119 protein-coding genes, 5 pseudogenes, 3 riboswitches and 1 other annotated feature (2 of these 128 running past the window's edge) are annotated in these 115,343 nt (G+C 35.5%); of the genes and pseudogenes, 83 read left to right on the plus strand and 41 right to left on the minus strand.

The window, feature by feature from the left end:
• The 4 genes in view from ACSG5Z_RS15495 to ACSG5Z_RS15510 are tightly spaced (at most 11 nt apart) and all read left to right on the plus strand, a layout consistent with a single transcriptional unit that may run on beyond the window.
• Window positions 1-457: the 3' portion of a GNAT family N-acetyltransferase gene (locus tag ACSG5Z_RS15495; protein WP_087984112.1), read on the plus strand. Its footprint begins 107 nt before the window's first position; only the last 457 of its 564 coding nucleotides appear in the window; the start codon falls outside the window, past its left edge; the stop codon is at window positions 455-457.
• A complete protein-coding gene (locus tag ACSG5Z_RS15500) occupies window positions 454-1,158 on the plus strand; it encodes an SDR family NAD(P)-dependent oxidoreductase (protein WP_435711700.1) in 705 nt (234 codons plus the stop codon). Before ACSG5Z_RS15495 ends, ACSG5Z_RS15500 begins: the two co-directional genes overlap by 4 nt.
• A complete protein-coding gene (locus ACSG5Z_RS15505) occupies window positions 1,155-1,928 on the plus strand; it encodes a GNAT family N-acetyltransferase (protein WP_137035965.1) in 774 nt (257 codons plus the stop codon). Before ACSG5Z_RS15500 ends, ACSG5Z_RS15505 begins: the two co-directional genes overlap by 4 nt.
• 11 nt (window positions 1,929-1,939) lie before the next feature.
• Window positions 1,940-2,839 carry a PhzF family phenazine biosynthesis isomerase gene (locus ACSG5Z_RS15510; protein WP_435711701.1) on the plus strand — a complete coding sequence of 300 codons (900 nt, stop codon included), beginning with the start codon at window positions 1,940-1,942 and terminating at the stop codon, window positions 2,837-2,839.
• Window positions 2,840-2,921: 82 nt separating this feature from the next.
• On the opposite strand, the gene ACSG5Z_RS15515 is transcribed toward ACSG5Z_RS15510, so the two are convergent.
• A complete protein-coding gene (locus ACSG5Z_RS15515) occupies window positions 2,922-3,131 on the minus strand; it encodes a hypothetical protein (RefSeq protein WP_044443258.1) in 210 nt (69 codons plus the stop codon).
• A gap of 176 nt (window positions 3,132-3,307) precedes the next feature.
• On the opposite strand from ACSG5Z_RS15515, the gene ACSG5Z_RS15520 reads away from it, so the two are divergent.
• The 16 genes and pseudogenes from ACSG5Z_RS15520 (at window position 3,308) to ACSG5Z_RS15595 (ending at window position 18,508) form a co-directional block, all read left to right on the plus strand.
• On the plus strand, window positions 3,308-4,147 hold the full coding sequence (locus ACSG5Z_RS15520) for a phosphotransferase family protein (protein ID WP_097858388.1): 840 nt from the start codon (window positions 3,308-3,310) through the stop codon (window positions 4,145-4,147).
• 27 nt (window positions 4,148-4,174) lie between these two features.
• The gene (locus ACSG5Z_RS15525) at window positions 4,175-4,735 is read left to right on the plus strand and encodes a DUF7010 family protein (RefSeq protein ID WP_435711702.1); all 561 of its coding nucleotides are present in this window, start codon (window positions 4,175-4,177) and stop codon (window positions 4,733-4,735) included.
• Between the two features lie 25 nt (window positions 4,736-4,760).
• Complete coding sequence (locus tag ACSG5Z_RS15530; RefSeq protein ID WP_087984118.1) at window positions 4,761-5,585, plus strand: MBL fold metallo-hydrolase; 825 nt, start codon at window positions 4,761-4,763, stop codon at window positions 5,583-5,585.
• Between the two features lie 17 nt (window positions 5,586-5,602).
• Window positions 5,603-6,169, plus strand: coding sequence for an SGNH/GDSL hydrolase family protein (locus ACSG5Z_RS15535; protein WP_098191082.1), 567 nt, complete (start codon window positions 5,603-5,605; stop codon window positions 6,167-6,169).
• A gap of 358 nt (window positions 6,170-6,527) precedes the next feature.
• Window positions 6,528-6,923: a transcriptional regulator SpxA gene (gene spxA / locus ACSG5Z_RS15540; protein ID WP_000236196.1), complete on the plus strand. Its 396-nt coding sequence runs from the start codon at window positions 6,528-6,530 to the stop codon at window positions 6,921-6,923.
• Window positions 6,924-6,953: 30 nt separating this feature from the next.
• Window positions 6,954-7,088 (plus strand): BA3454 family stress response protein, encoded by a 135-nt coding sequence (locus ACSG5Z_RS15545; RefSeq protein ID WP_000573513.1) that lies wholly within the window; start codon window positions 6,954-6,956, stop codon window positions 7,086-7,088.
• A 194-nt stretch (window positions 7,089-7,282) separates the two neighbouring features.
• Window positions 7,283-7,696 carry an Rrf2-family transcriptional regulator SaiR gene (gene saiR, locus ACSG5Z_RS15550; RefSeq protein WP_435711703.1) on the plus strand — a complete coding sequence of 138 codons (414 nt, stop codon included), beginning with the start codon at window positions 7,283-7,285 and terminating at the stop codon, window positions 7,694-7,696.
• A gap of 124 nt (window positions 7,697-7,820) precedes the next feature.
• Complete coding sequence (locus tag ACSG5Z_RS15555) at window positions 7,821-8,156, plus strand: IDEAL domain-containing protein (RefSeq protein WP_000987459.1); 336 nt, start codon at window positions 7,821-7,823, stop codon at window positions 8,154-8,156.
• Between the two features lie 1,156 nt (window positions 8,157-9,312).
• Complete coding sequence (locus ACSG5Z_RS15560; RefSeq protein ID WP_046954708.1) at window positions 9,313-10,632, plus strand: aromatic amino acid transport family protein; 1,320 nt, start codon at window positions 9,313-9,315, stop codon at window positions 10,630-10,632.
• A 107-nt stretch (window positions 10,633-10,739) separates the two neighbouring features.
• Window positions 10,740-11,162 (plus strand): annotated as a pseudogene (locus ACSG5Z_RS15565) (STAS/SEC14 domain-containing protein).
• Between the two features lie 218 nt (window positions 11,163-11,380).
• A complete protein-coding gene (locus ACSG5Z_RS15570; protein ID WP_170968437.1) occupies window positions 11,381-11,890 on the plus strand; it encodes a heme-degrading domain-containing protein in 510 nt (169 codons plus the stop codon).
• Between the two features lie 389 nt (window positions 11,891-12,279).
• Window positions 12,280-13,764 (plus strand): glucose-6-phosphate dehydrogenase, encoded by a 1,485-nt coding sequence (zwf, locus tag ACSG5Z_RS15575; RefSeq protein WP_087984121.1) that lies wholly within the window; start codon window positions 12,280-12,282, stop codon window positions 13,762-13,764.
• A 123-nt stretch (window positions 13,765-13,887) separates the two neighbouring features.
• Window positions 13,888-14,781, plus strand: coding sequence for a phosphogluconate dehydrogenase (NAD(+)-dependent, decarboxylating) (gene gnd, locus ACSG5Z_RS15580; RefSeq protein WP_087984122.1), 894 nt, complete (start codon window positions 13,888-13,890; stop codon window positions 14,779-14,781).
• A gap of 51 nt (window positions 14,782-14,832) precedes the next feature.
• Entirely contained in the window at window positions 14,833-15,501 is a 669-nt protein-coding gene (fsa, locus tag ACSG5Z_RS15585) for a fructose-6-phosphate aldolase (protein ID WP_435711704.1), read from the plus strand.
• Window positions 15,502-15,768: 267 nt separating this feature from the next.
• Window positions 15,769-17,310 (plus strand): gluconokinase, encoded by a 1,542-nt coding sequence (gene gntK / locus ACSG5Z_RS15590; RefSeq protein WP_149237135.1) that lies wholly within the window; start codon window positions 15,769-15,771, stop codon window positions 17,308-17,310.
• 136 nt (window positions 17,311-17,446) lie between these two features.
• Window positions 17,447-18,508, plus strand: coding sequence for a lactonase family protein (locus ACSG5Z_RS15595; RefSeq protein ID WP_435711775.1), 1,062 nt, complete (start codon window positions 17,447-17,449; stop codon window positions 18,506-18,508).
• Window positions 18,509-18,576: 68 nt separating this feature from the next.
• Here ACSG5Z_RS15595 and ACSG5Z_RS15600 read toward each other — a convergent pair whose 3' ends face one another.
• Window positions 18,577-18,753: a DUF1272 domain-containing protein gene (locus tag ACSG5Z_RS15600; RefSeq protein WP_060487780.1), complete on the minus strand. Its 177-nt coding sequence runs from the start codon at window positions 18,751-18,753 to the stop codon at window positions 18,577-18,579.
• 195 nt (window positions 18,754-18,948) lie between these two features.
• Between ACSG5Z_RS15600 and ACSG5Z_RS15605 the strand changes: the two genes are divergently transcribed.
• Window positions 18,949-19,770, plus strand: a complete 822-nt coding sequence (locus ACSG5Z_RS15605) for a pentapeptide repeat-containing protein (protein WP_435711705.1) — start codon at window positions 18,949-18,951, stop codon at window positions 19,768-19,770.
• A 43-nt stretch (window positions 19,771-19,813) separates the two neighbouring features.
• Here ACSG5Z_RS15605 and ACSG5Z_RS15610 read toward each other — a convergent pair whose 3' ends face one another.
• Window positions 19,814-20,203, minus strand: coding sequence for a DMT family transporter (locus ACSG5Z_RS15610; RefSeq protein ID WP_435711706.1), 390 nt, complete (start codon window positions 20,201-20,203; stop codon window positions 19,814-19,816).
• 125 nt (window positions 20,204-20,328) lie between these two features.
• A pseudogene (locus tag ACSG5Z_RS15615) lies at window positions 20,329-20,697 on the minus strand (DMT family transporter); the annotation flags it as partial.
• A gap of 327 nt (window positions 20,698-21,024) precedes the next feature.
• On the opposite strand from ACSG5Z_RS15615, the gene ACSG5Z_RS15620 reads away from it, so the two are divergent.
• Window positions 21,025-21,810, plus strand: coding sequence for a glycosyltransferase family 2 protein (locus tag ACSG5Z_RS15620; RefSeq protein WP_080377619.1), 786 nt, complete (start codon window positions 21,025-21,027; stop codon window positions 21,808-21,810).
• Here the strand turns inward: ACSG5Z_RS15620 and ACSG5Z_RS15625 are convergent.
• The 5 genes from ACSG5Z_RS15625 to ACSG5Z_RS15645 all read right to left on the minus strand — a co-directional run bounded on the left by ACSG5Z_RS15625 (window position 21,779) and on the right by ACSG5Z_RS15645 (window position 26,668).
• Complete coding sequence (locus ACSG5Z_RS15625; RefSeq protein WP_435711707.1) at window positions 21,779-22,702, minus strand: NAD-dependent epimerase/dehydratase family protein; 924 nt, start codon at window positions 22,700-22,702, stop codon at window positions 21,779-21,781. The genes ACSG5Z_RS15620 and ACSG5Z_RS15625 overlap by 32 nt on opposite strands.
• Entirely contained in the window at window positions 22,699-23,922 is a 1,224-nt protein-coding gene (locus ACSG5Z_RS15630) for a methyltransferase domain-containing protein (protein ID WP_435711708.1), read from the minus strand. Before ACSG5Z_RS15630 ends, ACSG5Z_RS15625 begins: the two co-directional genes overlap by 4 nt.
• A gap of 12 nt (window positions 23,923-23,934) precedes the next feature.
• On the minus strand, window positions 23,935-24,990 hold the full coding sequence (gene rfbG / locus ACSG5Z_RS15635; RefSeq protein WP_435711709.1) for a CDP-glucose 4,6-dehydratase: 1,056 nt from the start codon (window positions 24,988-24,990) through the stop codon (window positions 23,935-23,937).
• A gap of 1 nt (window position 24,991) precedes the next feature.
• On the minus strand, window positions 24,992-25,759 hold the full coding sequence (gene rfbF / locus ACSG5Z_RS15640; protein WP_149237140.1) for a glucose-1-phosphate cytidylyltransferase: 768 nt from the start codon (window positions 25,757-25,759) through the stop codon (window positions 24,992-24,994).
• A gap of 114 nt (window positions 25,760-25,873) precedes the next feature.
• Complete coding sequence (locus ACSG5Z_RS15645) at window positions 25,874-26,668, minus strand: glycosyltransferase family 2 protein (protein ID WP_098802396.1); 795 nt, start codon at window positions 26,666-26,668, stop codon at window positions 25,874-25,876.
• A gap of 276 nt (window positions 26,669-26,944) precedes the next feature.
• On the opposite strand from ACSG5Z_RS15645, the gene ACSG5Z_RS15650 reads away from it, so the two are divergent.
• The 4 genes from ACSG5Z_RS15650 (at window position 26,945) to ACSG5Z_RS15665 (ending at window position 30,016) form a co-directional block, all read left to right on the plus strand.
• The gene (locus ACSG5Z_RS15650) at window positions 26,945-27,352 is read left to right on the plus strand and encodes a MerR family transcriptional regulator (protein ID WP_000285638.1); all 408 of its coding nucleotides are present in this window, start codon (window positions 26,945-26,947) and stop codon (window positions 27,350-27,352) included.
• A gap of 121 nt (window positions 27,353-27,473) precedes the next feature.
• Complete coding sequence (locus tag ACSG5Z_RS15655; protein ID WP_046957914.1) at window positions 27,474-28,802, plus strand: hemolysin family protein; 1,329 nt, start codon at window positions 27,474-27,476, stop codon at window positions 28,800-28,802.
• Window positions 28,803-28,854: 52 nt separating this feature from the next.
• Entirely contained in the window at window positions 28,855-29,268 is a 414-nt protein-coding gene (locus tag ACSG5Z_RS15660; RefSeq protein ID WP_048546511.1) for an ATP synthase subunit I, read from the plus strand.
• A gap of 199 nt (window positions 29,269-29,467) precedes the next feature.
• Complete coding sequence (locus ACSG5Z_RS15665; RefSeq protein WP_048546510.1) at window positions 29,468-30,016, plus strand: DUF2179 domain-containing protein; 549 nt, start codon at window positions 29,468-29,470, stop codon at window positions 30,014-30,016.
• 96 nt (window positions 30,017-30,112) lie between these two features.
• On the opposite strand, the gene ACSG5Z_RS15670 is transcribed toward ACSG5Z_RS15665, so the two are convergent.
• A complete protein-coding gene (locus ACSG5Z_RS15670) occupies window positions 30,113-30,340 on the minus strand; it encodes a DUF3923 family protein (protein ID WP_087984131.1) in 228 nt (75 codons plus the stop codon).
• 76 nt (window positions 30,341-30,416) lie between these two features.
• Window positions 30,417-30,797 (minus strand): hypothetical protein, encoded by a 381-nt coding sequence (locus ACSG5Z_RS15675; protein WP_116891904.1) that lies wholly within the window; start codon window positions 30,795-30,797, stop codon window positions 30,417-30,419.
• A 359-nt stretch (window positions 30,798-31,156) separates the two neighbouring features.
• Between ACSG5Z_RS15675 and ACSG5Z_RS15680 the strand changes: the two genes are divergently transcribed.
• Window positions 31,157-32,071 (plus strand): tetratricopeptide repeat protein, encoded by a 915-nt coding sequence (locus ACSG5Z_RS15680; RefSeq protein ID WP_435711710.1) that lies wholly within the window; start codon window positions 31,157-31,159, stop codon window positions 32,069-32,071.
• An 82-nt stretch (window positions 32,072-32,153) separates the two neighbouring features.
• Here ACSG5Z_RS15680 and ACSG5Z_RS15685 read toward each other — a convergent pair whose 3' ends face one another.
• On the minus strand, window positions 32,154-33,350 hold the full coding sequence (locus ACSG5Z_RS15685) for an MDR family MFS transporter (RefSeq protein ID WP_435711711.1): 1,197 nt from the start codon (window positions 33,348-33,350) through the stop codon (window positions 32,154-32,156).
• A gap of 112 nt (window positions 33,351-33,462) precedes the next feature.
• Between ACSG5Z_RS15685 and ACSG5Z_RS15690 the strand changes: the two genes are divergently transcribed.
• From ACSG5Z_RS15690 to ACSG5Z_RS15705, 4 genes are all read left to right on the plus strand, one after another.
• Window positions 33,463-34,005, plus strand: coding sequence for a CGNR zinc finger domain-containing protein (locus tag ACSG5Z_RS15690; RefSeq protein WP_435711712.1), 543 nt, complete (start codon window positions 33,463-33,465; stop codon window positions 34,003-34,005).
• A gap of 41 nt (window positions 34,006-34,046) precedes the next feature.
• The gene (locus ACSG5Z_RS15695; protein ID WP_435711713.1) at window positions 34,047-34,802 is read left to right on the plus strand and encodes a class I SAM-dependent methyltransferase; all 756 of its coding nucleotides are present in this window, start codon (window positions 34,047-34,049) and stop codon (window positions 34,800-34,802) included.
• A 147-nt stretch (window positions 34,803-34,949) separates the two neighbouring features.
• A complete protein-coding gene (locus tag ACSG5Z_RS15700) occupies window positions 34,950-37,385 on the plus strand; it encodes a collagen-like protein (RefSeq protein ID WP_435711714.1) in 2,436 nt (811 codons plus the stop codon).
• Window positions 37,386-37,407: 22 nt separating this feature from the next.
• Window positions 37,408-39,921: a BC_3345 family exosporium-associated protein gene (locus tag ACSG5Z_RS15705; RefSeq protein ID WP_435711715.1), complete on the plus strand. Its 2,514-nt coding sequence runs from the start codon at window positions 37,408-37,410 to the stop codon at window positions 39,919-39,921.
• Between the two features lie 54 nt (window positions 39,922-39,975).
• Here ACSG5Z_RS15705 and ACSG5Z_RS15710 read toward each other — a convergent pair whose 3' ends face one another.
• Together ACSG5Z_RS15710 and ACSG5Z_RS15715 are read right to left on the minus strand one after the other, a co-directional pair.
• Complete coding sequence (locus ACSG5Z_RS15710; protein ID WP_000945246.1) at window positions 39,976-40,119, minus strand: hypothetical protein; 144 nt, start codon at window positions 40,117-40,119, stop codon at window positions 39,976-39,978.
• A 96-nt stretch (window positions 40,120-40,215) separates the two neighbouring features.
• A riboswitch (cyclic di-AMP (ydaO/yuaA leader) is annotated at window positions 40,216-40,358 on the minus strand.
• A 38-nt stretch (window positions 40,359-40,396) separates the two neighbouring features.
• Window positions 40,397-40,858, minus strand: coding sequence for a GNAT family N-acetyltransferase (locus tag ACSG5Z_RS15715; RefSeq protein WP_060487765.1), 462 nt, complete (start codon window positions 40,856-40,858; stop codon window positions 40,397-40,399).
• Between the two features lie 136 nt (window positions 40,859-40,994).
• Between ACSG5Z_RS15715 and ACSG5Z_RS15720 the strand changes: the two genes are divergently transcribed.
• Both ACSG5Z_RS15720 and ACSG5Z_RS15725 read left to right on the plus strand, forming a co-directional pair.
• Window positions 40,995-41,243 (plus strand): GlsB/YeaQ/YmgE family stress response membrane protein, encoded by a 249-nt coding sequence (locus tag ACSG5Z_RS15720; RefSeq protein ID WP_000539721.1) that lies wholly within the window; start codon window positions 40,995-40,997, stop codon window positions 41,241-41,243.
• 63 nt (window positions 41,244-41,306) lie between these two features.
• Window positions 41,307-42,428: an AI-2E family transporter gene (locus ACSG5Z_RS15725; RefSeq protein ID WP_048546503.1), complete on the plus strand. Its 1,122-nt coding sequence runs from the start codon at window positions 41,307-41,309 to the stop codon at window positions 42,426-42,428.
• Between the two features lie 75 nt (window positions 42,429-42,503).
• Here the strand turns inward: ACSG5Z_RS15725 and ACSG5Z_RS15730 are convergent, their stop codons facing one another.
• Window positions 42,504-42,818, minus strand: a complete 315-nt coding sequence (locus tag ACSG5Z_RS15730) for a hypothetical protein (protein WP_088064057.1) — start codon at window positions 42,816-42,818, stop codon at window positions 42,504-42,506.
• Between the two features lie 152 nt (window positions 42,819-42,970).
• Window positions 42,971-43,179: a binding site (T-box leader), on the plus strand.
• 5 nt (window positions 43,180-43,184) lie between these two features.
• Between ACSG5Z_RS15730 and ACSG5Z_RS15735 the strand changes: the two genes are divergently transcribed.
• The 4 genes from ACSG5Z_RS15735 (at window position 43,185) to ACSG5Z_RS15750 (ending at window position 47,687) form a co-directional block, all read left to right on the plus strand.
• A complete protein-coding gene (locus tag ACSG5Z_RS15735) occupies window positions 43,185-44,222 on the plus strand; it encodes a tryptophan--tRNA ligase (RefSeq protein WP_262746023.1) in 1,038 nt (345 codons plus the stop codon).
• Window positions 44,223-44,300: 78 nt separating this feature from the next.
• Complete coding sequence (locus ACSG5Z_RS15740) at window positions 44,301-44,450, plus strand: hypothetical protein (protein ID WP_087984140.1); 150 nt, start codon at window positions 44,301-44,303, stop codon at window positions 44,448-44,450.
• Window positions 44,443-45,201, plus strand: coding sequence for an ABC transporter ATP-binding protein (locus ACSG5Z_RS15745; protein WP_088064055.1), 759 nt, complete (start codon window positions 44,443-44,445; stop codon window positions 45,199-45,201). Before ACSG5Z_RS15740 ends, ACSG5Z_RS15745 begins: the two co-directional genes overlap by 8 nt.
• A complete protein-coding gene (locus ACSG5Z_RS15750) occupies window positions 45,198-47,687 on the plus strand; it encodes an FtsX-like permease family protein (RefSeq protein ID WP_435711716.1) in 2,490 nt (829 codons plus the stop codon). Before ACSG5Z_RS15745 ends, ACSG5Z_RS15750 begins: the two co-directional genes overlap by 4 nt.
• A gap of 42 nt (window positions 47,688-47,729) precedes the next feature.
• Here the strand turns inward: ACSG5Z_RS15750 and ACSG5Z_RS15755 are convergent.
• Window positions 47,730-48,175 (minus strand): annotated as a pseudogene (locus ACSG5Z_RS15755) (NUDIX hydrolase).
• A gap of 17 nt (window positions 48,176-48,192) precedes the next feature.
• A complete protein-coding gene (locus ACSG5Z_RS15760) occupies window positions 48,193-49,032 on the minus strand; it encodes a DUF2785 domain-containing protein (RefSeq protein ID WP_088081922.1) in 840 nt (279 codons plus the stop codon).
• Window positions 49,033-49,155: 123 nt separating this feature from the next.
• Here ACSG5Z_RS15760 and ACSG5Z_RS15765 point away from each other — a divergent pair, with 123 nt between their 5' ends.
• Together ACSG5Z_RS15765 and ACSG5Z_RS15770 are read left to right on the plus strand one after the other, a co-directional pair.
• Complete coding sequence (locus ACSG5Z_RS15765; protein WP_435711717.1) at window positions 49,156-49,878, plus strand: GNAT family N-acetyltransferase; 723 nt, start codon at window positions 49,156-49,158, stop codon at window positions 49,876-49,878.
• Window positions 49,879-50,052: 174 nt separating this feature from the next.
• Window positions 50,053-51,075, plus strand: coding sequence for a tyrosine-protein phosphatase (locus tag ACSG5Z_RS15770; protein ID WP_435711718.1), 1,023 nt, complete (start codon window positions 50,053-50,055; stop codon window positions 51,073-51,075).
• A 38-nt stretch (window positions 51,076-51,113) separates the two neighbouring features.
• On the opposite strand, the gene ACSG5Z_RS15775 is transcribed toward ACSG5Z_RS15770, so the two are convergent.
• Window positions 51,114-51,587: a DUF1648 domain-containing protein gene (locus ACSG5Z_RS15775; RefSeq protein ID WP_306298741.1), complete on the minus strand. Its 474-nt coding sequence runs from the start codon at window positions 51,585-51,587 to the stop codon at window positions 51,114-51,116.
• Window positions 51,588-51,858: 271 nt separating this feature from the next.
• Here ACSG5Z_RS15775 and ACSG5Z_RS15780 point away from each other — a divergent pair, with 271 nt between their 5' ends.
• Together ACSG5Z_RS15780 and ACSG5Z_RS15785 are read left to right on the plus strand one after the other, a co-directional pair.
• Complete coding sequence (locus tag ACSG5Z_RS15780; protein ID WP_435711719.1) at window positions 51,859-52,569, plus strand: YjjG family noncanonical pyrimidine nucleotidase; 711 nt, start codon at window positions 51,859-51,861, stop codon at window positions 52,567-52,569.
• Between the two features lie 72 nt (window positions 52,570-52,641).
• Window positions 52,642-53,604 carry a tubby C-terminal domain-like protein gene (locus ACSG5Z_RS15785; protein ID WP_306007676.1) on the plus strand — a complete coding sequence of 321 codons (963 nt, stop codon included), beginning with the start codon at window positions 52,642-52,644 and terminating at the stop codon, window positions 53,602-53,604.
• Between the two features lie 68 nt (window positions 53,605-53,672).
• Here ACSG5Z_RS15785 and ACSG5Z_RS15790 read toward each other — a convergent pair whose 3' ends face one another.
• Together ACSG5Z_RS15790 and ACSG5Z_RS15795 are read right to left on the minus strand one after the other, a co-directional pair.
• Window positions 53,673-53,873 (minus strand): helix-turn-helix transcriptional regulator, encoded by a 201-nt coding sequence (locus tag ACSG5Z_RS15790; protein ID WP_087984149.1) that lies wholly within the window; start codon window positions 53,871-53,873, stop codon window positions 53,673-53,675.
• A complete protein-coding gene (locus tag ACSG5Z_RS15795; protein ID WP_033656368.1) occupies window positions 53,861-54,220 on the minus strand; it encodes a DUF2178 domain-containing protein in 360 nt (119 codons plus the stop codon). Before ACSG5Z_RS15795 ends, ACSG5Z_RS15790 begins: the two co-directional genes overlap by 13 nt.
• Window positions 54,221-54,399: 179 nt before the next feature.
• On the opposite strand from ACSG5Z_RS15795, the gene ACSG5Z_RS15800 reads away from it, so the two are divergent.
• The 6 genes from ACSG5Z_RS15800 to ACSG5Z_RS15825 all read left to right on the plus strand — a co-directional run bounded on the left by ACSG5Z_RS15800 (window position 54,400) and on the right by ACSG5Z_RS15825 (window position 60,073).
• Window positions 54,400-54,594: a hypothetical protein gene (locus tag ACSG5Z_RS15800; RefSeq protein ID WP_000958865.1), complete on the plus strand. Its 195-nt coding sequence runs from the start codon at window positions 54,400-54,402 to the stop codon at window positions 54,592-54,594.
• Window positions 54,595-54,682: 88 nt separating this feature from the next.
• On the plus strand, window positions 54,683-55,408 hold the full coding sequence (locus ACSG5Z_RS15805) for an ABC transporter ATP-binding protein (protein WP_088122691.1): 726 nt from the start codon (window positions 54,683-54,685) through the stop codon (window positions 55,406-55,408).
• Window positions 55,401-57,059, plus strand: a complete 1,659-nt coding sequence (locus ACSG5Z_RS15810) for a putative ABC transporter permease subunit (RefSeq protein ID WP_435711720.1) — start codon at window positions 55,401-55,403, stop codon at window positions 57,057-57,059. Before ACSG5Z_RS15805 ends, ACSG5Z_RS15810 begins: the two co-directional genes overlap by 8 nt.
• Before the next feature lie 56 nt (window positions 57,060-57,115).
• Window positions 57,116-57,874, plus strand: coding sequence for an SDR family oxidoreductase (locus ACSG5Z_RS15815; protein WP_435711721.1), 759 nt, complete (start codon window positions 57,116-57,118; stop codon window positions 57,872-57,874).
• 338 nt (window positions 57,875-58,212) lie between these two features.
• Window positions 58,213-58,923, plus strand: coding sequence for a hypothetical protein (locus ACSG5Z_RS15820; RefSeq protein ID WP_435711722.1), 711 nt, complete (start codon window positions 58,213-58,215; stop codon window positions 58,921-58,923).
• A gap of 79 nt (window positions 58,924-59,002) precedes the next feature.
• Window positions 59,003-60,073: a pyruvate kinase gene (locus ACSG5Z_RS15825; RefSeq protein ID WP_087984156.1), complete on the plus strand. Its 1,071-nt coding sequence runs from the start codon at window positions 59,003-59,005 to the stop codon at window positions 60,071-60,073.
• 50 nt (window positions 60,074-60,123) lie between these two features.
• Here the strand turns inward: ACSG5Z_RS15825 and ACSG5Z_RS15830 are convergent, their stop codons facing one another.
• Both ACSG5Z_RS15830 and ACSG5Z_RS15835 read right to left on the minus strand, forming a co-directional pair.
• Window positions 60,124-60,405, minus strand: a complete 282-nt coding sequence (locus ACSG5Z_RS15830; RefSeq protein WP_002008111.1) for a DUF1292 domain-containing protein — start codon at window positions 60,403-60,405, stop codon at window positions 60,124-60,126.
• A 155-nt stretch (window positions 60,406-60,560) separates the two neighbouring features.
• Window positions 60,561-61,244: an NAD(P)H-dependent oxidoreductase gene (locus ACSG5Z_RS15835; protein ID WP_435711723.1), complete on the minus strand. Its 684-nt coding sequence runs from the start codon at window positions 61,242-61,244 to the stop codon at window positions 60,561-60,563.
• A 129-nt stretch (window positions 61,245-61,373) separates the two neighbouring features.
• On the opposite strand from ACSG5Z_RS15835, the gene ACSG5Z_RS15840 reads away from it, so the two are divergent.
• Window positions 61,374-61,754, plus strand: a complete 381-nt coding sequence (locus ACSG5Z_RS15840; protein ID WP_000340656.1) for a winged helix-turn-helix transcriptional regulator — start codon at window positions 61,374-61,376, stop codon at window positions 61,752-61,754.
• A gap of 121 nt (window positions 61,755-61,875) precedes the next feature.
• Here ACSG5Z_RS15840 and ACSG5Z_RS15845 read toward each other — a convergent pair whose 3' ends face one another.
• From ACSG5Z_RS15845 to ACSG5Z_RS15855, 3 genes are all read right to left on the minus strand, one after another.
• Window positions 61,876-62,151, minus strand: coding sequence for a hypothetical protein (locus ACSG5Z_RS15845; RefSeq protein ID WP_435711776.1), 276 nt, complete (start codon window positions 62,149-62,151; stop codon window positions 61,876-61,878).
• A gap of 100 nt (window positions 62,152-62,251) precedes the next feature.
• Window positions 62,252-63,529, minus strand: a complete 1,278-nt coding sequence (locus ACSG5Z_RS15850; protein ID WP_435711724.1) for a histidine--tRNA ligase — start codon at window positions 63,527-63,529, stop codon at window positions 62,252-62,254.
• A 281-nt stretch (window positions 63,530-63,810) separates the two neighbouring features.
• Entirely contained in the window at window positions 63,811-65,604 is a 1,794-nt protein-coding gene (locus ACSG5Z_RS15855) for a response regulator (protein WP_435711725.1), read from the minus strand.
• Between the two features lie 268 nt (window positions 65,605-65,872).
• Here ACSG5Z_RS15855 and ACSG5Z_RS15860 point away from each other — a divergent pair, with 268 nt between their 5' ends.
• From ACSG5Z_RS15860 to ACSG5Z_RS15880, 5 genes are all read left to right on the plus strand, one after another.
• Entirely contained in the window at window positions 65,873-68,035 is a 2,163-nt protein-coding gene (locus tag ACSG5Z_RS15860) for a serine hydrolase domain-containing protein (protein WP_435711726.1), read from the plus strand.
• Window positions 68,036-68,323: 288 nt separating this feature from the next.
• Window positions 68,324-68,800, plus strand: a complete 477-nt coding sequence (ybaK, locus tag ACSG5Z_RS15865) for a Cys-tRNA(Pro) deacylase (protein WP_172555509.1) — start codon at window positions 68,324-68,326, stop codon at window positions 68,798-68,800.
• Window positions 68,801-69,069: 269 nt separating this feature from the next.
• Entirely contained in the window at window positions 69,070-69,579 is a 510-nt protein-coding gene (locus ACSG5Z_RS15870; RefSeq protein WP_087984164.1) for a DinB family protein, read from the plus strand.
• 312 nt (window positions 69,580-69,891) lie between these two features.
• Window positions 69,892-69,995, plus strand: a riboswitch (purine riboswitch).
• A 176-nt stretch (window positions 69,996-70,171) separates the two neighbouring features.
• Window positions 70,172-71,050, plus strand: a complete 879-nt coding sequence (locus tag ACSG5Z_RS15875; protein ID WP_435711727.1) for a 5'-methylthioadenosine/S-adenosylhomocysteine nucleosidase — start codon at window positions 70,172-70,174, stop codon at window positions 71,048-71,050.
• 473 nt (window positions 71,051-71,523) lie between these two features.
• Window positions 71,524-72,351, plus strand: a complete 828-nt coding sequence (locus tag ACSG5Z_RS15880; protein WP_144525088.1) for an endonuclease I family protein — start codon at window positions 71,524-71,526, stop codon at window positions 72,349-72,351.
• Window positions 72,352-72,493: 142 nt separating this feature from the next.
• Here the strand turns inward: ACSG5Z_RS15880 and ACSG5Z_RS15885 are convergent, their stop codons facing one another.
• Complete coding sequence (locus ACSG5Z_RS15885) at window positions 72,494-73,924, minus strand: YfcC family protein (protein ID WP_435711728.1); 1,431 nt, start codon at window positions 73,922-73,924, stop codon at window positions 72,494-72,496.
• Window positions 73,925-74,124: 200 nt separating this feature from the next.
• On the opposite strand from ACSG5Z_RS15885, the gene rraA reads away from it, so the two are divergent.
• From rraA to ACSG5Z_RS15920, 7 genes are all read left to right on the plus strand, one after another.
• Entirely contained in the window at window positions 74,125-74,604 is a 480-nt protein-coding gene (rraA, locus tag ACSG5Z_RS15890; protein WP_435711729.1) for a ribonuclease E activity regulator RraA, read from the plus strand.
• A 338-nt stretch (window positions 74,605-74,942) separates the two neighbouring features.
• The gene (locus tag ACSG5Z_RS15895) at window positions 74,943-76,778 is read left to right on the plus strand and encodes a DUF4430 domain-containing protein (RefSeq protein WP_435711730.1); all 1,836 of its coding nucleotides are present in this window, start codon (window positions 74,943-74,945) and stop codon (window positions 76,776-76,778) included.
• A 56-nt stretch (window positions 76,779-76,834) separates the two neighbouring features.
• The gene (locus ACSG5Z_RS15900; RefSeq protein WP_435711731.1) at window positions 76,835-77,662 is read left to right on the plus strand and encodes a DUF4430 domain-containing protein; all 828 of its coding nucleotides are present in this window, start codon (window positions 76,835-76,837) and stop codon (window positions 77,660-77,662) included.
• Between the two features lie 22 nt (window positions 77,663-77,684).
• Window positions 77,685-78,563 carry an energy-coupling factor transporter transmembrane component T gene (locus tag ACSG5Z_RS15905; protein ID WP_435711732.1) on the plus strand — a complete coding sequence of 293 codons (879 nt, stop codon included), beginning with the start codon at window positions 77,685-77,687 and terminating at the stop codon, window positions 78,561-78,563.
• Window positions 78,536-80,197 (plus strand): ABC transporter ATP-binding protein, encoded by a 1,662-nt coding sequence (locus ACSG5Z_RS15910; RefSeq protein ID WP_435711733.1) that lies wholly within the window; start codon window positions 78,536-78,538, stop codon window positions 80,195-80,197. Before ACSG5Z_RS15905 ends, ACSG5Z_RS15910 begins: the two co-directional genes overlap by 28 nt.
• Window positions 80,170-80,871 (plus strand): ECF transporter S component, encoded by a 702-nt coding sequence (locus ACSG5Z_RS15915; RefSeq protein ID WP_435711734.1) that lies wholly within the window; start codon window positions 80,170-80,172, stop codon window positions 80,869-80,871. Before ACSG5Z_RS15910 ends, ACSG5Z_RS15915 begins: the two co-directional genes overlap by 28 nt.
• 184 nt (window positions 80,872-81,055) lie before the next feature.
• Window positions 81,056-81,778, plus strand: coding sequence for a YwiC-like family protein (locus ACSG5Z_RS15920; RefSeq protein WP_435711735.1), 723 nt, complete (start codon window positions 81,056-81,058; stop codon window positions 81,776-81,778).
• Between the two features lie 31 nt (window positions 81,779-81,809).
• Here the strand turns inward: ACSG5Z_RS15920 and ACSG5Z_RS15925 are convergent, their stop codons facing one another.
• Complete coding sequence (locus ACSG5Z_RS15925) at window positions 81,810-82,001, minus strand: hypothetical protein (protein ID WP_000545003.1); 192 nt, start codon at window positions 81,999-82,001, stop codon at window positions 81,810-81,812.
• Window positions 82,002-82,123: 122 nt separating this feature from the next.
• Window positions 82,124-82,222: riboswitch (SAM riboswitch) on the plus strand.
• A gap of 40 nt (window positions 82,223-82,262) precedes the next feature.
• Between ACSG5Z_RS15925 and ACSG5Z_RS15930 the strand changes: the two genes are divergently transcribed.
• From ACSG5Z_RS15930 to ACSG5Z_RS15945, 4 genes are all read left to right on the plus strand, one after another.
• Window positions 82,263-82,580, plus strand: coding sequence for a hypothetical protein (locus ACSG5Z_RS15930; RefSeq protein WP_002096439.1), 318 nt, complete (start codon window positions 82,263-82,265; stop codon window positions 82,578-82,580).
• Between the two features lie 253 nt (window positions 82,581-82,833).
• The gene (locus ACSG5Z_RS15935) at window positions 82,834-83,223 is read left to right on the plus strand and encodes an SWIM zinc finger family protein (RefSeq protein WP_137012983.1); all 390 of its coding nucleotides are present in this window, start codon (window positions 82,834-82,836) and stop codon (window positions 83,221-83,223) included.
• A 23-nt stretch (window positions 83,224-83,246) separates the two neighbouring features.
• The gene (locus ACSG5Z_RS15940) at window positions 83,247-83,822 is read left to right on the plus strand and encodes an NAD(P)H-dependent oxidoreductase (protein ID WP_435711736.1); all 576 of its coding nucleotides are present in this window, start codon (window positions 83,247-83,249) and stop codon (window positions 83,820-83,822) included.
• Window positions 83,819-84,172, plus strand: a complete 354-nt coding sequence (locus tag ACSG5Z_RS15945) for a group-specific protein (protein WP_435711737.1) — start codon at window positions 83,819-83,821, stop codon at window positions 84,170-84,172. Before ACSG5Z_RS15940 ends, ACSG5Z_RS15945 begins: the two co-directional genes overlap by 4 nt.
• A 40-nt stretch (window positions 84,173-84,212) precedes the next feature.
• Here ACSG5Z_RS15945 and ACSG5Z_RS15950 read toward each other — a convergent pair whose 3' ends face one another.
• Window positions 84,213-85,559: a short-chain fatty acid transporter gene (locus ACSG5Z_RS15950; protein WP_060487716.1), complete on the minus strand. Its 1,347-nt coding sequence runs from the start codon at window positions 85,557-85,559 to the stop codon at window positions 84,213-84,215.
• Window positions 85,560-85,965: 406 nt separating this feature from the next.
• On the opposite strand from ACSG5Z_RS15950, the gene alo reads away from it, so the two are divergent.
• From alo to ACSG5Z_RS15965, 3 genes are all read left to right on the plus strand, one after another.
• Window positions 85,966-87,504 (plus strand): anthrolysin O/cereolysin O family cholesterol-dependent cytolysin Alo, encoded by a 1,539-nt coding sequence (alo, locus tag ACSG5Z_RS15955; protein ID WP_435711738.1) that lies wholly within the window; start codon window positions 85,966-85,968, stop codon window positions 87,502-87,504.
• A 322-nt stretch (window positions 87,505-87,826) separates the two neighbouring features.
• Window positions 87,827-89,056 (plus strand): serine hydrolase domain-containing protein, encoded by a 1,230-nt coding sequence (locus ACSG5Z_RS15960; protein ID WP_426706482.1) that lies wholly within the window; start codon window positions 87,827-87,829, stop codon window positions 89,054-89,056.
• Window positions 89,057-89,825: 769 nt separating this feature from the next.
• Window positions 89,826-90,575 (plus strand): DUF7225 domain-containing protein, encoded by a 750-nt coding sequence (locus tag ACSG5Z_RS15965; protein WP_435711739.1) that lies wholly within the window; start codon window positions 89,826-89,828, stop codon window positions 90,573-90,575.
• A gap of 25 nt (window positions 90,576-90,600) precedes the next feature.
• Here the strand turns inward: ACSG5Z_RS15965 and ACSG5Z_RS15970 are convergent, their stop codons facing one another.
• A complete protein-coding gene (locus ACSG5Z_RS15970) occupies window positions 90,601-90,699 on the minus strand; it encodes a YjcZ family sporulation protein (protein WP_088064019.1) in 99 nt (32 codons plus the stop codon).
• A 43-nt stretch (window positions 90,700-90,742) separates the two neighbouring features.
• Between ACSG5Z_RS15970 and ACSG5Z_RS15975 the strand changes: the two are divergent.
• Window positions 90,743-90,985 (plus strand): annotated as a pseudogene (locus tag ACSG5Z_RS15975) (DUF5360 family protein); the annotation flags it as partial.
• Between the two features lie 164 nt (window positions 90,986-91,149).
• On the opposite strand, the gene ACSG5Z_RS15980 reads toward ACSG5Z_RS15975, so the two are convergent.
• Window positions 91,150-91,695, minus strand: coding sequence for a transcriptional regulator (locus tag ACSG5Z_RS15980; RefSeq protein WP_088064018.1), 546 nt, complete (start codon window positions 91,693-91,695; stop codon window positions 91,150-91,152).
• A 127-nt stretch (window positions 91,696-91,822) separates the two neighbouring features.
• Here ACSG5Z_RS15980 and ACSG5Z_RS15985 point away from each other — a divergent pair, with 127 nt between their 5' ends.
• From ACSG5Z_RS15985 to ACSG5Z_RS15995, 3 genes are read left to right on the plus strand one after another with little or no spacing between them, the layout of a single operon-like run.
• Complete coding sequence (locus ACSG5Z_RS15985) at window positions 91,823-92,062, plus strand: PLD nuclease N-terminal domain-containing protein (RefSeq protein WP_097906976.1); 240 nt, start codon at window positions 91,823-91,825, stop codon at window positions 92,060-92,062.
• Window positions 92,059-92,964 carry an ABC transporter ATP-binding protein gene (locus ACSG5Z_RS15990; RefSeq protein WP_088064017.1) on the plus strand — a complete coding sequence of 302 codons (906 nt, stop codon included), beginning with the start codon at window positions 92,059-92,061 and terminating at the stop codon, window positions 92,962-92,964. The genes ACSG5Z_RS15985 and ACSG5Z_RS15990 overlap by 4 nt, the downstream gene beginning before the upstream one ends.
• Window positions 92,961-93,749, plus strand: a complete 789-nt coding sequence (locus ACSG5Z_RS15995; protein ID WP_426706478.1) for an ABC transporter permease subunit — start codon at window positions 92,961-92,963, stop codon at window positions 93,747-93,749. Before ACSG5Z_RS15990 ends, ACSG5Z_RS15995 begins: the two co-directional genes overlap by 4 nt.
• Before the next feature lie 63 nt (window positions 93,750-93,812).
• On the opposite strand, the gene ACSG5Z_RS16000 is transcribed toward ACSG5Z_RS15995, so the two are convergent.
• The 3 genes from ACSG5Z_RS16000 to ACSG5Z_RS16010 form a co-directional block, all read right to left on the minus strand.
• Complete coding sequence (locus tag ACSG5Z_RS16000; protein WP_087984183.1) at window positions 93,813-95,072, minus strand: serine hydrolase domain-containing protein; 1,260 nt, start codon at window positions 95,070-95,072, stop codon at window positions 93,813-93,815.
• Between the two features lie 101 nt (window positions 95,073-95,173).
• Window positions 95,174-96,373: an MFS transporter gene (locus ACSG5Z_RS16005; RefSeq protein WP_087984184.1), complete on the minus strand. Its 1,200-nt coding sequence runs from the start codon at window positions 96,371-96,373 to the stop codon at window positions 95,174-95,176.
• Between the two features lie 15 nt (window positions 96,374-96,388).
• A complete protein-coding gene (locus tag ACSG5Z_RS16010; protein ID WP_046954781.1) occupies window positions 96,389-96,805 on the minus strand; it encodes a MarR family winged helix-turn-helix transcriptional regulator in 417 nt (138 codons plus the stop codon).
• Window positions 96,806-96,979: 174 nt separating this feature from the next.
• Between ACSG5Z_RS16010 and phaZ the strand changes: the two genes are divergently transcribed.
• The 4 genes from phaZ to ACSG5Z_RS16030 all read left to right on the plus strand — a co-directional run bounded on the left by phaZ (window position 96,980) and on the right by ACSG5Z_RS16030 (window position 99,685).
• Window positions 96,980-97,897 (plus strand): intracellular short-chain-length polyhydroxyalkanoate depolymerase, encoded by a 918-nt coding sequence (phaZ, locus tag ACSG5Z_RS16015; RefSeq protein WP_137014038.1) that lies wholly within the window; start codon window positions 96,980-96,982, stop codon window positions 97,895-97,897.
• A gap of 60 nt (window positions 97,898-97,957) precedes the next feature.
• Window positions 97,958-98,191, plus strand: coding sequence for a hypothetical protein (locus ACSG5Z_RS16020; RefSeq protein WP_087984186.1), 234 nt, complete (start codon window positions 97,958-97,960; stop codon window positions 98,189-98,191).
• A 113-nt stretch (window positions 98,192-98,304) separates the two neighbouring features.
• Complete coding sequence (locus ACSG5Z_RS16025) at window positions 98,305-99,501, plus strand: MFS transporter (protein WP_087984187.1); 1,197 nt, start codon at window positions 98,305-98,307, stop codon at window positions 99,499-99,501.
• Window positions 99,485-99,685 carry an NETI motif-containing protein gene (locus ACSG5Z_RS16030; RefSeq protein ID WP_000166305.1) on the plus strand — a complete coding sequence of 67 codons (201 nt, stop codon included), beginning with the start codon at window positions 99,485-99,487 and terminating at the stop codon, window positions 99,683-99,685. The genes ACSG5Z_RS16025 and ACSG5Z_RS16030 overlap by 17 nt, the downstream gene beginning before the upstream one ends.
• 101 nt (window positions 99,686-99,786) lie before the next feature.
• Here the strand turns inward: ACSG5Z_RS16030 and ACSG5Z_RS16035 are convergent, their stop codons facing one another.
• Complete coding sequence (locus ACSG5Z_RS16035; RefSeq protein ID WP_088064011.1) at window positions 99,787-100,197, minus strand: DUF4279 domain-containing protein; 411 nt, start codon at window positions 100,195-100,197, stop codon at window positions 99,787-99,789.
• Between the two features lie 363 nt (window positions 100,198-100,560).
• Between ACSG5Z_RS16035 and ACSG5Z_RS16040 the strand changes: the two genes are divergently transcribed.
• On the plus strand, window positions 100,561-101,019 hold the full coding sequence (locus tag ACSG5Z_RS16040) for a VOC family protein (RefSeq protein WP_098134404.1): 459 nt from the start codon (window positions 100,561-100,563) through the stop codon (window positions 101,017-101,019).
• A gap of 130 nt (window positions 101,020-101,149) precedes the next feature.
• Here ACSG5Z_RS16040 and ACSG5Z_RS16045 read toward each other — a convergent pair whose 3' ends face one another.
• Window positions 101,150-102,250 (minus strand): S-layer homology domain-containing protein, encoded by a 1,101-nt coding sequence (locus ACSG5Z_RS16045; RefSeq protein ID WP_306007669.1) that lies wholly within the window; start codon window positions 102,248-102,250, stop codon window positions 101,150-101,152.
• 397 nt (window positions 102,251-102,647) lie between these two features.
• Between ACSG5Z_RS16045 and ACSG5Z_RS16050 the strand changes: the two genes are divergently transcribed.
• Window positions 102,648-102,980, plus strand: a complete 333-nt coding sequence (locus tag ACSG5Z_RS16050) for a DUF3895 domain-containing protein (RefSeq protein WP_087984191.1) — start codon at window positions 102,648-102,650, stop codon at window positions 102,978-102,980.
• A gap of 99 nt (window positions 102,981-103,079) precedes the next feature.
• Here the strand turns inward: ACSG5Z_RS16050 and ACSG5Z_RS16055 are convergent, their stop codons facing one another.
• Window positions 103,080-103,787, minus strand: coding sequence for a DNA alkylation repair protein (locus ACSG5Z_RS16055; protein WP_088064009.1), 708 nt, complete (start codon window positions 103,785-103,787; stop codon window positions 103,080-103,082).
• A 349-nt stretch (window positions 103,788-104,136) separates the two neighbouring features.
• On the opposite strand from ACSG5Z_RS16055, the gene ACSG5Z_RS16060 reads away from it, so the two are divergent.
• The gene (locus ACSG5Z_RS16060; protein WP_088609319.1) at window positions 104,137-104,595 is read left to right on the plus strand and encodes a hypothetical protein; all 459 of its coding nucleotides are present in this window, start codon (window positions 104,137-104,139) and stop codon (window positions 104,593-104,595) included.
• A gap of 184 nt (window positions 104,596-104,779) precedes the next feature.
• Here ACSG5Z_RS16060 and ACSG5Z_RS16065 read toward each other — a convergent pair whose 3' ends face one another.
• Window positions 104,780-106,012 carry an MFS transporter gene (locus ACSG5Z_RS16065; protein ID WP_098201155.1) on the minus strand — a complete coding sequence of 411 codons (1,233 nt, stop codon included), beginning with the start codon at window positions 106,010-106,012 and terminating at the stop codon, window positions 104,780-104,782.
• 225 nt (window positions 106,013-106,237) lie between these two features.
• On the opposite strand from ACSG5Z_RS16065, the gene ACSG5Z_RS16070 reads away from it, so the two are divergent.
• A complete protein-coding gene (locus tag ACSG5Z_RS16070) occupies window positions 106,238-106,819 on the plus strand; it encodes a TetR/AcrR family transcriptional regulator (RefSeq protein ID WP_435711740.1) in 582 nt (193 codons plus the stop codon).
• A gap of 81 nt (window positions 106,820-106,900) precedes the next feature.
• On the opposite strand, the gene ACSG5Z_RS16075 is transcribed toward ACSG5Z_RS16070, so the two are convergent.
• Genes ACSG5Z_RS16075 through ACSG5Z_RS16085 form a run of 3 tightly spaced genes read right to left on the minus strand, consistent with a single transcriptional unit; the run spans window position 106,901 to window position 108,211 of the window.
• A complete protein-coding gene (locus tag ACSG5Z_RS16075; RefSeq protein WP_063220963.1) occupies window positions 106,901-107,347 on the minus strand; it encodes a DUF7832 domain-containing protein in 447 nt (148 codons plus the stop codon).
• Between the two features lie 26 nt (window positions 107,348-107,373).
• Complete coding sequence (locus ACSG5Z_RS16080; protein WP_435711741.1) at window positions 107,374-107,688, minus strand: contact-dependent growth inhibition system immunity protein; 315 nt, start codon at window positions 107,686-107,688, stop codon at window positions 107,374-107,376.
• A gap of 43 nt (window positions 107,689-107,731) precedes the next feature.
• Entirely contained in the window at window positions 107,732-108,211 is a 480-nt protein-coding gene (locus ACSG5Z_RS16085) for a hypothetical protein (protein ID WP_435711742.1), read from the minus strand.
• Between the two features lie 431 nt (window positions 108,212-108,642).
• Between ACSG5Z_RS16085 and ACSG5Z_RS16090 the strand changes: the two genes are divergently transcribed.
• A complete protein-coding gene (locus tag ACSG5Z_RS16090) occupies window positions 108,643-110,427 on the plus strand; it encodes an S-layer homology domain-containing protein (protein ID WP_435711743.1) in 1,785 nt (594 codons plus the stop codon).
• Window positions 110,406-110,912 (plus strand): annotated as a pseudogene (locus ACSG5Z_RS16095) (CPBP family glutamic-type intramembrane protease); the annotation flags it as partial. The gene ACSG5Z_RS16090 and the pseudogene ACSG5Z_RS16095, both read left to right, overlap by 22 nt.
• 742 nt (window positions 110,913-111,654) lie before the next feature.
• On the opposite strand, the gene ACSG5Z_RS16100 reads toward ACSG5Z_RS16095, so the two are convergent.
• The gene (locus tag ACSG5Z_RS16100; protein ID WP_157835323.1) at window positions 111,655-111,831 is read right to left on the minus strand and encodes a SpaA isopeptide-forming pilin-related protein; all 177 of its coding nucleotides are present in this window, start codon (window positions 111,829-111,831) and stop codon (window positions 111,655-111,657) included.
• Between the two features lie 752 nt (window positions 111,832-112,583).
• Between ACSG5Z_RS16100 and ACSG5Z_RS16105 the strand changes: the two genes are divergently transcribed.
• Window positions 112,584-113,813 (plus strand): helix-turn-helix domain-containing protein, encoded by a 1,230-nt coding sequence (locus ACSG5Z_RS16105; protein ID WP_087984198.1) that lies wholly within the window; start codon window positions 112,584-112,586, stop codon window positions 113,811-113,813.
• Between the two features lie 1,355 nt (window positions 113,814-115,168).
• Window positions 115,169-115,343, plus strand: partial view of a hemolytic enterotoxin HBL lytic component L2 gene (gene hblC / locus ACSG5Z_RS16110; RefSeq protein ID WP_088064481.1) — the start only. 1,145 nt of this gene lie beyond the right edge of the window; the window shows 175 of its 1,320 coding nt (coding positions 1-175); the start codon lies at window positions 115,169-115,171; its stop codon lies off the right edge, out of view.

Genomic DNA, 115,343 nt, shown 5'->3' on the forward strand with positions numbered 1-115,343 from the left:
GCAGTATAAATATGACGATGGCTATCAAGTTATGGCATCATCGACGAAAGAATGGTTCACGGAATGGATTAGAGGGTTTGATGAAGCAGCACATCGAGATGAGATGTATGTATTAGGTATTTTTCGTAAAGAAGATGGGGCTAATATTGGGAAGCTAGAGCTTATAAAAATTTTACGTATGGACTATCAATGGGCGGTGATGGGGTATTCCATACATAATCAATACTGGAAAAATGGATATGGTATTGAAAGTGTGAAAGCTGCGTTATCGTTATTTTTTAATAGTCTTCATTTCCATAGAATTGAATTACATATACATGTTGATAATGAGCCATCCGTTCGTCTTGCGGAAAGAACAGGTTTTTCACTTGAATGCAAGAGAGAGGCGTTTTCTTTAGAGAATGGTAAATGGATGGACTTTCTTATTTATTTTAAAAATAAGGAGATGGATATATGAGAGTTCTAATTACAGGGGGAAATCGCGGGTTAGGGTTACAGTTAGTAAAAGTATTTCATGAAAATGGGCATATCGTTTATCCGTTAGTTAGAACTGAAGTTGCGGTAACGCAATTGAAGCAAATGTTTAGTTGTAGATGTTTTCCTATATTGGCAGACTTATCACTTGATGAGAGTACGGAGCAGATTAAGAATCAGCTCGAGGGATATACAGAGTATATGGATCTAGTTATAAATAACGCTGGAATTACTGGAAAGGAGACTGAGATTTTACATATAAATTCAGAAGAGTTAACGGACTTATTTAATATTCACTGCTTAGGCGTAATTCGAGCTGTAAAAGGTACATATGTGGCTTTAGCTAAATCGGATCAGCCGAGAATAATAAATATGTCCTCTCGGTTAGGATCACTACATAAAATGGCGAACAAAGAGTTTCCGCAAGGACAGTTCTCATATTCCTATCGAATTGCTAAAGCTGCGCAAAATATGTTAACACTTTGTTTACAACAAGAGTTTGAGAATAAAGGAATTCGTGTAACGGCAATTCACCCAGGAAAATTAAAGACTGATATCGGTGCCTTTGATGCGAATATGACTCCGGCTGAAGGAGCGCAAAATATATATGATTGGGTAATTGATTCAAATGAGGATGTTTCAGGGAAGTTTATTGAGCCAGGGATAGGAGAATTAAAGTGGTGATATACGATCTTACAATCATTCAGAATCTATTTGGTCCCTCTAAAAAAGTATTAAATGGTTTACCAAATGCAGTAACGATTGAAGAGATAGAAGAAGATGCCTTTTATAACGTACAAACTTATAAAGAAAAGATAAGTAGATTTGAAGAAATTTGTTTTAACTGGGAGTTGAAAAGAGCGAGTATTGTATTAAATAAAAGGTTTAGTAGTTATAACTCAAGTGCGAGAGTGTTACTTGATGCGGATTTTTCTTTACATGCAGCAAAGATAGAAGTGTGTAGAGAGTTAGACGATATAGAGGCGCTTGAAAAACAATTTACATATCGTTCAATAGGAGAAACGTTATCGGCAAAAGATTTTAAATACATTTGGGAGCAATGTATGTTGAACTCAGGAAATCAAACTTCCATTTTAAATATTGATGAGCATTTTCATTCAGTGCAAACAGAATTAGGTAAAGGTTGGGAGAAGTCATGCATTGTTTTTTATGATAAAAATGAGCCAATTGGTTTGTCCATACCGCATATAGAGACTGGAACAGAAAGTGAAGGGCGATTATTTTACTTTGGGGTAATGCCTCATTATCGCGGGAAAGGAATCTCTTCGCAACTGCATCTTCAATCTTTACATATGTTAAAGGAAATGGGCGCTACTTATTACATCGGAAGCACACATACTTCAAATGAAAAGATGCAGAAGATATTTTGGAGAAATCATTGTTCGGTGAAAACAGAGATAGAGCTTTATTATAAAATTTTTAAAGAAAGTTAGGAGAAAAGAAAATGAAGACTATAAACGTATTTCATTATGACGCATTCACGAATAAACCGAATATGGGGAATCCAGCAGGTATTGTATTAGAGGCGGATGGATTAACGGAAGGAGAAATGCAGCGTATTGCTGAAAAAGTTGGGTTTAATGAAACATCCTTTGTTCTTTCTTCAAAAGAAGCAGATATAAAGATTCGCTATTTTACTCCCGGTCATGAAATGGATTTATGTGGTCATGCGACAGTAGGGACTATATATGCGCTTCATGAAAGGGGGTTATTAGAAGGGAATCATAATTTAACAATTGAAACGAAGGCAGGGATTTTGCCGATACATATAGGTGCGAATGAAAGTGGAGAAACTTTTATTAAAATGAGACAAGCAAAACCCCAGTTTCAAAGTTTTACAGGCTCCCAAGAGGCATTAGCGCACAGCATTGGTCTGGAAGTAAATGATTTAGATGGAAAATTACCAATTGTATATGGAAGTACTGGTATTTGGACTGTAATTGTACCTGTTAAAAATCTAGAAGCATGTGAGAAAATGAAACCTAATAATAATGAATTTCCATTTGTGTTAAAAGAAATACCAAATGCCTCTATTCATCCGCTTTGCACAGAAACATATAATGCAGAAGCAAAAATGCACGGTCGTCATTTTTCATCACCTTACTCTGGAACAATAGAAGATCCAGTGACAGGAACAGCTTCAGGTGTAATGGGAGCGTACTATGCGATGTATTTGGAGAAAGGTTTTGACCATAAAATGGAATTAATCGTTGAACAAGGACAGGAAATGAATAAAGATGGACGTGTAACGGTATATGTAACGAAAGATGTAGAAAATGAGAAATTACAAATAGATATTGCTGGAACAGCGGTGTATGTGAAAGAGTTTAAAGTTTCAATATAAAGTGAAACTTTAATCAGTGGGGGTCTTACTGCCAGTTAATGTGGGATAAAAAAAGAAAGCCCGGAATACATCCAGACTTTCATTATCTGTTCAACACTTCAATATACGAAGCATCTCCAGTTGTTCTTAAAGCAGAGCGGAAATTGTTGTTTTCTAACGTTTTAGCGACTTGTTGTAATTGCTGTGCATCATCATGATGGATAAGTAAGCTGTCAGCACCGCTTTCTTCTATATGAATGTGTTCGACACTTCCAATGGCATCATGTACTGCTTTTAAAAATTCAGGTTTCATATTGTCCTCCTAATATGTATGTAACGTTGTTGTTAGTATTTCCTTATTTTTGAAATATAAAAGTAAATGAATTTTTGTTATATTAAGATTTTGGAAGGGGTTTCCTATTCGTTTGTCAAATAATAGTAAAGTTGTCTTTTGAATTGGGGGGATCTTCGAAATTAAAGGGTGAGAGAATGGACATTTCAATAATTGCTGCACAACTAGTTAAAGAGAAAGTTATTTCACATGCTCCAAATAGCGTAAAAGCGTTGAACGGAGGAACGACAAGTACTGTATATTTGTTGGACGAAAAATATGTAGTAAAGCTGAATGAAGCGGAAGTAATACGTGAAGAAGCTCATTTTCTTTCTTTTTATGAGGGGAATACTTTATTTTCAAAGCTTTTGTATAAGGAACCTTTACATACATATTTCGTGTATTCTTTCCTGGAAGGTAATACTTCGTGTAAACAAGGATATAAACGAAGTACGCTTCGTACACTTGTAAAAGAAGTTATCAATAAGTATAAAATGGTTCCAGAGGCAGGAGGCTGGGGATGGAAAGAAAGTCCGGTTCAATCTTGGAATGAATTTTTAACTGCAAATGTGATGGAAGCTTATGAAAATGTAAGATGTTACATAAGTGAAGAAGAATATAGAACGGTTCTTAAACTAGCAAATAGGAAAGCCGGAGTAAATCACCCCTTTTTATTACATGGTGATTTCGGATTTCATAATTTTATATTCCGGCAGAATAAGTTACATGGAGTAATTGATCCGTTACCAGTCCTTGGAGATCCTTTATATGATTTAATTTATGCGTTCTGTTCAACTCCTGAAGATGTAACGAAAGAAGCAATTGATTTTGCGATGAAGCAATGTGTATTTCATAAAAAAGAACGAGATTTGTACGAGGAGATAGTCATAGGATTATATTTGCGTATAGATACATGTTTAAGACACCACCCCAAAGATTTAGAAGATTACTTAGTAGCTTGGCGTTATTGGATGGACGAAATTGAGCCGGCTTTATAGTACAAATAGTTTGGGGGAGATAGTGAAATGAACATTCTAGAAGCAAAAAGAGATTTAGCACAAAGAACGAAAAGAGGATTTCCAGTTATAATAGCTGGTATTTTATTTTGGATTGTAGCAAGTGTAACGGGTATCCTTCTTTCAGAAAAACAAGTTGTGTGGGTGTATTTAATTGGTATGGGTTGTGTATTTCCTTTTGGCTTAATGATAGCTGCTATATTGAAAATTGATATGTTTGCGAAAGGAAATCCGCTAGGAACTTTAGCTGGATTAATTGGCGGGATAAATGTATTAAATATTCCGTTTGTATTACTTGCCTATTTTCAATTTCCAGAGTGGCTACCTTTTGTAGTAGCGATGTTAATAGGGGTTCATTTTGTACCGTACGTATGGATTTATGAAAGTAAAAGTTATGGTTTATTGTCAGTAGGGACTGTGCTCGTAACGTCAGTTTGCGGGATTCTTTTTGCAGACAATGGATTTACTGCCATTCCATTGGCAGTTACAGTTGTCTACTTACTGACTCTAATCAGTTTATTAATTGAAAATAAAAAAGTAGATCATTATCAACAAAAATCAGCTTCATAAAAATATAGGGATAGGGGGAATTATTATGAAAAATTTCGTTTGTACAACGTGCGGCGTACAGTATGCAGCGAGTGTGGAAGAACCGGTAAGTTGTGTTATTTGTGATGAGGAGAGACAATATGTGAATCCGAAAGGACAGTCTTGGACGACTTTAGAAAACTTGCAATCGAGTGGTACATATAAAAATGAAATGATAGAAGAAGAAAATGGGCTTTATAGTATTACGACAAAACCGACATTTGCAATTGGTCAAACGGGATATGTAGTAAAAACGGAAGCGTATCGATTACTATGGGATTGTATTACTTATTTAGATGAAACGACAATTGAGAAGATAAAGGAGTGGGGCGGGTTAGATGCGATAGCACTATCTCATCCTCATTATTATTCAACGCAAGTAGAATGGGCAGAAACGTTTGATGTACCAATCTATATACATGAAGACGATAAAGAGTGGGTAGTACGCCCGAGTAGTCGTATTATTTATTGGTCTGGCGAGTCTTTACAATTAGCGGACGGAATTACTATTCATCGTCTCGGAGGACATTTTAGCGGCGGTTCTGTATTACATTGGGAAGAAGGAAATGGTGGGAAAGGTATTTTATTAACAGGTGATATTATTCAAGTCGTAGCGGATCAGCAGTGGGTGAGTTTCATGTACAGCTATCCAAACTTAATTCCATTACCAGCGAGAAAAGTGGAGGAAATGGCGAATCGAGTGAAGCCGTTACAGTTTAATCGTTTATATAATGCTTTTCACCGAGTAGTGAAAGAGAATGCCAATGAGGCAGTGGAACGTTCTGCTGAAAGATATATTAAGGCGGTAGAAGGAAAGTTATTTCATACGTAAAAGGAGATTTAGTTTTTATGAATACGTTAGTATGCTTTGGTGATAGTATTACAGCTGATGAAACGTTTTTTGATGAAACGCCGAGGTTAACACCGCGTTTGCGGGAGATGTTTCCAAATTGGAAGGTGGTAAATGCGGGGGTTCCGGGTGATAATACGTTCGATGCGTTACATAGGATTGAAGATGATGTACTATCACATAAACCAGACTTCGTAACAGTTTTTCTTGGTACGAATGATTCGGTATTATTTGATCCAGTACCATTGCAAGTATACAAAGACAATTTAGGGAAGATTGTAAGTATGATTTCACCAGAAAAGATATTACTTATTAGTCCTGCGCCAGTTGATGAAGAACGCCAGCATAATAGAACAAATAAAGTACTTGGTCAGTATGCAGACGTAGTAGAGGAAGTGGCGAAGGAAACAGGAAGTTATTTTCTAAATTTATATGCTGAAATGATTCAAGAGCCTCATTATAAAAGATTAGTAGAAGATGATGAAAAAGACGGTTTACATTTTGGCCGACAAGGTTATGAATATGTAGCGGAGTTAATTGGTAAAAAGTTAAAAGGGATTTTGTAAGAAGCAAAGTGTACGCGCTTTGCTTTTTTTGTCCGCGTATTTCTTCCTACAATGCTGCTGTGTTCAAGGCAGTAGCTTTTATTATGCTAAACATGTCGGGAAGAAATGAATAAAGTGGAATATAATTTATTTCGCTAATGGAATGCATCCAAGACTTAACAGTTGATTAATGGAACTGTAAAGTTTAAAATTACAGTATAGTTTTTAGAAGTGAGTTGCTATTGTTTGTAAAAAACAGATAAATTAAATATTCTCGAATAAAAAATATAACGTGTATTTCATTCTAAACTGTAATTTTTTTTAATACATTTCAATAATCTATATAATAATTTAAAAAGTAAAGGAGTGTGTGTAAAATATGGTGATTTTATATACGACAGCAAGCTGTAGTTCGTGCCGAAAAGCAAAAGCATGGCTTGAAGAACATCAAATTGATTATACCGAAAAAAATATCGTATCAAATTCGCTTACAGTTGATGAACTTAAATCCATTCTTCGTTTAACTGAAGATGGTGCTACCGAAATTATTTCAACTAGATCTAAAACTTTTCAGGAATTAAATATAAATATTGAGGCGCTTTCGCTTAATGAGTTTTATAAATTAATAATTGAGTATCCTCAAATGTTACGTCGTCCAATTATGCTGGACGAAAAAAGATTACAGGTTGGTTTTAACGAGGAAGAAATTCGCAAATTTTTACCGCGTAGCGTTCGAACATTTTTGAATATTGAATTGCAAAAAATGGCTAATTAATAAGTAATATTTTGAAAGGAGGAAACAGAAGTGATTGAAGTATGTGTTACAGTTAATTATAAAGATAGAAACTATCACACAAATGTTATTGTGAGTAAAGATACGATTTGGACAAAAATTAAACAATTGGCAGAAGAACAAGTTAAGAAACAGTGGACTGTTTAAATTTATTTGCAACTTAAAAAGCTACATGAAGTTAGGAGATATAGGGGAGTTCTGATAGAATATAAAGGGATTTATTTTTTCATGCTAAGCATGATTCTTATATATTTTAACGTTTGACTAACCTATCTGTAATATTTATGGCTACAGTATGTTACTAAGCGAGAAATCATATTTTTTATCGTAGGAGGACAACGATGAACAGCGACTTTACCTTGGCCATTCACAGTTTAACTTATTTAGCTTTACAGCCAGATCGGATGTCAACAAGTAATGCTATTTCAGAAAGTGCAGGTGTTCATCCAGTACGCATTCGCAAAGTGCTAAGTTTGTTAAAAAAACATAAGTTTATACAATCAAGAGAGGGAACTGGTGGAGGTTTTATTTTTGCCCGTGATTTAAGTGAAATTAATCTTTGGAATATGTATCAAATAACCTCTGAAGGTGCATTGCAGCCGAAGTGTCCAGAATCAAATGATCAGTGTATTGTAGGTTCGAACATGCGGAAAGTTCTTTTTGCTATTTTCTTAGGTGCGGAAGAACATCTAGGTGAATATTTAAAGAATTATACAATGAAAGAAGTTGTTGACCTTATTAATCAAGAACGTTAAACGGCTTAATTATTATGTAGCCGTGAGTTCTTAAAAAACAACTGTAATAAAAAAGATTACAGTTGAAGTTAGTTTTTATATCTTTTTTATCGTTACAAAAAATATTTATAAGAAGGTGAAAAGTATGATGTCAAATAATAATCATGTTTTAAAAGTGGGAGATTGGGTTCGTGGAATATCAAATGAGGGTGAATTCATAGTTGGTTACATTGTATCACTTGATGAAGTGGAAGATGTAGTTACAGTTAGCATTGTGAAACGTGACGACAAGTACACAATGAACGAAGCGATTTTACTCTTTAGTAAACACGTTAACAAACTCCCTGAATCAAAAGTAATAAATAAGGAGCAAATCCTTTATCTTATAGACCTTGCATTATTAACAGGGGATGAAGAGTGGTTTATTGAGCTTTCTGCAAAATTAAACTTGATAAAAGAGCTAGTTAATGAGGGGTTTTAAAGATTACATTACTTGCTTTTAATAGGATGAATCGTGTAATAATCAATAATATCGTCTAAAAGTAAATGAACTAAAATCCATTCATTACAAACATAGAAATATCCCTGAAGAAGATTTGAAAAAACTAAAATTAAGATGACATTGAAGTGATTCGTTTGCCTACACCTAACAATGATAATGATGTAAATAAGCTGTCCATATATGGACAGCTTATTTTATTTTTTCGTTTAGCGAAGATTTTTGCGAAATGTTAGCGGTTCTCTTATTGTCATCAAGTTAAAATATGTATTTTCCTAAAAATGTATATGAATGCAATATTGATAATATATAACCTAAAAATTGGTTTATGCATTTAAAAAGAAATTTCTTTTTAACCACGTTAATTATTTATTAGAATATCTTTTTAAAATCAAAATAAAATTTTTAGATAAAGAAGAATATAAAAATTTTTAAAATGAGTATCTTGAATAAACAATATTTTACTGTGTTTTTTGCTGATTAATTCCGTTATAAGCGATAGGAACAAGGGTTGCATGCTAACTGTAAATTATTATCCATGTAAAATTATATCTATTGAATATTTCTGAAAATATAAAAATATTAATTTTATAAATATACACGTTATAATGAGGGCGTCGAGAGAAATTTTATGATCTCTGGAGAAAATATAAAAAATGCGATTAATAGAAAGAAAGGCGTGTGATTAGAGGCGAAATGTATGTAAAGTGCTTCAGTGGCTTGTGTAATCAATACCATAAATGCTGCCGAAGTTATGAAAGTGATGTATAGAATTGAGAAAGAAATGCCTCATAAATGAAGAGAGGCCGGTTTATCTAAAATTACTGTTACAAGTAAGTAAGAGAAACCATTAAAGTAACACACTGTTATTAGAAATGTTGCAACGTATTTATGAAGTCTATTCAATATTGTTCTCTTAAGCGGTCTTTATATAAAGAGCGGATAGTACGAGTAAACTTTTTTGTGAACGCTAACATTTATGTTAGGACGCTAACTAGCGAATGTTTCAATTTGGATTCATTATGATGAAGGACATACAATGTGGGGCAACTTGTAAGGAATTTATTTTCCGAAAAAAGGGAATGTTCGTTAGCTATAAAGAGATACGCAAGAATAGGATACAAGGGGGAGTTATTATATGAACGGGAATACTGCAAAGAAAATAGAAGTTCAAGCTGAAAATATCGCACTAGAAAATGAGCAATATGCAGATCCGAAAAAGTGGCATAAGCAGGATACTACATGGGCATTGAGCCTATTTGGAACTGCAATTGGAGCAGGGGTGCTCTTTTTACCGATTAATGCAGGTTCAGGTGGTTTATTATCATTACTACTAATTACATTGCTTGCATATCCAGTTATGTATTACTCACATAGGGCACTTGCTAAAATGATATACGCTTCTAATTCTGCTGATGAGGGGATCACAGGTACAATTAGAGAGTATTTCGGAAATAAAGCAAGTATCATTTTTAACATCGTATATTTCGGTTCAATTTATACAATCGTGCTAATGTATTCGGTTGCGCTTACAAATACTGCAAGTAGTTTTATCGTGCATCAATTGCACATGCCAGAGCCTCCAAGGGCTATTTTATCACTTGTATTAGTTCTTGGTCTTATCGCTATACTGAATTTTGGTCAAGATATTACTGTAAAAATCATGAGTATGCTAGTGTATCCTTTCATAGCTTCTCTACTTTTTATCGCAATATCTTTAATTCCACAGTGGAATACGTCAATGCTTAGCTTTTCAGCTGTTTCTACTGCTTCAACAGGAACAGGATATTTTGGAACGATACTGTTGATTCTACCAATCATCGTATTCTCATTTAATCATTCACCTATGATTTCATCATTTGTTGTAAAACAGAGAGCTACGTATGGAATAGAAGCTACTGATGCTAAATGTGCGCAAATACAAAAAGTTTGTTATATCATGACATTCGCTGTAGTTATGTTCTTCGTTTGGAGTAGTACATTAAGCTTGACTCCAGAGGATTTAAAAATGGCAAAAGAGCAAAACTTATCAATCCTTTCATATCTTGCTAATGAGCTTAATTCACCTGTAATTACGATTGCAGCTCCAATCATTGCTTTTGTGGCTATTACAAAATCTTTCCTTGGCCATTATATCGGAGCATTTGAAGTAATGCGTGACATGATTATTAAGTTCGGTAAATCACGTGGAAAAGTTATTGAAGAAAAAACAATTAAAACAATCGTCCTTACTTTTGTTGTATTATCATGCTGGTTTGTTGCTTATACAAATCCAAGTATTCTTGGACTTATTGATTCTCTAAGCGGTCCATTAGTTGCTGCTATCTTATGTCTATTACCGATGTATGCGATTCAAAAAGTACCAGTACTAGCTAAATACAAAGGGAAAATGAGTAACGTATTTGTTATTATTGTAGGTGTACTTACTGTTTTAGCAAGTATTAAATCATTATTCTAATTCACGATTGTTAGTTCTAATGCAAAATAGAACGATTTTGGGACAGACTTCTCCGTTTGGAGAGTCTGTCCCTTTTTAATGCGTTACAGTTTGATCTTATTGATTTTATGAGGGATTCACGCATAATTGTAACTAAGGGAGATGATTTTAGATTGAGTAAACTGAATATTAGTACAACGGTTTCCGGAGATATAATTGTTACTCGTCTTATAGGCAAGATTAAAACAGATGATGTTTATGAATGGTTTAATCGCTTCGAGCAAGTTTGTCAGCAATTCATTTCCGAGGGACGGAAATACAAATTGCTGGTAGATAGAAAAGGGTAGACGCCAGATCATTTTTCTGTTCAAAAAGTATGGAAAGATAAGTTTTTCAATGAAACGATTTTGAATCACAGTAAGGCAATTGCTTTTCTCCTTGAAGAAGGGGAGATAATGAATTATTTACAACAATCTAATACAAAAAAATATGTAAAATTTTTCGATGATTATGAACAAGCATTCCTTTGGTTGAATGAATATCCTAGATAAAACTTTTAGTGAACCAGTTGCTTAAGCAACTGGTTTTTTTATGCTTGTAAGTAGTAGCTGGAAGAAAACTTCTATACGAAATGTTTAGCGCTAGAGGACATACATTTTTAGTGCGTTAAATATAATTCATAATAGCACCAAGAAGAAAAGAATAAGCTTTACGTTATTAGTTATATGGAAAGTCCGTACGGTAGGGTCGCATAATTTTAAAAATAGCAATGTGGCATAAAGTGAGTAAGGGGGATAAACATATGAGTACTTCAAATTTGAATGAAATAAGTAAACAAATTTTAATAGAGGAGGAAACACTTCAATTTTCCTCTTTTACAAATGAAGATGCACTGCAAATAGGTTTATTTATCGTTGAAACAGCGAAAAAGGAAGGGAAATTGATTGCTGTTGATATAGCGAAAAATGGTGTGCAATTATTTCATTTCAAGATGACGGGGACAACTGAGGAAAATACGAAATGGATTGAGCGTAAAAAACGAGTTGTTTCTTTGCACAATCATAGCTCGTATTATATGCAAATACAAAGTGAAATAACGGGTGTTCCATATAATGAAAAGTATCTTTTAGATAGGTCGGATTATGCTGCGTTTGGTGGTTGCGTTCCTGTGCAAATAAAAGACGTAGGAGTTATTGGAATGATAACAGTTTCAGGGTTACCACCAGAAGAAGATCATGAATTAGTTATAAGGGCAGTTAAAAATCATTTAAAGCAATAATAAAAAGGAAAAACCGAACAAGAATATGTTCGGTTTTTCCTTTTTATTATTCAGTTCATGAACATATTTTTAATAAGATGTTACGAAATGAAAAATCTTTAATTCAAGACACTTTCCTTGACGATAATAATCTATGTAGTTAATATGATAGACATAAAATAACTTAATTACCTTTTGTAATTGAGTTATTTTATATAAGTGTAACTGAGTAAGTAGGATGTGGGGAAAATGCTTTGAATTGCCACTATTAATATTGGGGACAATTAGAAAGCGACAAATATAAAAAATTAGAAGTTAAGAAGTAAGATTGGATCAACAATAATAGTAGCTTCTGTACAATGCATTCTTACTATATTGGCAATGACTATACATCACGAGGAGGACTGAAATTGGAATCGATGACCTTTGTTTTATTTGGAGCGACAGGGGATTTAGCGAAAAGGAAAATTTACCCCGCGCTATATAACTTATATAGAGATCAAAAGCTTCCAAAGCCAATATCTGTTATCGGGCTTGGAAGACGTGAAGTATCTCATTTAGATTTTCAAAAAAGAGTAAAAGAATCCATAGAAACTTTTTCTCGTCGCAGAGAAGAAGGTACTCCGAAAATAGAAGATTTTTTAGAGTATTTTCGTTATTGTCCGTTAGATGTGAATAAGCCAGAAGATTATAAAAGGTTATTACAAGTAGTTCATGAAAGGGAAGAAGAACAAAATATACAAGGGAATAGAATGTTCTACCTTTCAGTTACTCCTGACTTCTTTGAGACCATTGCTTTAAATATTAAAGAAAGTGGACTTGATAAAACAGATGGATGGAAGCGTCTAATGATTGAGAAACCGTTTGGTCATGATCTTACATCTGCCCGAGGGCTGAATGATAAGCTTAGTCGAACGTTTGAAGAAGACGAAATATACCGTATTGATCATTATTTAGGTAAACCGATGGTTCAAAATATTGAAGCACTTGAATTTGCAAATCCTGTTCTTCAATCGATTTGGAATAAAGAACATATAGCGAATGTACAAATAACAGCTAGTGAAACGGTTGGGGTAGAAGAAAGGGCAGCATATTATGATCATGCAGGAGCCATTCGCGATATGGTTCAAAATCATATGCTGCAAATATTAATGATGACTGCTATGAATCTGCCGGAAAAGATTAATGCATGTGAAATTCGTGAGGAAAAACGAAAAGTGATGGAGACTCTTCGTAAAGTGAAAAAAGAAGACGTTCAGAACCATATCATTCGCGGACAATATGCTTCAGGGGAGATAAAAGGACAACAAGTTGTGGCGTATAGAGAGGAGCCAGGAGTAAATCCTTCTTCTCAAACAGATACATTTGTTGCGGCTCGCTTATGGATTGATAACCCATTTTGGACTGATGTTCCTTTTTACATACGAACAGGAAAAAGAATGAAAGAAAAGTCTACTCGTATTGTAATTGAGTTTAAAAATACATTAAAACAGCAGTATCAAGATAGTAATCCAAATGCAGCGCCTAATTTGTTAATCATTGAAATTAGCCCAAATGAAAATGTTTCACTCCAATTAAATAGTAAAAATCCATTGAACAATGGAGAGCTTGAACCGATCCGTATTCATTTTACTTGTGAGCAAACAGGAGTGGGAATACCTGAAGCTTACGAAAGGCTTATCTATGATGCTGTATGTGGAGATTCTACATTCTTTGCACACTGGAGAGAAGTTGAATTGTCATGGGAATGGGTGCAGCCAATACTTGAAGCATTCGAAGAAAACTTGTTACCACTTCATGAATATAAGTCGGGTTCGTATGGTCCAGATGCTGCAAATGCTCTATTACAAGAAAGTGAGTTTAAATGGTGGTTAGATGAGGAAGTGAAAAAATAAGTACATTCTTACATGAAGGTATTTCATACGTTTCTTTATATGTAAAACAATATGACAAAAAGATATTCATCATTTTATTAACATGTATTTATGATGAAAGGTAATTCAAGGAGGAATTATATTATGAGAGTAGGATTAATTGGTTTAGGTAAAATGGGATTAAATTTAGGGAAGAATTTAATGGATCATAAACATGAAGTAGCAGCATTTGATTTAAATACGAGTGCAGTGGAAGAAATGAAAGAGTATGGTGCTACAGGTGTATCTAGCTTAAGTGAACTCGTTCAATCATTACAATCACCAAGAATTCTTTGGGTTATGGTACCACACGCTGTCGTTGATTCTGTTATTGATGAAGTTACACCATTGCTATCAAAAGGAGATATTTTAATTGAAGCTGGTAATTCACATTATAAAGAGTCAATTCGCCGATATGAGCAACTAAAGAAAGATGGCATTCACTTTATGGATGCAGGAACTTCTGGCGGAATGGAAGGCGCGCGTAATGGAGCTTGTTACATGATCGGAGGAGATCAAGAAGCTTGGGACATCGTTGAACCTATCTTCCATGATACAGCTGTAGAAAATGGATTCTTATATGCAGGAAAAGCTGGTAGCGGTCACTTCTTAAAAATGATTCATAACGGAATTGAATACGGAATGATGGCTGCTATTGGTGAAGGATTTGAGGTTTTAGAGAAGAGTGAATTTGATTACGATTATGAAAAAGTATCAAGAGTATGGAACAACGGTTCAGTCATTCGTTCATGGTTAATGGAATTGACTGAAAACGCATTTTCTAAAGATGCAAAACTGGATGAAATTAAGGGCGTTATGCATTCTTCTGGTGAAGGAAAATGGACAGTAGAAACAGCATTAGACCTTCAAACAGCAACTCCTGTTATCGCAATGTCTCTATTAATGCGCTACCGCTCATTAGACAATGATACGTTTACAGGGAAAGTTGTAGCAGCACTGCGTAATGAGTTTGGCGGACATGCAGTAGAAAAGAAATAAACATTTTAAAAGTATAACTCGTTAATGTTTAAAAAATGGAGGAAATGAATTATGAAGTTTTTTATTGATACTGCAAATCTTGAGGACATAAAAAAAGCATATAAACTTGGAGTTTTAGCCGGCGTTACAACGAATCCTTCTTTAGTAGCGAAAGAGGGCATTAAGTTTGAAGACCGTATTGGAGAAATTTGTCAGGCAGTGCCTAAAGTTGAATCTGTTTCGGCAGAAGTAACTCCAGATGTTGTAGAAGCTGAAGAAATGATCTCTCAAGCAGAAGAACTGATTAAAATTAACGGTGGTGATAAAAACATCACGATAAAACTTCCGATGACGCTAGCAGGATTAGAAGCTTGTCGCTACCTTACTGAAAAAGGTGTGAAAACGAACGTTACACTTATTTTCACTGTGAACCAAGCCCTTTTAGCTGCTAGAGCAGGTGCAACGTATGTTTCACCATTTTTAGGTCGCCTAGATGATATTTCTGAAGATGGCGTACTATTAGTTGCTAAAATAGCTGAATTGTTCGATATTCATCAATTAGATACACAAATTATTGCGGCTTCTGTTAGACATCCAGACCATGTCACTCGTGTAGCAATGGCAGGTGCTCACATTGCAACAATTCCTTATAAAGTAATTGAACAACTTGCTATGCACCCATTAACAGACCAAGGTATTGAGAAGTTTGCTGCGGATTGGGCGAAAGCGCCTAAGTTATAAGGAAGTAAAGTTTACACAAATTGCTTTTTCACGAGAGGACCAATCTCTATGTAACTTCATCCTTTAAAATAAATCTCGAGTTTGGTACCTTATTACGTAAAAGCAGCGATATGAAAAGACACCATGCATTTTCAAAACAGCACAATGGTTATAAAAAGGATCCCCTTATGAGAGTGAAGTTTATGAAAACGTAGCTCTCATAAGGGAGCGTCTTTTTGTAGACACCATGGTGCTCTTTTGTTATAGGAATGATTTGAAAGGGGTTACATAGTGAGTTCGAAATATATGATTGGTGTAGATATTGGGACAACTAGTACAAAAGCAGTTTTGTTTTCGATCGATGGATCTGTTATTGCAAGCCATGGGATTGAATATCCTTTATATTCGCCCGCACCAGAAATAGCAGAACAAGATCCAGAAGAGATTTTTCAAGCGGTCATACATACGATTAAAGAGACTATACAATCAAGTAATGTACAGCCAGTTGATATTCTTTGTGTTTCTTTTAGTTCGGCAATGCATAGTGTCATTGTTGTAGACGAAGCAGGGAAGCCGTTAACGAGATGCATTACTTGGGCAGATAATAGAAGCGCAAGTTGGGCAGAAAAAATAAAGAATGATATGAATGGTCATGAAATTTACCTTCGTACTGGAACACCAACCCATCCTATGTCACCACTTTCGAAATTAGTTTGGCTTAAAAATGAACATGCTGATTTATTTGCAAAAAGCTATAAATTCATTTCTATTAAAGAATATGTTTTCTATAAGTTATTTAAGGAATATGTAATTGATTATTCTATAGCATCAGCAACAGGAATGTTCAATTTGAAATCTTTAAAATGGGATGAAGAAGCTCTTCGTGTTGCAGGAATTTCGGAGGAAAAGCTTTCTAAACTCGTTCCAACTACGCACACCTTAATAGGATTAGATGAAGAATTTGCAAGAGAGATGAATGTACTTGTTACTACTCCTTTTATAATAGGAGCGAGTGATGGAGTACTATCGAATTTAGGTGTGAATGCAATAGAACCTGGAGTAGTTGCTATTACAATTGGTACGAGCGGTGCAGTGCGAGTTGTCACAAATCATCCTGTAACGGATCCGAAGGGTAGGACTTTTTGTTATGCGTTAACTGAGGACCTTTGGGTAATTGGTGGACCGGTGAATAATGGTGGTATGATTTTTAGGTGGGTTCGTGACCAATTATGTGCGTTAGAAGTTGAGCATGGGAAGCGCTTAGGAAAAGATCCTTATGAATTGCTTACTGAAATAGCAGCAAAAGTTAATCCTGGATCTGATGGTTTATTATTTCATCCGTATTTAGCAGGAGAAAGAGCTCCTTTATGGAATGCGAATGCGCGGGGGTCTTTCTTTGGGCTTGGACTACATCATAAGAAAGAGCATCTTATCCGTGCTGTTTTAGAGGGAATCATTTATAACTTGTATACAGTTCTCCTTGCTTTAAAAGAACTAATTGGCGAACCGAAAAAAATTCAAGCGACAGGTGGCTTTGCAAGATCGGAACTTTGGAGACAGATGATGGCAGATATTTTTCATCAAGACGTATATGTTCCTGAAAGTTTCGAAAGCTCTTGTCTAGGAGCAGCTATCCTTGGTTTATATAGTTTAGGTGAAATAAATACATTACATGTAGTTTCTAATATGGTAGGTGCCAATTTTTATCATGAGCCAAACATGGAAAGTGTGGAGAAATATAAAGAATTAATACCGATCTATATTCGTTTGGCCCGTCACTTGGAAGAAGAATATGAAAGTATAGCAGCTTTTCAGAAAAAATGGGTTTAGAGGTTATTTGGCAGAAAAATATGGTAACTTATAAAGAGGTACTCCGATTTTTTAGGATATTCTTTCAATTAAAAATAGTTTTATGAACTTGGTAAGAAGTATGATGAACAAAAACTATAGGGAGAGGGTTATGAAAATGACGGATAACAAAGAGTTTATTGGATATGTTGGAACGTACACGAAAGAAAATAGTGAAGGGATATATACTTTTACTTTAAATACAGAAGCACAAAAAGTTAGTAATGTAACGCTTGCGGCTAAGCTGGATAACCCTACATATGTAACGATTAGCAAAAATAATCAATATCTCTATTCTGTTGTTAAGGAAGGCGAAGCTGGTGGTGTAGCTGCTTATTCGATTAACAGTTATACAGGAGAGCTAACGGAACAAAACAGACAAGTAGTAGAAGGGGCTTCTCCTTGTCATATTAGTGTGGATAGTGAAAACGGTACGGTAGTTACAGCAAATTACCATAAAGGAACAATTGAGTCTTTCGTAGTTAATGAAGAAGATGGAACTGTAAATCCTGTTACATCGATTATGGCAAATGAAGGTTCTGGTCCAAATAAAGAAAGACAAGAAAAACCACATGCGCATTACGCGGGATATACTCCTGATGAAAAATATGTGGTAGGCGTTGATTTAGGAATTGATAAAATCATTACGTATGAAATAAAAGATAGTAAGTTAAAGGAAGTGAATAGCTTGTCTGTAAACCCAGGAAGTGGTCCGAGACATATTGCTTTTCACCCGAACGGAAAGCATGCTTATGTCATGACTGAACTTAGCTCGGAAGTTATTGCATTATCATATAATCCGGAAGAAGGGTCCTTTACAGAGTTGCAGTATATTTCTACCGTTCCAAAAGAATTTGATGACAATAGTCAAGGAAGTGCTATTCATATTTCTTCTGACGGCCGTTTTGTGTATGCGGCGAATCGCGGTCATAATAGTATTGCTGTTTTCAGTGTGGATCAAAATTCAGGCCAGCTTACATTTGTTGCACATACATTTACAGAAGGAAATTGGCCGAGGGACTTTGTATTAGATCCGACTGAAAAGTTTCTTCTTGCTACAAATGAAAAGTCACATAACCTTGTGCTATTTTCAAGAAATGAAACGACAGGTGAGTTAACATTGTTACAATCTGATGTTATTGTACCAGAGCCTGTTTGTGTGAAGTTTTTGAACGTTTAATTTGTGATTGGTAGAATTTCTATATATCCCAAAAACAGTAAAAAAGCAAAGCGATATCGCTTTGCTTTTTATTGTTTCTTTTTCGGTCTACGTACTAATTCGCCGCCGCAGTTTGGGCAAACGTTGTGTCTTTCTTCTGTACACGGTGCACAAAATGTACATTCATACACGCAAATGTAGGCTTCGGAATTTGATTCGAGAGATTGATCGCAAATTTGACAGTTTGTTTTCATTTCGAGTGCCATAGTAAGTCTCCTTTTAGTTTGAATATTTATAACTTAATTATAATTCATTAGATAGAAGCTGTCTTTTTCAATTGAAAGGAAATCGAATGATAAAGTTATGATTTGAAATGAAAGAAGCTCATTTATTTTTAAATTGATTATTTAATAAGGTTGGAATATTATGAAATAGTCAAAAGACAACAGGGGGTATATATTTTGACTAATCATAACGATCATTTAAAAGCAAACTGCGAAAAATGCTTCGGTTTATGTTGCGTGGCGTTACCGTTCGCAGCATCGGTAGATTTTGCGGTGAATAAAGATGGCGGGACACCATGTTCTAACTTACAAACAGATTTTAAATGTAGCATACATAAAAATCTTAGAGGAAAAGGTTATAAAGGTTGTACAGTGTTTGAGTGTTTCGGGGCTGGGCAGAAGATTTCGCAAGTTACGTTTAACGGGATTGATTGGCGGAAAGATGCTAAGCATGCGAGAAAAATGTACGATGCTTTTCCAGTTATGCATCAGCTTCATGAAATACTGTGGTATTTGAATGAGGCTATTCTTTTGAAGGCGACACAATCGATTCATAAAGAACTAAGTAAAGCAATTGGAGAGACAGAGCGCTTATCAAATTTAAATGCGGACGAGTTAATGAAAGTAAATATTCCATTACACCGTGCGGAAGTAAATGTGTTACTTTTAGAAACGAGTGAGCTAGTTTGGAAGGAAATGAATGCTGCGCGTAAGAAACGAATTAGTCACCGCGGAGCAGACCTTATGGGAGCAAATTTGAAGAAGAAAGATTTACAAGGAGCGAATTTAAGAGGAGCTTATTTAATTGCGGCTAACTTAAATGGAGCAGATTTAAGAGGAGCAGATCTTATCGGAGCAGATTTGCGAGATGCAGATATTCGCGGGGCGGATTTCACAAATAGTATTTTTCTGACGCAAGTTCAAATTAATGCAGCGAAAGGGGATAAACATACGAAATTACCGAAAGTGTTGTCCCGTCCATCGCATTGGAGTGCGTAAAGAATGTGGAACAGGCAGAGATTAAGAATCTCTGCCTGTGTTTTCATTTCTTTTCAAACGTAGTAATGAAAACACTACATATAATAAGGATACCACCAATAAAAAAATTAATATTTAATGTCTCATTTAAGAGTAACCAACCAAGCAATGATCCGACGATAGGTTGGAAGAAGAAAAATAACGAACCGATGCTTGCGTCCATTAATTCTAACCCTTTATTCCAAAGGAAAAAGGCAACTGCCGTTGAGAGACTCCTAAATATACTACGCCTAATATTACGTACGTGTTTACTGTTTCGATAGAGGTTGATTGTAGTTCCCATATCATAAAAGGTGTAATGAAAAAGAGTGAAAAGAATATGGTGTACGTTGTGATAACTAAGGATGAAAATCGAGTTGAAGCAATCTTCACATAAATGGATAGTAAAGCCCACGTAATAGCGGCCCCGACTAATATAATTGTACCGATAAAATAGGAGCCAATTTCAATATCCCATCCAATGACGATAATAACACCGATTGTTGCTATGATAGTAGATAATAGTCTACGAGCGGTTAGTTTTTCTTTTAAAATGATCGCTGCAAATATAACCATAAATGCAGGTGTAGCTGATGTTACTAAAGAGCCTGTATGAGCGTCAGATAATTTTGTTCCGATAAATTGACAAGTAATCGAAATGAAATAGCCGATAAATCCAATCCAAGCGAAGAGTAACCAATCTTTTTTGTGAATGGTTACTTTTTTCTTTTGCTTTTTCTCAGCTATTTTCAAAATTGCATATAAAACAACGAAAGCGATAATAAAGCGTAGCCAAACGAGTGTCAGCGGTGGGATAAAGTCGAGTACGTATTTACTAACAACATACATACCGCCCCATATACTAGCTGCTAGTGATAAACATATAGCTCCTAAAATTGTTTGTTTCATGTAAAGTACCTCCGTCTATTTTTAGGGTATTATGAGTTCCCTAAGACGAGGCATAGTGTTAAGTGTTATATGAATGCCCGCCTTAGTTTATAGACGGCCTACAGGTTGATCATTTTCGAATGAAGTGTTGTAGTACATGAGTGCATTCCTCCTTCATAATTTAATAAAGATATTATAACTTAATTTTCAGTTTATTGGGATGTTTCTTTAGAAAATGGTGGTTGTCTAAGAAAGCATAGTATATGGTAGAAAAACATATTTTAAAAATAAAACAAACCAATTACATAACTGATAAGTATAGTAAGAGTAGGATGAAAAAGTAGATTAATAGAGAACGAGGAGGAGATTGTTATAACTACAACCGTTATTTCTCATTTTTACAATGAAGAGTATTTATTACCGTGGTGGCTTGCTCATCATACGAAACTGTTTGATCATGGCATTTTAATTAATAAAGGTTCAACAGATCGTTCGGTTGAAATTTGTAAAAAATTCGCACCACACTGGGAAGTACGAGATTCTGCAAATCCAGAATTTGATGCATTAGCGACAGATCATGAAGTGATGAGGATAGAACAAGAAGTAAAAGGATGGAAAATAATTTTAAATACGACCGAGTTTCTTTGTGTGCAAGATAAAAATCAGTTTTGGAAATCCCTGAATGAATTGGGAGGGAGGATGTATTGGCTGGAAGGGCTTATTATGGTCGATGATCTTAACTATAATTATCCGGACCTTAACTTTAGAATACCTTTAATGAAACAGCGATTTCATGGTTATTTACCAGAAGATTGGGCGTTATGGAGAAGAGGTAGATTTATTCATAATCATGAACACGGAAGTTATACGGTTGGGAGACATTTATCTGCACATGAATCTATGATTTATCCGCCATTTGCGTGTATTGCATGGTTTGGTTTCAGCCCTTGGAACGATGCGATGAGAAAGAGGAAATTACAAATTGGCCCGACTCTTTCTGAAGCTAGTAAGCATGGGGGAATGGGAACACATCATATTATTACACCTGAAAAATTAGAAGAATGGTATAAGGATTTAGCGAGAGGGACGAAGGATTTGCGTTTTAGTGGTGCGTATCGTTATGTTTTTTTATAAATGATTCCCACCATAAAATTGTTTCTTCGATCCCAGTATTTAGATCGTATGTTGGTTTCCAATTTACTTCAGTTTTTAAACGCTCTACATTAACCCCGACGAATAAAGGTTCATCTTTAGAGAAAGGAATCGCACCTAGTTTAATTAAATGTTCTTTTCCTAACTTTTTAGCAATGATAGAAGCTAATTCTTTAATTTGTACAGATTGACCAGAAGCGATATTGATTGTGCCTGTAACGCCATGTTCTAATACTGTTACGAGAGCATCAGCGACGTCGCTCACATGGAGGAAATCTCTTGATTGTTTTCCATGTGTACATAGTGCTTTCTCATTTTTTAATAAGGAAGTGATAATGTTAGAAACGAGCCGATTCCCTTGTTCGTGAGGGCCATACATATGAAAGATGCGGCCCCAACACATGCTGAGGCCGGTTTGCTCAGCGTACGTTTGTAGCCAAGAGTGTAGTGCGTTTTTACATAATGCATACGGTGTTTTATAGGAAAGAAGCGGTGAATCTTCAAATAGTACGCCGTTAAACCATTCGTACTCTGCGCCGGTGCCGGCAACAACGACTCGCTTTCCGCCGCATGTTGTGAAGTGCTGAATCAATGAGATGCTGGATGTAAGCCAATAGTAATTATTAATAGATACATAACAAGCTGGCGGCACTGCTTCCCAAGCTAAATGAATGAGATGACTAGGCTTCATGTCGTAAATGAGTTTTTTTACTTCTTCATCACAAAGTAAGTTTACTTTATGCCAGTGGCAAGGGATGTGAGAAGGCTTCTTTGTATGATAAGTGGCGTGCACCTCATAGCCCCTTTGTATAAGAGAATTTACAACATATTTACCAATCCATCCACTACCGCCTGTTACAAGAATTTTTTTCATGGCTCAATTACCTCAACTTCTGGAATGGTTACTAAAAATTTGCCGCCCCACTCACGAATGAAAGAGCATTCTTTCATAATTTCATCTTTCAAATTCCAAGGGAGTATGAGAATGTAATCAGGTTTTGTACGCTTAATTTCTTCTGGAGATTTTATTGGAATGCGTGTTCCTGGTAGTAGGAGATTTTGTTTGTGAGGGTTTTTATCTACTGTATAAGCTAAAAATTCTTTTCCTATTCCGCAATAATTTAAAAGGGTGTTTCCTTTAGCTGGTGCACCGTAACCAATAATTTGTTTGTTTAAAGCTTTTGCTTCGATAAAAAACTTTAAAATATTTATTTTCAATTGCTCGATGCGTTTAGAAAAAAGGAGATAACAATCTAATGTATTTAGCCCGTGATCTACTTCTTTTTCGATTAATTTTGTAACACTGGAATGGATAGTGGATTTGTCGCTATGATGTTTTACAAAAATACGTAAGGAACCACCGTGCGTTGCAAGCTCTTCTACATCGACAATTTGTAAATGATGATGAGCTAAAACTTTTTGAAGACTTATAAGTGAGAAATAGGAGAAGTGCTCATGGTAGATCGTATCAAACTGTTTAAAGGATATGAGATTTAATAAGTGCGGGAATTCAATTGTTATTGTTCCGTCTTGTTTTAATAACGTTTTTAAACCAGCGACAAAATCATGTAAGTTCGGGACGTGTGCCAATACGTTATTTGCGATGATTAAATCAGCTTTTGGTAATTTTTTTGCAAAGTCATTGCTGAAAAAATTCACTTCAGTAGGAATTCCTTTTTGGATAGCGATTTCTGCTACATTTTTTGCTGGTTCAATTCCTAACGTTTCGATATGTTCTTTTTGAAAATATTGTAATAAGTACCCGTCGTTACTCGCGATTTCAATCACCTTCGAATGATTGGTTAAGTTGAAACGCTTAATCGCCATTTCTACATATTGCTTAGCGTGTAGTAGCCAACTGGAGGAGTAAGAGCTGAAGTATAAATAGTCATGAAAAATGTTGTGCGGAGATTCAAATTCATCTAATTGTACAAGTAAACAAGAGTTACAAACAAATGTGTGCAGCGGATAGAATGGTTCCATTTTATAGGAGTGTTCAGGATCTACAAATGAGTTAGCGAGAGGGGAAACACCTAAATCTAGAAAAGTATTTGTTAGTAATGAGTGGCAAAAACGGCATTTTTTCAGTTCCATTTTATAGCCCCTTTATAATTTTTTGAATGCATCGATTTGTTGGCGCGTGAAAGGTTCCATATTTTCACCAGATGCATATTTCTTGTACCAATCAACAGTCCAAGCGATAGAGTGATCTGTTGATAACTTAGGAGTCCAACCGAGTTTATTTACTGCTTTTGTACTATCGAGTGTTAAAATAGGTGATTCATAAGGAGTGTTTGTATGAGGAGAAAGGATTGTTAGTGGTTTATTCCATAATTTCATTATAGATTGAATGACATTATGAACGGTTCTGTTAGGTTCATTTATCGGGCCGAAATTCCACGCCGCTGCACATTCGGCGTCTTTCCAAAGTTTTTCAGCTAAAAGGATATAGCCATGTAAAGGATCTAATACGTGTTGCCACGGGCGAATAGCGTTTTTGTTTCTAATATTTAATGTACCATCTTGTAAATATGCACGAATGATATCCGGGAATAATCGGTCTTCTGCCCAATCACCACCGCCGATGACGTTACCTGCTCTTACTGAGGCAAGATGCAGAGTGTTAGTGCGAAAGAATGATTTTTGATATGATGTTGCAACTAGTTCAGCACAAGCTTTACTAGCACTATAAGGATCGAAACCTCCTAGCCGGTCAGTTTCCACGAATGCCCGGTTACCGCTCCCGTCATTTTCATAACATTTATCACTTGTAACATTAATGATGCCGCGTATACTTTCTATATGTTTTGCCGCTTCTAATACGTGAACAGTACCTAAAACATTCGTCTTAAATGTTTCGATAGGATTTTTGTATGAAGTGGTGACGATTGGCTGGGCTGCTAAATGAAATAGTATGTCCGGGTTATGTTGTTTCAGGGCATGGAATAAAGAATCGTAATCTGTAATATCGCCTTTAATTGATGTGCATTCTTTTGCTACGTTACCTTGTTCAAAAAGGTTAGGGAAGGATGGGGGATGAGAAGAATAGCCAACTACTTCTGCGCCTAAAGAACTTAAAAAAAGGGTGAGCCATGAGCCTTTAAAGCCAGTATGTCCCGTAATGCATACTTTTTTCTTATTCCAAAAAGATGATGAAGCCATATTACCAAACCTTCCACGGAGCGTTATTACTTTCCCATAGCTCGACTAATTTATTTTTATCGCGCAATGTATCCATTGGATGCCAAAAACCAGTATGTTGATATGCAGCCAATTCGTTTTTGTTTACTAACTGAACTAAAGTGTCTGTTTCAAAAACAGATGTATCTCCACTAATGTAATTGAAAACATCAGGATTTAAAACGAAAAATCCACCGTTAACCCATCCGCCATCACCTAGTGGCTTCTCTTGAAAGGATGTTACAGATTGTTTATCTAAGACGAGAGAACCGAATCTACCAGGAGGTTGTACGGCTGTAACAGTAGCCGTTTTGCCGTGTTTTTTATGAAATGCAATGAGTTCTTTTATATCTACATTACTTAATCCATCGCCGTAAGTGAGGCAGAAAGGTTCGTCCCCGATGTAATTTTGTATTTTTTTAACTCGTCCACCTGTTTCGGTATTTAGACCGGTATTAATCAGTGTAACTTTCCATGGTTCTATACGATGAGAATGGTTAGTAATCGTATTGTCGTTTAAATGTATCGTGAAATCGGACATGTGTAAGTTGTAATTTAGAAAAAATTCTTTAATTACATATCCTTTATAGCCTAAGCAAATAATAAATTCAGTAATCCCGTAATGGCTATACAAACTCATAATGTGCCATAGAATAGGTTTTGTTCCAATTTCAATCATAGGTTTTGGTTTTAAATGAGTTTCTTCCCCAATCCTTGTTCCATATCCACCTGCAAGAATAACAGCTTTCATTTTTTCCTCCTAAAATAAAAATTTATAATATATACAGTATTCATATGAAATACAAATGGTATGGTTTTTAGCTAAGTGCGTAAAAATATGTGGAACATGATAGGATGAGAAATATTAAGGTTTGAATTTAGGGAATAATTGTTGGTAATCAGGGTGATTACGTAGATCCTGTGTTGCCTTAGTTAACATTAAAAATCGAGCTTCGAGTTCCTCAGAGGACCGACCATATTGTGTTTGAAGTCCCAATCGAATGCCCTTTTTTGAGAGGGTAGGTGTAATTTGTAATTTTCTTGCCTTTGTATGTTCGTTCCAAGGGCTAAAATAAAATTTAAAAATGAATGAAGGGGAGCTATAAACGATAGGTTGGTGCCGCGTAAAATGTCTGCCTGGTAAATATGCGCCATCAAGATGGTTGTGTATAAATCTCCAGGCACAGCCGATTTCTGGTTTATAAGGAAAGAGCCCGTGATATCGTTGCTCTACTAACGGAATAGAATATCTTAGTTTTGAATAATTGTAATTATGCTTATCAATCATTACAATCATTCTAATCGCATACATATTTTGGCCTAACGTATGAAGTGATGAGAAAAACTCTTCTACATTGTTACAACAAAGAAATTCCGTAGTATTTAATACCATTTTCCAACCGGAAACCTCTCTTTCAATTTCCATCACCTCAATATCAGTATTAGTGGGATCGAAATCAAGGAATCTTGAATTTCGTACTTCCCAGTTGGGAGCAAATAATTTACAAATTTCAACAGAACGATCTGTAGAACCTCTATTAATTAATATGCCGTGATCAAATATTTTTGTATGATGCATAAGCCACCATGGTAATAAATACTCCTCGTTATAAAAGTGAGAGATAATTGTCCTAGTGATTTTAATCTCCTCCAGTTGCATAAATAATGATTTTATTTCAATATTATTATCATATGTTTTAAATTAAGGAAGGTTGAAAGGAATGTGTGATTCCATTTTTACATTTTGGTATGGGCATATCGAAAAAACAGTAATCTAACTATATGGGTAGAGTTATAGAGTGTGAATATACTACATACCTAGATAGCATGTGGAATTTTGCATAAATTATGAATAATAAACCGTCACGTTTGACTGTACAGTTTATGTATTGTATGATGGTAGTAATATAAACAAGGGGGGAAGATCGTTGGGAAGGTGTATCGAATCGGACAGTTGGCTCTCATGGCTCACGTGTCGAAACGCACGATTGATTATTATACGAATCTAGGAATCTTAAAAGCGGAGCGATCTCAATCTAATTATCGCTATTACGATGAAACAGCATTTGAGACATTACAATTTATTGAGAAGTGCAAAGAAATGCATATGCCGCTTTGTGAGATTAAAGAGAAAATCGAGGAGAAGAAGAAGCTGCTCGGTATCAATGAACACGTTTCGAAACAAGTGAATGAAGTGACAGACCATATTCATCGATTAGAAGCAGAGTTAACGGAGTTAAAGCCGCTTTTAGATGGATTGACTGATTCACAACGTGAAAAAATATCGAAATCTTTATCTGGTCAAACGACAGCTTTAATACAGACACTTGTTCTATTATTATAGAAAAAAGTGAAATCCGACCTCTTTAATTTTTGTATCGGGCTATGTTTTCTAATGAACAAATAAGAAAACATTATAGTATACAGGAGGTGGACACCTTAGTTTTTTAAACTAAGGGGATTCATTGGAAATATTTAATTTAGTCATGGTTGCGATTTTAATCGCATTTACTGGATTTTTCGTAGCAGCAGAGTTTGCGATTGTAAAGGTACGTTCAAGTCGTATTGATCAGCTTGTTGCGGAAGGGAAACGCGGTGCTTTAGCAGCGAAAAAGGTAACAACAAATTTAGATGAATATTTATCTGCTTGTCAATTAGGTATTACAGTTACAGCTATGGGATTAGGTTGGTTAGGTGAACCGACAATTGAAAAGTTATTACACCCGTTATTTGAGAAATGGAACATAAATCCTTCTATCTCATCAGTATTAACATTTGGTCTTGCTTTTATGCTAATGACGTATCTACACGTTGTAGTAGGGGAATTAGCTCCGAAAACGATGGCAATTCAAAAGGCTGAACAAGTAACATTGTTATTGGCAGGTCCGTTAATGATGTTCTATAAAGTCATGTATCCATTTATTTGGGTATTAAACGGTTCAGCTCGTGTTGTAACTGGCTTATTCGGTTTAAAACCAGCTTCAGAACATGAAGTAGCTCATACAGAGGAAGAATTACGCCTTATCCTTTCAGATAGCTATGAAAGTGGCGAAATTAATCAGGCTGAATACAAGTATGTAAATAACATTTTTGAATTTGATAATCGTATTGCAAAAGAGATTATGGTACCGCGAACAGAAATCATTGGTTTCTACCTGGAAGATTCAGTAGAAGAACACATGAAAGTAATCCAAAATGAACGATACACACGTTATCCGATTTTTGGAGAAGATAAAGATGATATTATCGGTATGGTCAATGTAAAAGATTTCTTTATTCGATATATGAACAACGATAAAGAAGATTTATCATCGATTCGCACGTATATGCGTCCGATTATTGAAGTGATGGAAACAACTCCAATTCACGATTTATTACTTCAAATGCAGAAGAAGCGAATTCCGATGGCTGTTTTATATGATGAGTACGGAGGAACAGCCGGAATTGTAACGCTTGAAGATATCTTGGAGGAAATCGTCGGCGAAATTCGTGACGAATATGATGAAGATGAAGCACCACCAATTCAGCATGTAAATGAGCACCATAAAATCGTTGATGGAAAAGTGCTTATCTCCGAAGTGAAAGATTTATTTGGATTACACATTGAAGAAGATGATGTGGATACAATTGGTGGCTGGATTATGATGCAAAATCATGAAATTGAAGAAGGACAACACGTTGAGGCGGAAGGTTATGAATTTAAAGTGTTAGAAAAAGATGCTTACCAAATTAAACGTGTTGAAATTCGTAAGATGGAACAAGAGCAAGAAGAAGAGAAAGCAGCAACTGTGTAAGTTGCTGCTTTTCTTCTAAAGTATAAAAAATGTGAAATTAGGAGCGGATATTTTGATTCAAGCAGCCTTACGTGTATATCGATTACAATTGTATGCGATCTTTAGTGGTTTACTACTTATGTGGACGATTACTCCGTTTGGAAAACAAGTAACAGGGTTTGGTATCGGATTAGCTGTAAGTGCATATTGCCTTTGGTTATTGGCTCGCAGAGTGGAGAAACTCGGGAAAAGTATCGTAATGAAAGAAAAGGCTCCTGGATTAGGAGTTTTAAACCGATTTGCAGCAGCCATTTTAGGAGCTATTATTATGTATGAAATTGAGCATGAAATGGAAATGTGGGCATTCGGTACAGGCATTTTAGGTGGTCACTTTTTAATGATTGCGAATTTAGCTTATGCAAATGTGCAGTTAGTGAAAGAAGAAGAGAAGCAAAGAGAACAGGCTTCGAAAAACATAGAGCTATGATGAAAGGGACCTAATCGAGGTTCCTTTTTTAGTTTAGCGATAATATAAAAGGAATCAAATTAACGACAAATATAATACGCTTCTTTTTTACGTTTTTCAATAGTATGAAAAATAATAAAAAAAAATTAAAAAACCCATCGATTTCTAAAGGTTATGTATGTTATCATGACAAAAGACTTTTTGAAAGAGGTGGATACCAATGTTACAAGCGTTACTTATTTTTGTGCTTCAAATTATTTACGTTCCCATTTTAACAATCCGTACGATTTTGCTTGTAAAGAATCAAACAAGATCCGCTGCTGGTGTTGGATTGTTAGAAGGAGCTATTTACATTGTCAGTTTAGGTATTGTGTTTCAAGATTTATCAAATTGGAAGAACATCATTGCCTATGTCATTGGCTTTAGTGCGGGACTGTTATTAGGTGGTTATATAGAGAATAAATTAGCAATTGGTTATATTACGTATCAAGTTAGTTTACTAGACCGTTGTAATGAATTAGTAGATGAATTACGTCACTCTGGATTTGGCGTTACAGTATTTGAAGGCGAAGGTATTAATTCTATACGTTATCGCTTAGATATCGTAGCAAAGCGTTCTAGAGAAAAAGAACTGTTAGAAATTATTAATGAAATTGCACCAAAAGCGTTTATGTCTTCTTATGAAATCCGTTCATTTAAAGGCGGATATTTAACGAAGGCGATGAAGAAAAGAGCGTTAATGAAGAAGAAAGATGAACATGCATCGTAAAGAGAAGGGAGTTGTGCGGCTTTAAAAGCACTGCATAATCCCCATAGAAAAAAGAGAGGAATCTATATTGAAAAAGATGCCTCTCTTTTTTCTGCGTTATTTTTTTCTGCTTTTTCTCAGATTAACAAGTAACCATACAACTTGAATAATTAGTGGTAATATAAATGCAATTAATAAAACGATAAAGGCTATTAATTTCAGCTCAGGTGTTTGAGTAACACCAGTTCCATCAACCTCTCTTAGCCAAATGATAGCTGCCAATATCCCGAAAGTTATAATCCAAAATATGTTACCAATCCACCAATAAATCCATCTTCTTTTCATGCTAGCACCCCTTACATTTACCCTCTGTTAAAAGTGAATTTTCGTTTGTTACATTTATAATGAAATACCTATAAAATTAATTTTTTTTAACTGTATATCTAACTTGTTTAAACGTTACCATCTCTCCATCTTTATGATCATCTTGCGTTTGCAAAAGTTGAACTTTTGGTTTGTAATCTGTCCTATGAGCGTGCTCGATATCTTTAATGTTAACTTTGTAGGATTCGCCATTATTAATTTTTTGTTCCAATACTTTTTTATTGGCGACATAAATAAACGTCACTTTATTTTCATCAATGCCTTCAGTCTTAAATTCTAATTCGTTATCTTTTGTTGTAATAGTCGGTGTTAATAATTCAATACTGCCTTTTCCAGTTTCTAAAGAATTTTCTACTATAGTTGAACATCCGGATAATATGATTCCGATGAATAGAAGAGCACTTAATTTCTTTCTCATAACATCCCCCAATTTCAAGTGATTTTTGATTTTGGCATTGCTAGACTGCTAGTGTGGAACGTAACTGTTTAGCTAGCACTCTTTTTAATTGTACCATAATATGTAAATTTAAACAGGCTGTATATCCAATTTAAGGGGTTTGAACAGTTTACTTATTGTTTTAAATCAGTATCTTTCCAGTAGAATAGGTATATATTTTCTGTAGAAAGCAGTGTTGTTAAAATCATTACGAATTGGATACCCAACTATAGGATGACATGTAGACAGGAGAAAGAACTTATTTTTATGGGAATTACAATTTTTTCATATTAAAATAAAGATATGGAATAGATGAATTCATTCACTTCGGAGGTAGTTATTTGAATATTAACGAGAAGGCAATTGAAATGTTTGAACAAAATGAATATGTGGAAGCAATGGAACTGTTTCAACAAGCAGTACATGAATCTAGAGGTGTACAATCTCTCAATAATCTTGCTTGGATGTACTTTTATGAGGAAGAGAATGATGGTAAAGCTCTTGAATTAATAAAAGAAGCTGTTAAGTTGAATCCTTCCTTATACTTTCCTTATAACATCTTAGGGGAAATTTACATGAAACAAGAAAAGTGGGAAGAAGCGAAAGATGCATTACAAAAATCTATTTCGATTCAACCATCCGATGAAGCATGTCACAATGTAGCTGTAGCTCATTATAATCTTGGAGAGTTGGAAAAAGCTTCGGAATTTTTCTTGCGAGTTGCAGGGGATTCAGACATTATAATGTATAACTATGTAAAGTATTTAATTGATTTAGGGCGAAAAACAGAAGCGAAAGAGAAGTTGGATGCTTTTAACAGGAAATCTGATGATTTTGTAGGAGAAATTAATGTAGCAGATTTATATGTTGAGTTGAATTGCTATAAAGAAGCAATTGAATGGTTCGAAAAGGGATACAAAGAATACTGGAAAAGTCCCAATTGGATTGGTAGATTTGTTTATGCTCTATATAAAGCTAATAATTTCTCCCGTATAAATGAAGTTATACGGGAATCTATCGAAGTGAAGACAGCAGAAATAGAAGATGTTCAGAATGAAGAAGTAGAAGGGAATTGGACAGAAAACGATAAGAAAGAGTTAATTGAGGAATATATAGAAGAGAACAATTGTTATAAAAAAATGATAGAACGTATCGAATCTGGATATGTTCCAGGGTTAGAATTTGAAACTGATTATATAGGGGCTTGCTATTTATTTGGTTGTAAAAGACATAATCATCTTGAATATGAAGAATAAAAAAATTCGACTGTCACATATGATGGTCGAATTTTTTTATTATAGGCTGGTTGTCTAAAGGTCCCATCTCAATTGTAATGTGTTAAAGGTGTTTTGTATTATTACATAGGTATATATCTTCTTTAGGGAATCCTTTTTTTATATTTAAAATATGTAGTGAAATAAAACCAATAAGTCCTATTCCACCGAAAATAAGCCATGGTGTATACATTCCGCTTAAGTTGGCTGTAAAAGATGTACCGGTATAATTACCGATGATAAAACCAAATGCGAGTGATAGTTGATAAAATCCGAAGTAAGTAGCTGTATATGATTCGTTACTGTAATTTGCAATAGCAATATCAGCGTTAGGTAATACGAGTGTTTCGCCAATTGTAAATAAAATTACACAAATAAATAGCCAATATGGGTGTGGAAATAAAGGAATGAGTAAAAAAGAAAAACTCATTAATAAAACACCGTATTTAATAATCGAAAGTGTATTGTATTTATGAAATAGTTTACGAAATAATACCATAAATATGACGCCTGTTATTGCATTTATCGTAATAACGAGTGTAGCAAGCTGATTGCTATTACTAATGTTTTTCATATGAAGTGGAAGTGCGACAGTAAGCTGAGTAAACATAATATAGAAGAAAATCATGATAAATGAAAACAGAAGAAAAGGCTTGTTTTGTAAGATAGCCTGTATTCCAAATGTAATAGACGTGTTTTCAGTAGTGACTTGAAAGTGATTTTTAAGTAAGTAAAAGATAAAAGCGAATAACAGCATAAGTGATCCTGTTAGAGAGAAAGCATAGATGGGATTGAGTAAGAGTAAGAACCCTCCGGCAATTGGTCCAATTATTGCACCGCAATTAAAACTAAGGTTTAAATATGTAAATAAATTTTTTCTCATATGAGCTGGTTGTGAGCCGAATATGGCGCGCGCAGCAGGTTCGTAAAATGCAGTTCCGAAGCCAATAAGTGCAGAAGAAATAGAAATTGTATAGAAATCAGAGCATATTCCTAAAGCGATAAATCCGATTCCTCTTAAAAATAATCCGGCTATCATCATAATGATATAGCCTATTTTGTCAGCAATTAATCCTGAGAATAAAGGGATAACTCTTGATGTGATTGTCATAACTGTCAACACTGTTCCTACTTGGACAGCAGAAAAATGAAGAAAGCTTAATAGATAAATAGCTAAAAATGCGTATACTGCAAAATAGCCAAAAGACATAAAGAATGAAGAAATAAGCATGAAACGTATCGGTATTGAGAAACTTTTCATAGAACTCCTCCTAATGTTGTAACCAGTAAAATTATTTAATGGTTAACTAATTTATATTATAATTATACATAAAGTCAGAAAAAAGTAAATTTTAAGAAGAAGGTGGATGGAATTGAATCAAAATGCACCAAATGAATTAGAATATATTCGGGAATTTTTAAATACATGGAAAATACCAAACGATACGAGAGAGCCAATTGACATGCTGCAAACAGAAGAGGATATAAAGCTCTTTATGAAAGAATATTTTCATGAAGAGGTTCCAATCCATACGATAGAGGAATTAAAAAGTTTTCGAGAAGATATTCGGGTGGCAATTGAAGGCGGAAAATCATTGCAAAAATGGTTAGAGAAATACCCATTTCATGTACATGTAAAGGAAGATATGAAAGGTATTACATATGAGCCTGTGCACGAAGAGAATGTATATACAAAAGTATTAAGCGTGGTTTTAATGGCGATTCAAGAAAATTTGTGGGGAAGGTTAAAAGCATGCCCAGATTGTCGCTGGGTATTTTATGATCATTCGCGAAATGGAAGTAAAAGATGGTGCGGTATGTATGCTGGAGAAGCAGGAGGAAGAGCGTGCGGTACGATTGCGAAAGTGAAAAATTATCGAGCGAAGAGAAAAGGGAGATCGGGTTATAATGTGTAATTTATATTAGGGGAAGAAAATTGGATGGGGGAATGTAGAATATGAAAGGGACACAAATGTTAGCTTTAAATAAAAAGTGTTGGGATACAGTTGCACCATATTTCTTTCAAGTGGATTGTTTACCGAAATATGGTCCGTATACGGCGTCTGAAGATGAGATTCATATGTTCGATTCAATTAGAAATAAAAAGGTTCTTGATATTGGATGTGGAAGTGGGCATTCGTTGCAATATATGGCAGAACATGGGGCAGAGGAAGTATGGGGTCTTGATCTTTCAAGTGAACAAATTAAAACAGCAAATGAAACTTTAAAGTGTTGGAATCCAAAGTTAATATGTGGAGCAATGGAAGAAGAAGGAGATATTCCAAAAGGGTATTTTGATATTGTATATTCCATTTATGCATTAGGTTGGACTTCGAATTTAAGAAAAACGTTGGAACTAATTTATTCGTATGTAAAGCCAGGCGGAAGTTTTATTTTTAGCTGGGAGCACCCAGTATATTCAAACTTACAGTATGGTACAGAAGAAATTGCTTTAAAGTCTTCTTACCATGAGGAAACACCTATTACGTTTGAAACATTTAAAGGGGAAAATGTACAAGCGACATTATATAAGAGAAAAATAAGTACATACATAAATGAGTTAAATAGAGCGGGATTTACAATTGAGAGAATAGAAGAGCCTGGACCATCTAGCTCATTTGATGAAGAACGAGCTGAGCCGTCTACGAAATATTATTCTTTATATAAAGCTAGAATGGTGCCAACGACTTTTATTATTAAGGCGAGAAAGTAAAGTGCTTTATAAAAAGAAGCCTATCATTTTAAATAAATGAAATGATAGGCTTCTTTATTTTTTTAAAAATGAGTTCAGAGGTGTACTTTTCTTATAAAAATGCATTTCATATAAAAGGTGTAATTATTTTGGGGAAGGGGGATTGTTGTGCGTCATCATAGAAAGTGCAAAAAATTTGGAGTGGCACTGCCTCTTCCGCTTATAGGAGCAACGGGTCCTACTGGTAATAGTGGTCCAACTGGTCCAACTGGAGGGCATGAAGGTCCTGTCGGGCCTCCGGGAATCACTGGACCTATAGGAGCAACGGGTCCACAAGGCTCTCAAGGTATTCAAGGAATACAAGGTTCGCGAGGAACAACAGGAGCTCAAGGAATACAAGGTGCCATTGGTGATACTGGAGAGCCAGGAATTACAGGTCCAGTCGGCTTACAAGGTCCTCAAGGATTAATTGGAGAGCAAGGTCCTGTTGGCGATATTGGATTACAAGGACTAGAAGGAATACAAGGAATTACAGGCCCTGCTGGTAGTCAAGGTATACAAGGCATCCAAGGAATACAAGGAGAAATAGGCGAACGAGGACAAACGGGAGCACAAGGAATGCAAGGTGTGGTAGGTGAAGCTGGTATTACAGGTGTAACAGGTCCACAAGGTCCCCAAGGAGTGCAAGGAATTCAAGGGGAGGACGGAACTACAGGTATACAAGGAGAAGAAGGTCCACAAGGAATACAAGGAATTACTGGAGAGCAAGGGCACCAAGGTGATCAAGGGATACAAGGTGTAACTGGCCCTACAGGTTCTACTGGAATACAAGGACCTCAAGGTATAAGTGGAATAAAGGGGATAACAGGTGTAATAGGTCCTCAAGGTCCTCAAGGAATACAAGGGATACAAGGAGTAAGGGGATCCACAGGTTTTCAAGGACCAAAAGGAATACGAGGAATAACAGGAGCAACTGGGTCTACTGGTACACAAGGTGCAGAAGGTCCACCTGGAGGACCAACAGGAATAACCGGTCCAATTGGTCCCTCTAGTGGAGTGACTGGTCCATCTGGCCCGCCCGGTCCACCTGGGGGACCAACAGGTCCAACGGGTGAAACTGGTGAACGTGGTGTAACAGGGGGAACTGGTGCAATAGGAGCGCAAGGTTTACAAGGTATAACGGGTCCCACTGGTGCTCAAGGTGCAAGGGGAGCACAAGGTTCTCAAGGGATAATTGGTGTAGCTGGCGTACAAGGTGCACAAGGAATACAAGGAGTTCAAGGAATAACAGGAGCAACTGGCGCAGAAGGTCCCCAAGGAACTCAAGGTCCACAGGGAGAAATCGGTCCAACTGGTGCAGAAGGTCCTAAAGGTGTGCAAGGAATACAAGGGATAACAGGTCCAACAGGAGCACAAGGAATACAAGGGTTACAAGGAATAATCGGTCCCACAGGCACAACAGGAGCGGCTGGAGCCCAAGGTCCCCAAGGAATACGAGGGGAAACAGGAGCAGCTGGAGCACAAGGGATACAAGGTCCCCAAGGAATACGAGGGGAAACAGGAGCAGCTGGCGTTCAAGGAATACAAGGACCTCAAGGAATACAAGGGGAAATTGGATTAACTGGTGCTCAAGGTGCTCAAGGTCTTCAAGGAGTCCAAGGAATAATCGGTCCAACTGGTGCTATCGGTCTCCAAGGTCCTCAAGGAACACAAGGTATAGTAGGCCCAACAGGAGCGCAAGGTTCTCAAGGTATGCAAGGGATACAAGGAATAACAGGCCCGACAGGTGCACAAGGAATTAGAGGCCTTCAAGGGAATATAGGAGAAAGCGGGATAACAGGCCCACAAGGAGTGCAAGGGGCGCAAGGTATCGAGGGACCCGAAGGACCACAAGGAAATGTTGGGATTACGGGTGTAACTGGAGAAACAGGAGCGACCGGAGCAACAGGGGCGACCGGAGTACAAGGGATACAAGGCGTTCAAGGGATTATAGGGATACAAGGAAGTACAGGAAGTACAGGACCTACCGGAGCAACCGGAGTAACTGGAATACAAGGTACTCAAGGTATTCAAGGTTTGCAAGGCCCAACTGGAGTAAGTGGAATGACAGGCGTTAGTGGTAGTCAAGGGCCTATAGGTTTTTTAGGAATTGTAGGTGCAACAGGAGCGACTGGCTTACCTAGCGGTGGCGGTTATTTCTTTTCTACTTCAACGAGTGCAATTGCAGCGAATGCGTTAATACCAATCAATTCTGGATCTACAACTTTTGGTTCCGGTGTCAGTTTAACAAATGCAACAACTGTAACGTTAAGTACGCCGGGAATATATTTAGTAAGCTATTATTTTCAAGGTGATCCAAATGGGGGGAATGAAACGATTTCTGTGAGTCTTACTTTAAATGGAACGCAAGTCGCAGGGAGTTTTATTTTTTATGTTACAGGAGGTACTTTTGTATTAGAACCAGCGGTTTCGAATACGATGGTCATTAATGTTACTTCTTCAAATGCTACTTTATCTTTGCAAAATGGTCCATTAGCTATTGGGCATGTAACGACATTATCTGGAGTGATAACAGCTAGTTTAAATGTATTAAAAATAGTTTGACACGTTAGTTATAACGGGGGAGATGCTTGTGAGGGATCAAGATAAGTGTAGTAAGTTTCAAGCACCTATTCCTTTTCCGGCGTCAGGTATTACGGGGCCAACAGGTCCAACGGGTCCGACAGGTTCTTTAGGTGGACCGACTGGCCCGCAAGGAATACAAGGCGTACAAGGACCAATTGGTCCAACAGGTCCGACAGGAATTCAAGGAGTGCAAGGGGTGCAGGGAGAAATTGGCCCAACTGGTCCAACTGGCTTAACAGGACCACAAGGTGCTCAAGGTAGTCAAGGTCCGATGGGGGAACAAGGTCCACGGGGAATTCAAGGTGTTCAAGGTATACAAGGCGAAAGGGGTCCGACTGGTCCAATAGGTATTCAAGGGATACAAGGAATACCTGGACCGATGGGAGAAACAGGTCCAACCGGAATACAAGGTATACAAGGAGTGCAAGGAGAAATTGGTCTAACCGGCCCAACCGGAATACAAGGTATACAAGGAGTGCAAGGAGAAATCGGTCCAACTGGTCCAACTGGAAATACGGGTATACAAGGTGTTCAAGGTAATTTAGGGAGTAGTGGTTTACAAGGGGTAACAGGAATACAAGGCATTCAAGGGCCGATTGGTCCAACTGGTCCAACAGGTTCTCAAGGAATACAAGGTCCACAAGGGCCGATGGGACCAACAGGAGCAACTGGCATTCAAGGTTTACAAGGTCCACAAGGTGAGATGGGTCTAACCGGTCCAACCGGCTCTCAAGGAATTCAAGGGGTGCAAGGTGTAATAGGCCCAACAGGGGCAACTGGCTTGCAAGGAGATCCAGGTCCAACCGGCTCGACAGGTCAGGCGGGAGTAACAGGTCCAACTGGATCTGCAACAGGTCCAACAGGAGCAACGGGTCCAACAGGTCCACCAGGAGGCCCAACAGGTCCAACGGGTCCAGCAGGATCACCGGGAGGTCCAACAGGTCCGACTGGAGCAACAGGGGCAACAGGGGCGACCGGAGCAACAGGAGCGACTGGAATTCAAGGAGTGCAAGGAATACAGGGACCGACAGGGGCAACCGGTTTAACAGGTTTGCAAGGAGTACAGGGACCGATGGGGGTAACCGGTCCAACGGGTGATCAAGGTATTCAAGGTCCACAAGGAGTAATGGGAGCAACCGGTCCAATGGGTTTACAAGGTCTACAAGGAGTACAGGGACCGATAGGAGCAACAGGCCCAACCGGTCAACAAGGAGTGCAAGGGGCACAAGGTCCAATTGGGCAGGCAGGCCCGCAAGGAATACAAGGAATACAAGGTGAGCAAGGAGTAATGGGAGCAACTGGACCAACAGGCTTACAAGGTCTGCAAGGAATCCAAGGTCCACTCGGGGCAACCGGTCCTCAAGGTTTACAAGGAGTGCAAGGGATAAGTGGTATAACAGGTCCAACTGGTCCTCAAGGAATCCAAGGAATTCAAGGTCCACAAGGGGATATAGGTCCAACCGGTGCGACTGGAATACAAGGAGTGCAAGGTCCAGAGGGTCCAACTGGTCCAACGGGTGCAACAGGCCCGCAAGGAATTCAGGGAATACAAGGAATCCAGGGTCTAACCGGTCCACAGGGAATTCAAGGTCTGCAAGGAATTCAAGGTCCGATTGGTCCAACAGGCCCAACTGGACCTCAAGGCATACAAGGTATAACTGGCTCGACGGGTCCAACCGGAGCAACCGGAGCAACAGGTCCGACGGGAGTAACGGGCCCTCAAGGTCCTCAAGGAATCCAAGGCCCACAAGGAGTAACCGGACCAACGGGAGCGACTGGAGCGACTGGAGTAACGGGTCCACAAGGAATCCAAGGAATCCAAGGCCCACAGGGGATAACGGGTCCGACGGGAGCAACCGGAGTGACTGGAATAACAGGCCCACAAGGAATCCAAGGAATTCAAGGCCCACAAGGTGTGACGGGAGCAACCGGAGCAACCGGAGCAACTGGAGCGACTGGTGCAACAGGACCGACAGGAATCCAAGGAATCCAAGGAATAACAGGAGCAACAGGGGGAACGGGAATAACAGGCCCAACAGGTGCTACGGGCCCAACCGGCTTAACCGGAGCAACTGGATCGTCTGCTATATCAACAGGTGGCGGCTATTTCTTCTCTACCTCAACAAGTACAATTGCAGCAAATGCCAACATCCCAATTAATTCTGGATCCACTGTATATGGAACTGGTGTATCTTTAACTAGTGCTACAACTGTCACAGTATCCACACCAGGAATATATTTAGTAAGCTACTATTTCCAAGGGGACGCGACTGGTGGGAATGAGACAGTATCTGTTAGGTTGCTATTAAATGGAACACAAGTAACAGGGAGTTTCATACAAAATGTGACGACATCAACGGTAGTAATCGAACCTGCCATTTCAAATACGCTTCTTGTGAATGTAACGAGTGCTAATTCAACATTAATATTACAAAATGGCCCGTTAGGTGTAGGGCATGTGACCACTATAGCAGGTGCGATTACGGCAAGTTTAAATGTAGTGAGAATATTATAAGGAATATAAAAAACACAAGGAATGTCTGTATAGACACACCTTGTGTTTTTCTCTTTATCTTTTCGGTTGAAAAATATGCTGAAAGAAGTATTTGTGATGTAAGTTATCTACCACTTTATTTGCTTGATATGTGCGATGTTGTTCGAGTCGAAGTCTTTGCTCCATCATTTTTATTGCGTGATCAGATAAACGTAACATTATACATGTCTCCTTTTCTATAAATATAGGTGTCTATTGGTATCGATCCCATATTTATAATTAAGGAGGTACACTGTGTAACATAGGCAAAAAGCACCTTCCTCTCCCATTACGCTTACGAGGTTAGCTGTCGGACTCGGGAAGTGAGAGTTTCCCTACTTAAATAAGATTCGCCCCAAGTAGCATGGCTACAAAAATGGTTCCCCCGCTCCAAAATTTGGACTCAGCAAAAGGATTTATAAAGTAAAGGATAACATAAATAAATTGATGAGTCAAACTATTTTATGTTTTCTGATTTTTTGAGTGAGGTTAAAACCACTCCATCGGGTAATATAATATCATTTATTTTAATAAATCCATGTTTTTTATATAAAGACAGAGCAGGTGTATTTTCTTTCCCTGTTTGTACAATATATGTTTGTGAAGGGGAGAACATGTCAAATACATAAAGTAGTAGTTTTGTGGCGATGCCTTTATGAAAATGATCGGGGGATACTACTAAACGATGAATATCAACTTCCTCTTCATCCATTTTAAAAGAAATAAACCCAGCAAGTGTATCTTCATAAAAATAGCCGTAAAAAATTTCATCACATAATTGAATATCGGCTACAGTATCATAAAGACGAGGAATAGCCGTACTATTTATATATTTTGCTTCAATTTCATAAGCGGGTATTTGAATGTTTAAAATAGAAGTAGCGGTGTTGTGAGAAGTTGTTACTAATTTTTGAATCATAGGGTAAAACCTCCTTATAGACTTTATTTTCATAGATTTGACAAGATTTTTCTTTATTAGATATAATAATTATAATAGTTACATAACAATTTAGTATGAAAAAGAAATACACCATAATAGAAATGGAGGGCTAAAGATGGGATGGATTATCACATTAATAGTTGGTGCTATTATAGGTGCAATTGCAGGTTCTATAACGGGTAAAAATTTTCCGGGTGGTATGTTTGGAAATATTATCGCAGGTTTGTTAGGTGCTTCATTAGGTGGTAGACTATTTGGATCTTTTGGGCCATCATTTGGTGGGATTCATGTCGTGCCAGCATTATTAGGTGCAATCGTATTAATTCTTATTGTATCATTTGTAGTGAAAGCTGCAAGAAAATAAAGATATAGATCATGATGAGAAGCCCTGAATAAGGGCTTTTCATCATTCGAAGAGGTGGTTTCATTGGAGAAATTAAATATTAGAAAAAGAGATAAGTTGAAAAAGTTTTTTAGAGAACAAAATTATTTAGCGGTGTTACTCGGCTTTGCGTTATTGTTTATTAACATATTACTGCTAACGAAAATTTCTTTTGTTTTTACTCCGTTTATCGTCTTTTTAAAAACAATTTTCTTCCCCGTATTATTAGCGGGGGTGCTATTTTATATTTTGCATCCATTCGTTTCGCTTTTAGAAAAGAAAGGTGTTTCCAGAATCGTATCAATCGCTTCTATATATATAATAGTACTAGGATTATTTGTATTTTTAGTTGTAACAGTAATCCCGATTATTAAAGATCAAATTGATGCATTAATAGATAACTTACCGTATTTCGGTCATGAAATTGAACGAGCAGCACGTAGATTCGGGGAAAGTAATTTACTAGGCAAAATTCAAGAGAATTTAAATATTGATGTAGCGAGTATGGTAAAAGACTACACAGTTGATTTTACGAAGTCGCTATCATCAGTAACTGGAAATGTAACTGGATTTTTAAGTACTGTTACAGAGGTCGTTTTAACGTTTGTAATGGTTCCATTTATATTGTTCTATCTTTTAAAAGATGGTGAACAATTACCGAACCACTTTTTAAAGTTTATTTCAGAGCAAAGACAACCAGCAGCGATGAGAATACTAGATGATATGCATTATGCGATTAGCTCGTATATTAGAGGACAAATTATCGTTAGCTTGTTTATCGGTATTATGCTATTAATCGGTTACCTTATTATTGGTATTAAATATGCGGTATTACTCGCTATTTTAGCAATGATTGTAAACATCGTTCCGTACGTAGGACCAATCATTGCAATTACACCAGCATTAATTATCGCATTTATTGACTCGCCAGCAATGGTGTTAAAAGTAATTATCGTTATGATGGTCGTACAATTAGCAGAAGGTAAATTTATTTCTCCGCAAGTTATGGGAAAAAAGCTAGACATTCACCCAATTACTATCATTTTTATTATTTTAACTGCCGGAAATTTATTTGGAATTATGGGGATTATTTTAGCAATTCCAGGATATGCGATATTAAAAGTGTTAGTAACGCATAGTTATAGATTTGTTAAGTTGAATACGTAAAAAAAGAGCTAAAACAGATAAAACTGTTTTAGCCCTTTTTTTATTTATACTCTTGTTGAAGTAAACAAATAAACCTTATGCGTAGGCTTTTAATTCAATGATAGGTAGATTGCTTTCCTTTAGTTTGTAATCAAATATTAAATCGTCCATGCGAAAATTAGCATCTACTTCAAGAGAAATGAAGGTACCCCCGATTTCTACTTGATTTCCGTTCTCATTTTCAAAAGTGAGCGCACCGTCAAATGTTTCTATGTACTCATCGCAGGTGTATAAATATATTGCGATAGGTGTGAAATGTATAATTACCCCTAAAGTATCATCGTGACTATTATCATCGTTCTTAAATACATCAATCTTAAACGTATCATTCTTTTTAGTAAACCAACCCATGACATCACCTCGTTTTTGTATTACAAATCAATTCTATATATATTGATTATATATCGTTCGGAATAAATTGGTAATAACTATTGTTAAAACTTAATAAAAATAGAAAATTCAGTTTTGAGAGAACGAGAAATGTGATAAACTGTAAAAAATAACGAAAAGCAATGAAAGAGAAGAGTACATATTCAAAACTTTGCAGAGAGCTGATATGTGGTGGAAATCAGTAAGGGATGAATATGGAATGGGCTCCGGAGCTTCTAGCTGAAATGAGTAGGCAAAGACGGTTACTTCACGTTACGAAGTTGAAGCGAGCTATTAATGATAGCTAATGAAGGTGGTACCGCGGGAGTCTCTCGTCCTTTTTATAGGATGAGGGGCTCTTTTTATTTTAAGGAAGGAGGAGTTAGGGTGAGCGAAAAAATAATGTTAACAGGAATTAAGCCGACAGGTTATCCTCATTTAGGAAATTATATTGGTGCGATTAAACCTGCATTACAAATGTCAAAGAAGAATGAAGGAAAAGCATTGTATTTTATAGCAGATTATCATGCGTTAAATGCTGTTCATAATCCAAGTCAGTTTAGTAGTTATACGAAAGAGGTAGCAGCTACTTGGTTATCACTTGGACTTGGAGAAGATGTTATTTTTTACCGACAAACAGAAGTGCCGGAGATTCTAGAATTAGCTTGGATATTAGCTTGCCTAACTCCGAAAGGGATTATGAACCGTGCCCATGCGTATAAAGCGAAGGTGGAGCAAAATAAAGAAGCGGGTTTAGAGGTAGATGCAGGCGTGAATATGGGATTATATACGTATCCGATTTTAATGGCAGCTGACATCTTACTATTTCAAGCTACTCATGTGCCAGTAGGGAAAGACCAAATTCAGCATATTGAAATCGCGCGTGATATTGCAACGTATTTTAATCATACATTTGGTATGACATTTACGCTTCCGGAGTATGTCATACAAGAAGAGGGTGCCATTTTACCTGGTCTTGATGGAAGGAAGATGAGTAAAAGTTATGGAAATGTGATCCCATTATTTACAGAGCAAGAAAAACTACGAAAATTAATATTTAAAATCAAAACAGATTCTTCACTTCCAAATGAACCGAAAGAACTAGAAACGTTATTTATGATATATAAAGAATTTGCGACAGAAGATGAAATACAGTCGATGCGCGAAAAGTATGAAACTGGAATCGGATGGGGCGATGTGAAAAAAGAGTTGTTTCGCGTTGTAGACCGTGAATTAGCTGGACCTCGTGAGAAATACGCTCTGTATATGAATGAGCCAAGTTTATTATATGAAGCGTTAGAAAAAGGTGCTGAGCGGGCGCGTACTATTGCGAAGGTAAATTTAGCAGAAATTAAAAAACGGATTGGGTTTGAGAGGGAACGCTGAGCGTTCCCTTGTTTTTTTTATAAAAAAATCGAACGAAATTTAAATTTGTTACCAATATAGAGTGAGGGAGGGATAGAAATGGTTACAATTCTCCAATTAAAAATGTTGCTAGTTCAAATAGGAACAGAAATTGTACCACCTAGTAATTTAAAAGAAAAAATTTTAATTCAAGTTAATCTGATGGAGGAAGTAACATTTAATCATGTTGAGGTGAATAAAGATGAGTGAAATTGTGTTAGCAGTTCAAGGTTTAAGTAAGACTTATGAGAGTGTAGATACAAATGTTAGAGCTTTACAAAATGTATCTTTGGAGTTAAATAAAGGAGAACTCCTTGCTGTAATGGGAACGAGTGGGTCTGGGAAGAGTACATTGCTTAACATACTTGGTGCTTTAGACAAACCTGATGAGGGAGTCGTATATGTAAATGGTGAAGTCCCTAAAAATATGTTTGTTGAACCATATGCAACGGAGTACAGGCGGGATAACATAGGATTTATATTTCAGTCATTTCATTTATTAAAGGATTTATCTGTAGAAGAAAATATTGCGTTACCCCTCATATTATCAACTGATTCAGAAGAGGAGATACGAGAAAAAACAAATAAAATATTAGATGTTCTTGGTTTAGTAAATTGGAGAAATCATCGACCAGTTCAGCTTTCTGGGGGACAACAACAGCGTGTTGCAATTGGTAGGGCATTAATAACATCTCCTCCAATTGTTCTTGCAGATGAACCTACTGGAAATTTAGATTTCAATACGTCTAATGATATTTTACGAGTACTAGTCGATATGAAACAAAAATTTAATCAAAGTATGATTCTTGTTACTCATGATCCTCACATTGCTACGTATGCAGATCGGGTTCTCTTCTTTCATAATGGAGAAGTTGTTGATGATTATACGTGTTCTCATGGAGTAAATGATATGAATATTATTTTAGATAAATTTAAAAAATTAATGGAGAAATCAAAATGATAAAATCAGTACGAGGATTAGGTTTACGCTTTTTTAAGATGAATAAATTTACTGCTATTTCCTCTATAGTTAGCGTTATGTTGGCTGTTTCTCTAATTGTTACGATGATTGTATTTTCGAGTCATGCGAAACAGTCTGTTATAAATGAAGTTAAAAGTTTATATGGAGATATGGATTTATCTGTTGGATATAACCCTGATCAAAATAAATTGATGGATAAATCTTTACTACAAAATATTAAGGAACAAGAAAATATTGAATACATGTCAAAAGTATTGGTAAATCATTTTCAAGTGGATAAATTGAATACAACTATTTATACAGTAGGTGTTCAAAATGATTCGTTATCTAAAAGTCGATATCACTTCTCTAAAAATCTATCAAATGAAGAAGTAACATTAAATGATGGATTAGCGGAAACTTTACAAGTAAAAGTTGGGGAAAAGGTTGAAATAGAAAATAAATTCTATGTAGTAAAAGAAGTTTTACCTGATATAGAAGCTGGAGGTTCAGCTCCAGACATACTCGTTTTATCGGAAGGTGCGGTGAAACAGCACGTATATGAAAAAACGGGTAAACACAATGAGGCTACTTATGTGTTGATAAAAGCAAAAGAGAATGCAGATGTACTAGCATTGTCTAGTCAAATTCATAAAATAGACAAAGAATTAAGAATCGATATTGCGGAGGAAGACGAGTTTTTAAAAAGTAACTTAGTGTCATTACATATTTTTATAGTTATTGTATCTGTATTAATACTTATTATTACATCGTTATTATTAATGTCTAATTTTGAAGTGTTTTTATATAAATATAAAAGTCAATTTGCTATTATGCGATCAATGGGAGCAACAACGAAACAAATGTTTAAAGTTATATTTATTCAATGTAGTGTAATTAATTTCTTTGGTGGAATATTTGGTTTGTTACTAGCTGTAATAAGTAACCGTTTTTTACAAAGTTGGCTAGAGCATGTATTTGCTTTTCAAATTAATACAATGAGTTTCGACTATGAAATAGCAATTGTAACAATGATTTGTAGTATCTTTTTTATTGAATTGTTTATGTTATATCCTTCATACAGAAGTTCGAAAATATTGCCAGTAAAGCTTATGCGCGAAAATGAGGAATCCGACTTTTCTAATAAAAAAACACGCAGTATGATGGGGAAATTCCTTTTAATTAGTAGCATATTTTTAACTGTTTTAGGTGGATTTGTAGCAAATACGGGAGATACGCAGGCGATAGTGATATTAATAGGGTCTATATTTCTTGTTTTAGGGGTGTATATATTATTTCCTATTTATCTTTCTTCGATATTAATAGCATGTCTACCTATAATGAAAAAAATATTTGGAAGGAATACATTTGTTGCTATTAAAAATGTAATTCCGCAAGTAAGGAAAAATACATTTGTTATCTTAATGATAAGTACAATGATGGTGATAGTTGTCTTCGGATCCACTATATTTAAAACGATGCAAAAAAATAATGAAAGATATTTAAAACGAGAATTTCCAACACATATTGTTGTAGAAAATCGTTTGAATAATGATTCAACAATTTCCTCACCTCATATACAAAATATATTTAAAGAAATAAGTAGTGTAGAAGGAGCTAGTACAATTAGTACGAACTCACTTGCAGAATTAAAGCAAGGTGAAAAATATATTACTTTTGACTATAATTTAGGTGATTTGAAAGAAATGGAAAAGCAAGGATTACTGCCAGAAGTACCTGCGAATTTGGAGAATAGTATAATTATTACCGAAGAGTTAGCAGAGCGGTATAAACTTCATGTAGGTGATAGCGTTCAATTGGGTCTATTTTCAGAACAGGAACAAAAAGTTAGACCGACTAGTAAGGTGGAAATTGGGTTAATTGTTAATGAGCTACCGAATTCTCCTGCGGTACTTATGGATTGGAGTAATGTAACATATAAACAAGATTATACAGTTTTTGAGCGTGCATTTATTAGTTCAAATAATGAGAGAGAGACGTTGGAGCAATTAAAGGAATTAAAAGGTCAATATCCACAATTAAAAATAAGTAGTTATACCCAATCGTTAAAACAATCTAATTTAATGTTTCAGCAAAGATGGTCCATCTTCATTGTTGTTATTATAGTAATTTTGTTAAGTGTAACATTAGGGGTATGTAATACACTTATAAATAATATTCAATCTAAAAGAAAAGAGTTTGCCATTTTACGAGCAATAATAGTTAAGAAAAAGGGGATTTTACAAGTTATTTTGACGCAAGTTATATTATATGTACTTATTGGAATAGTGCTAGGCGTTGTGATAGGAACATTATTAACCTATATGGTAAGTATAATAGATCGTACACCTTTATTTTTTAATTTCAAACTTATCGTAACGGTAATAGCGGGGATGTTTGGAATAGTCCTTATTATTTTTCTACCTTTTGCTAATAGAATAGGAAAAAGGGATATTGTACAAGAGTTAAATAAGGATAATAAATAAAAATATAGTCAAGGTGAATCTCATCTTGACTATATTAATGGTTCAATTCGAATTCTGAAAGTCAGTAACAATCCTCTCAATAACAGAAGAAAGATTACTAGGTAACTCATCTAGCGGAAAGAAGCGTAGTTCTTTCGATTCCGTTTGGTCGCATACAAGTTCGCCATTGAATTCGCGGCAAATATAAACAACGAGTACACCGTGTACTTGATTGCCGTTTGGATAGATTTGAAAGAAATCTGGTCCTGAGTATGTACGGAAACTGGATTTTTAATAATAAGTCCAGTTTCCTCATATACTTCTCGCTTTAAAGCGTCTTCTAACGTTTCGTTATATTCTAAGGCGCCGCCAATAATGCCCCAGCGGTTAAAATCTGTACGTAGCTGCAGTAATATTTCATTTTTCTCATTTAATATAATGGCGTGTGAACCTATTAAAATAAGTGGATGGTTTCCTACTAAATTTCTCATGTCTTCAATATAACCCATGTTATTTCTCCTTGCTTTTAATAATAGTTAGGAAGTTCTTTTAACATTCTTTCTGTTTTACGTGCTGTATAGGCTAAGTTATGATCATCTTTCGTTCTGAAAAATAATGTGCGTAAAAAGGTTTTAATGTTGGCACATAATATACAATACTCATTAAGCGAAAGGCGTTTTCTAATTTGAGGAAGCCTTTTTATTTTTTTATAAATAATTGAAATTAACTCATCTTGCGGAAAATCATGATATAGCATCGATAGTAACGGTGTAACAATTCGTTCATCTTCATTATTATGAAAAAGGTCAGATGGAATGAAGATTTTATTCAATAAACAATGAATTAATTCTTCATACCACTCAAAAGTCGTATAGGAATTGTGAACAATTTCAGTAAAGGCATCAGATACGTGGGCAAGACAATGAGCCCATCCTTTATTTTCAATATAGCCTCGGAAATCTGTTTCTAAGTTTGTGTATGTAATGAGTTTGTTTTTTATTTCTTCGATATCCTCTTCTGTAAAAAAGTAGTGCGAGTTAGCGAATTGGAGTATTAACGCAAGTAACGAAACAGTATAAGAACGTGTGAAAACCCCATCTGTATGCGGGGAGTAAATGTCACAATATAAATACTCATCACTTAAACAAGTTTGTAAAAGTAATTTCAGCTGATCATCCATAAGGAATTCATGATGAATGAAATGTGCAAAACATTTATATATAAGTTGGTAACGAACGTAACTATCAGTCGTTCCGATATACTGAAGCATGTTGAGTGTTAACTCATTTATATCTATATGTTGCAGTTGCGTATAGTCATTTTGTTGTATAAGCTCTAACTGTTGTTGTAACGTTGTAATATCCAATGGAGAACCTCCTCCGCACTTTAAAGATGCGATGTTTTCTAGTATTCTATATATTCAAGGACAATCCTGCTCATGCAAGGAGAACAAGTAGAAATTCGAGTATGACATAGATGAGGGAAGTATATGATGACTATAGAACAGTTAGAAAAACATTTTAAAATAAGAAGAAATGCTTCTTCTATTATGATAAAAGAAAATAATGCAGAGCTTTTTACAGAAGAGCAATTAGAAGAAATAGTGCAGTATTGCGTTGCTGAGGCTGAAAAAGAGGGAATAGAAAACTTACATTTTGAAATTTCTTCAAAAAGCCCAAATTATGATGTATATAAGAAATCTTTCGAAACGTATTCATTTGAATATGCTACTGAAAACATGATTGTATTTAAGGATATATATGAAGTAGAAGGTGTCGAAAGTGAGATTGATTTTAAGCTTATTGAAGAGATAGGCGAAGACGCTTTTTATTCACTGTGGAATGAAGTGACGGGAGAACAAATCGATTATGATCACTTTGTACATATGATGCTACAAGAAATTGGTGAGCAATGGAAAGAGCATTGTTTAACAGCGAGTGTCGATGAAGAGCCGGTAGGAATTGTAATCCCACATATTGAGAGTGGTACGTTAGAAGAAGGAAAACTAATGTATTTCGCAGTTGCTCCAAATATGCGAAATAAAGGGTATGAAGCAGCGTTCTTTACAGGGGCAATGTTTGTCTTAAAAGAAATAGGCGCATCTTATTATATTGACGAGACAAATGTACAAAATGAGTGGATGAAGGATGTTTTTGAAAAGAATGGATGTCAGTTATTAAGTTGTACTGAGCGATATGTGAGAAGGTTTTAGGAGGGGGAAAAGGTTCTTGAACTTGTTTAACGGGAATCCGTGTACAAATTTTGAACAAGTAAAAGAACTTCTAGCCTGTTTGTAAGATAAAAAGAAAAATGAGAACGACAAAATAGATATTCCTATAATACAATAGAGAAAGATTCGATTATACGAGAAAGTGTTGGTGAAAGAATGGAGCAGCAAAGAAATTGGTTACAAGCAACTGTAGAAAGAAATGAAGACAATACGTTATATATAAAGTGGGAAAATAATATAGAAGAAGTTCGCATTTACTGGAGTACTTCACCAGAGCATATTGAAGAAACGGGAGAATTACTTGCAACGGTAAATGGAGAATCATCATGTACAGTTCAAAACCCGAGTGAAACTGAACGTCCATATTTTAGACTAGTAGGAAGTAATGGACAAGCAGTGACAGTAGCTGAGCGTAGATTGCCATTACAAGGCGCGTTTAACTTCCGTGATATGGGAGGATATGAAACGACTGAAGGCCGTAAAGTAAAATGGGGCAAGTTGTACCGTTCTGAAGAATTAGCAGGACTAACAGAGTGGGATATAGACTATTTACAAAAGTCTGGCTTAAAGTTAATTTGTGACTACCGTACAGATTTTGAAGTGAAGCATAAGCCGAATCCAGAGATTACGGGTGCTCGTCAAGTGTGCTTACCAGTTATGCAAGACTTGGCAAAAGACTTGAACATAAATGAATTTTTCCAAGTTGGTGACCTTTCTATGTTAGGGAAACCAGGCGAGTATCTTGTGAAAATGAATCAAGATTTCGTAAGTGGTAATGAAGCATTCGTGAGCTTCTTAAACTTAGCACAAAACCCAGAAAACTTACCGTTAGTAAACCACTGTACAGCTGGAAAAGACCGTACTGGATTCGGATCAGCACTATTATTACTTTTACTAGGTGTACCGGAAAAAACAGTAATGGAAGACTATTTACTAAGTAACGGCTTCCGTGAAAAATTAAATGAAAAAATGATGGCTTTTTTAGGTGCAAAACTTCAAAACGATGAAAGTAGAGCGATATTAGGTGCAATGTTTGAAGCGCGCGCTGAATATTTACAAGCTGCGATTGATGAAGTGAAAAAGCAATACGGTTCAGTTGAAGCGTATGCTGAAAAAGCACTTGGCTATACGAAAGAGTCGTTAGAAGACATGAAAGTGTTATTGCTAGAGGATAAATAATGAGGAGGGAGGCTAATTGTATTAGCCTCCTGTTTCTATTATGAAATTTTTCGTTGTCTTATTATTCCTATGACAATTGGAATAACTGTCCCAATTAACAATATCGGTAAAAATAATTTTCCGAAACCGCCGCTCCAATCTAAAGCTATTGAAATTGTTTCAAATTGGATGAAAGCAAAAATAAGTAAACAGACATTTTTTAATTGATTAAGCATTTTTCTGCTATTTAAATAAAACAGCGGAGCATTCGATTCATTCAGTCTTTGTGGGTAGTTATGAACTTCTGGAAACTTTTCTAAAGTTTGCATTAAAAGGAGTATGAATGCCCCAATTCCTGGTAGAAGCAAAAGTTGCCACTTTGATCCCCAGCGATCTACAGCCCCATATGCGTTATAATGTGTGGGTACTTCCTCGGGTAATCTTCCCCAAATGATAATCAAAAAAATGATTGATCCAAAGAATAATGAATATCCAATGATATCTCCAACCCATTCACTTTTTGTTTTTGGGATTTGTATTTTAGGTCTTCCCCATGAATTTACTATGTCTTTCCGCCCCTTTCTATTCCTGTATTCCCTTTTTTAAAATTGGATTCATTATCCAAATTATCTCAAATTTATAGTATTTTCACAATTAATTATTTTTGAATAACATGATTCGTGTGTCTGAAACAACTTTAAGATTGCTGTACAGCTATTATTCGTAAAGGAAAAAAGTTCGACTTAAGAGACGATTAATGAGAAAATACAAGTTGTAAATAACGTACTAGTTGAGGAGAGCATAATGAAATACAAAGTTATATTATTCGACGTAGATGATACATTATTAGATTTTCCTGAGACGGAAAGAAACGCATTACATAACGCGTTTGTACAGTTTGGCATGCCTACAGGGTATGATGATTATCTTGCAAGTTATAAAGAGATTAGTAATGGATTATGGAGAGATTTAGAAAATAAAATGATTACACTAAGTGAATTAGCGGTAGATCGATTTAGACAATTATTTGCACTGCATAATATAGAAGTAGATGCGCAGCAATTTAGTGATGTATACCTTGAAAACTTAGGGAAAGAAGTACATCTTATAGAAGGTGCAGTACAATTATGTGAGAAACTACAAGATTGCAAGTTAGGTATTATTACGAATGGATATACGAAGGTGCAACAATCGAGAATTGGAAATTCGCCTTTATGTAACTTCTTTGATCATATTATTATTTCAGAAGAGGTTGGTCATCAAAAACCAGCGTGTGAGATTTTTGATTATGCATTTGAGAAGTTTGGGATTACTGATAAATCAAGTGTACTAATGGTCGGAGATTCGCTAACTTCTGATATGAAAGGCGGAGAAGATTACGGCATTGATACGTGTTGGTATAATCCAAGTTTGAAAGAAAATAAGACAGATGTTAAGCCGACTTATGAAGTGGAGAGCCTGCTACAAATTTTAGAAATTGTGGAAGTGGCGGAAGAAAAGGTAGTTTCATTTTAATCGTGTCGATATAATTTGAGTTGCGTTCAATTTATAGGTACGATCGGTGTAATAACTAGAGGTGAGTGAAAGATGTTAACGTTTTTATTTGAGTTAGACAAAAGTATTCCGCAGAAAGATGAGCCACGGTATGCTGCTTATGCAAATGGCTTTATTGAAGGGGATTTAACGATTCATGTGGGTGACAGAGTACTTTTTCAAAAGTCATGTATGAAGGTCGCAGAGCTCGGCATTTATTTAGGACAGTGGATGGAACAAGTGCAACATGGGAAGAACGAACAGTTGAATTATGAAACGAGTAACCGTGAGGAAGTAATTCTCGGATTCTTATATGAAGAGGAAGATCAGTGGAGAGTTGCTTCCAGTTGGCAGCAATTTGAACTTCAAGAGCGTATATCCACTACAGTATTAGTAGAAAGCGTTGGGCGTTATTTGAATGAGCTCAATAAGGAGCTGCGCGCGATAGAATATCCTGTGACGTTTGATCAGTACTTAAGAGGTGAGCGAATGATGCAGCTTTCTTATAAACGACTGTGTGATAGTAAAGCGGATACGACTTCAATAGAGGTTTACAATGGAAGCGAAGGAGTAGGCGTAGTACGGGGCTATTATAAAAATGCGTTGATGAAAGTGCTAGACTTCATTCCGAAAGTCGGTAGTAATATCATTTATGAAATAAAGGATAGTAAAGACAATATTCGTGTCATTGCAAAGGATGTAAGTAGGCAGCGTCAAAGAAGGATTTTAGTAACGTACATCGATAATAATGATGCAGAGCATGAAATACTTGTATGTGACGGAAAGTTATTAGATGCAAATTTCTTATTTACTTTTACATATAAGGGAGAAGAATATGTTGTTCACAAAACTTCAATTGGGCTTGGAAAGTTATTACGAAACGGCTATGTAATCGCAGATTGGAATATTCGTCTTGAGGAAGATATGTATTATATCGAGATGGATGTATATGATGAAAATTATATAGAAGATCAATACTTACTGTTAGGCGTATTTCATGCTGTTTTGTATGGTTGATAAATGAGAAGTACCGGCATTCTTCATGGGAAGGATGCCGGTATTTTTATGTGATTTTGTGTCCTTAATTAATCCTCAAAAATAAAAATCTCATCAATCGTACTATGAAGTGCCTTCGCTATATCGTGAGCGAGTTGTAAGGAAGGGTTGTATTTTCCTTTTTCGAGATGGCTTATCGTTTCACGACGTACACCAACAGTTTTCGCTAAATCTTCTTGTGTCATGTTCGATTTGGCGCGGTATTCTTTTATTCTCGTTACGAACGCCATGGCGCATCTTCCATTTCATCAACAGGTTTATCATAAAAGAACATAGAGAAGCCGAACGTAAGAATGAGTGTGCTGAAAATAAGAGCGATATCAATCTCTTGTAGCGCCGGGTTTGGAAATAACATTTCAATAAACATAATGATAGCGGTCGTTAGTAATGTAACGATAAAGGCATTGCGGCACGATTTATTGACGATTTGTTCAAATAGTTCATCGTGTTGAACCGTTCTATACGTTGTGAAAAAGGAGAAGAAACAAAACATAGTAAACAATCCTTTTTCATAAAAAAAGCCGAGGAAACCGAAGAAACCGAGAAATCCTAAATATTTTATCCAAGTTGTTTTCACGATAGATTCTCCTTTCAGTGTTAGAAATAAAACACGTTATGTTATAAATATATCACATATGAAAATGTATAGTAATAATAGTTTTCCAATTCTTTTCATAATAATAGTAAAAAGAGGAAATATACTGCGAAATAAAGAGGATAATATTGTAAAATGGTTGTAAGGAGGGGGAGGAAGGCATGTTAACTTGGATCATGATCGTTGTATTACTTGTAGTCATTACTGTAGTGGCGACGGTGTTAATTGGGCGAAATGGTGATGCGAATTATAGTAAAGCGACAAAAGGGAATATTAAACGGCTGACGATGATTTATATTATATTAGCTGTCGTTTTAATCGTTGGATTAGGCGTGTATATTTATTTTAAAGGTTAAAAAACTGAAAAAATATAAAAATCTAAAAATAGAAGTATGCTATAATATTAATATAGTTATTTGGTAATTAAGGAAAGGATTGGATGGAATGATTGAAATTACGAATGTGTCAAAAAGTTATAATGGGTCTACCTATGCAGTAAAAGATTTAAGTTTATCTGTGCCTAGCGGAGAAATCTTTGGATTTTTAGGGCCGAATGGTGCGGGTAAATCAACGACAATTAAGATGATTACTGGTATTCATGGGGTGGACAAAGGGACGATTACGATTAACGGTATAGATATTATGAAAAATCCGATGGAAGCGAAAAAGACGTTTGGTTATGTTCCAGATAGTCCAGATATGTTTTTACGTTTAAAGGGAATTGAATATTTAAACTTTATGGCAGATATGTATGAAGTGCCGAAAGAAGTACGCCAAGAACGAATCGAGTCTTTAGCAAAGAAATTTGATCTTTACAATGCGTTATCGGATCAAATTCAAAGTTACTCGCACGGTATGAGACAAAAAATCGTTATTATTGGTGTGCTCGTGCATGAGCCAGATGTATGGATTTTAGATGAACCATTAACGGGGCTTGATCCGAAATCTGCATATATTTTAAAAGAAATGATGAGAGAACATGCGGATAAAGGAAAGATTGTATTTTTCTCTACACACGTATTAGAAGTAGCGGAAAAAATATGTGACCGCGTTGCGATTATTAATAAGGGGAATTTGCAGTTCAAAGGGAATTTAGATGAAATGAGAGATCATTTTAAATCCAATGAATCACTTGAAAAAATGTTCTTGGAGATGACGGGCAATGAGTAAAATTTGGACGTTAACGAAAGTATTATTGAAATTAAATTATGCAGATTTCATAACAGATAAGAAGAAGCGATGGGCGTATGTATTTTCATTTGCAGCCATTTTATTTGTTGGCTTTTTAATATTTGGTTCGATGACGCACGGAATGTATGAGGGTATGAAACATTTAGGGCAAGACCCAGGAATGATTATCGCAATGGGACTTGCGATTGCGAGTATATGGGTATTTTTAATGAGTATAACGAACATTTTAACTGTATTTTACTACAGTAATGACATTGAAATGTTATTGCCATTACCATTAAAACCAGCACAAATTATTTCGGCAAAATTTTTAACGGTATTAATTACACAATACGTAATGAGTTCATTTATTTTATTACCAATCTTTATTACGTACGGGTTAAAAAGTAGCGCATTTATTACATATTATATATACATGATTTTTATTTACTTACTCTTCCCGATTGTGCCGTTAGTATTAGCTTCATTACTGATGACAGTTATTATGAGGTATACAAATATAGCGAAAAACAAAGATCGAGGCAATATATTTATTGGAATCGTAAGTATACTATTTATTGTAGGAATTAATGTATTTTTACAGTGGAAAAATAAAAGCTCGTTTTCTGAAGATGCGCTTACGAATTATCTTGCGAACAACCAATCTTCTCTTTTAGTACAAATGACAAATTATTTTCCAACTACATATTTTGGAGCAGTGGCGTTAGTAGAAAATGTAAATTGGAAGGGACCTTTATACGTAATAATCTTTGCACTTATTTCATTTGTATTTTTTGTGTTGTTTTATTACATTGCAGAGCGTACATATTTAAAAGGGGTTATTGGACTTTCAACTAGTACAGCAAAAAAAGAGGTCATTTCAGCAGAAGGTTTACAAAAATCAACGGTACAAAGTTCACATTTAAAAGCGTATGTGAAAAAAGAATTTAAAACGTTATTCCGTACACCGCAATTTTTCTTAAATTGTATCATACAAACTTTCGTTATGCCGATTATGTTATTCTTTGTTTTATTCGTGCAAGATGGGAATTTAAAATGGATTACAGGGTATATTGATAACCCAAAATCAGCAGGATTGGCGATTGGTGTAGGACTTTGTGCATCGTTATTTTTAATGGGAAGTAACGTTATCGCAACAACATCATTTTCACGTGATGGAAGCTCTTGGTTTGTGAATCGTTATTTACCTGTAAAAGCTTCGGATATCTTTTTTGCGAAAGCGATCACTGCTTGGTTAATTAATGTAATTATTTTAGCAGTATTCGGTATTACGATGGCAGTTGTAGCGGGGATTTCTCCTGTATTCATGTTACTGTGGTTTTTACTAAGTGCGAACGGTTTACTGTTAATTAATTTAATTGGTACACGCTGGGATGCACAAACAGCAGATATACATTGGGATACAGAGCAGAAATTATTTAAGAGCCGCTATACAACATTGTGGAATTTTTTAGCTAATATTTTTATAGCTTTAGTTATTGTAGCGGGAGTAAGTCTATTATACTTCTTCCTTCAAGTAGGACTGTGGGTTATGTTTATCGTTTTATTTGTAATGTTTACGATTGTAAATTATATCTTCATTAAAATTTTAAAATTAGGTGCAGAACGCATATTATCAAATATTGAATAAAAAGATAGATCCTCTGTATTCGTGCAGGGGATTTATCCATAGATGGAGGAGAAAAGGTGAAGAAAATAGCAATTGTAACAGGGGCAACTCGTCTGAATGGAATTGGTGCAGCTGTATGCAAGGTGCTTGCTCAAAAAGGGATAGACGTTTTTTTCACGTACTGGTCTCAGTATGATAAAGTGATGCCGTGGGGAATGCATGACAAAGAGCCCTTTTTGTTGAAAGAGGAGATTGAAAGTTTAGGTGTTCGATGTGAAATGGCAGAAATCAATTTATCGCAGTCGTATTCGCCAAATCGTTTGTTTTATATGGTCTCAGAACGTTTAGGTGATCCATCTATTTTAATTAATAATGCAGCGTATTCTACACATACAAGAATTGAAGAATTAAATGTAGAACAGCTAGATAAACATTATACAGTAAATGTCCGCGCTACTATGCAATTAAGTTCATTATTTATAAAACATTATGCACTGAAAACGAATGGAAGTATTATTAACCTTACTTCAGGACAGTCACTAGGGCCAATGCCTGATGAACTAGCATACGCAGCAACGAAAGGAGCAATTGAAGCATTTACAAAATCAGTAGCACCAGTTGCGATGGAGAAGAGGATTACAGTGAATGCTGTTGATCCAGGACCGACGAATACAGGATGGATTACAGAGGAGCTGAAGCATCATTTAGTATGGAAGTTCCCACAAGGTAAAGTAGGAGAACCGTCAGATGCAGCACGCTTAATTTCTTTTTTAGTAAGTGAAGAAGCAAAATGGATTACGGGGCAAGTCATTCATTCGAACGGTGGTTACTCATAAATATATTATGTTAACAATTGTTGAGAAACAAAAAAATAAAAGAAAATTTTATTTTTTTGTTTAAATAAAATGTCAAGAAAGATAAAAATTTGATAGGAGAGTATATCGTCATATGAAGATAGTAATTCTTCATTTGACAATATACTCTTTTTCTTTTACTACAGAGAAGAAAAATGAAGTAGAAGAAACTCGAATATTCAAATGAGTTTATCAGTTTTTGTACGTATTATTATGAAGATTACTGTCGGAAAGATGGTAATTCATGTGAAAAGGGATTTTTTAAGGGGAAATCGAATCGTAAAGGGGAGGATAAATAAAGTAAACATAGGGGGATTTATATGAAAATGAAAAAGGTCGCTATCGCATCGATAACAATTGGTACAATGCTTACTATGGCAGCTTGTAGTCCTTCAGCAGATAAAGAGACAGAAAAGAAAGAGCAAGTAACAGCGCAAAATGAAGGAGAATCAAAAACGACAAGTGCGGATGAGACGTCAAAAACAACGAAAGATACTGAAAAAGATACAAATACTTCTTCAAATGAAAAAACAGATAAGGATGCAAAAAATACGAAAGAATCATCAGGAACAGAGAGTAACGGTAAAACGTCATCTCAAAATGAGAATGTGAAAACAAAAGAAAAAGAGACGACAGGAAAAACGAATGACGAAACGACTAGCGGAAAAACAACAGATCAAAGTACAAGTACAAACTCAAACGGAAAAACAACGAAAGATCCGAAGAAAAGCGTAGCTGTGAAAACAAATGTAAAAGAAGTTGCTGCATTAGTTGATAGTTTAGACAAGCAATTAGCTGCAAATCCGAAATTAGAAACAGTAAATAAACTTGGAAAACAAATTAATGAAAAGTGGGATGTAATCGAGAAAGAGTTAGAAGCATCTCACCCAGCTGAATATAAAACAATCGGACAAAGTATGTATCCGTTAATTATAGGAGCGGAGAAAGAAAAGATAGATATTAATAAAATGAAATCATTAACGACGAAAACGAAAAAAGATTTAACTCAGTTATTAACGAAACTTTCGTAGTTTGAAAAGCCTACTGTGGAAGTAGGCTTTTTTGTATTGAGAGTGTAAGTAAAGTTTATGGGAAACCTAACGAAAAAGGATGGTGATAAAAATGACAATCGATCGAGTTTGTACAATTGGGCCAGCAAGTAATAATAAAGAAACGTTAGCGCAGTTAATAAACAATGGTATGAAAATAGTGCGCTTGAATTTATCACATGGCACGCATGAAAGTCATAAAGACATCATTCGTTTAGTCAAATCGTTAGACGATTCTATTAAAATTTTAGGCGATGTACAAGGTCCTAAAATAAGGTTAGGTGAAGTAAAAGGAGAACAAATTACACTTCAGGCGGGAGATTCTTTTATTTTACATACGCAAGCAGTTACAGGGAGCAATAGAGAAGCAAGTGTTGATTATGAAGGAATCACGAATGATGTGAAAGTTGGAAGTAGAATTTTAATTAATGATGGAGAAGTTGAGTTAATCGTTGAAACGGTAAGCGCGGATAAAATAGAAACAAAGGTCAAAACAGGTGGTAATATCTCATCTCATAAAGGGGTGAACTTACCAGGGGCAATCGTTAGTTTACCAGCTATTACAGAGAAAGATAAAAAAGACATTCAGTTTCTTTTAGAAGAGGATGTTGATTTTATCGCATGTTCTTTCGTACGGAAACCTAGTCAAATAAAAGAAATACGAGATTTTATACAACAGTATAAAGAAACATCACCTAATGTAATTGCCAAAATAGAAACGATGGAAGCGATCGAGAATTTTCAAGATATATGTAAAGAAGCAGACGGAATTATGATTGCAAGGGGTGATTTAGGAGTAGAGTTGCCGTATCAATTTATTCCGCTCTTGCAGAAAATGATGATTCAGGAATGTAATCGAACGAATACATATGTTATTACAGCGACACAAATGCTTCAATCAATGGTAGATCATTCTATTCCAACAAGGGCTGAGGTAACTGATGTGTTTCAAGCTGTACTGGACGGAACGAATGCAGTTATGCTTTCTGCTGAAAGTGCATCAGGCGAGCATCCAATTGAAAGTGTAAGAACATTACGTCTCGTTTCTGAATTCGCTGAGCATGTGAAAAAAGACGGGCCTTTTGTGATGAAAGATGTACTGGAATTGTTGCATAAGTCTTTGGGTGAGTGATAAATAAAAAGAGGGCGGATATGCATCCACCCTCGTGTTTTTCATTCTTATTATTCTTGCTCTTGCTCGTCCAAAATTTTATCAAAAGCAGCAGATACTTTATCAAACTCTTCATCATTTTCAATGTATGAAAACTCATTATCTTCTTCTACTTTTAAAAAGAAAATATCAATGTCTTCCTCAGATTCTGTTTGAATGTCTTCTACGAAGGCAACTGCAATATATTCTGCGCCTTCGACATCCATCGCTCCGAGTACTTCTACTTCCTGATCCTCATTATTCTCATCACTGAGAGTAAACACTTCGCCAACTTCAATATCAGACATATCCATTCTCCTCCTGTTCGACTCTAAAAAATAGAGCGCTCAAACTGTATACATACTAACATATCTTTCCATGAAAAATCAATTTCATACATTAGAAAAACAACTGATTCTTCAATAGAATAAGTATTTAGCTAGAAGGAGTTTTATTTGTGAGTGCTATATTACTTAATCCATTCAACAATTGTATCCATAGTTTGTCTTGTTTTATCACGCTTTGGCTCTTCTTTACGGTAACCAAAGGCAACCATAACAGATACTTCAAGATTATCGTCTTTTATAATGCCTTCTTGACGAAGTAAAGAATCTATTTTCTCTTTATCAAATCCTTCTATTGGACAAGAATCAATGCCGATTTGAGCTGCACTCGTCATCATATTACCTAAAGCAATATAAGTTTGCTTAGATGCCCAATCAAATACAGCACGATCGGATTGTAATAAGTTAAAATCTGTTTCCTGGAATTTTTTGAAGAATTCATATCTAATTTTTTGAGTGTCTTCAGGTAATCCAATAATATCGTTCATCATATGTTTAATATACTCTGCATCATAATGCATATCTTTAATATTTCTTGAAAGAACAATGACAAAGTGACTAGCTGTTGCCAGTTGCCCACCAGCGCCCCATGAATACGGTTGTAGTTTTTCTCTTAATTCTTTATTTTGTACGACAATAAATTTCCAAGGTTCATAACCAAAAGAAGAAGGAGATAATCTGCCTGTTTCTAAAATGAAATGAAAATCCTCTTCTGAAATTTTGTGCATAGGATCGAACTCTTTACATGCATGTCTGAAATGGAAAGTCTCCATAATTTTCTCTTTTGTAATTTGTTTTGTATTTGTCATAAAAGTTCCTCTTTTCATTAATTTATTTTTGTAAGTAAATTATATTTTTAAAGTAACATAGATACAAGTACGCACATTTATGTGTTATAGTATCAAAAAAGATACTATTGGTAAGGGAAGGGACTTATGATGGATTGTTCAAACGAAAATAATATAAATTACCCATTTTTAAATAAATATTCTTGTCCAGTGGAAGCTATGGTTGAGGTTATTGGCGGAAAATGGAAAGGGGTTATTTTGTATCATTTATTAGATGGTACAAAGAGATTTAATGAATTAAAAAGATTAAAACCTAATATCACACAAAGAATGTTAACACTGCAGCTGAGAGAACTTGAAGCAGATGGCATTATACATCGTGAAGTATACCGTGAAGTGCCGCCAAAAGTAGAATATTCGTTAACGGAGCTTGGTGAATCACTACGTCCAATGATTCTATTAATGATGGAGTGGGCAACTCATAATATGGAGAAAGTTTTGGAGAGTAGAAATACGAAAAATAATAGTTAAGAGTTGTAGAAATAAAAGGTGTTTTCCATATGTGAAGAAACCTTTTATTTTTTACTTTCTTAAATTTTGGTTGTAATTAAAATGCATGTGAATCTATTCTGGGGATGTGCTGTTGATTTTGCTATGAATTAAAAACTTCCTTTTTAGTAGTAGAAGCAGCATCTAATAAAAGGAAAACGGCTGCTATAATATGTAGAACGATTACTATATAAGGAAAGAAGGCAACTAGAGTAACGATAATACCTATATAATGAGCGTACGTATTCATGCCTGATTTTTTAGCTAATAAAATAGTAGTGATATGTAAAGCAATCAATAGTAGTAAAGGTATCCTGTCTAGGTTAACAAGACTTGGAAATATATAATAGCAAGGAAGTAATAATAGGTAATTGGATATTAAATACTTGTGATTTTTAGTAGAATATAATTGTTTTATGTTAACTAATGGTTTCGTTATCTATAAAATAGAAAAACCACCCAAACGAGGGTGGTTCGTATTATAAATAACTATTTAAAGAAGAAAGGGGAACCTTCACCTCACTACCTTCCTTCATATTCCGCAGCATAACGGTTTCTGTACTAAGTTCTTCTTCCCCAATAATAAGCACATAAGGGATGTTTTCCTTATTGGCATAATTAAGGGCCCGTTTTAATTTGCGTCCTGCTAGTTCGAGTTCGACTTTTAGGGAAGTGGTAGAACGTAATTGCTGGGCAATTTGTAAACATTGTAATTCTGTCCCGAGTGGGATGATAAATACATCCGCTGTAGATAATATTGTTTCTTTCTGTGATAGTGCGGTGTAAATAACGTCTAAACCGAATGAAATGCCGACTGTTGGATAGCTCATATTATCACCACGGAATGCCCCGATAATATTATCGTATCGACCGCCGCTACCGATGCTGGATGTAATTGAGTCGTCTTTTAGAAAGATTTCATATACGGTGCCTGTGTACATTGTAAGTCCTCGTGCTAAAAATGGATTGAATATAGCATTTTCATTTATTCCAAGGGCGATTAAATATTGCTGTAATTGTTGTAATTCGTTTACTCCATCGGCAACGAGTGGAGTATTGAAAGCGTCTTTAAAGTCATTAATTGAAAGCTTTAGACAAGATAAAACGGTATTACATATCGTATCAGCCATTTCTTCAGTAATTCCGCGCTCTAGTACATCTTTTCGTACACCATCAATCCCAATCTTTTCGATTTTGTCTAATGATAAAATGACGTCACTCGTTCGTTCAGTAGGGATGTTAATAGATTCGAGAATGCCGTTTAACAATTTTCGGTTATTATATTGGATCGTTACTTCTAAGTTTAACGTTCGGAACAGTTCAAACGCCATACTCATAAGTTCCGCTTCTGCCATGACAGATTCTACACCAACTATATCAACGTCGCATTGTATGAACTCACGAAATCTACCTTGTTTAATTGGCCCATCTCGAAATACTTTTCCAATTTCATACCGTTTAAAAGGGAGGCGGATGTTCGGGTTCATTGCCACGACTTTTGCGAATGGAATGGTTAAATCGTAGCGTAAGGCAAGGTCGCGCTTTCCTTGATCTTTAAGCGTATATATTTCTTTTAAAATTTCATCGCCACCGCCGTACTTGTAAGACATAAGCTCATACATATTTAACGTTGGTGTTTCTAACGGTTTACATCCGTATCGTTCGAACGTGTCTTCACAAGCTCTTTTAATTTTATTTCGCAACACTTGTTCCTCTGGTAAATAGTCTTTCGTTCCTTTTACATTTTTCATTTCCATTATAATCACTCCTTTTTTAAATTAAAAAAAGCTATGCGGGTATAAAAATACCCACATAGCTTTATGAACGCTTCGTGGGTCAACAGGAAAAGCCCTGTACCCACGAAGAAAAATTTTTCTTCGGATACACGGCGTTACGTATGATGATGAAGTTGGAAAGAAGTATTAACATTTCGCATGACAAATCTCTCCTTAACATAAGTTTTTCCAAATTATATCAGATGATTTTTGAATTATCAATATTTTTAGTTGTGAAGCGAAATGTATTCATTGCACATTGCCTACAAGATGTTTTCTGTTCGTGCCATTTTTATCGCTTCTTCACGATTGTTAACACCTAGTTTTGAATAGAGATTTGAGCAGTAATTACGGATTGTTCCTTCAGATAAAAATAGCTTAGCGGCAATAGATTTATAGCGTAATCCGTTTGATAGATGTTCTAAAATTTCCATTTCCCGTTTTGTAAGCCCATATGGAGAAGTTTGTTTAGTTGATTTGATTTTCGCTAATTGCTCACGTTGAATTTTCATTTCTTCAAAAATGCGTGTGGCAACTGATTGGTCAATCCAAGTTCCACCGTTATAAATAAGTTTCAAGGCCTCCTTCATTTCTTGTGGATGAATAGATTTCAACATGTAACCTTCAGCTCCATGTTCGAGTGCTGTTGCTGCTTGTAAGGAATCTTCAAATGTTGTCATAAGTACAATCTTCATATTAGGCCAACGTCGCTTCATTTCTAGTAAAGCCTCAATACCATTCATTTCTGGCATCTGAATGTCCATTAGTACAATGTCAGGTTGTAATTGTTCACATAATTTTAATGCATCAGATCCATCATATGCCTTACCAGCAACAATAAAATCAGTTTGGTGCTCTAAAATTTGCTCTAAACTATTTGTAATAAGTGCCTGATCATCAACGACCAATAAGCGAATTATGTCATGTACAAGTTTTGTTTGTAATGGAATATTACAAACAATTAATGTTCCCTGTTCAACATTAGACTGAACCGATAATGTCCCTTGAATTTGTTCAAGTCGCTCTTTCATTCCGCTGAGTCCAAAGCCAAATTGAATTTCTTTCATTCCAATCCCGTTATCTTCAATTTGCAATCGAAGTTGTTGGTCGTCGAAATGTAGTTGAACGGATATGTTGCTCGCTTTACCGTGCCGAACAGCATTTGTTAACGACTCTTGAAGACAACGGTATAGGCAAAAATTTAGTTTTTGCATTACAAGAGTCTCGTTTCCGATCATACGAAATGTAACGGTTGTACCTGTAGATTTCATAAATTCTTTTGTTAATTGTTGTAGTGATTCACTTAATGAATTACTAAGTGGATTATGAGATAGCTCATGTAGATGCTTTCGAATATCATTTAGACTATGCTGAGCAATACTGATAAGGGAATCAATTCGTTCAAACTGTGAATCCGGTACCGATGATCTTAGTGATGTGACGCCAGCGATGAGAGAAGTAAGTGTATGACCAATTGTGTCATGTAGTTCATGTGACAATCGATTACGTTCTTCTATTAAAGTAAGCTTTTCAATCCTATTAATATGTTGCTCTAATAGTAGTTTTTGCTCTTCAATAATTCGAGATTGCTTATGATACTGAATTAATATATTAAAAGAAATGCCAATGGCAAAACCGAGACTACAACTAACGATTAGTTCATATGGTGGTCGGTTGGCAATCCAAGCATTCAATAGCGGGAATGCAAATCCACAAAAAATACCGCTCCATATATAATTATTTTGATTACTACATAGTCCAATAATGATTACGAGTAAAATGAAAGACCAAAGTAAATTTGGAGCTACGGATGCTAAGTAAAGATAAAAACAACCCGCAGTAATAATATCGAATGCAGGGTACCATTCTGGTTTCTTATATCGAATAATTAATGGTACAAGGTAAACGACAAAAGTGAGAGAAAGTACAATCATACTTGATGTATGAATGGATGTTGGAAACATAAAATTAGCGCCGATGATAACAATTAGCCAAAATGTTCGTATGAGCACAAATATCCAGTCATACCAAATCCATTTTTTTGTGAATGAGAACATAAATTAAGCACCTACTTGTATTTTAAGATTAATTATCAATGATTCAGATTCATCATGTAACATATCTTTGAAATCGTCAATAGAAAAACAGTCAACAAAGTATGTCATATGAAGCAGTTGACAGTTTGTCACATGTTTTATATGACATAGTTGCATAAAGCGTCATAAATAAATTAAAACGTTTTGTCACTATGTGATTTAACAATATTGAAGTTAAGGTGAGGGAGTAAGACAACAGAAAAAATTAAAATAATAGGAGCGATGCATAATGAAGTCATTTATCTTAAGAAAAGGAACAGCCCTTACTTTAACAGGAGCAATATTGGTTGGAGCGTTAGCGATACCTTCTTATGAAAACGTACATGCCGTAAACAAAAGGACATCAATTGAACAAGTTATTGATAAAGCTGCCGATGCAAAGAATATTCCAGGAGTTATTGTTACTGTGAAAAATGGAGAGGCAAGTTGGGCATATGCTTCTGGGGAAGGTAATATTGAGAGAAATCATAAAGTAGATGCTGATTCTGCTTTTAGAATTGGGAGCACAACGAAGACCTTTGTAGCTACAGTAGTATTGCAGCTTGCGGGTGAAAAGAAGTTAAGTCTTGATGATACGGTAGAGAAATGGTTGCCGGGACTTATAAAAGGGAAAGGTTATGATGGCAGCAAAATTACGATTCGCCAACTATTAAATCATACAAGCGGAATTGCTGATTACTTGACTCCAGATCTTAAAGAGAAATTAATAGAGAATCCAAGTGAGAATTATACAGCGGAACAATTAATTTCTCGTGCCTTACAATTAGAACCAGTAAAAGGATGGTCATACTCGAATACGAATATGGTTATTATTGGATTACTTATTCAGAAAGTAACAGGGGAATCATATGCTGAGCAGATACAAAAACGAATTATTGATCCTCTTAGTTTAAAAGAAACAGTTCTTCCTGGAAGCTCAATGGATATTCCGAAAAAAAATGCCCGTGGCTATTTAAATACGGGAGATAAATTAGTAGATATTACTTTGTTTAATCCATCGTTTGCTAATGCTAGTGGTGAAATGATTTCGACAGGAGAAGATATGACAACGTTCTTCCGTGCCTTATTAGGTGGTAAATTACTAACACCGGAAATGCAGAAGGAGATGGTGACTCACACAGTAGATACCCCATTAGGAAAGTATGGACTTGGTATTCACGCAACAAAATTACCAGATGGTACTGAAGTATGGGGACATGGTGGTGGTATCCCTGGTTTTACTAACTTTGCTGGTGGAACGAAAGATGGTCAGCATGTTATCTCGATAAATATTAATGTATTAGGCGCAGAGAAACAAATTAATAATATTTTAGCTTCAGAATTTGCGGCAAAATCAAAAAAGGAACCTATTGATAAGGAAAAGAAAAGTAAACATCGAGAAGAAGTACAAAATGTAATGGATCAAGTAGTAACGAATAAAAAAATTCCTAGTGTTATAGCTGGCGGATTAAAGGATGGAAAGCGTTGGTCGTATGCTACCGGAACAGCTAGTTATGAGATGCCACACCCTGTAGAAACGAATTTTTCGTTCCGTATCGGAAGCATAACGAAGACTTTCACTGCTTCTGTTGTACTGCAATTGGCTGAAGAGAAACAATTAAACCTTGAAGATACAGTTGAAAAATGGTTGCCAGGAGTTGTACAGGGTAACGGATATGATGGGAGTAAAATTACAATTCGTCAGTTATTAAACCATACAAGTGGGATTGCAGCATATACTGATTTAGATATGCGAGATATTACATTGCCTCAAAACCCATTTCGTTATTATAGTACCGATGAGCTCATAAGTTTAGCACTTGCAAAGCCGCCTGTATTTGCACCAGGGGAGGGCTGGGACTATTCAAACACAAATACTGTTATAGCCGGGGAAATTATTCGGAAGGTAACAGGAGATACGTATGCGGAGCAAATTAGAAAAAGATTTATTGAACCGCTCGGGTTAAAAGAGACATTTGTAATGGAAGCAAGTTCGCACATACCGGGTAAGCATGCTAATGGATATAATATGGATAGATCAGGTCGTTTATATGATTTGACAGAAATTAATCAGTCATGGGCAAATGCAGCTGGAAATATGGTTTCAACAGTGGAAGATTTGACTACATTCTTCAGTGCACTGTTGGGTGGAAAGCTCTTAAATCAAGAGCTAATGGATCAGATGTTCACAACAGTAGATTCACCTATAGGTAAGGTTGGACTAGGAATTTATGAAGAGAAAACATCAGATGGACAATCGTATTGGGGGCATGCTGGTGGGACTTTTGGATTTGAAACAAGGGTTGGTGGACCTGTTGGAGGAGAACATATTTTAGTAACTGCTATTAATGCAGTAGGACCAGAAGTTATTACAGGCAGGGATAAAATATTTAATAAAGAGTTTGGACGTTAAATGTAAAATCGACATCGAGCCTTCCGTTTGAAGGCTCGATGTCGATTTTCTTTATCCCGCATTAACGGGCAGCCCGATTGGTTCAACTAATAATCAGTGGGGGTTGAACAAAACCCCCACTGATTAAAGTTTCACTTTATGTGATTTTAAATTTAATGGGAAATAAAATCTTTGTTGGATGATGCATAAATATATCTACAAAAATGTGAAGTTATGCAGGTAAAATGGAAAAGGGTGTATAATAAAAGAAAACTTAATAATATGAAATAACCTTTTAAGGAGACCGCTATGAAAAAAGATAAAACAAATGCGATGCGAATATTAGATAAAGAAAAGATCGAATATTCGATGATGTCATATGATCCGGACGATGGAAAAATTGATGGCGTATCAGTAGCCGGGAAAATTGGACGAGAAGTGAGAGAAGTATATAAAACGTTAATCGCTCAAGGGAATAGTAAAAATTATCATGTGTTTATCATTCCGGTAGATGAAGAACTGAACTTGAAAGCAGCAGCAAAATCAGTTGGTGAAAAGAAGATTGAAATGATTCCCGTAAAAGATATTACGAAAGTGTCAGGATATATTCGCGGTGGTTGTTCACCAGTAGGAATGAAAAAGTTATTTTCTACATGCATTGATGAGAGTGCTCAATCGCTTGAAACAATCATAGTGAGCGGCGGGAAGATTGGTATACAAATTGAGCTGAAAGTGGATGACTTAGCGAAAGTGACGAGAGCGCAGTTTGGTGAAATAACGAAATAATGATACATAGGAAAAGAAGTTCTAGTTTTATAGGATAGTTAGCCCATTATGGGGGCTAATTATCCTTTTTTATACATTTTTTTGGCTAATCCAGTAACAAACAAGAACACTAAAACCACGTTAGGATAGGAATGTATAAAAAAAGGAAAGTTTTATTCTTTCGCGAATTCATTATACATGCCGAAATTACGAAATCCGCAAAAAAATCGCAGTAGAGCATTGGAAAGAACATTTTAATTTTCTATAACTCCATAGAGAGGTGATTACGCATGAATCAAAGACCGTCTGAAGAGGAATATGCCGTCAACTTCGGAGAGTATATTAGGTTGGTACCGGAAGGCAACATCATCGACATTTTGCTCGCTCAGGAAAAGCAAATGACCGAGCTGCTGGCATCGTTGACCGAAAGCAATGGCGCGTATCGGTATGCGGAAGGAAAATGGACGCTGAAAGAAGTCGTGGGTCACATTGCAGACGGAGAACGCGTTATGACCTACCGCCTGCTTCGGTTCGCAAGAGGGGACCAGACGCCTCTGTCCGGTTTCGACCAGGAATTGTTCATGCCTCCTTTCGGAAACTGGACAACCGCGCAATTGGCCGAAGACTACCGGGCCGTACGGCAATCGACGATCACACTGCTGCGCGGGTTACCGGAGGAGGCGTGGTCTCGCAAAGGCTCAGCCAACAACGCAAGTATTACGGCGCGCGCCCTCGCGTACGGCATCGCAGGACACGAGATTCATCACATGGGGGTCATCCGAAATCGGTATTTGAGTTAGTTGTCCGGAAAATCGGGACGGAAGCTGCGCGGAAAACGCGGCTTCCGTCCATTCTTTATGGCACCCTTCCCGCCCCGTTCATAGACTGATATGAAGAGGGGACAAGATGGGTTGAAAAAAGCAGCAGCGATCGGTTGTTGTAGGTAAATCTAGTTTAGTATTTAGATTGTAAGTTTTTTGCAGGTGTTATCCATTGGAAGATGAAAATACTGTCCATTTAACTTATAAAAAACGAACATTTAAAATGATTTTAATGAAAATGTTCATATTTAGATTGCGTGCACACTAAAAGTTTGATATATTACCAATATAATAATTTTACACATCATCACTCGTATATACTCGGTAATATGGTCCGAGCGTTTCTACCTAGTTCCCAATGAAAGAACTGGACTACGGGTTAAAGTATTCGGCCGTGCTATTTCATGAGCGCTACCGATCTATAATTTGGCATTTGTTTTATCTTTTGCTTAATTAACTTTGACTACCGTAGTTCTAGAAAGTAGAGATTCTTCTACAATTTCTAGAACTTTTTTTGTTTGGACTAAAAGCATCGAGTATAGAAAACAACAAGAGAAAGAGGAAATTATTTATGAAGAAGAATACGTTGAAAAAATGTGCCGCCCTAGTAACTACTGTTGCATTGTCATTATCAATACTTGCGGGATGTAATGTGACTCCAAAACAAGTTGAGGCAAAAAGTAATCAACAACCTATTTTAATTCAAGGGCCAATGCCGATAGAGGCTGAGAAGTTTGCAAAAAGGTTAAAAAATGTGAAAGAAGAAAAGTCTGGAACTTTCGTATTTTATAAAGGCACTGTCGACAATTATCCTGTAATCGTAGCGAAAACAGGTAAAGGAATGGAAAATACAGCAGCTGCTACAGCAGTGGCTATTGAAAAATATAAGCCTAAGGCGATTATTAACCAAGGAACATCAGGTGGACACGATCCAAATTTAAACGTATTTGATATTGTTTTAGGAAAACAAGTAGCGAACATAGGTTCATTAAAAACAACAAATATGGATGAGAATCAAGGGATTGAACCGACAAAATGGATTTCAATGGACTTAATGGCTTCTGAAGGAAGTGCAGGAGAAGATCCAAATGCTGAGAAAATCCGATACTACGAGGGAGATAAGGATTTACTTGCAGCAGCTAATGCGGTAAAAGATAAATATACAAAAGGTAAAGTGGTTGAAGGGACTATAGGTTCAGCAGATCTTTGGAATAATGAAGTTGATAGAATTAAATGGTTCCATACAAAATACGGTACATCTGTTGAAGAAATGGAAGGTGCTGCCGCAGCGCAAATCGCAAAAGCTTATGACGTACCATTTTTAGGGATTCGAGTATTATCTAACAATAAAACAAACGGCGGAAAATACAATCCAAATACAGCGGCGGCAAATCAAGAATATGTATATGAAGTAGTTAAAAAGTATATAGGTTCGATACCAAATAAATAGTAGTAGTTCTGTCTCAATATAAAAATGTTATCATTACTGCGCAATGTGTTGTGAACTCAGAATTACCAAAGTTTCTTTAATTAAAATAGATTGGTGCCTTACATGGTATCCAATCTATTTTTGTACTTATTTTTCAGAGGAAGAAGGGTTTTACACCAAAAAATAAAGACAATTATAGAAAAAGGAAAAGTCGAACGATTTATCAAATATGTATAATTGCATGAAAAAATTGAAATTTATAAGTTAACATTAAACTACTTTTTAATTGTAAAGAATATTTTAATAATCTTTACTAGAGAAGGATATTCCTTGAGAAGTAGATAAACCAAAAGTGTGGAAATAATACAGACTCAATAGAGTTTTGTATTAAATAAAAAGAAAAGGATGGGTATGGCTTTCTAAAAGTTTTTGGGGGTTAGAAAGCATTTTTTAGTTAATGGCTTCAAATTATATTTTAAAGGGGAAATGGGTATATGAAGTTTCGAAATACAAAGCTTGCTATGGTTACACTATCTTCATTTTTTATTTTAAGTACTGCATCTCTATCATTCACAGATATCATACACGGTGAAGTAGCTTCTGCATCACCACAAGAGATTACTGTAAAAAGCTATGATGATACATATTATAATAATGCAATAGGAAAAACGGGTTTAGAGTTAAAGAAGGAACTTCATAATATTATTGATGATCATACAAAGTTATCATACAGTGCGGTTTGGGAAGCACTAAGAGATACTGATGAAGATCCAAATAATAAAAACAATGTGATACTCTTATATACTGGGCGTTCGCAAGGGAAACTTACGAATGGTTCAGGAGTTGATAATTGGAACCGAGAGCATGTTTGGGCAAAATCTCACGGTGATTTTGGAACGACTGCAGGAGCTGGAACAGATTTGCATCATTTAAGAGCGACGGATGTATCTGTAAATAGTTCACGTGGAAATCTGGATTTTGATAATGGTGGTGTGAATCATTCGGAAGCGACAGAATGTAAATATGATAGTGATTCTTGGGAACCTCGTGATAGTGTAAAAGGAGATATCGCTAGAATGCTATTTTACATGGCTGTTCGTTATGAAGGAGACAACGGCGAAATAGACTTAGAATTAAATGAAAAGGTGAATAACAATAAAGATCCATACATGGGCAAACTATCCGTTTTACTAAAATGGAATGAACAAGACCCTGTAGATGATTTAGAGCGAAAGCGTAATGAAGTGATTTTTACGAAATATCAACATAATCGTAATCCTTTTATTGATCATCCGGAATGGGTAAATAAAATTTGGAACTAAAATACTTAAAGGTATTTTACTTTGAGAGAAGGGATTGATCACTATGATCAATCCCTGTTTATATCTATACTAGAATAAGTGATTTTTATAGGATTGGAGAATAGAATCGATATTTTATTAAGTAAAGTATAATATGAGTCTTTTAATACGGTCCCCACTCAATATTCACGCCAATAATAAGAAAAATAAGTCCGATGATAAACCAAATGAACGCAAGTGGAGCCATAAAACGAATCCATTTTCCGTAAGAAATGCCGCTCGCTGCGAGAACGCCCATTAAAACACCGGAAGTTGGATTGAGGCAGTTTACTACACCTTCTCCAAGCATAACAGCTTGTACTGTAACTTGACGTGTAATGTGCATGAAATCGGCAAGTGGAGCTAATATCGGAATGAAAATAACAGATTCTCCTGTCCCGGATGAAATGAGGAAATGTAATGCGGCACTACTCACATACATACCGATAACGCCAAATACAGGGCTTTGTCCTTCGAGGGACTGTGCGAGCTGATTAACAATTGTATCAAGTAATTTGCCTTGTTCTAGAATGACTGAAATACAACGAGCCATTCCGACGATCAAAGCACCGTATATGAGATTTTGGCAGCCTGCTAGAAAAGTAGAAGCGATATCGTTTGCTTTCATGCCACCTATTATTCCCGCTGTAATTGCTATGAAAATAAAAGTAGCGGTCATTTCTGCGTCTGTCCAATGTAGACGGAAAGCGCCTATTAAAAATGCAATTAACGATAAAGCCGAAACGAGTAAAATTAATTTGTGACGTATTGTCCAAGGAACTTCAGTTTTCTCTAGTTCTTTCTCACTTGAAAGAGCATTACTTGGAAACCAGTTATCTCCGAGTATGCTTCCTTTATTCGATTTTTTTAAGCGTTTTACATACCAATTAATATATAAAATGGTGGCAATTAAAAAAGAGATATAGATTGCTGTGCGTAAACCAATTCCTGAAAACATCGGAAGTTCAGCGATTTTTTGTGAAATGCCTAAAGGTGAGGGAGATAATATAGTAGCATTAAAACCAGCATAAGTGCCTAAATAAATAATTGCTACACCGACGATAGCATCCCATTTCAATGTGCGTGCAACGATGATGCCGATGGGGATAAAGCCTATAACCGAGTTAACGATAATGCCAGTTGTTCCGAGAATAGAAAAGAGTGCGGCGACAATACAAATGAAAAGTAATTGCTGATTACGAAATTTGTTAATAACATGATAGATTAAACCGTCAAGAGCGCCTGTTTTTTCAAGAATGGCAATGGCTCCACCTGTAAATAAAATTAAGAAGATGATAGGAGCAGCAAGTGTCATTCCTTTTTCAATAGTGGTAAAAAAAGAAACAAATCCTACCGGAGATTGTGGAACAGAATGATAACTTCCTGGTATTGTCGTTGTAACAGTACCGTTTGTAACTCTTTTAAACTCTCCAGCAGGAACGAAATATGTAGCAATGGCACAAAGTAAGGCAATAAAAAATAATAGTACGTACGCGTCAGGCATTTTAAACTTTCGTTTACTCGGCTGCTTTTTTACCTCGGTATGTAATTGCATAAAAACCCTCCTTTTTCACTTGGTTAATTTTTAATATTCTGAATATTATCTGTGAAATAGATTATAATAAAGGTGGCTTCTTAAGGCAATAGTTTTTCTATCCTTTTCTTACACATACAAATTCTTGCAACATTAGACAGGGAAACGAAAAAAATCAAAGAATATGTTATATAGAAAGAATAAGGAAAAGAGGGAAAAAGATGTGGAAAACTACGGATCTATGTGATGAGTTTGAAAAGGATTTACAAATATGTCGCCAGTCTTTTCGGTCTTTTGGGAAGAAAGAACAATTTCACGGGAAAATTGCAACGGTAAAAGTGAAGGATGATAACGTACTAGTGAAGGAAGGATTGCAAACATTACCAGAAGGAACGGTATTAGTCGTTGATGGCGAAGCGTCTACGAATTGTGCGTTACTTGGCGATAATTTGGCAGCTATTGCAGAGGAAAGAAAGCTGGCAGGAATTATTGTGAATGGATATGTTCGTGATTCTAGTGAACTAAAGAATATTAATATTGGTATTTTAGCGTTAGGGACGATGCCAAATAGAAGTATAAAAGAAGGAAAAGGAGAGCGGAATATTTCGTTGCAATTTGGACAAGTAGAATGGAAGCCGAATGAATATGTGTATGCGGATGAAGATGGCGTTATTATTAGTGAAAAGAGTTTGCATCGTTAAAGGATAGTAAACTACTATTCTTAGAAAATAAATCCGATAAAGCATGGACAAAATTCTTTGTCAATAGTAAAATAATACAGAAATTTATAATTAACAGAATGTATAGGTTTATCGTTTTACGATAACTTGAATGGAAGTCAGTTTTGCCTAGAAAAGTGAATGTTATCACAATGATACGTTCATAAACAAAATTATTTTTCCTATACAAATATAGCCGCGAATGATGCGGGTAGGAGGTGTTGCACAGTTTGTTCGACACTTACAAAAAAAGAGTGTCAATTGCACGCCCTTGAAGGGCCTTTTTTTGTGTGAATAGTAGTAAGGGAGGAAATTTTGGGATGGCAATGTTGAAAAAATGGCTGCTTACGTCGTTAATGGCAGTTACACTCGTATTTGTTTCTTTTGCGAATACAGTACATATTACGTTTGCTGAAGGAAATACAGCAAAACTTGCAATTATTGGTGAATCACAAAAGGGCATTATGTTATGCCCGAAAGAAGAGCAAATTACAGATGGGGAAACAGCTTTAAGTTTGCTGCAAAAAGTCATGGGGGACAAAGTAACAGCAGAGACGATGTCGTTTGGAACGTATGTTAAAGGCATTGACGGCTTAATGGCTGGGGACACAAGCGGCTGGTTGTATGATGTAAATGATAAATCTGCAGAAGTTGGAGCAGATAGTTATAAATTAAATGCTGGAGATGTTGTTGTCTTTCGTTTTGTTGCAGACTGGAGCAATATGAGCCAGGAAACATTACAGCAAACATTAGATAAATTTGGTACTTGTAAAACTGTAGAAGAACCAAAGACAGATGACCCAAAACAAGAAAAACCAGAAGAACCAAAAACAGATGATCCAAAACAAGAAAAACCAGAAGAACCAAAAACAGATGATCCAAAACAAGAAAAACCAGAAGAACCAAAAACGGATGATCCAAAACAAGAAAAACCAGAAGAACCAAAGACAGATGATCCAAAACAAGAAAAACCAGAAGAACCAAAAACAAATGATGAAAAGGTAGAACAACCAAAGCAAGAGAACATTCAAGTTCCAGTGGCACAAGTAAATGACGCGATCTTTAAGACATCTGAAAAGATGTTACAAGATGGAATTGAAAGTGATTGGGTAGCTTTAGGCCTTTCTCGTTCTGGAAAGAATGTTCCAATTGAGGCGAAATTAAATTATGTTAAGTCAGTAACTGAAAAAGTAGAAAAGCGCATTAACCGTTTTTCAGCGACAGATTTAGCTAGAACGATTATTATGATGAATGCAATGCAAGCAGACCCTACAAAGGTTGGCGAACATAATTTAGTTCAAAAATTGTACGAATCAGATAAAGTGAATTCTGTTACAGGTTATACATTTGCTTTACTTGCATTTGATACGAAGAAATATGAAGTGCCAGTGAATTCAAAATGGAATCGAGTTGCTTTAGTAGATGCGCTTTTAAACTCACAGCATACAGATGGTGGCTGGACTTACGATAGCGCAAGCAGTAAAGACAGTGCTAGTAGCGTTGATGTAACAGGTATGGTTTTATCAGCATTAGCTCCTTATCAAGAACGAGAAGATGTGAAACCCGCTGTGCAAAAGGCTGTTGCCTATTTATATAACGAACAGCTAGAAAACGGTGGTTTTTCTGCTGATGGACAAGAAAATTCTAATAGTGTTGCACAAGCAATTATTGGATTATCTCTTGTACAAGATTTAGATCAAAATCGTCTACATAAGGCAATGCAAAATCTACTGTCATACCAACTTCCAAATGGTGAATTCAAATGGTTACCAAGTGATCAAAACGGTAGCGGAATGGCTACAGAGCAAGCATTCTTAGCTTTACTTCAGTTTAAAGATCTTGGAAAATCGATTTATGACTGGTCAACTGTATCTGTTCCTGAAATTGATACGAAACCAAATGTGGATGCAGAAAATATTGTAGTAGAAAAAGAAGTTACTGAGCAACTAGAAGAACAAAAACAAGTACAACAAGAAACGAAAGATGACACGCTAAAAGTTGTTGTCGATAACGAACCGGTTAAAAGCAAAAAGTCAGGAAACGGTAGCACGTTACCAAAAACAGGAGCATCTTCTCATAGTGCAGCTACAGAAGTAGGTATGGGTGTATTATGTATTGCTTCTGCATATGTATTATGGAGACGTAAAGCAGCTTAACAAAAATTAGGAGCAATCATTTGCTCCTAATTTTATTATGAAAGGTGAGAGACAACATGAGTAAGATGAAGTGGTTGATTTCTTTAATGCTTTCACTTGGGCTACTTGCCGGATGTGAAGAGACAGCTGTAAAGCCTGAGAAGAAAGTAGAACCAAAGCAAGAAGAGGTAGCAAAACAAGAAGAGAAAAAAGATGAAGCGAAACCGGAAGAAAAACCGGAGGAAAAACAAGCTGAACAAGAGCAAAAGCAGCAAGAAGAGCAGAAAGAGAAACAAGAGCAAAAAGTAGAAGAGAAGCCGAAAGAAGAAAAGGCACAGGCACAACCGGAAGTAAAGAAAGAAGAGAAACCTCAGGAACAGCCTGCTACTAAGCAACCAGAACAGCAAAAAGCACAAGAAGAGAAACAACCGAAAGCGCAAGAAATAAAAGAAGAAGCGAAGGTTGTGAATCAGCCGAAAGAAACACCGAAGCAGGAGCAGAAGGTTGATCCGAATAAAGAGCAACAAGCAACTGTACCAACGCCACCAACACCGGTACCAGATCCAGTACCGCCAGTGTCAGTGCCAGATCCAGTAATACCAAAACCAAAACAAGTCACTATCTCAGTAAAAGGTGATAAAGGGTACTTATTAGGTGCGAAAAAAATGGATGTACAAGAAGGCGATACTGTTTATAAAGTATTGCAGCGTACAGGTTTAGATGTGGATGCAATGGGCTCCAAAGGTGATATTTATGTAAAAGGTATTAATGATTTATATGAAAAAGATATTACAGATACTAGTGGATGGAAATATCGTGTGAACGGTGCGTTTCCAAACCATAGTGCAGGTGTAGTAACAGTTAAACCAGGAGATACAATTGAGTGGGTGTATGTATTAAAATAAGAAAGGCATTCGGTAAAGGACTATGAAAATAAGTTTTTCTTCTTTACATCCTTTTGTGAATTTTTTCTATTATATCGGGGTGATGATACTATGTATGATGTGTCTTCATCCTCTTTTTTTAATTGGAGCAATACTATTAATCGTCATAATCAATATAATGCAAGGGAATAGTGAAAAGATAAGAAAGATGTTACCGAGCACAATCGTTTTCTTTTTTATGGTCATTTTATTTAATTCGTTATTAACACATAGAGGGCGAACTACGTTATTTTGGTTAGGTGATAGCCGTATTAAGCTTGAGGCGATTATGTTTGGAGTAGTAATGGGATTATTATTAGTTGCGATTATGTTTACGTTTGCTTCGTATAATGATATTATTTCGAGTCATAAATTTTTATATTTGTTTTCTAGAATTTCACCGAAAGTAGCATTGTTAACGATGATTACGGTGAGGTTTGTTCCTTTGTTTATGAGGCGATTACAGAAAATAACACTCGTTCAAAAAACGAAAGGTGTACAAGTAGACGCAGGTTCCATTGTAGAACGGGTGAAAAATGGTATGCAATTGCTGCAAGTATTATTAATTTCTTCATTAGAAGATGCGCTGCAAACAGCAGATTCTATGCAAGCCCGTGGATTTGGTGTAACGAAGCGTACGACATATATTCGGTATAGAATGGAAAGACGAGATTGGTATACGCTCAGTTATTTAAGTATTCTACTTATCATTGCTATTATATGTAATACGTATGGCGGGGGAAAGCTAATCATTTCACCGAAAGTCGAATCTATTCTATTTCAGCAATACGATGGAGTGATGTTCGGAGTATTTATGATGTTTATTAGTCTACCAATTATAATGGAAGGAAAGGAATGGATATGGTGGCGCATGCAGAAATAAACAATTTATCATTTGTATATGCTGATGAAAACGAATATGCGTTACAGCATATTTCTCTTTCTATTCAAAAAGGAGAGTTTATTGCACTTGCTGGAGGGTCAGGCTCTGGAAAGACAACTTTATTGAAGCATTTTAAAAAGGAATTACTTCCAATCGGTACACGTTCAGGAGAAATTTTTTATGATGACGTTTTATTAGAGGAAGTACCTGATTTATTATCTGCACAAGAAATTGGTATGGTATTTCAAAATCCAGAAAATCAGCTTGTAATGGATACGGTCATTCAAGAATTAGCATTTTCTTTAGAAAATATCGGGTTACCATCACAGATTATTCAAAAACGAATAGCAGAGCTTATTAGCTTCTTAGGATTTCAAGATTTATTGCACCAATCTGTTCATACGTTATCTGGCGGGCAAAAGCAGCTCGTCAATTTAGCTGCGGTATTAGTTATGCAGCCAAAACTATTATTATTAGATGAACCGACGGCGCAGTTAGATCCCATTGCTGCGAAAGAGTTTTTAGGATTGTTAAAACGTATTAACGAAGAACTTGGAATTACGATCGTTTTAAGTGAACATCGTTTAGATGAGGTGATACCACTTGCAACACGCGTTATTTGTATGGATAACGGCCGAATCGTTTATGATGGCAGTCCTAAAACGGTTATAGCGAACATGTGGGAAGTAGAAAACTTTCGTCCATTTATTCCGCAAATTCCAAGATTGTTTTTAGAGTGGAATGTAGAAGATATTCCATTTACAGTGCGAGAAGCACAAATGAAACTGAATAACTTTTCAGAGATATCATATGTGAATGAGCAAATAGCACAAAGTGAAAAGCGAGAAGTCATTTTAAGTGCAGAGCATATTTCGTTCCAATATGAAAAAAATAGTCCACTTATTTTACGAGACTTAACCGTATCGATTGAAAAAGGGAAATGGGTAGCTCTCGTTGGAAAAAACGGTACAGGGAAGTCTACACTGTTAACGATTTTGGCGGGATTACAAAAAGCGAGAAGAGGGAAAGTAAAGTGGAATGGGAAAGTGATACATAAAATTGATTCGAAAGAACGATTTAAAAGGATCGGGTATGTATCGCAGCATCCGTATTATCATTTTACATTTGATACAGTGTGGGAAGAAGTGTATGAACGTGCACGTGAGTTATACGGAGAACAAGGAAAAGAAATAGCAGAAGATATGTTGAAGAAGTTTTGGTTGTATTCGCTTAAAGAACGCCATCCGCATGATTGTAGCGGGGGAGAGCAACAACTACTTGCGTTATGTACAACGTTATTATCAAAGCCGACTTTATTGTTACTTGATGAACCGACAAAGGGATTAGATCCGTGGAAAAAAGAAAGAGTAGGAGAGCTATTTAGAAAGCTGCAAAAAGAAGGTACAACTATTGTAATGGCAACGCATGATATTGAGTTTGCAGCGAAATACGTTGATCAATGCATGATGTTGTTTGACGGAGCAGTCATTATGAATGATACACCAAAAGAATTCTTTAGTGGCAACTTCTTTTATACAACCTCTATTAATCGATTTATTCGAAAAGAGTTACCATATGCATTAACGTGGGAGGATGTGTACGAAGCGTGTCCAAACGATATGTTGCATTCATAATATGTATTTTTACAGTAATAATAGGCACACTACTCTTTACTACACTTATCATGGACGGTTATTACATGTTAAGTAGTTTGTTTTTATTAGTTGTTATTATGTTACCGTTTTATATCCGTTTTGAAAGAAAGGCTTTTGTTTCACGTGAAATTGTGCTCGTTGCTGTGTTAGCGGCAATTGCAGCAGTTAGCCGTGTACCATTTTCTCTTTTACCAAGTGTACAACCGACTTCTTTTGTCATTATCGTTTCTGCAATTGTGTTTGGGAGTGAAACTGGTTTTATGATCGGTGCAACAGCGGCTATCGTATCTAACATCTTTTTAGGACAAGGTCCGTGGACGCCGTGGCAAATGTTTTCTTGGGGCATGATTGGTTTTATAGCTGGATTATTACGTAATACATTTTTAATGAAAAAGCTATGGGGAAGACTTCTATACGGATTATTTGTTGGGTTTTTATTTGGCTGGATTATGAACTTATGGGGGCTTCTCGGTTTCATACGTGAGGCAACGTGGGAAGCAGTCGTTTCGTATTATATTGCAAGTTTTTATTTCGATTTGAGTCATGCAATTTCGAATGTTATTTTCTTACTACTATTTAGTACGTCTTGGATTACGATTCTTACGAGATTTAAAAAGAAATACGGCATATTAGATAAGCATAACATGGCATAGAAAAGCATACTCATATAAGGTAGGGTCGCGACTTACATATTCGTTTGCCTCTTTCATGCTTCTTACATATTGTAAGGAGCATTTTTTATTGTCAAAAAATTGATCCAATATACTTCCGTTATTATATAAGATTATTTGTATAATAGTAGGTGAGAAATGTTTTCGAAGAGGAGGTGTATAGTTAATGAAGTTAGTTATTCCGAAGCAACACGGTGCATGGGCCATGCTCGTTATACCATTTCTATTAAGTGTCATGCTTGGGAAACCTACTATGTATCATATTCCATTGTTTTTAGCTTGGTTCTTTATCTATTTAGCTACGTATCCATTTCTTACGTACATAAAGCAAAAACGAAAAAAAGAGTTTTTACATGCTGCAATTGTATATTTTATCATCGCTTTCGTATTTGGGATGATTTCTCTATTATATGAATGGCGTATTCTTTTATTCGTAGCAATAATGATCCCATTATTTATAGTAAATATGTATTACGCTCGTCAAAAAAATGAAAGAGCATTACTCAATGACATCAGTGCAATTATTGTTTTCTGTATTGGTGGTTTAGTTAGTTATTATTTTTCAATGAAACTTATAGATAAAACGGCATTATTTATTGCGCTTATTTCATTTTTATATTTTTTAGGAAGTACATTTTATGTAAAAACGATGATTCGCGAGAAAAATAACCCGAAGTATCGTCTTATATCATGGGGGTATCATATTGTATTAACAGTCATTGTCTTTGCTATCAATCCGTGGTGTTCTCTTATTTTTATACCGAGTGTCATTCGAGCAATTATGTTATATGGCAAAAAAATTTCTATTATAAAAGTAGGGGTTTTAGAAATTGCTAATTCTGTATATTTTTTAATTATAACGGTAATAATTATGAAGTATGCCATTTGAAAAAACTTCCCACCTTATGATGGGAAGTTTTTCAATCTTGTTCTAAAATATGAACCGTGTAATCACAGCGTTGAATAGCTTGTTCGATCGCATAAAGTGATTGTTCAATACGAGCGCGATTAAAATCTTTTTCAACAGTCTGTAGCGCTTCTTCTAAACAATGTTTTGCTTCTTGTAATGATTGAAAAGAATTTTGGACATATCCGCGAGCATTTTCGTGCATTTCATAATCCTCCTTGCATATTCATATATGTATAGTATGAACAGTAAGGAACAAAATATAATTTGTTATATTTGTTTGACAATTAGAATGAAATTACGTATAGTAAGAATTAAGTGAATATTTTCTTATCCAGAGAGGTGGAGGGACTGGCCCGATGAAACCCAGCAACCGCGATGCAGGTGCTAATTCCAGCAGAACATATTTGTTCTGGGAGATAAGACGAAGATATATACGTAACTTCTTCTTATCGGAGAGGTTTTTTTGTTGCAAAAAAACCGATTACGAAAATTTATATTAAGAAGAAAGGGGTTGCGAAGTACTGTGACACTCGAAAAATACGTAAAACTGCGTAGTACAGTTTATGAATATATGATAGAGCAAGATAAGCCAATATCATTGTTAGATATTCAAGAACATATCGTTTCGCATCATGAAGGAAAATTCACGAAAAAGATGTTACATCAATTTTATTTATCAAGACTATTAGATGAACTGAAACTGGATGGGAAAATTACATTAGCTGATGAATATCTCTATACTGAAAAAGGGGTATTTTATAAGGCGGGAAAAGGGAGCTAAGCTCTCTTTTTTTTGGAGTATGTAGCGTAAAAGACTGCTTAAGCAGCCTGATACAAGGGAATGGTGTTGAGTGTGTAGTGTCAAAGATTGAATGTGCCTGAAAGAGGCACTTCGTATCGGCTGCAAATGAAAAGAGACACCTCCGCCGAATAGGTGTCAGTCGTTTTGTCATATAGACTTGCTATTTGACAGTTATTAGAATAACATGCAGGGTTTTGGAAGTCAAAAGGGAATTAAAGGAAGAGGTGTTGTTATGTACGCTTACTTACTAAATGATATAACGAAATGGATTCCTAAGTACATTATGGATAAAGGTTATGAATATTATGAAGAAGGACATGTAGAAGATGTTGAAATACAAGAAAAGAAAATATTTGCTTTTGTTACTGGAAATGCAGGAAACTATGAAGTAATGATTGATCTTGAAAATTTTACAGAAAGTAGCTGCGAGTGTCCATATGAGAATTATTGTAAGCATATGGCGGCAGTTGTTTATGATATTCAAAGTGCTGGTGAGAGTACGGTGAAAGAGAAACTGAAAGATTTAGAAATGGAAGAGTTACTTACATTATTAAATCGTTTATTACAAAGTTCGAAAAACGTGCAAATTGTAGAGAAGATGTTAAAGAAGGGGAAACTTTAACTTATAGAGGGAGTTGTTATGTAGTGAATGTACTAATTGTATACGCTCATCCTAGTCCTTCCAGTTTTAATGCGGGGATATTAAAGCATGTGCAAAAAGGATTACAAGAAACAAATCATTCGGTTACGGTACTTGATTTATATAAGGAACAATTTGATCCCGTCCTTGTATTTAATGAGGAGAAGAAAAGACGTGATTTAGTAAATGAAGAAGAGACAGCTCGGTACAGAACGTTAGTGGAAGAAGCGGATACTCTTCTCTTCATTTATCCAGTATGGTGGTGGGGGATGCCTGCAATTTTAAAAGGATTTATTGATCGCATTTTCGTTGCTGGATTTGCTTATAAATATGAAGGTGCCCTGCCGAAAGGATTATTGAAAGGTAAGAAGGCGTGGGTAATTAATACATTAGACTCACCGTTATGGTACGTCGCACTATTATATCGATCAGCAGATTGGATTATGATGAAGAGAGGTGTTTTACGTTTTTGCGGAATTCGCGATATAAAACGGTCAGTTTTTCAATCTGTGAAAACGAGTAAACGAGAGAAGCGGGAAAAGTGGTTATTACAAATAGAAGAAAAGGCTCGTACGTTATGAATGAAATGGAACGTATTATAAAGTGTTGTCAGTATGATAATGAACTTTTTCGTACATATATTAATTGCTTAATCCACTTGAAGAAATGTAGTGAAACGTTTCAACAAATACAGATTCAATTAAGAAATGATTATTTAATAAGAGGAATTTGTGAAAGAGAAGTGGATGAGGTAGTAAGAGGAAGTAAAGAGTATGAAACGTATTTTCTTCCTAAAGCGTTACAGTGGAATTTCTTGAGGGAAAATCCACATCTGATTAAAAAAGTATGTGAAGATTTTTTTGCATTTGAGGCATTACAGCTTACGGATATAGAGTGGAAGACCGTGATAAATTGCGTGGGAAATAAGTGATTTATTATATAAAAAAGCTAGTATAAAACTAGCTTTTCGTTTAAATAAATAAGAAGCATAGACTAATGATAAATCCTGCATATAGTAAGTTCACAACGCAAAATCCCATAATATCACGAGCACCTAAACCAGCTATCGCTAATGCCGGTAATGCCCAGAATGGTTGAATCAAATTCGTCCAAGCATCGCCCCACGCAATTGCCATTGCTGTTTTTGCAGCAGGTACACCAAGTTCAGCGCCAGCTGGAATCATAATTGGTGCTTGCACAGCCCATTGACCACCACCAGATGGAACGAAAATATTAACAATGCCAGCGCTTAAAAAAGTAAAGAGTGGGAAAGTCGTTTCGTTTGAAATGCTAATAAAGTAATTCGAAATAGCCCCTCCAAGTGAAAGTCCTTCACTATTCGCTCCAATCATCATCCCCATAATTCCTGCGTAAAACGGAAATTGAAGTAAAATGCCAGAAGCACTTTTCGTAGAGTCTGAAAAAGCGCGAATATATTGAATCGGAGTACGGTGGAAAATAAGTCCAGCAATTAATAACATAAAAATAACGATGTCTAGCGTAAGGTTAAAGCCTTTCGTATAAAAATAATTGAAAATATAAATGAGACCTAACAATCCAACGCAAAGTGTAATAATGATGCTATTTTCCATTTTTTCGGCGAATGTATTGTTTCCTACTTCTTGCGCGGCAGCTTCTTCATGGAATACGCTAGGATCTACCGTTATCGTATGTTTTTCATCTGGATGCATCGCTTTATTAATGAGAGGCATCGTAACGAGAAAAATAATAACTGGTACAAGTGCGTATGGTGAGAATAACGTTTCTGTTATTGGAATCGCTTCTTTAATACTGCCAGCTGTCGTTTTAATTAACGTTTCGCCGCCTGTTGCTAACGTAAGAGGAATAGAAGCAGAAAGCCCCGCATGCCAAATGAGAAATCCAGAGTAAGAAGAGGCAATGGCTAGTCTATAGTCTAATCCTTCAAGCTGCCGTGCTACTTCTTTTGCATATAAAACAGATACAACAATACCAAATCCCCAGTTTATGTATGCCCCTAGTAAACTTACGATTGAAATAGCAATAATACCTTGTCCATTCGTTTTCGGTAGTTTTGCCGCTTTCGTTAATCCTTTTTTAATGAGAGGCGCGTTTGCTAAAGCAGATCCTGTCACGAGTACAAGTGCCATTTGCATAGAAAAGGCGAGTAGTCCCCAAATGCCATTACCCCAGTGATTAATCATTTCCACAGGTGTTTGGTGAGTCGCAAACATGCCGAAGAAAATAACAAAAACAGTTAATAAACATGATAAAATAAACGGCTCTGGCAAGAAACGTTGCACTAAGGCGACGCAACCATTTGTAAAAGAACGAAACAAAATAGATCAACCTCCTTATGTATATGTATTACAATTATTCGAGGTTGATTCGTTCATAACCTTTTAGAATTAGAAAATTCTGATATTTTTAGAGGGATTGAAATATTGTCAAGAAGAGTAGTACCATCATCACCCTGACAGAAAAAATTGCTTTTCCTCAATATGAAATATTGCATATAAAAATGAATTGATGCAAATGCAAAAGCTTATTATAATGAAAGCATAAATATACAACACATCTTAATACAGCAAAGAGGAGGAAGTAATATGGAAATCGCAATGGCAGTTTTAAAATTTTTAGGTGGAGTAATTCCTTTAGTTCAAGAACTTTTAAAAGCGTTTATGTAAGGTTATTAGTTAGCTATCATATATCAATCATTATTATATCTTACTAAAAAAGAACGGGGTGATTTTTCTGAATAATAAGAAAAATACCAAAAGAAGAAAGTTCCTTGCATGTTTATTAGTTAGTCTATGCACGATTCATTATTCGTCTATTTCTTTTGCAGAAACACAAGCCGGTAATGCAACTGACATAACTAAAAATGTTAATGGCATTAATACTGGTATAGCAAACCTTACATATAATAATCAAGAGGTTTTAGCTGTAAATGGCGATAAAGTAGAGAGTTTTGTTCCGAAAGAAAGTATCAATTCAAATGGTAAATTTGTAGTGGTGGAACGTGAGAAAAAATCACTTACAACGTCACCAGTCGATATTTCGATTATCGATTCTGTAGCGAATCGCACGTATCCAGGAGCTGTACAACTTGCCAATAAAGCTTTTGCAGACAATCAACCGAGTTTATTAGTTGCTAAGAGAAAGCCTTTGAATATTAGTATAGATTTACCTGGCATGAGAAAAGAAAATACAATCACTGTCCAAAATCCGACATATGGTAATGTGGCTGGAGCAGTAGATGATTTAGTATCTACTTGGAATGAAAAGTATTCCGCAACACATACGTTACCTGCAAGAATGCAGTATACAGAATCTATGGTTTATAGTAAATCACAAATCGCTAGTGCTCTTAATGTTAATGCGAAATATCTTGATAACAGTTTAAACATTGATTTTAATGCAGTTGCAAATGGAGAGAAAAAAGTGATGGTGGCGGCATATAAACAAATATTTTATACTGTAAGTGCTGAACTACCTAACAATCCATCCGATTTGTTTGATAATAGTGTTACTTTTGATGAGCTAACTCGTAAAGGAGTAAGTAATTCAGCTCCACCTGTTATGGTTTCAAATGTAGCTTATGGTAGAACGGTTTATGTAAAATTAGAAACCACATCTAAGAGTAAAGATGTACAAGCTGCTTTTAAAGCTTTACTTAAGAATAACAGCGTCGAAACGAGTGGACAGTATAAAGATATTTTTGAAGAAAGTACCTTTACTGCTGTCGTATTAGGCGGAGATGCGAAAGAGCATAACAAGGTTGTTACAAAAGATTTCAATGAAATCCGAAATATCATTAAAGATAATGCTGAATTAAGTTTTAAAAATCCAGCATACCCAATTTCATATACAAGCACTTTCTTAAAAGATAATGCAACTGCTGCTGTTCATAACAATACAGATTATATCGAGACGACAACTACAGAATATTCAAGTGCTAAAATGACACTGGATCATTACGGTGCTTACGTTGCTCAATTTGATGTATCTTGGGATGAATTCACATTTGATCAAAATGGGAAAGAAGTATTAACACATAAAACATGGGAAGGTAGTGGCAAAGACAAAACGGCTCATTACTCTACAGTTATCCCTCTTCCACCAAATTCAAAAAATATAAAAATTGTAGCAAGAGAATGTACAGGTCTTGCATGGGAATGGTGGAGAACAATTATTAATGAACAAAACGTTCCATTAACAAATGAAATAAAGGTTTCGATTGGAGGAACAACATTATATCCAACTGCTACTATTAGTCATTAGGTTGGAGTAAAGCGCCCTGGTTATAGGGCGCTTTTTTACTTGTTTGAAAGAATATCGGTGTTTTTAGATGTATCATAATCAATTCGCAAATCTTGTAATCATATTTTTTTATGGCTGTATCAATGTTATTAATGATTGCATTTCCCATTATTAAATCCCCATAAATGTAGCTTATCTTAGGTTGATAGTGATGCATGGTGCCTCCATGTATATAAATGCATTTTGTCGAAATTATTAAAAAGGGGAATTTTTCTATTTGAAGAACTAATAATTGATTGTCAATATGTATTAGAAATCTCAATCTAAACTAAAGGAGAACAAAATGGGACAAAACAATAAGGGCTTTTCTGAAACAGGATTGCGCAAAATGCGCAATATATTGGCGCGGCATGTCGATTCTGGAAAGATTCCTGGGCTCGTCGCCTTAGTCAGCCGAAACGGCGAGACGTATGTCGAAGCGCTTGGAACAATGAGGCATGATGGTGGTGCACCAATGCGTCGGGACACGATTTTTCGATTGGCGTCCATTAGCAAGCCAATCGCAGTTTCACCAGTAATGGTTCTGCTCGATGAGTGCAAACTGCATTTAGACGACCCAGTAGACAAATGGCTACCGGAACTCGCCGACCGGCAAGTGTTGAAACAGCCCGATGGCCCGCTAGAAGAGACCGTCCCAGCACGACGTCCTATCACTGTACGAGACTTGTTGACCTCCACATTCGGGCTCGGAGTGGATCTCACGTTGATGGGTTCTCCAATCATGAACGCGTTCTTCGAGAGTGGGATATTCGACACGCCAGGTCAGGATATGCCCGATCCAGATGAGTTTATGCGTCGCCTAGGTGCACTTCCGCTAAGCTATCAGCCCGGAGAGCGGTGGCAGTATCATATCAGTATAGAAGTAATCGGCGTTCTTGTTGCCAGGGTCACGGGTCAGACGTTCGAGTCGTTCTTGCGCGAACGCATATTCGATCCGCTAGGAATGAAGGACACTGGATTCTACGTACCTCAGCTCAAGATTGATCGGCTTCCACCAGCCTTCAACCCCAATCCGCAGACAGGTGAATTCATCGTGTGGGATGAGGGGGCGGGTGGACGTTACAGCAAACCTCCAGCATTCCAAGCAGGCGGTGGTGGACTGCTTGGAACCGTCGACGATTATCACGCGTATTTGCAGATGCTTTTGAATAAAGGGGTGCACGGTACTAAACGGATCTTGTCTAGGCCCGCAGTCCAGCTGATGACCACCAACCGTCTTACTCCGGAACAACAAGTATACCGAGACGATTTGGCCAAAAATAACGTCCATTTGTCGTTCGGACAAGGGATCCAAGGTGGCTGGGGCTTTGGGATGGCGGTGCGTACCTATCTTGGAGACTACGCGTCTATTGGTCAATTCGGCTGGGATGGTGGAACCGGTACTTCAGCTTACGCTGATCCAGATAAACAGTTTATTGGAATTCTGTTCACCCAGGTTGGGATGTCCACTCCGGCCCCATCGCATCTTATCCAAGACTTCTGGACCACGACCTATCAAGCGATCGAAGACTAGGGTATCGTTTAAAGGAAAACGCCAAGACGGATAGATAATCATAGGCTTGATGGCCACGATCAACACCATGGTTAAAAGTTAGGATAGGACCGTGTTGGAAGTACTGCGGTAATAGTTGGGCATTATTAATAATAGCACAACAAAAAATCCCCTTGGATGCAAGAGGATTTTTTTATTGGGAATAGTAAGGACGAGAGGAGGTGCATTACATATGGGAAAAGGTAGAAGTAATAATGCTGGTAAAAAGCAACCGAATTTCGATGATTCATCTAATTTCGCTAAACAAAGCCAACCGACAGAAAAGAAGAAGAAGTAAAAAAAGGATCTCTCTTGATAAAGAGAGATCCTTTTTTTAATATATTGACGTTTCGGCACAACATATCGATTGCTCAACCAAATAGTCATTATAGTCATTCAGGCAAGGCTTAAACTCCTTCGAATGGAAGTTAATTTAATATTATTGCCCTGCTTTTTATAATGCTTCTTCACGTTTACCTTATTTAAAAAGCCAATAAAAAAAAGACACGTTTCCTAAATAAACGAGCTCTTAATGGAGTATTATCTTTATTTTGAGCATTTAATAAAATTCTCCAATTTATATTTTACTCTAATAGTCTATGAAATTTAATTAATTAAATGTAAAATTTATATAGTAAGTTATAAAAATTTATGAAGAACTTTAAATATATTATTCTACAATTAGGCCAAATTATAGAGTGCAAGTTCTACTAGGCTTAAAACTATTGAGAAACATGAGGAGAGGATTACATTGACTATTTATGAGCAATTTATAGAGGCTCTTAAAGAAAAGATAGGCGATACTGTAACATCTGCAGAGATAAAGGACAGATTAATAACAAAATTTAATACAAAACCGGGGAGTATTAATCCTGCTGATTATTGTTATAACCGTTATAACAAAGGGAGAGCTGTTAATAAAAATCTGTTTATATATATAAATAAAAAAACTTTTAGATATGTAGGTGAAAATTATCCTTATACAGGATTAGTTTTTCACAAACCTAAAGGGACAGATTGTGAATCTGTTGTAGGTGAGTGGGATAAGGGGAAACTTCTTGTCTATGGGGATAAGGATAAAATAGGAATCTCACAAATTAAAAAGTTATATGAGGCATATTTTGAAATGTTACGATTTGAAATGAATGTTCTTGGTTGTAAGGCGACTGAATTAAGGCATCTTATAGGTCGTCTAGGTGAATTTTTTTGTGTTCTTTACACAAATGGTGAGCTATCCAAAGTGACGAATCAGCATGGATATGATGTCATTAAAGATGGACGAAGAATAAGTGTTAAAACAACTGCCCAAGAAAAAGGGTTTATCACGATCAATCAAAACACATTTGACCAATTTGATGACTTCTTTGTAGTTCAGTATAAAGATGATGAGTTGAAAGTATTATTTTATGGGCCAAAGGAAGAACTTTCGGCGCGTAGACCATATGGGAATAATTATGAGGTCGATATAAATTCTTTAAAGAGAATAGAAAAGACACTATGATAAGAGTGTCTTTTCTTATAGTTTTTTAGCAGAAGCAAGCAGCTCCAACGATGATTAATAAAATAAACAATACAACTAATAAAGTAAAACCTTCAGCAAAATCGCAACTACCACCAAATCCCATAATAGTTCCTCCTTTAATAAGAGGGAACAACAGGGGTATGCTCATGTATTTACATTCTAAACAAAAACATATTTGGAGCCACTTGGCGTTCGTATCATTAATTTTAACTTTTTGTTCAGGAATACAAGCTCTAGCATTTTGGACAATCTGTTTAGATTTCGATATTTCTTGGTGGATTCCTAATTTATATTTATTAGTTTACCCATGCTTCTTTTTAAAAAGTGTTTGGAGAGAGTGTGGATGGTATGACAGTAGCATGAGAAAAGAAAGAAAAGAATTCATTTAATAAAAGAAAGACAGGGGCTTTAAGCACATTCGAATTCTAGATCAGTTTTTTCGCTAGCCTTACAGCAGAAGTTAAAACAGAAGCTAAACAATTTTTGAAATGAAAATAGCCGATGTTTCCTTAACATAGGAAACATCGGCTTGTATTATTTATATTGAGTTAGTTTACGTTTCTGGAATAATTGTAATAGCGACGGTCCGAACAGGAGCCTCTTTTTCGTCACCTTTACTTTGGGTATGGTAGTATTTATTCATTAATTCATTAAGTTCGTTTTGAAAGTTCATAAAGTGTTCTTCATCTAGCTTTAATTCCACTACAGAAAAAGTAGCATTATCTTCTTGACTGTTTTGTTCCTCTAATTTTTTAAGGTAACTTTGATATTGTGTCATAAGTGATAATTGGTAATAGGAAATGTAATTTAACTTTTCCTCATCACATAATCCTTTCCACTCACTTCCTTCAATTTTTGCATCTTCTTCATTGATTGCGTAATATTTTTCAGAAACAGATTTTACCTTTTTTTCGTTAATTACATGGACGATATCAGAATCAACCATAGTTTGTAGATGTCTATATAGAGTTGCTTGTGGTACATTTTTAATGATTTTTACCATTTCTAATGGTGTTAGTCCATCTTCTTTATTTCTCATTAATACTTGGCAAATTTTCATTCTTACTGGATGCATTAAGATTTCAACTTTATTACTCACTATATATCACCTTATTCATTATTTATTCTCATTATAAATAATGAGAATAATGTTTGCAATGCATCTGCTCTTGATTTATCATTATTATTATCAATAATGATAATGAGTTTAGGAAGGAATGATAAAAATGCAACTACATTATGGATGGAATGATCTTAAAGACATGGATATTATGGCGTTTCTCCCGATCATATTGCCAGTTATTGCAGTCGGGGTACTTTTAGTTTTCATTGCACTAATTGATTTATACCGACATAGAAAAACAAGAAAAAATGTACTTGTATGGGCGCTAATTATTCTTTTTGTTAACGTATTGGGACCTATTCTATACTTTGTTATAGGGAGAAAGGACGGTGAGAAATTATGAAATTAGAGATTAGAAATGTAACAAAATCATTTAAAGGGAAAATTGCTGTCAATACTTTCTCGATGGAACTGCAATCTGGGGAATGTGTAGGATTAATCGGACCAAATGGAGCAGGGAAATCTACATTAATAAAAGTGATTTCGGATATTATTAATCCAGATGTGGGTGAAGTGTTATTGAATGGGATAAAAATATCAAAAATGAAAAGGGAAATTGGCTACTTACCGCAATACCCTAATTTTTTTCATTGGATGACAGCGCGAGAAACCCTTATGTTTATGGGGCAACTTTCAGGGATGAAAAAAGAAGCATTGTCAAAGTCGATACCAAAAATTTTGGAGAAAGTTGGATTAAGTGGGGAAGAAGATTCGAAGGTGAGTACCTTTTCTGGTGGAATGAAACAAAGACTCGGTATTGCACAAGCATTACTGCATAAACCGGCGCTTATTGTCATGGATGAGCCAGTATCCGCATTAGATCCAATAGGTAGAAGGGAAGTATTAAATCTCATTGAAGAAATAAAAAAAGATACGACTATTTTATTATCAACCCATATATTGAGTGATGCAGAAGAAATCTGTGAACGATTTGTCATGATTAAAGATGGAACAAAGATAGAAGATACAACAATTACTGAGCTTTTACACCGTAATAGCGAAAATAAATTAATCATTGAAATCACAGCTAAAGATCGAGAGTGGATTGACGTTGTAAAAAATTTGCCTTATGTGAAGGATGTAGAAGTGATTGGACTTAAAGTCAAAGTGAAGGTTGAAAGTATCAAAATAAATAAAAATATGTTACTGCAAAATGCACTCGAACATAAAGTGGACATCGTTAAGTTTGAAATAAACAACGATACTTTAGAAGAAATTTTCTTGAAATTGGTGGTGCAAAAATGAATAACTCAATGATATTGATAAAAAAAGAATGTGTTCAAATGTTACGTGATTTTAAGATCATTTGGCTACCAATTGTTTTTATATTTTTAGGGGCAACACAGCCAATAGTAACGCATTACTTACCATCCATTTTAGGAGCATTAGGTGGAGGGCAGGGAATTACCATCGATCCAAGTATGACATCACAAAAAGGAGGCGAAGTATTAGCGAGTACTTTGGGGTCTCAGTTTGATCAGCTTGGACTTATGATTCTAGTGATTTCTATGATGGGTGCTATTCAAACAGATAAATCTAACGGTATGTTGGCCTTTATTTTAACGAGACCTGTTACGGTTACTTCATATATAGTGGGGAAAATAGTATCAAATTATGTAATAGTAGCGCTTAGTGTAATGATTGGATACTTTACCTCTTATCTATATACAAACTATCTTTTTACTGTTGTTCCGTTTTCGCACATGATTACTGGATTACTATTTTATTTAATTTGGGTTCTTTTTATCGTATCTTTCACAACAATGATAAGTGCTATTTTTCACAGTCAAGGTATTATTGCACTAATTTCAATTGTTGTTCTTTTAGCTTGTAGAATAATCGTCGGTTTGAGTCCAATAATAGATCAAGTTAATCCAGCCAGTATGAGTAAACACGCAATGGAAACGTTAGTCACAGGGGGAGTGAATGCAACTGCAATGGTCAATGTATTACTAACGATTATTTGGATCTTATTGACACTCTTCGTGACAAATTATTGGATTGCTAATAAAAAATTCACGTATGAATAAGAAAAGAATAATCGTGATGAGGGGATTTGTTAAAATAAATACCCCAATAAGAAGAAGCTTCCACTACTGTGGAAGCTTCTCTAAATGATGTGCAATATCAATATACATATTTGAGTAGACTGAATGTATTTCATTACTTGGCGTAGCGTTAGAAGAGAAGTGGACAATGACCATATTTGCTTTCGGATCGATGTAAAGTGTTTGTCCGTAACTACCTAACACTTCAAAAGCACCTTGTTCATTGTGCGGAATCCACCATTGATTATGATAAGAAATGGAAGCTCCAGGGCCAACTGCAAGTTCACCTTCTTGGACATTTTTTATATCTTCAGTAATAGAAGAAGGGAGAATTTGTTTTCCATTATATTCCCCGTTGTTTAATAGTAATTGCCCGAATCTAGCCATATCTCTAGCGGTTGCATTTAAACCAGCGCTTGCTTGTTCTACTTTCGTTTCATCTGTAACGTAATACGCGTTTTCTTCCATACCAATTTGAGACCAAATTCGTTCACTAACATTTTCTGCTAGTGATTTACCTGTGATCTTTCGAATCACCCAAGCGAGTGTTTCAGCTGATCCGTTATCGTAAGAAAAATCGGAACCAGGCGGTGCAGTTTCTTCTGCTTCTCGTAACATATCATAAATTTTCATCGGACCGTCGTAGTTTTTACCTCTAGGTAAAATATTGCTCGCTAAATATAGTTGTGCATCTTGATTTTCTAACGCTGGATGTTCATATCCGTGAGTAGGGTATTCTACAGAAACTTGCATATCCAATAATTGCTGAAGTGTGGCATTACCGAACGGTGTATTTTTTAATTCTTTTATATATGCGTCAGCTGTTTTTTCTAAGTCAATACGGTTTTCTTCAGCGAGAGATTGTATAATTGCTCCGGTAAAGACCTTTGCTAATGACGCCATGCCATGAGGTTCACTCTCGTTATATCCATTGAAATATCGTTCATAAACAAGTTGTCCATTATGTACAACGACAAAAGCATCCGTTTTGTTATCGTCTAAAAGTTTTTTTAGAGGAGTTGTATTTCCAAATCTACGCTCCACAGCAAAATCGTCTAAGTTTTGTGATGCGGTAGAGAAGTGGGAAACGTGATCCGGGTTATTATTTACCTCGTTAATTAAAGTGAATTCTTTCATATGTGTGTACGACCAACGTAAGTAAGGATCATCTAACCAATTTTTTTTCGTCACGTTATTTTTTGATGGGATTGTTTTATTATGTTTGAAGTATGTAAAACCGAGCCCTGTAATTACAAATATAAATGTGATTATGAGTAAGAGTAGGGGAGATTTTTTAAGTTTCATATCGGTCCCTCCTTTTTTATTTCTATTATAAGTATACGCTTCTATTAAAAGAAAAACAAAATAAGGAAAGTAAACGGGGAAGTTTACTTTCCTTATTCATGTTAAGCGGAAACTTTTCCATCTGTATGCTGTTTCTTGAATTTTTGTTTTCGTCCGTGTAATCCATAATAGAGAAGTAAAGTGAAGGCAACGATAATAGCTGCGATAAAATACATATTATGGTAACTGGATTTCGCTGCGACGATACCTAAAATGAAAGAACCAAAGCCAATACCACTATCAAAGAATGAGAAGTAAGTAGCTGTCGCAGAACCACGTCGGTGGTTTGGAGCGGCAGAAATCGCAATCGTTTGGAAGCTAGGAATTAATGTCCCGTAGCCTAAACCGATTAGCATACCTGCGCCAAGGAACCAAAATGAAGTTTGTGCTTGGCTTAAAATAAACATCCCAATTGTGAAAATAATGATAGCAGGGTAAACAAGTACATTTTCACCGAAGCGATCAAAAATCTTTCCTGTAAATGGACGAGAAATTACAACAACAAGTGCGTATACAATAAAGAAGTAACTAGCAACTTCTCCTAAACCGATCTCTTTCGCATAAATAGGAATAAAGGATAAAATGCCACTATAAGAAAAGGCTAAAACAAATCCTGTCAGAGCGATCGGAATAGAGGATGGTTCAATTAAGTCCTTCCATTTCATTTTTTCTCGTTTTTGTTTGTTCACTGGTGCTTCATGCGGAATATTTACAAGTAGTCCTAATAAAAATGCAAGCAATGAAAATACGGAACAAACGATAAATAGTACAGTAAATGAAAAATGAGAAATAATTGTTAAACCTAAAAAAGGACCAATTACCATCGGCAGACTCATGAATACGCCGAAATAGGCAAGTGCTTCGCCTCGTCTATGAGCTGGCGCAACATCTGTGACAATCGTACCAGTTGCTGTCGTTGCCATACCGAACCCAATACCATGTAAGAAGCGAAGGGCAAGTAATAAAAATAAACTTTGCGCACCGAAATACATAACAGTAGCAGCTAAAAATAATGAAAGTGAAATAAATAATATTTTCTTTCTTCCTAAATCATCGAGCCATTTACCTGTAAATGGTCTACATAAAACAGATGAAATAAGAAAAACAGTTGCAACTAAACCAATTTCCTCAGGTTTTCCTTTTAGGCCGTCTATTACATAGACAGGCAGAGTAGTCATAAGCATGTAAAATGTTAAGAAGAGAAATAGACTACTAAAACAAGTTCCGAGGAAATCCTTCGTCCAAAGTTTCTCACTTTGCATCGTCATCCCTCCAATTTAATCTAAATTTTTAATAATTTGTTGTAACACTTCAAATGCTTGATGTAAATCATCTTCGTTAATATCTTCTAGTGTTTTTTCTTCGAAAGTATCAACTTCTTCTTGCCATACCGGAATCATTTTTATCGCTGTCTCTGATAAAGAAATGAGCTTCTCACGACGATCTTTTCCTTCTGTACGAATAATCCAGCCCATCGTTTCCATACGTGTTAACGTACGAGTCATCGTTGGTGATTCAACATTTAAGTACTGGCACAATTCTGTTTGCGTACAAGAACCAGTTTGATTAATGCGGAAAATAACAGCCCATTGCGCACTGAATAGCCCAGTTGGAGATACGCGTTCATTAAATTTCTTTGTGAATTTTCGAGAAGTCTGGCTGACAATGTGAAAAAAATGTTGTTTTTCGTCCATGTATTTTGATCCTTTCAAATTAGTTACCTAGCTAACTATATACTTTTTCATTATAATTGTCTAGTAATAGACATGTTGATTTATGTAAAAATTTCGTATAGGTTTTATGTTGCGAACGTATATTCTGCATGCTATTCTTTAAGTAAGTAAAGAATTTTCTTTCTATTAAAAAGAATGGGGGAACTTGTGATGATTAAGCCTGCAACAATGGAGTTTGTTTCACTATCGAACGGAGAAACGATTGCGTATCAGGAAGTTGGAAGGCAAAATGCAGAAATTCTTGTACTCATTCACGGAAACATGACATCGTCACAACATTGGGATTTAGTAATTGAAAAGCTGCAAGACCGATACCATATTTACGCTCTTGATTTAAGAGGATTTGGACAATCAACATATAATCAATCGATAGATTCATTACAAGACTTCGCAAGAGATGTAAAACTATTTATTGATCAATTAAAACTAGAGAAATTTTCATTAATGGGCTGGTCAATGGGTGGTGGTGTTGCGATGCAATTTACAGCGAATCATCCAACTTTTGTTGAAAAGTTAATTTTAGTAGAATCAGTAGGCATGAAGGGATATCCAATTTTTAAAAAAGATATAAACGGGCAACCGATCGTATCAAGTTTAGTAAAGACGAAGGAAGAAATCGCGCAAGATCCCGTACAAATTGCACCGGTGCTAGACGCGATAAAAAATATGAATAAATTATATTACCGAACAGTATGGAATTTATTAATATATACACATAATCAACCGGAACCGGATCGTTACGAAAAGTATTTAGATGATATGTTAACGCAACGTAATTTCGTGGATGTAAATTATGCGCTCATTACATTTAATATTTCGGATGAACATAACGGGGTTGTAGAGGGAAATAAGCAAATTCATCATATTAAAGCTCCAACACTCGTCATACAAGGTGACAGAGATTATGTCGTACCGCAAGTAGTCGGTGAGGAATTAGCAAAACATTTGCCGAATGCAGAGTTGAAAGTGTTAGAGAATTGCGGTCATTCGCCGTTTATTGATTGTTTAGATGTATTTATAAAACATGTAGAGGATTGGTTAGAAGAGAAATAATCCCCGAAATGATAAGTATTGCATATACTATAACATTGTAGGTAAAAGGGGAGATTATCCATGCATCATCCGTTCTTAATTGCGCATTCGCCATATAATCATCACTTATATACAAAAATAATGATAGCTCCGATGTATATGCAAGTTTCACCAGCTGTAGTTCCATTACAAATGCAATACCCGCAGCCACCAATTGTTAGCGCACAGCAATACTTATATGGGTCATCATTTTATGGAAACCCATATTTCAAGCACTTTCACCACAATGTGAAAGCGCAAGTATGGGACGGGTAAGAAGCTAAAAGGTTCATTCTTTTAGCTTCTTTTTTATTATGAATATTCGTACACGCATTTGAAGAAACAGTTTATAATGAAAAGTGGAAAGCGTGAGAAGGAGAGGGAAAGGGATGTCGATGCGTTTTACTTTTTGGATTATGGTTGGAATTGTAGCGATCTCAGGTTTATCACAAGGGATGCTTTTACCGGCCATTGCAATGATTTTTGAACAAGAAGGGGTAAGTTCAAGTATTAACGGTATTCATGCGACGGCATTATACATTGGGATATTAGTTATTTCACCGTTTCTTGAAAAACCGATGCAAAAGTTTGGAATGAAGCCAATTATCGTTATTGGTGGGTTTCTCGTTATTATTTCATTATTCTTTTTTACACAAACTTTTTCATTTTGGGTATGGTTTATTCTTAGATTTCTAGTTGGAGTCGGAGATCATATGCTTCATGTCGGAACACAAACATGGATTACGACAACATCGGACCCGAGTAAAATAGGGAGACAAGTATCGATATACGGTGTATTTTTCGGAATTGGTTTTGCTGTTGGTCCGTATTTAGCAAGCACTGTGCAGTACGGTCTTGCAACGCCATTTATTATATCTACTATACTTTGCTTAATAGGTTGGCTATTATTACTTCCAACGAAAAATGCATTCCCGGCGCAAGATGAAAGAGAGGTGGAGAGTGAATCATCATTTTCTCGTTATAAACAAGTTGTTGGATTAGGTTGGATTGCATTACTAGGACCACTTGCATACGGCGTACTGGAAGCAATGTTAAATAGTAACTTGCCAGTATACGCGCTTCGTAAAGGATGGTCTGTATCAGATATATCCTTCTTATTACCAGCGTTCGCAGTTGGGGGCATTATTACACAAATTCCACTCGGTATATTAAGTGATAAATACGGAAGAGATCGTATTTTAACGTGGACGTTCAGCGTAAGTACGGGCATTTTCCTACTTGCAGCAGTATTTGATCACTATTACTGGATCGTCTTTGCCTGTATGCTGTTAGCGGGTATGGTCATTGGATCATGCTTCTCACTAGGTCTTGGGTTTATGACAGATTTATTACCGAGACATTTACTACCAGCAGGTAATATATTATCTGGAATCGCCTTTAGTTTAGGAAGTATTATGGGACCTGTATTAGGAGGCGTATTTATAGAAAAAATACAGTATACAAGCTTTTTTATTGCGGTTATGATTATAATGGGAATTCTCGCAATGGTATATATGGTCTACATGAAGAATCAATTCGCATCAAGAAAAATAGAAAGTAGGTTAGGGCATGACAAAACAACCTAATAAAAAGAAATTTGAAGTACTCGAAAACGAAACAATTACAGACTGCTTAGCACGTATGGAACAAGAAGGCTATGCACCGTCTCGTCGTATGGAAGAACCAATCTTTCATGAAGTGAAGAAAAACGGCAAAACAGAAGTTGAACCGTGCGGTAGAAAGATTGTCTTTGAGGGGAAATTGAAGTAATACGTTATATAAAAAGAATTTGCTTTTGGGTACAAACAAGATAAAACATAAAGTCACATAAGAAAACGCTATTGATTCCAATATCAATAGCGTTTTTATTTTTAACAAATATATAGATCAAAATGAATTTCTGCTTGAATGGAACTAACAAAATCAATAATGTTTTTTTGTAAATACATCGCGGGTGATTCGTTATTCTCCACTTGCATTACTACCATAAAAAGAAACTCTAAACTATACTTCTTCTTGAGATGTTTTAATTGCTCTGTTTTTCCTTCAAGGGATTTTAGAATAACTTGCAACTGATTATTTATATCGTATGATTCTTGATAGCCGGTGCTGAAAGTCCAATTAGTTTCTTTTCTATATAGGGTTTTGGTGGATACAAGATTCGGATTATCACGTTTTGCAACAACATCACCTTTTTTATAAGTTCTTGTAGGCTCGATACTTAGGGCGTCGGTAATTGCTTCAACAGGGAATATATTACCCGTTGCACTAAAATAAGCCATAACTTTTGTTTTATCCAGAATGGCTCCTCCTCTATTATTAAGATGTTAATCTTATTACATTATAAAAATTTATGAATGTAAATAGAATTTTTATCCTGCTATTTGTGGGCAGTAAAACTTCTAATGGGAGGAAATTAGGTGAGAGCCAATTATCCATAAAAGCATGATTAGTGTGGGGAATAAAACCTAACTAGTTTCATTGTATTGAATTCCGGCGTTGAGGCATTAGTTAAAGATGGATACCTATACATTTGTAGGACAGAACAATTATACAAAAGTAGGATGCTTAAAAATATAAATATTTGTATGATAAAAACAAAATATATTTTAAAAATCAGAATGTAGAGGAGAGGGAAATATATAATGATACAAAGCATATATGAAACTCATTTACATGTAAGAAATTTAGAAAAGGCGATAGATTTTTATCAAAATAAGTTAAGCTTAACAGTAGCAAAAAAATTATCGGAAAGACGAGTTGCGTTCTTTTGGGTAGGAGAAAGTAAAGAGCAAATGCTCGGATTATGGGAAGTACATACGAATGAAGAGTTTGAGACGAAACACTTCGCTTTTCGTGTAGATTTAGAGTTTTTAAAGATTTCTAAATTATGGCTAGAGAAGCGTGGAATAGAGGTAGTAGGGAGTCAAGGGAAAGGAAATCGAGAACCAATTGTCCAAAGGTGGATGCCAGCTGCAAGTGTATATTTTCTAGATTGCGATGGAAATAAATTAGAGTTTATTTCTATGTTACATGATGATCCAGATGAATTAGAATATGCAACGTATTTAAGTGAATGGGATGCGGAGCATCAAGAAAAATAAAGTTTAAACAGTAGGAGTTATATAGTTTTGGATTATATTAATTAGATAGAGACAAATAAAATCCCTCAAGAAAAAGCACGTTCTTGAAGGATTTTTTATGCTTTATATATTTTATATTGCTTGTAACTTATTAATTGAATTTATTTTTAGATATTTCAGCGCGTTGAATATAACCATCAGAGAAGCTGAAATAAAGAGAATAGCTTCCTCGATTATATATAAAGCCTTCACTAGTCATATCCTCTCCGATTCCATCTGGCTCACCAAACCACTCTTTTAATTCATTAATAGTGATATCCATTTTCACTGAAATATATCTAGCGTCCGAAGGGTACATGTCAATATTATAATCGCCGTATACCGCTATATTAGGTGCATCACATTCTGTACATGATGCTTGCTTCCAAACATCAGGCGCTCCAAATTCTTTTTTCACTTCAGATATATCTTTACCTAGTGCATCTAATTTAAATGGACCAAACGTCCCATTCTGTAAAGCTGTTGTTAACATTTGTTTCATTTCTTCTTTTGTATTGATGTTGAAATTATAAGATCGGTTCTTTGCTATTGCATTATAGAAAAATTGTGCATATTGCTCACGCTTCACAATCATGTTGCCATTAAAATTACCTGATTCGTCACCTTGTGCTATACGGTTACTACGCACTGCATTTACAGATTCATAGGCCCAATGACCTTTTGGTACATCTTTAAAGCTCCCTTGTCCTTTTGATTCTAAATGAAATGCTTTTTGTAACACTACTGCCATTTCATATCGAGTTAATACATCATCTGGACGAAATGTACCTGATCCATCACCTTTCATAATTCCAGCTTGCGCAATGGCTTTAATATCCTTTTCAAACATATGATTTGTAATGTCACTAAACATATTCGCCTGTTTATCATCTGCTATTAAACCTAAATGTCGATTGACTAAAGAAGCTACCTGTCCTCTAGTAACATTGTCCCCAAAACCAAATTTCCCATTTCCGTATCCTTTATAAATTCCTGCTGACGCTAAGTAATCGATAGCATCTTTTGACCAGTGGTCCTTTGGTACATCTGTAAATACAACGTTCGCATTGCTAGCTACCTTATAGCTATTTTCATTACCGTTTGTTTTCGTAGTTGTTTCTGCATTTACTGTACCTACCATCGTTGTAGTTGCTAATGCTGCAGTGATTATGAAACCGAAAAATTTTTTAGCTTTGCTTGTTTTCTTGCCCATTTGCGCAAGCCTCCCCAGTTTAATTTAACTTTATTAAATATACGTATTACACATTTAATATAACTAAATGCATGCATCGTAATTATAACATATAAATTATAATTATTTGTCATTTATTTCCGCAATATGGATAAATTTTTGATAATATAACTGAAAATGTAATATTTGGATAATGGATATTCAGCTCTATTTAATAACGGTATATACAGTAAAACATTCTGCTTTCCAATCTGTAATAGAAAACAGAACGTATATTTGGTATAATCGAAACATACTATATGAAACGATGTACATGAGTTTGACATTTACGTAATAAGGTAAGTACTACATAATAATAACTACGCTATAGAATTCAGTTCATGTTATACAAATCAATCGTTAGAAAGGAAAAGAAGTAATGAATCAAATTTCATTTGAAGATTTATTTGAAGAAGAAAACAAACCAGAAAAGGTGGAGGTAGCTGATATACCAGTACCTTTATCGCCATTGCAAAAAGATATATTGGAATTAGTGGATTCTGAAGAAATAAGTACACTTGAGCTATGTGAACAATTAATACGATCCGGCAAAATATCAGATGAAAGATTCACAACGAATAAGCCGAAAGCATATGGACAAGTATGCTTAGTATTAGAAGATTTTGTTAAAGAAGGAAAGCTTATTTTTGTCAAAAGCGATGAGAAAAGAGATAGGGTTTATAAATTAAAAGAAGAAGTTTCTAACATATAAGTTGTCCAGAGGTAAATGAATGTTTTCTAAGAAGAGAGTTCAGTAGTCAAAGAAAAAGGTGGTATCAATCAAGAAAGATTGATACCACCTTTTTCTTTTTTAACATCTTACATACTTACGTTTGAAACCAAGTCTGCCTCTATCAAGTTCTTTCTGAATACTTTCGGAAGCATTTAGCAAACTGCTTTTTTTATTATCACGTTTTACTTCAACTATACCAACTTCTTTTGCAATCTCGACTGCCTTTTCGTGTAGTGGCACATATGAAATTGCTACAGTGTTTAGAAAATTATTCATAGCGGATTTTGTTCGTTCTGGTGAATCATGGATCGTATTTTTTACCATTTCAAGCATAGTGGAAATTTTGCTTTCAGAAAACTCATTGTCTTTGCGATTTCCTAAAAGCCAGCAGTAGCAACTCCAGCCCGCTGACATTCGTAGCTCGTCTCCACTTGCAATCCATTTATCAGCAACATCTTGTGCAATATTTGATTCTGATAAAGTTACTGCCACCACATAATCGGACAACATATAAAAATATGCTCCGTCTATCCAGCGATCAAAATCAGACTCACTCATAGCTTTCGGATCTGCAATAATGCCTGCAAAATACATAGCATCGTAGTTGCCTGTCGCATACAGTTCTTCAGCTAACTCTTGGTTTAATTTTATTTTTTTAGCGATTGGTTTCATAGCGCCTGTAGCTACGCCGAAAACTGGCTCGTGCGCACCGTTAGATATGTATATTTTTTTCGTTCTTTCCTTACCGAGGGATTCAAGCTCTTGCATAACTGTTTTTAAATCCATAGCTGTGCACTTCCTTCCTTCATATAAAAATCATTTTAATTGCAATCATCTAGTTTAAATTTTTTATCATGTTTTCCATACTTCCTAATTTTAAATCTTATGTGAGTAGGATGTCTACTTTCTGTAATTTATCGATAATTCAGTTATTGATTTTGAAAGTCTAGCTATCTATAATTGTAAGGGTACTATATGAAAGTAGACGGGAAGGAAATACAGAAGTATAGCTTTTTACATAGATTGTTGGGATGAAAATAATATTTTACCTTTGGCTCTTTCTCGGTATTATCATGTTATTATTTGGAAAGGGGATAAATGGAATTTAAAGTTAAACATGTGAGGTTGGTTATAAGTGATAAAGAAATTTACTAGAGTAGTATTAACTGCAATTATGCCAATTGGTATGATTGCGGGTTGTGGAAATACTGAAAAAACTGAAGCAAAAGAGCCGAAAGCGGTACAATCGGAGAAAAAGGATTATACGGATTACTCGTATGGAAGCAAAGGTATAGTAGTAAGCGGCAAAGCGAAAGAACGTCAACAATACGAGGTTGGATATATGGATGACAATAAGTTAATTGGAATTGATGAAAATATTGAGGATTGTATTATTTTAGATAATAAAGATGAAGCAGGTCTCGTTTGGAAACAAATAGAGCGTGGGTCTATTATTGAAGTGCAATATGGTAAAGACCGCAATGATATTGTAGGCGTACAATTAGTAGGAGATCGTGAGCCATACGAAATTAGTGATAAGTTTGATCGGAATACGATAAACGAGATTGTCGAAAACGTTAAAGGGAATTTGTAATAGATGTACTTCGCTAGTATAGGATTTAGTATTATAAAATGATGAATCGCATATGTGAAAATTTAGAATCAACGGCATTTTTTATATGAAAATGCCGTTGATTTGTGTTAAAAAGTAAATGCTATTCTATAGTCTTGTAGAAAAACACGTATGAAACATAAATGAATTATTCTTCTTTTAGCTGTTATGATCGCCGTAAGGTTATTATCCAAAATAAAAGAGCACAAGCACTAACAGATACACCTAATATGCATACTCCATCCCAACCATATTTTGCATACGTATTTGTTGAAAGAATTGCACCTGTTGCACTACCGATAGAGTAAAAAATCATGTAACTGGCAGTGAGTCGACTTCTCGCTTCAGGACGCACTGTGAAAAGCATACTTTGATTGGTGACATGTACAGCTTGCACCGCTAAATCTAAAAGGATAATTCCGAAAATTAGTAATAATAGAGAATGGTTAATAGATTTAATTAGGAGCCATGAAAGTACTAATAATGATAAGGCTATGCCAGTTGTTCTTTGTCCGAATCCTTTATCAGCTAATTGTCCAGCTTTAGTAGCAGCTAATGCACCTGCAACTCCAGCAAGGCCGAATGCGCCAATAGCTGTATGAGATAGATTATGTGGTGTAGCACTTAGAGGTAATACTAAAGAAGTCCATAAAATACTGAATGAAGTAAAAATGAGAAATGCTAGTATTCCGCGAACGCGTAAAAGTCGTTCTTCTACAAATAATAAGAGAACAGAGTGTATTAATTTTCGGTAAGACATAGTTGTCACTTTTTTTAGTTCAAGAGTTGGTAAGTTCCGATGTAACAAAACAGTTACGAAGAGTAAAAGAATAGCGGAGGTGAGATAAACGGATCGCCATCCAGCTAAATCTGTTAATGTGCCTGCAAATGTACGAGCAAGGAGAATACCTATTACAACGCCACTTGTAACGAAACCTACTATGCGTCCACGTTCTGCTGGATTAGCTAAAATTGATGCATATGCGACGAGTGTTTGCGTAACCGTTGCAAGAATACCTACTAAGGCCATACCTATAAAAAGTACGGTGCTTGAGGAAGCGCACCCGATTATAATTAAAGCGAAAACAGATAAAAGCATTTGGAGAATTATTATTTTCTTTTGGTTTAATAAATCACCAAGTGGAACTAATAAAAGTAAACCGAGTGCATAACAAACTTGAGTAATAGTAATCACAATACCGATAGTTGAATGACTCATCTTAAATTCATTTGACAATGAATCAAGTAGTGGATGAGCAAAGTATATGTTTGCTACAGCCATCCCACAAGCGATTGCGAATAATAGAGTCATATAGCGAGACATGGTTGCATGAACAGGTGAATGTATCTGAGTGTGAGTATGTTTTAGAATGGGCATCATTTTTTCTTTACTATTCATAAAAACAGCTCCTTTTTGCATTACTTACAAATAATGTACCGAACGGTATGTTATTTGTAAGTAAAATATAATCTCGAAGAAACATATATGTCAAGTTTATTTTGAGTTAATTATAATTTTTTTGACATGTCGTTTATAATCTAATACGATATATAACATACTGATTGGTACATAAATGACGATGTGTAATCTTAATAACTAGATATAGAAAGGATATGGTTTTAAATGGCACGACTACGCGAATTTGATGAAGAAAAAGCTTTGGATGCTGCTATGCAACTTTTTTGGGAGAAGGGATACGCAGCTACTTCATTAAGCGATTTAACTGCAAAAATGGAAATACAAAAGCCGAGTTTATATTCAGCCTTTGGTGATAAAGAGGGTTTATTTGAAGCGGCATTAAGGAGATACACAAATTTACATGCGGCTAATATACGAACAAAACTTCAAAACGAACAATCTGTAAAAGGAGCAATTCGGACGTTTTTTGAAAATATGGTGGAAGAGGAATATAAAAAAGAGTTCAGTAAAGGTTGTTTTTGTATTAACACAATGGTTGAACTTGCTCCTCATAATGAAAAATTTGAAGTACTGACTAGAGAACATCAAATGTATCTTGCAGTTATTTTTCAAGAATTAATTACGAAGGGAATACGATCAGGTGAACTGCAAAGTGATTTGAACGCTAGAGCATTAGCGCAAACATTAGTCACGTCCTTAATTGGATTAACAGTGTTAATGAAATCACGTCCAGAACGTTCCGTTATAGAAAATTCGATATCGATAATAGTATCGTTAGTAAAATGATCTTTGGGTGAGGTGTTAATCAGCAAATTAGATATTAAGAAAGTCGATTCCTTATTAAAATAAGAAATCGACTTATTATAATTATTTATTTTGTAAGTTGTCTTTCCAAAAATTATAGCTATTATCAATAACGTTTTTTAATTTGAAATAGTTTTCCCAAGTATCTTGCACATGGTAGAGAGTTTCGCCTTCGTCTATAAAAACATCACTGTAATCATTTATATATTTCCAGTCCTCGTCATGGTTAAAGTAGTACTTTGCGAATTGGTTGCCCTCATCATTTAACATGTCGTCTGCTAAAACGCCATCCCAGTTCATATAAATTTCTGTGCCAGTCATTTGTTTAAGTTTAAACTGATTAATTTCGTCTTGAGACTCTTCTTCAAATTCTTCACTAAATAAATTATGTTCAAGTATCCATCCTAAAAACATACCAGTATGTACAAAAGCTTGGTCAATTGGTAAGTCCTCAGGGAAATCACCTTGATAATGGTACTTCGCTTTATCATAAACGATCGTATTTAACAATTAGGTCATCCCCTTTAATGTATAATCTAATAAACTTGTATGGTTTGTTTTAATATTTCAACTATGTTTTCAAGCCATTCTACCGGTGTGATTTCTAGCCCTTCAAAATATATCCTATCTGCTGAATATCGAATGTACGCTTGTTTTTCTTCAATGCTATAATCACTTTTTAGAAATTTAGATAGAAAAACAATAGAGTCTTGTAAATATTCCTTGTGTGCCTCTTCTAATAATTCTTTAAGTGCTTCTTCGTAGAAAGTATCTTGATGGAAAGTGCCAGCTTGAAATTGGAAAACTTCATCATCTTCCATATTTTCTATTCGTAGCATACTCATACTCATACTCATCCTCCTTGTTTCGTATGTAGTGATATTTCACAATTAATTAATCTAGAATAATTAATTGTGAAAATAAACTTTCTATGTCTTTAGCATCTTTCTTGAAAAATTTAAGTATGCGTGCCATAACGTAGTAATTTTCCCCGCCACGCTCTGATACTAGAACATTCTTTTCGTTTTCTTTTGTCACTTCATTTTCTAATACAGAGTAGATGTGTTTGAAATCGCCTTTTTCAAATACTACACAACATGTTAATAATGCTATGCTGTAGTAATAGCCAATAACATCATACATATCAAATTGATTATTTGGCATTAAATCTAATTGGTAAGAGTGTACTGTATTGGCAACGAGTCTAGTTATTCCTTCAGATTCAATAAAAGGTTTCATACGTAAGCAGTGATTTTTATTTAGTGGTGCATGAGCAAAAGATTTTAACTTATTAACTAGTTTCTTTACAATTTTTTGGTCTTCTTCATTTAATGTATCAATATTAGTGAGTAAAATATGAGCAATTTCTTCCATATAAAAACTCCTTTCAATGTAAAAAGATGACAACTATATTATAGCGAAAAATTGAAAAATGTTAGTATTTTCAAATAGGGAAATTACATTAAATCAGGATCTAATTAATAGATACATAGTATTTATGAAAAAACATAAAGGTCCTTCTTGGTGAAGAAAATCAGTAAAAGGTATCCTAATCTATTTTTTGAGAAGTAGTAGTGTGTAAGGGGATAAGTATTTTTGACGGCAATTGCAATTGGTTATAAAATAATGTCTGTTAAGGGATTTTCTAGAAACTATCATTCGCCTGCTGGGGGTAAAATGAAGTGTTTATAAAAAGGCGAAATAAACATATTTTTATACATAGTAGATTCATAGTCTTTCACTAATGAGAAAATAAAGGGAGGTTGAGATACTTACACGAACAGTGTAGGGTATCGATTACAGCAATGAATAAAATTATAAAAAAAAGAGTAATTGCACTATCAACAAGTTTAGTAATGTTAGGGAGTGCACCTTTAGCGATATCAGCAGAAGAGAGCAAAAACCTTCAAACGGATCAACTTCGTATCGCACAAGGGGAACGTGGAACGAGCGGATTAAGTTATTCGAATTTTAATCTAGAAACTCCAGATCACATGCAAATTAACGAAGCAGAAGTATCAGAAAACGAGAAAATACTTCTAGAAGAATATAAGCATAAACATGATGAAACAGAAGAACTAAATAAAATGAAGGAAGCTAAAAAAGGTCAAGTAGCAGAAGATGAAGCTATTTCAAACATTGAAAAGGCATTTGAACATGTAGACGGTAAAAATGATGGCTCTACTCGTGAAATGAAGCCGGTTGAAAAGCCAAGAGCCATTCAGTATAGTGCATCGATGACTACAAAGAAATATGGAACACTTGCAGGTACTCCATTTGTAGAGTGGATTGTTCCAGCAGGAAATCCTGATATTCGCCCTGCTAATCCGATGAAAGCACGCTACATTACAATTCACGAGACTGCAAACACAGCCCGTGGTGCGAATGCTGAAAATCATGCGAAATATTTGTATAAACAAGCAACGGAAGGTACGTTCCGAACAGCTTCATGGCATTTTACTGTAGACGACAAACAAATTTATCAGCACTTACCAGCAAATGAAAATGGATGGCATGCAGGAGATGGCGATGGCTCAGGAAATAGAGAGTCTATCGGTATCGAAATTTCAGTTAACCAAGATGGAGATTACAATAAAGCGTTAGAGAATGCAAAGAGACTTGCAGGTTATTTAATGAACAAAGAAGGTATTAGTGCGGATCACATTTACAGGCATCAACAATGGAGCGGAAAAAACTGTCCTGATATTTTAATTTCGCGTGGGAATTGGACTGGCTTCGTACAAGGTATTCAATGGTATGCAAATGTTAATGCGCAAATTGACTCGCCTTTACAAGAAAGAGATGAGCTATTTGATTCAAATGAATATAATCCAGCTGAACCTAATATGGAGCTTGTAGTGAATGGTGACGGTATAAACGTACGTAGTGGCGTAGGACTTGAGCATCATATTGTTCGTAAAGCTTCAAACGGAGATCGTTACAAAGTGTTAGCAGTTAAAAATGGTTGGTATAAAATAGGTAATGATGAGTGGATTTTCTATAACCCAAGTTGGATTAAGATAAACTATAATGTGCCAAATAAAGAAGTGCAAAAACCAAAAGATGATATTACAGGTGGATGGTTTGAAGGGCATATTCGTAAGCTGAACAGCCTAGGAATTATGCACGGTGAAGGAAATGGTGTATTTGCGCCTTATCGTAATGTAACGAGAGCTGAGTTTGCGACATTAATCTCAAATGCTCTAAAGCTACCAGAAGGAAATAAGTCATTTGTAGATATTAACAAAGCGCATCCATCACTTCATAGCGGTATTAAACGTAGTGCAAGTGCAGGAATTATTAACGGTCGTGGCGGAGGGATTTTTGATCCTAACGCATCTATCACACGTGAAGAAGCATCTATCATGATTGACAACGCATTACAGTATAAAGGTGTTACAGGTAAATTAGTCGCATTACCATTTACAGATCAACATTTGATTACATACAAACAGCCAGTTCAGCGGTTATATAGCTTAAAGGTAGTTACAGGTGTTGGAAATAATGAGTTTAATCCTAAAGGGACAACAACTCGTGGTGAAGCAGCTGCCTTTTTAGTGAAGATGTTATACTTGGACTTCAGTATGTAACGGCACCATTCAGTTTCATTTATCTAGTAGTATTGAGCGGTATTTTCGGAAGTTTGCTTAACTTAATCCCAGTTTTGGGAGAAGAAATGGGTTGGCGAGGTTATATGCTCACAAGGCTAGTCGATGCAGAGTTTTCACGGCCTATCCTTATTAGTGGATTGATTTGGGCAACGTGGCATGTTCCAATAGTTGTTGCTGGCCTATATGTAGGGGGACCATCTGTCGTTCTTTCAGTACTGGGTATCTATCTTTGTATTGTACCATTTGGTTATATTACAGCTTGTTTACGACTTATCACAGGTAGCATTTGGCCTTCGGTTATTATCCATGCTACTTGGAATGCTATTATTCAAGGACCTTTCGCACGTGCAAGTACAGGGTATCAAACTGAGATTTGGATTGGAGAATCTGGCTTGATAACCGCCCTTATTATCTTGATTACGGCAATAATTGTGTCTCGGATAATAAGATTTACTAAATATTGATTTTTCACATAAATTTTTAAAAAATGATTGTGAATCAGAAAAACGGACTCTCAGATTGCTTTTTAAGGGTTTTTAGCGGTCGTGTGAATGTCATATGTATCGATAAGGATTAAATTTCACACGATTGAAAACAGGGTGTTTAAACGTCATTTTGTTTTTATTCGTAATTTTAAATCTGAAATACTGAAGCCAATGTAATACAATTTCATTGGCTTCAGTATTTTGATTCTTAACTAAAAATAGAGTGGAAAATTAAAGGTGTCATATATATTAATTAAAAGTAGCATACAAAGAATGCTTAAGTGACATTTCTTTTGTTATAGAATAAACAAATCCTGATATTGCAGTAACTATTATTTTGAGGTCAATTTACTGTGAAATAAGTGTCTAATGTCTACTATTAATTTGGATCTATGTGACTGCATCTCTTAATTAGGGGTGTTGTTTTTGTTAAGTAATAGCCATTGTACTTAGAAAATAAATAATATGTTTATGTGATGGAGTAATAAAGCTAGGTAGCATAAAGATTGATACTACAAAGATTAACAACATATAAAAAAATATTTATATGTTGTGTCACCGCTGCTATCCCTAATGATTTTTGAATCTATTTATTTCTTCCGCTTTTGCGGAAACTAAAACTAATGTTGCGACCAGTAATATAGTGCCAATTAGATAAAAATAGTTGGCACTATATCGTCAGTATTTTTAATATTCCATTCGCTTTTTGTGTTTTCTATTTTTATTTTTGTACTGATGATAAGACCTTTCCCTCAATTAGATCTTTAAATAACGTAGACCTATTTGGTGCTTGAATTTCTTCCAACGTGAATTTTCCGAAGCACAGTGGTTCAGAAATAGCTTTATCATTTTCATCTGCTGTTAAATTTTCGACTTCTTTATTATCTTTGTCAAAAATTTGGAATACAGCAGTTTATCAGTTTTATATTCGAATTTGCAGCATCCACTTTTTTAATCTCAGTTTGTCCAAGTGATTGAATTTTTGGCTGTTAGTTCTTACGGTGATACAGTATCTCCTTGGACTTTCACTGTATTTTTAATCTTTTTTCCAGCTTGTCCCTCGCATGGAGTACCATTGTATGCCACTCTGTATGTGTCACATCCCAAAATTCTTCGTTTTCTTTTCCTACATTAAATTTACTTTTGTCTGTATCGAATTGTATCTGTCACTGTTTAGCCTACTATTTGTAATGTACCTGGGGCATATTCTAGTTCGTCTGGCAATGTATCCGCAAAGGCTAGATTTTTCGCAGGATTAGCAAGAAGCTATTACTTACTAGAGTTGTATACTCCAATCATCCCTTGTTTCTGTATTTTGTAGGTTCTTCACTGTTTTCCCAAGTTCTATGATTAGATCTTGGAGAATTAAGAAACGACCTCAGCTCATTTCATTGTCGTTGAGAAAATTATAAGAAAAGAATCTATTTCTTTCACACTTTTCCTAACTACTCTGCTATTTAGATGCTACTTACAAATAAATAATATATGATTTTCATAAAAAAAATATAGTAATATTTTGTCGTGAATTGTACTAATTTGATATTTTATAGTAATATTTTGTCGTGAGTTATACCTGACGAAAAATAATTTATGAATTTATACAGGAACGATGTAAAAATTTATCAGTAATCTAATTAAGAGGAGAAGGTAATGAATAATTCAATCGATATACAACACTTGTGTGATCTCGCACATAAAGCCTTTAATGTACCTGTTCACATTTTATCCACAGACAAAAAAATCTTATATCATTCTAATTCTGAGGATATTTGTAGTCCTTTTTATTCTTCTAAAGAAGAACATCTTAGTGACATTTATCAAGAAAATGATCCCTATAATTTGCCACTTTTCAGATGTAACAGTTATCTTGAAAATTTCATCCTAATTCATATAGAAAATCATGATTATATAAAAGGGACTATAATAATTGGCCCCACTATATATCCAAAGGGATCGGATGATGTAACCTTTAAACTTCGAAAAGAATTTAACTCAAATAATAATATTCAAGAAAGACTAACCTATTTTCAATCTCTACCTGAGGTTAAAAAAGCTTCTTTAATTGATATGGGAATTTTATTGCATTACATGATTTTCAATGAAAAGTTAGATGTTGATATTGTTGTAGAAAAAAATAAAGTGTTAGAGGAAGTTCCCTATAAAATTGTGAAACCTGATCTATATATTTTAAAACGTCAACAAAATAAACCAAAAACTCACAACATGGCATTAGTACATAATTATTTTTCAGCAATCAAAGAGGGAAATAAAAAGAAGTTGTTGCAATATATGTATGCAGTTTCGCAGGAAGATACTGAATTAATTTTAACAGCGGATCCACTCAGAAACCAAAAAAACCATGGGATTATTGCGATTACTTTAGCTACTCGATATGCGATAGAAGGTAATCTCCCACCAGACATTGCTTTTGCTCTTAGTATTTTGTATATCCAAACCATGGAACAACTAGAGAACGTGGACTCTGTAAGGCGATTGTCAGGAGATGCCTTACGTACTTTTGCAGATCGAGTGAAAGAATTCAATGCGCAAAAATTTTCAAATGCGGTTACTACATGTATGAACCATATTAGTAAAAATGTTTACGATGGAATATCTCTCAATGAACTCGCTAATCATTTGGATATTACGCCTACTTATTTATCTAAATTATTTAAAAAAGAAGTGGGAATTCCTTTAAGTGAATTTATTCAAAGGGAACGAGTGGAAGAAGCAAAAAAATTATTAACACTCACTACATATCCACTATCAGATATTTGTGCTTGGCTTAATTTTAACGACCAAAGTTATTTTACAAGGGTTTTTAAAAAATCAACTAACATGACACCTAGACAGTATCGTGAAAAATATACCGTAATATAAGCTTAGTATCAGTTTCTTGTGAAAAAACTTTAATATACGCGCAAGTAACTCTAAAACTTGAGCATACTGTTTCTTTTACTCTAGAAAGGGTATGTGATTGATCTAGAAAAGGAATATGTATTCAAATAGATCTTGAAGAGTCCATGAAACATTTAGTGAAGCCAAAGGACAAGGGTAAGATTTATAACATGTTGTTAATTTTAAAGAGTACACTATCCATTATTTTTCTAAGGAGATAAAAAAACAGAAGGCTGCAAAGGTTCTTTTCGAGAAAGCTTTGCGGCTTTTTTTATATTTTAAAACCCATAGTTATAACGAGGAATAAGTTTATAGATTAATATCTTCATGTTAAGTATTTAATAATAGTGATATTAGGGACTATTACATAAAGTTTAATAATATAACATATATCACTTGATATATCTATATTATATGCAATTATACATAACCAAATAAAAGGAAAAAAGTATAAAAAAACCTATTAAATTATTCTATAAGTATTTTTTAAAAAATAAAATTGCTTGGTTGAGCTAAAATGGTTATTTACTAACCGTATACACTTTACTTTGTAATCATTACAATTACAGAGCTGTAATTCTTAATTAATTATATTGGTATAATTAATTAGAATCGTATTTTTACTTAATAGTTAAATTATCGAGCTCAATCGACAAAATTTTGCTATTTACGCATTGGAAATTTAATGTTTTAATGAACAACATAACTGGTATGACCACACAGAAGGGAGAAGAGCAAGCTAATAGAGATAGAGGTTATTAAATTTGCAAGTAACATTATGTTGTGAATAACTTTCTTAATAATCAGTTTATTTTTAAGGTATTTAGAATCTCAAAAGTAGTATTTTTGTAAAAATGGGTTTTAAGTTTCTACATAGCAAAAGTGAATTTATTCCGCAATAAAAGTATAAGCGATGTACAGTATAATTTCATCTTTTGTAGTCTTGTAAGGCTATTGCTGACAAAACTAAAAACCATATTATGAAATTGATATTAAAAAAAGGTCATGACAGGATTAACTCTAGAAGCAATGGTTATCTATCTTCACGGATCTGTAAGTTAAACAGCAGCTCTAAGGGGGAAATAATATTTTACTACTCATTGGGCAGCTAATTCAAATATAGCTGATGAATTTTTATCGTTTACTATTTGAAAAATAGAGTATCTAAATGAGAGGGAAGTAAAATCCTTAGATCCTCTTAGAAGTAAATAATAACGATAACACCCTATCCGAAAGACTTCCCATTCCCCATGCGTGTGCAAGGAGAGAGCCTAGCGCTAGGGCATACAAGTTATATGAATCAAGTTATAAAAAACAATGGTAAAGGAGTGTACGGAATGAAAAATAAAATAATGACAGGATTTTTAATAACATCCATTGTAACTGGAGCAACTATTCCTATCAATACTCTCGCAGCACCAATCGTTCAAGCAGAAACTCAACAGGAAAGCATGGATATTTCTTCATCATTACGAAAATTAGGTGCGCAATCTAAATTAATCCAAACGTATA

Source organism: Bacillus pretiosus, assembly GCF_051294775.1.
Taxonomy (GTDB): domain Bacteria; phylum Bacillota; class Bacilli; order Bacillales; family Bacillaceae_G; genus Bacillus_A; species Bacillus_A wiedmannii.

Excerpts from the sequence above, each read along its gene's own strand:
- ACSG5Z_RS15500 (WP_435711700.1), top strand. The coding sequence starts at position 454 with ATGAGAGTTCTAATTACAGGGGGAAATCGCGGGTTAGGGTTACAGTTA.
- ACSG5Z_RS15510 (WP_435711701.1), top strand. The coding sequence starts at position 1,940 with ATGAAGACTATAAACGTATTTCATTATGACGCATTCACGAATAAACCG.
- ACSG5Z_RS15515 (WP_044443258.1), bottom strand. The coding sequence starts at position 3,131 with ATGAAACCTGAATTTTTAAAAGCAGTACATGATGCCATTGGAAGTGTC.
- ACSG5Z_RS15520 (WP_097858388.1), top strand. The coding sequence starts at position 3,308 with ATGGACATTTCAATAATTGCTGCACAACTAGTTAAAGAGAAAGTTATT.
- ACSG5Z_RS15525 (WP_435711702.1), top strand. The coding sequence starts at position 4,175 with ATGAACATTCTAGAAGCAAAAAGAGATTTAGCACAAAGAACGAAAAGA.
- ACSG5Z_RS15530 (WP_087984118.1), top strand. The coding sequence starts at position 4,761 with ATGAAAAATTTCGTTTGTACAACGTGCGGCGTACAGTATGCAGCGAGT.
- ACSG5Z_RS15535 (WP_098191082.1), top strand. The coding sequence starts at position 5,603 with ATGAATACGTTAGTATGCTTTGGTGATAGTATTACAGCTGATGAAACG.
- spxA (WP_000236196.1), top strand. The coding sequence starts at position 6,528 with ATGGTGATTTTATATACGACAGCAAGCTGTAGTTCGTGCCGAAAAGCA.
- saiR (WP_435711703.1), top strand. The coding sequence starts at position 7,283 with ATGAACAGCGACTTTACCTTGGCCATTCACAGTTTAACTTATTTAGCT.
- ACSG5Z_RS15555 (WP_000987459.1), top strand. The coding sequence starts at position 7,821 with ATGATGTCAAATAATAATCATGTTTTAAAAGTGGGAGATTGGGTTCGT.
- ACSG5Z_RS15560 (WP_046954708.1), top strand. The coding sequence starts at position 9,313 with ATGAACGGGAATACTGCAAAGAAAATAGAAGTTCAAGCTGAAAATATC.
- ACSG5Z_RS15570 (WP_170968437.1), top strand. The coding sequence starts at position 11,381 with ATGTGGCATAAAGTGAGTAAGGGGGATAAACATATGAGTACTTCAAAT.
- gnd (WP_087984122.1), top strand. The coding sequence starts at position 13,888 with ATGAGAGTAGGATTAATTGGTTTAGGTAAAATGGGATTAAATTTAGGG.
- fsa (WP_435711704.1), top strand. The coding sequence starts at position 14,833 with ATGAAGTTTTTTATTGATACTGCAAATCTTGAGGACATAAAAAAAGCA.
- ACSG5Z_RS15595 (WP_435711775.1), top strand. The coding sequence starts at position 17,447 with ATGACGGATAACAAAGAGTTTATTGGATATGTTGGAACGTACACGAAA.
- ACSG5Z_RS15600 (WP_060487780.1), bottom strand. The coding sequence starts at position 18,753 with ATGGCACTCGAAATGAAAACAAACTGTCAAATTTGCGATCAATCTCTC.
- ACSG5Z_RS15625 (WP_435711707.1), bottom strand. The coding sequence starts at position 22,702 with ATGAAAAAAATTCTTGTAACAGGCGGTAGTGGATGGATTGGTAAATAT.
- ACSG5Z_RS15630 (WP_435711708.1), bottom strand. The coding sequence starts at position 23,922 with ATGGAACTGAAAAAATGCCGTTTTTGCCACTCATTACTAACAAATACT.
- rfbG (WP_435711709.1), bottom strand. The coding sequence starts at position 24,990 with ATGGCTTCATCATCTTTTTGGAATAAGAAAAAAGTATGCATTACGGGA.
- rfbF (WP_149237140.1), bottom strand. The coding sequence starts at position 25,759 with ATGAAAGCTGTTATTCTTGCAGGTGGATATGGAACAAGGATTGGGGAA.
- ACSG5Z_RS15645 (WP_098802396.1), bottom strand. The coding sequence starts at position 26,668 with ATGCAACTGGAGGAGATTAAAATCACTAGGACAATTATCTCTCACTTT.
- ACSG5Z_RS15665 (WP_048546510.1), top strand. The coding sequence starts at position 29,468 with ATGTTACAAGCGTTACTTATTTTTGTGCTTCAAATTATTTACGTTCCC.
- ACSG5Z_RS15670 (WP_087984131.1), bottom strand. The coding sequence starts at position 30,340 with ATGAAAAGAAGATGGATTTATTGGTGGATTGGTAACATATTTTGGATT.
- ACSG5Z_RS15675 (WP_116891904.1), bottom strand. The coding sequence starts at position 30,797 with ATGAGAAAGAAATTAAGTGCTCTTCTATTCATCGGAATCATATTATCC.
- ACSG5Z_RS15685 (WP_435711711.1), bottom strand. The coding sequence starts at position 33,350 with ATGAAAAGTTTCTCAATACCGATACGTTTCATGCTTATTTCTTCATTC.
- ACSG5Z_RS15695 (WP_435711713.1), top strand. The coding sequence starts at position 34,047 with ATGAAAGGGACACAAATGTTAGCTTTAAATAAAAAGTGTTGGGATACA.
- ACSG5Z_RS15705 (WP_435711715.1), top strand. The coding sequence starts at position 37,408 with ATGCTTGTGAGGGATCAAGATAAGTGTAGTAAGTTTCAAGCACCTATT.
- ACSG5Z_RS15710 (WP_000945246.1), bottom strand. The coding sequence starts at position 40,119 with ATGTTACGTTTATCTGATCACGCAATAAAAATGATGGAGCAAAGACTT.
- ACSG5Z_RS15715 (WP_060487765.1), bottom strand. The coding sequence starts at position 40,858 with ATGATTCAAAAATTAGTAACAACTTCTCACAACACCGCTACTTCTATT.
- ACSG5Z_RS15720 (WP_000539721.1), top strand. The coding sequence starts at position 40,995 with ATGGGATGGATTATCACATTAATAGTTGGTGCTATTATAGGTGCAATT.
- ACSG5Z_RS15730 (WP_088064057.1), bottom strand. The coding sequence starts at position 42,818 with ATGGGTTGGTTTACTAAAAAGAATGATACGTTTAAGATTGATGTATTT.
- ACSG5Z_RS15735 (WP_262746023.1), top strand. The coding sequence starts at position 43,185 with ATGAGGGGCTCTTTTTATTTTAAGGAAGGAGGAGTTAGGGTGAGCGAA.
- ACSG5Z_RS15740 (WP_087984140.1), top strand. The coding sequence starts at position 44,301 with ATGGTTACAATTCTCCAATTAAAAATGTTGCTAGTTCAAATAGGAACA.
- ACSG5Z_RS15745 (WP_088064055.1), top strand. The coding sequence starts at position 44,443 with ATGAGTGAAATTGTGTTAGCAGTTCAAGGTTTAAGTAAGACTTATGAG.
- ACSG5Z_RS15750 (WP_435711716.1), top strand. The coding sequence starts at position 45,198 with ATGATAAAATCAGTACGAGGATTAGGTTTACGCTTTTTTAAGATGAAT.
- ACSG5Z_RS15765 (WP_435711717.1), top strand. The coding sequence starts at position 49,156 with ATGATGACTATAGAACAGTTAGAAAAACATTTTAAAATAAGAAGAAAT.
- ACSG5Z_RS15770 (WP_435711718.1), top strand. The coding sequence starts at position 50,053 with ATGGAGCAGCAAAGAAATTGGTTACAAGCAACTGTAGAAAGAAATGAA.
- ACSG5Z_RS15780 (WP_435711719.1), top strand. The coding sequence starts at position 51,859 with ATGAAATACAAAGTTATATTATTCGACGTAGATGATACATTATTAGAT.
- ACSG5Z_RS15785 (WP_306007676.1), top strand. The coding sequence starts at position 52,642 with ATGTTAACGTTTTTATTTGAGTTAGACAAAAGTATTCCGCAGAAAGAT.
- ACSG5Z_RS15790 (WP_087984149.1), bottom strand. The coding sequence starts at position 53,873 with ATGGCGTTCGTAACGAGAATAAAAGAATACCGCGCCAAATCGAACATG.
- ACSG5Z_RS15800 (WP_000958865.1), top strand. The coding sequence starts at position 54,400 with ATGTTAACTTGGATCATGATCGTTGTATTACTTGTAGTCATTACTGTA.
- ACSG5Z_RS15805 (WP_088122691.1), top strand. The coding sequence starts at position 54,683 with ATGATTGAAATTACGAATGTGTCAAAAAGTTATAATGGGTCTACCTAT.
- ACSG5Z_RS15810 (WP_435711720.1), top strand. The coding sequence starts at position 55,401 with ATGAGTAAAATTTGGACGTTAACGAAAGTATTATTGAAATTAAATTAT.
- ACSG5Z_RS15820 (WP_435711722.1), top strand. The coding sequence starts at position 58,213 with ATGAAAATGAAAAAGGTCGCTATCGCATCGATAACAATTGGTACAATG.
- ACSG5Z_RS15825 (WP_087984156.1), top strand. The coding sequence starts at position 59,003 with ATGGTGATAAAAATGACAATCGATCGAGTTTGTACAATTGGGCCAGCA.
- ACSG5Z_RS15830 (WP_002008111.1), bottom strand. The coding sequence starts at position 60,405 with ATGGATATGTCTGATATTGAAGTTGGCGAAGTGTTTACTCTCAGTGAT.
- ACSG5Z_RS15835 (WP_435711723.1), bottom strand. The coding sequence starts at position 61,244 with ATGACAAATACAAAACAAATTACAAAAGAGAAAATTATGGAGACTTTC.
- ACSG5Z_RS15840 (WP_000340656.1), top strand. The coding sequence starts at position 61,374 with ATGGATTGTTCAAACGAAAATAATATAAATTACCCATTTTTAAATAAA.
- ACSG5Z_RS15850 (WP_435711724.1), bottom strand. The coding sequence starts at position 63,529 with ATGGAAATGAAAAATGTAAAAGGAACGAAAGACTATTTACCAGAGGAA.
- ACSG5Z_RS15855 (WP_435711725.1), bottom strand. The coding sequence starts at position 65,604 with ATGTTCTCATTCACAAAAAAATGGATTTGGTATGACTGGATATTTGTG.
- ACSG5Z_RS15860 (WP_435711726.1), top strand. The coding sequence starts at position 65,873 with ATGAAGTCATTTATCTTAAGAAAAGGAACAGCCCTTACTTTAACAGGA.
- ybaK (WP_172555509.1), top strand. The coding sequence starts at position 68,324 with ATGAAAAAAGATAAAACAAATGCGATGCGAATATTAGATAAAGAAAAG.
- ACSG5Z_RS15870 (WP_087984164.1), top strand. The coding sequence starts at position 69,070 with ATGAATCAAAGACCGTCTGAAGAGGAATATGCCGTCAACTTCGGAGAG.
- ACSG5Z_RS15875 (WP_435711727.1), top strand. The coding sequence starts at position 70,172 with ATGAAGAAGAATACGTTGAAAAAATGTGCCGCCCTAGTAACTACTGTT.
- ACSG5Z_RS15880 (WP_144525088.1), top strand. The coding sequence starts at position 71,524 with ATGAAGTTTCGAAATACAAAGCTTGCTATGGTTACACTATCTTCATTT.
- ACSG5Z_RS15885 (WP_435711728.1), bottom strand. The coding sequence starts at position 73,924 with ATGCAATTACATACCGAGGTAAAAAAGCAGCCGAGTAAACGAAAGTTT.
- rraA (WP_435711729.1), top strand. The coding sequence starts at position 74,125 with ATGTGGAAAACTACGGATCTATGTGATGAGTTTGAAAAGGATTTACAA.
- ACSG5Z_RS15895 (WP_435711730.1), top strand. The coding sequence starts at position 74,943 with ATGGCAATGTTGAAAAAATGGCTGCTTACGTCGTTAATGGCAGTTACA.
- ACSG5Z_RS15900 (WP_435711731.1), top strand. The coding sequence starts at position 76,835 with ATGAGTAAGATGAAGTGGTTGATTTCTTTAATGCTTTCACTTGGGCTA.
- ACSG5Z_RS15905 (WP_435711732.1), top strand. The coding sequence starts at position 77,685 with ATGAAAATAAGTTTTTCTTCTTTACATCCTTTTGTGAATTTTTTCTAT.
- ACSG5Z_RS15910 (WP_435711733.1), top strand. The coding sequence starts at position 78,536 with ATGGATATGGTGGCGCATGCAGAAATAAACAATTTATCATTTGTATAT.
- ACSG5Z_RS15920 (WP_435711735.1), top strand. The coding sequence starts at position 81,056 with ATGAAGTTAGTTATTCCGAAGCAACACGGTGCATGGGCCATGCTCGTT.
- ACSG5Z_RS15925 (WP_000545003.1), bottom strand. The coding sequence starts at position 82,001 with ATGCACGAAAATGCTCGCGGATATGTCCAAAATTCTTTTCAATCATTA.
- ACSG5Z_RS15935 (WP_137012983.1), top strand. The coding sequence starts at position 82,834 with ATGTACGCTTACTTACTAAATGATATAACGAAATGGATTCCTAAGTAC.
- ACSG5Z_RS15945 (WP_435711737.1), top strand. The coding sequence starts at position 83,819 with ATGAATGAAATGGAACGTATTATAAAGTGTTGTCAGTATGATAATGAA.
- ACSG5Z_RS15960 (WP_426706482.1), top strand. The coding sequence starts at position 87,827 with ATGGGACAAAACAATAAGGGCTTTTCTGAAACAGGATTGCGCAAAATG.
- ACSG5Z_RS15970 (WP_088064019.1), bottom strand. The coding sequence starts at position 90,699 with ATGGGATTTGGTGGTAGTTGCGATTTTGCTGAAGGTTTTACTTTATTA.
- ACSG5Z_RS15985 (WP_097906976.1), top strand. The coding sequence starts at position 91,823 with ATGCAACTACATTATGGATGGAATGATCTTAAAGACATGGATATTATG.
- ACSG5Z_RS15990 (WP_088064017.1), top strand. The coding sequence starts at position 92,059 with ATGAAATTAGAGATTAGAAATGTAACAAAATCATTTAAAGGGAAAATT.
- ACSG5Z_RS15995 (WP_426706478.1), top strand. The coding sequence starts at position 92,961 with ATGAATAACTCAATGATATTGATAAAAAAAGAATGTGTTCAAATGTTA.
- ACSG5Z_RS16000 (WP_087984183.1), bottom strand. The coding sequence starts at position 95,072 with ATGAAACTTAAAAAATCTCCCCTACTCTTACTCATAATCACATTTATA.
- ACSG5Z_RS16005 (WP_087984184.1), bottom strand. The coding sequence starts at position 96,373 with ATGCAAAGTGAGAAACTTTGGACGAAGGATTTCCTCGGAACTTGTTTT.
- ACSG5Z_RS16010 (WP_046954781.1), bottom strand. The coding sequence starts at position 96,805 with ATGGACGAAAAACAACATTTTTTTCACATTGTCAGCCAGACTTCTCGA.
- phaZ (WP_137014038.1), top strand. The coding sequence starts at position 96,980 with ATGGGGGAACTTGTGATGATTAAGCCTGCAACAATGGAGTTTGTTTCA.
- ACSG5Z_RS16020 (WP_087984186.1), top strand. The coding sequence starts at position 97,958 with ATGCATCATCCGTTCTTAATTGCGCATTCGCCATATAATCATCACTTA.
- ACSG5Z_RS16025 (WP_087984187.1), top strand. The coding sequence starts at position 98,305 with ATGTCGATGCGTTTTACTTTTTGGATTATGGTTGGAATTGTAGCGATC.
- ACSG5Z_RS16030 (WP_000166305.1), top strand. The coding sequence starts at position 99,485 with ATGACAAAACAACCTAATAAAAAGAAATTTGAAGTACTCGAAAACGAA.
- ACSG5Z_RS16035 (WP_088064011.1), bottom strand. The coding sequence starts at position 100,197 with ATGGCTTATTTTAGTGCAACGGGTAATATATTCCCTGTTGAAGCAATT.
- ACSG5Z_RS16040 (WP_098134404.1), top strand. The coding sequence starts at position 100,561 with ATGATACAAAGCATATATGAAACTCATTTACATGTAAGAAATTTAGAA.
- ACSG5Z_RS16045 (WP_306007669.1), bottom strand. The coding sequence starts at position 102,250 with ATGGGCAAGAAAACAAGCAAAGCTAAAAAATTTTTCGGTTTCATAATC.
- ACSG5Z_RS16050 (WP_087984191.1), top strand. The coding sequence starts at position 102,648 with ATGAATCAAATTTCATTTGAAGATTTATTTGAAGAAGAAAACAAACCA.
- ACSG5Z_RS16055 (WP_088064009.1), bottom strand. The coding sequence starts at position 103,787 with ATGGATTTAAAAACAGTTATGCAAGAGCTTGAATCCCTCGGTAAGGAA.
- ACSG5Z_RS16065 (WP_098201155.1), bottom strand. The coding sequence starts at position 106,012 with ATGAATAGTAAAGAAAAAATGATGCCCATTCTAAAACATACTCACACT.
- ACSG5Z_RS16070 (WP_435711740.1), top strand. The coding sequence starts at position 106,238 with ATGGCACGACTACGCGAATTTGATGAAGAAAAAGCTTTGGATGCTGCT.
- ACSG5Z_RS16080 (WP_435711741.1), bottom strand. The coding sequence starts at position 107,688 with ATGAGTATGAGTATGCTACGAATAGAAAATATGGAAGATGATGAAGTT.
- ACSG5Z_RS16085 (WP_435711742.1), bottom strand. The coding sequence starts at position 108,211 with ATGGAAGAAATTGCTCATATTTTACTCACTAATATTGATACATTAAAT.
- ACSG5Z_RS16090 (WP_435711743.1), top strand. The coding sequence starts at position 108,643 with ATGAATAAAATTATAAAAAAAAGAGTAATTGCACTATCAACAAGTTTA.
- ACSG5Z_RS16105 (WP_087984198.1), top strand. The coding sequence starts at position 112,584 with ATGAATAATTCAATCGATATACAACACTTGTGTGATCTCGCACATAAA.